We start from the raw sequence: 81,620 nt of genomic DNA on the forward strand, positions 1-81,620 counted from the left end.
ATCATCCTGAATCGATCCATCCGCTTCTAGCTTGTCAAAAGCGCCTAGCCCGTTTTCCGTAATAATAAGAGGCAGCTGATAGCGGTCGTAAATCTCACGCATCGTTGATCGGAAACCGATAGGGTCAATCTCCCAGCCAAATGCATTTTTACTTAAGAACGGGTTGTTGCCGCCTTTGTAGACGCCATCTTCACCGGATTTTAAATGCTGATCTCCGCCGCGGGCAAATTCATCATTGCCATCTCCTTTACTCGCTTCAACCGTTTGAGATGTGTAGTAGTTAAAGGCAATGAAGTCTGGTTTTGCACTTTTCAAAATATCCATATCTCCCTCTTCAATCACAGGAAGAATGTCTTTTTCCTTCATGTATGCCCATGCAAGGTTGTTATAACGACCGAATACCGCCATATCAAGATATAGCCAGTTGCGGATTGCATTGTAATTAGCCGCAGCAATGACATCCTCAGGTTTGGGAGATGCCGGGTAAATAAGGGCGATGTTTGGCGCTGGTCCGATTTTTGCCTCAGGCAGCAAACGATGACAAAGCGTCATGGCTTTCGCCTGTGCCACAAGCATATGGTGGTTCTGCTGATATAGTTCTTTTTTCGGATTTTCTAAATTTGGATCCAGTGTACCTAGAGCTGATCCATGTAAGATCATCATGTTTTGTTCATTAATCGTCAGCCAATATTTTACCTTCTCGCCATACTCCTGGAACAAAACCTCCGCATAACGTTCAAACGCATCGACTGTCGAACGATTTGACCAGCCGCCTTTCACTTGAAGCGCATGAGGTAAATCAAAGTGATACATCGTCACAATTGGTTCAATGTCATAGCGGCGTAATTCATCAATGAGAGAATGGTAGAAGTCAATTCCCTTTTGATTGATCTCCCCATCTCCATCTGGAATGATACGTGTCCATGCAATAGAGAAACGATAAGCCTTCAAGCCCATTTCTGCAAACATCTTCACGTCCTCTTTATATCGATGATAGTGATCGCTGGCTACCTTAAAATCAGTTGTTCCTTCAGGATAGCTTTCTCTCATATCAATGACTGAAGGTCCCTTGCCATCCTCGTTCCACGCACCTTCTACTTGATAGGCGGAAGTCGATCCGCCCCAGAAAAAGTCTTTTGGAAATGGTGCTAGTGTTGAATATCTCATGATTATGTCCTCCCTTTTCTTAAACTAAGTGTAAAAATGATTGTCCTGGTGTCACTTGTTTTTCTTCTGTCTCAATGATATCGCTAAATTCACCGGAATTGGTAATAATCACAGGTGTTGTGACAGAAAGACCTGCTGCTTGAATGGCCTCAATATCAAACTCCGCAAGCAGTTCACCTTCTGTAATGGTTTGGCCCTGCTCAACCTTCGGCGTAAAATGACGGCCCCCAAGTTGTACAGTATCCAGTCCAATATGAATGAGTACTTCTGCTCCGCTTTCAGAGGTGAGACCGTATGCATGTCCTGTTGGGAATACCGTTGTCACGACCCCAGTTACTGGTGCAAACAGCTTGCCTTCTGATGGAATAATGGCTGCACCCTTACCTAATGCGCCAGATGAGAAGGCTTTATCTTGCACCTCTTCTAGCTTGATGACTTCGCCAGATAAAGGACTTTTCACATGAGCTGCTTTGACACCATGTTCATTTTCAGATGCTGGTGCAGAACTAGCTGCAGGAGCATCTTCTTCATCCACAGGATCTTTGAATCCAATCAAATAGGTTAAGACGATTGAAAGGACAAATGAAACGGAAATTCCGATTAAGAATCCTGTAAACCCTTGACCATAGAAGATCGGAAGTGTCAGTAAACTCGGAAGACCTGATGCGATCGCAATACTTTGTGAATAACCGATAATGGCACCACCGACACCGGCAGAGATAACCGCTGCAATAAATGGTTTTTTCAAACGAAGTGTGACGCCGTATACAGCAGGTTCTGTAATTCCAAATACAGCAGAAACCGCTGTCGATCCAGCTAATGATTTCAGCTTTTTGTTCTTTGTTTTCAGCATAACACCGATTGAAGCACCGGCTTGTGAAAATACAGCTGGCGCAGTGGCCGGCTTAATATGATCTTTTCCATGAACCGCAATATTATTTAAAATGACTGGCACAAGCCCCCAATGGATACCGAAGATGACAAGAACCTGCCATGCCATCGCAATTAAAGCACCGGCAAGTGTAGGGCTAAAGGAGAATACTTTCAGCAGGACGGCTGCAATTCCATTCCCTGCATACACACCAAATGGTCCAAATACGATCAGTGTCAGTGGAACGACCGTGACCAGTAAAATCAGTGGTGTAATAAAGTTTTTCACACTTTCATGAATGACTTTGTTAAAGAAACGTTCGATATATCCCATCACAAACACTGCCAAAATAATCGGGATAACCGTTGATGTATAAGACATTAAGACAACCGGAATGCCGAAGAACGACACATCTCCGCCGCCTTTTGTGAGCTCTTGAATAGTCGGGTAGATCAGTGCACCTGCAATCGTCACAGCGACAAATGGATTCGCTTTAAACTTCCTAGCAGAAGTGAATGCGAGCAGCAGCGGCAGGAAGTAGAACAAGCTGTCTGATGCGGCAAATAAAATTTGATACGACGTATCTTCAGGAGATAACCATTTTGCATTGATACAGATGCCTAGAAGTCCTTTTAAAATACCGGCACCCGCCATGACACCTAGAAGCGGTGTGAAAATTCCAGAAACAATGTCGACGAATTTTCCAAAAAGACTTGTACTCTCTTCACTTGATCTAGCAGATGAAGAAGTGGAATCCTCTAATAGATTCGTAAACTCCCCAATCTCTCGATATACCTCTGGTACGGTGTTGCCAATGACCACCTGAAACTGGCCGCCGCTTTCCATGACAGTCACCACACCATTTAATTTTTCAATGGCCGCTTTATCTGCTTTTGATCTGTCATTTAATGTGAAGCGAAGTCTTGTGGCACAGTGAACCAATGAATGAACATTTTTCTCTGTCCCGATATGTTTGATAATGTCTTCTGCTAATTGACGATGACTCATACAAAAACCCCCTTTTTTTCAAAAAAATACGTTTTTAGGCAAAATAAAAACCTAAACGGGCACCAAAAATAGTCGCAACTTGCTATTGCGCTTTTTCAGTGAACGTTTAGGTTTTGCCTGCCGAACAGTCACAATCCTCTAAGACGATCATTGTGAAACCGTATTCTTTTATGTTTATGAGCAAATAGTACCACTCACTTTTTATGATGTCAACGCTTTCTTTTAAAATTCTATCTTTATTTTTCTCGTTTGATGAGTCGATTCAAATGAATTGATAGATAGAGCATCTCCTCTGATGTCAGGTCGCGATGATACGTTTGATACACATATTCCGCGATTTTCTTTGCGCAATCGTACGCCTTCGGATATTTTACTTTAATCAGCTGATATAAATCTTGATCTTCACTGACGAGTAACGTTTCGTTGATGAGACGCTGTACGAAAAAGCGTAAATGTGTGAGAAAACGATAAAAGTTGAGCGAGTCTTCATCAAATTCCATGTTCAGATGATATTTCACAATGGTCAGTATGGCATTCACTTCTTTCGTGATATTGACCGTTGTATTCATGTCTTCATTGAGCTCTGCATTAATAATATGCATGGCAATAAAGCCCGCTTCATCTTCAGGCAGTTCAATATGAAGACGATCTTCAATCATCTCCAGGCATTCCTTCGCCACGAGAAACTCATCTTTGTATAAACGTTTAATCTCCCAAATCAGTGAATTCTCAATCAAGTGGTTTTTCTTTAATCGTTCGATGGCGTAATGAATATGGTCTGCTAGCGATACATGCAGACTTTCGTTTAATCTTCGGTTCAGCTTTGTATGTGCGTATTGGATCATTTCCTCGGTCACCTTGACGACATCATACGGAACCTCTTGAAGCAGCATTTTCATCCGTTCATGTACGGAATGATCCTCTAGGCGGAACACTTTATCAATTAACGCCTCGTCCACCGGGTCTCCGGGACGTCTTTGAAAAGCGATGCCTCTGCCCATGACGACGATTTCTTTTCCTTGTTCATCTATCACACTAATGACATTATTGTTTAGAACCTTTTGAATCTGCATCTCCAAACACCTCCGTCTATAACCAGCCATCTACACTCAAAATATGCTCTCATCTTAACACAACTGTCAAATCACTTGGCGTTTTTATCTGACTTTTGAAATAGATTTCACGATATTTTTCCTTCTTTCTTGCTGGTCTGATCCTCCCTCGGCCTGCATACAATACCCCGAGGAGGTGACCTTCGATGAAGGCTTTTTTCTGGTCAGCATCTTTTTTATTCATGTTCATTCTGACTCTCTTTATTCTAGGTATTGTTTTTTGGCTTAGTGGACAAGGCTTAGATCAGCTATGGAGATATGCGCTTATCTGTCCTGTGACAGCCACCGTTCTACACGGCGTTACCACTTGGCTAAAGCAGCATGTCATGGATCATCCATCCAAATAAAAAGGCTGCCCTCAGTATTCAGGCAGCCCTTCCGTTATTCCTTAGATGAGGCGGCTTCTTTCTGAGAAGCACGCAGTTCATCGTTGATTTTTTTCGCATCTTCTAAAAACTCTGTTTCAAATCCACTTTTGAGTGCCCACATATAAAATAACAACGCCACAACTGCAATAAGTGCCATATCCCAACCATAATGAATGACGTTATACCCGCCAAATTTATCACTGCCGAGACAGGAAATCGTCATCATCACAAGCAAATACACAACCATCCAAGCACCTGCTTTAAAGTGACGACCAAAGCCCTTCCACTTCGCTTTTGCTTGATAGTAAAAATAGATTGGCAAACCGATGAGAATAATGAACAACACCTGACCCGTCAGCGGCCATCTCGCCCAGTACAGTGTCAATGATGCAAAGACAAAACCAAGCGGAGCAATGATGCTGAGTCCTTTAATTCGCAGTGGACGATATAAATCTGTGCCCGTCTTTCTCAGCGTCATCACTGTCACAGGTCCTGTCAAATAGGAAATCAGGGTCGCCACAGAAATAATTTCAGCGAGAACCCCCCAGCCTCTAAACAAAAACAGAAAGATAAACGATACACCCAAATTAAAAAACATCGCTGGACGAGGCACACCGTAAATTGGGTGCAGACGGCCAAGTACACTCGGCATGTACTTGTTTTTTTCCATCCCATAAATCATACGAGACGTCGTCGCCGTATACGTAATCCCTGTGCCAGAAGGAGAAACGAACGCATCTGCATATAAAATAAGGACAAGCCAGTTAATCCCTAGCGCAATGGCAAGGTCAGCAAATGGCGAGTTGAAATTCAAATGCCCCCAGCCATTCACAATCATTGATGGATCGACAGCGCCAATAAAAGCGATTTGCAGCAGCACATAAATGACCGTTGCAATCAAAATCGATCCAACAATGGCGATTGGAATCGAACGCCCTGGATTTTTCGCTTCTCCTGCCATATTAATCGGGCTTTGGAAGCCATTAAAAGCAAACACAATCCCCGATGTTGCCACAGCTGTGAGCACACTCGCCCAGCCGTTCGGCGCAATACTTGTTCCAGAAGTAAAATTCTCACTATGAAAACCTACGAATAAGAGCGCACCAATTGTTAATCCTGGAATGACGATTTTAAAAACCGTAATGAATGTATTCGCCTTTGAAAACAACCCAACTGTCCAATAATTGAGCAGAAAATAAATCACCAGCAGCACACTTGCCACCATGAGCCCCTCGGTCGTCAAAACCCCTTTTGTGACCAAATGACTTGTCCACTTTGCCCACTCCCAAGGCCATGAGCTCATGTATTGAACGGAGGCCACTGCCTCAACAGGAATCACTGAGACAATCGCAATCCAGTTTGCCCAAGCGGCGATAAATCCAACAAAAGAGCCGTGTGAATATTGCGTATATTTGACCATTCCGCCTGCCTCTGGAAACATCGACCCGAGTTCACTATAAGACAATGCGATAAATAAAATAACAACCATCCCGATCAACCATGACAAAATAGCAGCAGGGCCGGCGATTTGAGCAGCCCGCCACGCACCAAAGAGCCATCCTGAACCAATGATTGAGCCAAGACCTACCATCATTAAAGCGAAAGTTCCCATCCTACGATGCAAATGATTCATGTTCATAACACCTTTCGATTAAAATACAGAGCATGTGTCGAGCAAGCGCCTTTCTTTTATAGCAGCTCACCTTTCATTCCATTGGCAAATACTTTCTGATCTGAACTTTTATCTTTGTTCATTTTTTTGCCTGTTATATTATCTCTCAATTCTCCATTTTCTGAAATAGTCGAACATGCTTATTTCAAAAGAAAGCGCTTTTTCAACTGTTCAATCTATTAGACTGATTAACTACCTTTACCCTTATTTTGAAAAAAACAAAACAAAAAAGAAAGAGGAAATGACTTCCTCTTCCCTCTGAACACATATCATCCAAAGAAAAAAGGATAAAAGGGAAACCCTCTTATCCTTGTGAGATTGCTTGTTCTTTTTCAATGACAGCTAGTCTTTCTTGAACTTCTTCCTCAGACAAATTATGCTGTTTCACATAAAGGTTACGTTCGCTTGTGCGGCATTCATGGCTGCAGCTGCGCATATATTTATGCTCGCTTTCTTCTGTTGCAATCATTTTGCGGTTACATGCAGGGTTCGCACAGTTCACATAACGCTCGCAAGGTTCGCCAGTGAAGAAATCTTTTCCTACCACGACGTGCTCTGTTTGATTGACTGGAACCGTTAGGCGGTTATCAAACACATAACATTGACCGTCCCATAGCTTTCCTTGAACTTCTGGGTCTTTTCCGTACGTGACAATTCCACCGTCAAGCTGGGATACATCTTCAAAGCCTTCACGCTTTAACCATCCTGAGAATTTCTCACAGCGTACGCCGCCTGTGCAATACGTCAGAATTTTTTTCCCTTCAAGAATCTCTTTATTGTCACGAATCCACTCAGGCAATTCACGGAATGTCTCAATGTCAGGGCGCACAGCACCTCTGAAGTGACCGACATCAAACTCATAATCATTACGTGCATCAATCACGACCGTATCAGGTGATTGCATTTGCTCGTAAAATTCAACTGGGCTGAGATGTTTCCCCGTTAATTCTAGCGGATTCACATCATCTTCAAGACTTAAATTCACCAATTCATTTCGATGACGGACGTGCATTTTCTTAAACGCATGACCATCTGCTTCGTCAATTTTAATTGGCATGGACGCAAAGCGTGGATCTTCTTTCAATGCTTGCATGTACTTGTCCGTTTGCTCAATGGTACCAGAAACGGTTCCGTTTATGCCTTCAGATGAAACAAGAATACGACCTAACAAACCAAGTTCCTTACAGAATGCTAGATGCTCTGCTGTAAACGTTTCTGGATCCTCAATGGGGACATATTGATAGTAAAGTAATACACGATATTGTTTTTCCATATATATAAACACCTCTTAAATTTAATCAAAACATACCATTTTATATCATACAGGAAATACATACCTTAAGGCAATGTCAGCAGTTCAATTCCATAAAACGGAATGGTCTATGGTCTCATATTGTTCGATTATTTGACAGAACTTTCTGTAAAATGAGATGATTTAAGAACTATATGATTTCGTAAAGGAGCATAAGTCAATGATCCAGCCAGAAGAGATCGTCAGAAGCGGTCCTAACCAGTTTATTTCTCAAAAGGGAATTTATCACGAACTCGAGTCACTTGCATCTCCTTTTCACTCACCTGCTATAGTGACAGGATATGACTCATATCAAGCCTTTTCACATTACACAAAGCTTCCATCCGAGTGGCCTATTGTTCAGCATAAAGGTTACAGTTCACCAAATGCGATTACACGAATTGCGGAAGAACTCAAGAGTTCAGACGTGATCATCGGGATCGGTGGCGGAACGATTTTAGATACAGCGAAGTCTGTTGCCGACGCTCTCCAAATTGAAGTGATCATGGTGCCGACGATTCCTGGGACATGTGCGGCTTCTACACCGCTCAGTGTCATTTATGATGACAAGGGAAATTTCATGAGGGTCGACTATCATAAGCGGTCCAGCTATCTCACGTTAATTGATCATACTTTTTTGCTTTCATCTCCTCTTTCCTATCTCCAAAGCGGAATTGGGGATACGCTGGCAAAATGGTATGAAGCGGAAGCCATTATTCGTAACACAAAAGGCACCTTGCCGCTCATGGTACATGCTGCATTAAAGCAGGCAGTGTACGTTCGTGACATTCTTCTGACTCATAGTGAAGAAGCCGTTAGCAGCTTAAAAACAGGTCAGCTTTCTCAAGCCTTTGCAGATGTAACAGATACGATCATTACGTTAGCCGGAACAGTCGGCGGCTATGGAGGACGTTATGGCAGAATGGCAGGAGCCCATGCTGTTCATAATGGATTAACATTTATTGATGAAACACATCATGTGTTACATGGACAAAAAGTGGCCTATGGCATTCTCGTTCAGCTTGCTGCAGAAAACCGTATGACGGAAGTAGAAGAATTACTTGAGCTTTATCAAACACTCGGATTACCTAGAACGATGCGTGAGCTTGGCATCACAGCTCAGCTAGAGGAAGCAGCACATACAGTGGCAAACCATGCTGCACGTAAAGATGAAACCTTTTGTTTGATTGGAGACTATAAGAAAGAGCAAATTGTCGACGCCATTCAAATCATTGAGACCTATCAGCCTCAAAAAATGGTCTGAACATACCGGCAAATAAAAAAGCACAGGCATCTCGCCCGTGCTTTTCTTATATTAAAAATCGAAGTTATCTGGGTCTGGACCCGTGCGCTCATCTTCATTGAGCTGATCAATGACACTCATTTCTTGGGCGGACAACTCGAAATCAAATACGTTTGTGTTTTCGATGATTCGGCTCTTCGTCACAGATTTCGGAATGGTGATAATGCCATGCTGCAAGTCCCAGCGAAGAATGACTTGCGCCACTGACTTCTCATGTTTTTTCGCAATATCTTGAAGCACCGGATGGTTAAGAAGTTTTCCGCTGCCTAATGGCGACCATGCTTCTACATGAATGCCTTTTGCCTTGCAGTAGTCACGTAAAGGCTCCTGCGTCAGCTTCGGATGCAGCTCAATTTGATTGACCATTGGTACCACTTCTGCCTCTTCTAATAAATCTTCTAAATGGTGCTGATGGAAGTTACACACGCCAATGGCTTTCACGCGGCCATCCTTATAAAGCTTTTCTAGCGCTTTCCACGTTTCTTTATATTTGCCTTCAACCGGCCAATGGATTAAATAAAGATCCAGTACATCCAGACCAAGTTTGTTCATACTCGTTTCAAAGGCTTCAAGCGTTGACTCATATCCTTGATCACTATTCCACACTTTTGTCGTAATGAACAGATCATCGCGAGAGATGCCTGATTGCTGAATGGCTTTGCCAACACCTTCTTCATTTTGATAGGCCGCTGCTGTATCTATACTGCGATAGCCCGCTTCTAGTGCGTCTTTGACTGCATTTACAGCCTCATCCCCATCTTTTACTTGCCATACACCAAAGCCAAGCTTCGGCATTTTCACTCCGTTTGCTAATGTGACTGTATCTGTTAATCCACTCATCAAACAAACCTCCGCTTCATTTTTGCTTACCATGCACTATACCCGAATGTGCGAAAGATCATGCATGAAAAGATAAACCATTCATAGACTGAATGATCTCAGATAGTTGACAAAGGGCTAAAATGAACTTGATTTTAGCCCTTTGTCTTCTTTTCAGCGTGATAGAAAACCTTTGCAGCCCTAGGAAGGACGAGTACTGGCGCGGAGCGAATTTGGGATTCGTGAGCACCAGAGCGCAGGACTGACAAAGAATGCGAGGGTTTGTCTACACGCTGAAACCATTCATAGACTGAATGATCTTATTTGATGTATTGTCCCATATCGACTTGATTTGCATCAACGATTTGGTATTTACTGATTCGATTTTTTGTTTTAGAACCATCATACGTCTCTAAAAAGCTTTGGTCATAAAAAGTCAGACCATACATTTGCTTTTCGTTCTCGTACACTCTGATCCAATAAGATTCTTTTGTTTCTTTTTTAGATCCAGTTAATTTCTTTAATTGAATACCCGAAAATTTCTTCAGCAGCTTTTGAATATCCTCTTTCTTGTCCACCACAACGCGCTCATCATCATGCTCAATTTGAATGGAAGTCACTTTATCTTTATCAATCGAGACCACATCATCAAAAGCATATGTTTTGGCATTGATCATAAAATAAAGACCTATTCCGATGAAAATAACGACTACTAAACCAATGATCCACTTCTTCAACCTAACTCCTCCTTCAATTCACGCCATCCCTATACAAACAGCGAGGTCCAATCATCCTCCTCAGAGAATACTTGAATCCCATGCTGTTTCAGCAAGGCAGACGTCACACCGTCCCCAGCCTTTGTCTTCCCGTTAAACTCTCCCCGATAGATCATCCGGCTTCCGCAAGAAGGGCTGTACTCTTTTAACACGACGGATGTTGCGCCAAGAGTCTGAGCCTGCTTAAGCGTGGCTTGTGCACCATTTACATACATCTCTGTCACATCTGTTCCATGAACATCAACAACAGCAGCCTGCCCCCGTAAGACATCATGACCATCTCCACCAATAATTTCAGCGGGAGGTCTTGGTGTAGAGAAACCGCCAAGCAGCTCAGGGCAAACTGTTACCGCCTTTCCTTCCTGCACAAGCTCCTCGATACGTTGATCTAATCGATGGCTGCCATTATAACGGACCTTTAATCCCGCAAGACAAGCGCTAACAACGATCATGTATCTTCCTCATTTCTATGTATTGAACGTTTTTTGCTGACTTTAAAATAAATCCATAAAGGCAAACAGAGTATCGTGTACATCAGAAAGGGCAGAGCACAATACAAAATAGCTGCCCAAATGGACCCTTCAACTCCTGTGATCCCAAAAAAATAAACAAATAATAGCAAGCTGACAAACAATCCGACGAACGGCATGATAAAAATAGATTTTTTAAAATTCTCCATCATCTCTTTCACCAACACGGCTCCCTCCCTCAAACATCATCACGAATAACGTCAATATATGTTAATTTTACCATAAAAAAACCGAAAGCATCTAGTTTATAGAAAGCTTTCGGTCCGTTATTTATATCTTTTCCTTCCAAGCCTTTAAGAAGCGCTCAATAACCTGTAGCTCGTCTTCATTAAATTCATGGAGGAATTCTAAATAGGAGGAGACTGCCTGTTCATGAAGCTCATCATGCAGTGCCGCAAGCTGTGTGCCTTCCTCTGTGAGTGAATAATAGACGGATTTCTTGTCACCTTGCCGGTGGCAATAGTCGACCATGCCTTTTTCGATGAGCTTTTTCACAGCCTTTGTAATAGCTGGTTTTGATAGTTTTAGTTGTTGTGAAAGAAATGTATTATTGGATTCATTAGGGTTTGCTTGAATCATAGATAAAATATGAAGCTGTGTAAGTGTCCAATCTTGCTTGAGTGTATCAGTCGTGGTAATCAGTGGATCTGTTGGATCGTTCCGTTTCTTTTCCCTATGCATAATCAAATCTTGAATCGCTTTTAAGACAATCTGCTCGTTTGTTTCCATCTGAACCTCCACTCTTAACTGGTTAATAAAATGGTACTAATAATCAATAAAGGAGTCAAAAGAAATGTGGGGATGAGGAAAAGAATGGGTCATCAGACCTGATAAATAAAAGAACTTTTTTACTAGATTGCAAGAGACGGCATAATTTCCTTTTCTTTGCTATTATTTATGATAAGTAACCCTCAATCAAAAAAAGAAGGTGAGAGAATGAAAACAGAACAGCAAATGGCCATTCGCCAGTTAGAAGAAAAAATAAATTTGTTTTCTTCTGTTGTCAACGGATCGTTCCTATCAACGGAAGATTTCGTTCTATCAAACACGCATATATCAACTGACACGTTCAATTTGTTATTACCCATTTCAGCGCACATACAAGATCAACAAAAAGTGGAAGTTGCCATCGAACAAATGCAGCAACAGCAACTAACATTCAGCACATGGATCACTCAAAGCCTGCTTCACCCCGATTGGTCGAATATCATGCAGAAATATGGGCTTCAAGAAGTGGAACGCAATACCATCATGATGCTTGAACATACAAACGACATCGATCAAAGGACCTCTCAATCGCTTACGATCAAGGAAGTGACTGACGATCAAACCTTTCTCGATTATCAACATTTATTTATCGAACTTTTCGAAGGATCACCTGAGGCAATCTCTTTAAACAGCTATTTCCAGCGCTTTTCGATTGAACGATTACACCCGAGTACCCGCATGTTCGTTGGATATGAACACAACAAACCGGTCACAACGGGCTTATTGATTGAAACAGCAGACAGCTACGGTATTTATGATGTCATCACAAAGGCAGAACACCGCGGAAGAGGACTTGGCAGTGACATGTTTCATTACCTTCTGACCCAGACAGATAACAAACAAAAGTGTGTGATGTTACAAGCCTCAAATGACGGCAAACATATCTATCAGCGTGCCGGATTTCAACCAATTGGAGAAATGGTAATTTTTGAATAGACGATGACATTTTTCCTGACGTATCAAGGGCAAAGAAAGGCATCCTGTCTCTTCTTTGCTTCCAACATCTCACCACAAAAATGAATGTACATTCATTCACTCCTTTGGTACATTTAAAAAAAGGAGCTGAAAAAACAGATGGTTCGACCAGGCGATCAATTTCAAACAAGCAAAACCTATACGCATGAAGATGTGATTCAATTTGGCGAGATGACAGGTGATCTTGGCAAACATCATACCGAGCTAGATGATCAAGGCAGGCTCATGGTACACGGTTTTCTCACAGCAAGTCTAGCCACGAAGCTTGGCGGTCAGTTTCATTTTATCGGTCAAGAGATGACATGTACCTTCATACGCCCTGTTTATACAGGTGACACCATTACCTGCCAGATGGCCGTCACCAAGGTAGAACCCCTTGAAAAATACCATCGAGTCTACCTTTTTTCCCGTTATATCAATCAGCATGGAGAAGAAGTCATTACTGGTAAAAGCGAAGGTGTGGTTTTCAAAAAATAAAAAGCTGCCTATGATGAGGCAGCTAAACGATCTTATTCTCTTCTATTCAGCGTGATGCTGACGATCCATATAAAGCGGCGGTCTCTTTAATGAAATCACTGCACAGCTAAAGGCAATCAGCACAAAAACAGCGCCGAATTTAGCCAAATCAACAGATGAACCGGTCATTGTAAACATGACGCCGCCCACTGCTGATCCAATGGAAATCCCAATTTGCAAAGCGGATGTGTTCAAACTCTGCTGAATATCAGACGTCACAGGGTCTGTTTGAATCAAATAGCTCTGCAAAGCAGGTGTCAGTGCCCAGCTAAGAGCACCCCATAGGACAACCATCACCATAAAGAGCATAAACACTCCCGCTGTATAAGGAAGGATAAACATCACAATGGCAAACGCCATGGTCACAAGCAAAATGGCTTTTCCTGATCCTAGTTTGTCACTCAGCCAGCCGCCAAACCCATTCCCGCCAATAGACGCAAGTCCGAAGACCAAATAACAAATACTAATCCAAAACGGAGTCATATGCAAAACTTCCATCAGAAATGGCGTGAAATAAGAATACAGCATATAATGACCAGCAAGCATGAACAAGCTAATCAAATGTGCACTGAAAATTTTCGGATGCCCTAAAGAACGAATTTGTTCTTTAAGCGGTGTGACTTTTTCAACAGGCATTTTCTCCAATAGAAAATAAATGAGTACCATGGATATGGCGGACAAAATACTGATTCCTAAAAACATCACTCTCCAGCCAAAGCTCTCTGTAATAAAAATACCGATCGGTACACCGAGAACAAGTGATGAGCTAATCCCAATAAAAATCAGACCTAATGCTTTCGCTCGATGCGCCGGTTCCACCAGCTTGGCGGTAATCGTTAGTGATAACACCACAACAAGCGCTGTACTCATGGCAATCAAGACCCTAGAGATCATGACAAGGGCAAAGGTGGAACTAAAATATGTGAATACATTGCCTAATGTAAAGACCAATAATGCGATTAAATAAAGACGCTTTCGTTCGATTTTGGCTGTGACGGTCAGTAGCACCGGTGCTGAAATAGCATACACAATCGCAAATACCGTGATCAGCTGCCCAGCTGTCGCAAGAGACACATTGAGATCCTCTGCTAAACTTGGCAAAATGCCCCCGACCACAAGCTCAACTAATCCAACCGCAAAAGTAGAAACAGCTAATAAATAAACTCTCCAGTTCATGTCTAACATCCCTTCTCTATATCATGGCTTTCACTTTTGATACAGGGTGCAGACAAACAAAAAAACCCTGATTACAAAAAAGGAAAGCGCGCTTTTGTAATCAGGATTTATCGGATCCTGGTAGAAACCCTCAAACCATATTATTGAGGTTATACAAGTCTATTTTTTTCTTCAAATATATTAGCATAGCCTTCCATAACGTGCAAGCTGCAAAAACAGAAAATATCTGCCAATGGCTCTTCGACATAAACGACCTCAGAAGGGCATGAAATGAACTTGCGGACCAACTTGCTTTCTCCCCCATTTACAGGTAAACTGATGAAAAATCAACGAACAAGAATCAACGTAGATCTGGAATAGTAGCTTGAATCGATCTTTACCAGAGAGGGAACGGTGCTGAGAAGTTCCTACTGACATCTTCAAGTGAACCTGCCGATTTAGTTCTGTTTCATACAGCGGTTCATACCGTTATCATGATCGAGTGTAAAGCTGTGCTTTAAATTAGGGTGGTACCACCAGGAATGGTCCCTAACTTAAAGCACAGCTTTTTTGTTTTTTAAAAGGAGGAAAAAGACGATGTCAAAGAAACAATTTGTTGAGAAAATTACAAGCATGGAAGACGACTTTGCCCAGTGGTATACAGATGTTGTCACAAAGGCGCGTCTCGTCGATTATTCAAGCGTTAGAGGCAGTATGATCATTCAGCCATACGGTTTTAAAATTTGGGAGAATATTCGCGACGAACTTGATCGTCAAATCAAAGAAACGGGTCACGAGAATGTCTATATGCCGCTCTTTATCCCAGAAAGCCTTCTCCAGCAGGAAAAAGATCATATCGAAGGCTTTGCTCCTGAAGTGGCGTGGGTGACACATGGCGGTGATTCGGAATTACAGGAAAGACTCTGCGTCAGACCAACATCCGAGGTGCTGTTCGCCGAGCATTATAAAAACATCATTCATTCCTATCGTGATTTACCGAAGCTATATAACCAATGGGCCAATGTCGTCCGCTGGGAAAAGACAACACGTCCATTCCTTAGAACCCTTGAATTCCTCTGGCAGGAAGGGCACACTTGTCACGAGACTGAGCAAGAAGCGATTGAAGAAACAGAAAGAATGCTCCATGTCTATGCGTCTATTTGTGAAGAGCTTCTAGCGATCCCTGTCATTAAAGGAAGAAAAACAGAGAAAGAAAAATTCGCTGGCGCCCGCTTCACCTATACGGTTGAAAGCTTGATGCATGACGGAAAAGCCCTGCAAACCGCCACTTCTCACTTCTTCGGCAACGGATTTGCCAAGGCGTTTGGCATTGAATTTTTAAATCGCGAAGGAAAACTAGAGCATGTCCAGCAAACATCATGGGGCTTCACCACAAGAATCATTGGCGCTATGATCATGGTGCATGGCGATGACAGAGGACTTGTCCTACCGCCAAACATTGCGCCAACCCAAGTACGTGTTGTGCCAATTGCTTCCCATAAAGAAGGTGTCCTCGATCATGCCTATGAATTAAAGGATAGACTCGCCCGCATCGCACGCGCTGACATCGATGCAAGTGATAAACAGCCTGGCTGGAAATTCAACGAATGCGAAATGCAGGGCATCCCATTACGCGTAGAAGTAGGACCAAAGGATATGGAAAAAGGCCAGGTGATACTTGCAAGACGAGACACAGGTGAAAAGCAAGCCGTCACATTAGATGCACTTGAACAAACCATCACGGCCACGCTTGAAGACATTCAGCAGACGATGTACGAAAAAGCAAAAGAACGATTACATGAAAAAACATCAAACGCCCACACAATCGAAGACATCGAGCAGCTTCTTGCCGAAGAAAACAGGTTGATCAAAGCCATGTGGTGCGGCGATGAAGACTGTGAAAACGACATCAAAGAGAGAACAGGGGCGACATCACGCTGTATCCCGTTTGAACAAGAATCCGTTTCTGACACATGTGTCTGCTGCGGGAAACCTGCTTCTGATATGGTGTTCTGGGCAAAAGCCTACTAACCATATTTCAAATTTTTTACAAAAAATGCAAGGATTTGTCTATTCGCTGAAGCATCTTATACGATGCTTCTTTTTTGTTAAAAAGAGCCAAATATCCATTGACCTCATTCACACAATCCCCTATAATTCATATTAATATAATCGGTTTTTAAGACTTTAACTGGAGTGGTGATCTATGAAGCGCTGGCTCTCAATATTTAACGAACGTTGTCCAAAATGTAAAACAGCATTAGATGTCTCGAAGTCCAATGCCTTGCAAGGCAAAGTCGTGAAAACATGCCCCAATCTTCATTATCAAAAAGAGTACCACCCTGCACTTGAAACGTATATTGAGCACGATGACATGAAATAAAAAAGACCAACATGGAAAAGAGCCCTTGCTCTCAGTTGTTGGTCTTTTTCTTATAATAAATCCACCCAGATTTTGATCGCTGTGGCTGTAATCATCACGGCAAGCGCCCATTGCAAATAAACGGCATTGATTTTCTGGCCAATTTTCGCCCCAATCGGCGCAGCAATCAAACTGGCCGCCATTAAGACAAGAGCAGGCATGAACATGACTTGACCAGTCAGCACTTTCCCAGCCGATGCGCCGATCGCAGAGAGAAACGTAATCGCCAGAGACGAGGCAATCGTCATCCGCACAGGGATTTTGAGAATCGATAGCATCACCGGTACTAAAATAAAGGCACCGCCTGCACCTAATACGCCCGATACACTTCCGATCACAAAGGCAATACCAGCCGCCAATCCTTTATGAAAGGTCACCTCTCCATCCGCTTCTGCCTGCTGACCTTTTTTCGGAACAAGCATTAAAATGACAGCGACAATGGCAAGCAGACCATAGACCACATTGATGCCTTTCTCTGGAAGGAAATGTGATAAATAGCTGCCTAATAAACTCCCTGCCAATATACTGCTCCCCATATATAAAATCAATGGTCGATGTAAAAATCCGCTTTTTCGATACGCCAGCACACCGCCGAGTGTCGAAAATAGGACTTGAATGGCACCAATCCCTGAAACCTCGTGTGCCGATAATGCCATCACTCCGACTAGAGGCGGGATATAAAGCAGCATAGGATAGTTGATCACCGATCCTCCTATTCCGACCATTCCTGATAAGAAGGAACCAATAAATCCGATGATAAATAAAGTAATGAAAAATGCAAAATCCACGCTGGTCTCCTCCTTTGCAAAAGGAAAAGGGGCTCCCTCATAGATACCCCTCTCCCCTTTAGGACCCTTTTCTCACCCAGAACTTCAGCACATGCCCTTCATCTGTCTGCGTGATCAATTCATGTCCGCTTGACTTAGCCCATGCAGCCAAATCAGCTTTGGCCCCTTTATCTGTTGCATGTATTTCTAATACTTGGCCTTCTGCCAAGTCGTTCATTTTTTTCTTCGTCCGAATAATCGGCATTGGGCATGCAAGCCCGGTTACGTCTAAAATGTGATCTGATGTCATCTGATCATCCCTCGCTTCTTTATTTTATTGAACATTATCGAATCGCACAACGGTTTGGACCAATTTCCATGTCTCGCTGCGCTTCCTCGTCTGGATGCAGCTTCCCCATATTGGTAGACCGAATGTCTTGATAAGCGTTTGGCTGTGCAGGTAGATGCTGCGTGACCATTTGTCTAAATACGTCTTCATCTTCAATGTTCAGCCCGTGATTTTCTTCAAACAAAGCGCCTAGTTCCTTCCAAACGCTCCCGTCTTCATTCAGCTCATCCACGATCATAAAATGTGCAGGCAGCACAATCAATTCTGCCGAAAGCGCCGTATATCGTGTATAAAGGGTTTCTCTCAAATCACCTACCCAGTCCTCCGCCATACCGGCTAGGTCAGGTCTTCCGATCGAATCAATGAACAAAATATCACCTGAAAGGAGGTAACGGCCGTCTACGATAAAAGAGGTTGAACCAATCGTATGGCCTGGTGAATAAAGGGCGTGAATATCAATCTCCGTCGCTCCAATCGTCACACGCTGCCCTTCTTCAAGGTGATTGTAATCAAACGTCACCTCTTCGGCGTCTTTTGGTGGTAGCCAATAGATAGCACCAGTCTGTTCAGACAGCTTTTTCCCGCCAGATATATGGTCCGCATGAAGGTGCGTATCAAACACATGCGTCACTGTGACTTGATGTTTTATAGCAAATTGCGTATAGACCTCCGTCATTCTAGCCGCATCAATAATCGCAGCTTCCCCATTCGACATGATCATATAGGACAAGCACCCCTTGCCCATTCGCACAAATTGGTACAACTCTCCACCGCCAGTTAAATCACCGATCTTCACTGGCTCTAAATGCTCACTCCATGCCTTCATGCCGCCTTGCAAATAATGGACCGTTCTGCCTGCCTCTGACAGCATCTCTGCCACCATAATAGAAGAGCCCTCTTTCGCACAAACGACCAGTACATCTAGGTCATCCGGTATGTTCTCCACCATATCCTCTACGCCATCAAGAAGCTCAAAGTAAGGCACATTTAAATATTCAACGGCTTTCCCTTCAATTTTCCAGTCCTGCACATCTGATTCGTTTCGTACATCCAACAAAAAGATCGGCTCTTTGTTGATGATCTTTTTTGTTAACTGTTCTGCTGTCATTGATTTTACAGTCATCGTTTCAATCAGCTCCTATTTTTCAATCTCTCCTGTCCAGCTGTTCATGCCTGGCACTACATTGATCAATTGATGAAATCCTTTTTCTTTTAACTTTTGTGCGGCTAATTCACTTCTTCTGCCTGAATGACAGATGAGGTAAATGAGCGTCTCTCGGTTCAATTCTTCAGCACGTTGTTCCACCTCGCCAAGAGGGATGTGAACAGCTCCTGGTATATGACCCGCTTCATATTCATCCGGCTCTCGTACATCTAAAATAAACAATGACTGATCTTCTTTTACCTTCTGTTGAAACATGTTCAACGATATTTCCGAAATCATTGACTGCTCCTCCTGTTTCGCTCCACCTTTACGAATCAAATGATGAAGCACCTGCCCTTCTACTTTTGTTCCTAAAAATTCATGACCGGCGCTTTTTGACCAAGCTGCTAAATCCGCTGTAGACCCTTTGTCAGTTGCTTGCACTTCAAGCACATCTCCTGGCAAGAGCTCATTCATTTGTTTTTTCGTTTTGACAATGGGCATTGGGCATGCCAATCCTTTTGCATCTAGAATTGCTGTTGGTTGCTGCATTGTTTTTCCTCCTTTTATAGGGGTGGGGGTATATTACAAAGCCTATTGATACCTATAATCGCCAAGCATTCATGCCACCCTTGATATTCGTAATGTGGGTAAATCCCTGTTTTTTTAACAATTTAGCCGCCTGCATACTTCTCATCCCGCTTTGGCAGATCACATACACTTCTTTGTCTTTCTCAAGCTCATGCGCTCGATTCCTTAACTGTGGTAAGGGGATATTTTGAAAGCCTTTTATATGATTTGTTTGAAATTCTAAAGGTGATCGCACGTCTATCAGCTGTTGATGCCGACTAGGCAATTTAGGTTTCAGATGAGCTGCGTCCATTTGTTTCACACCCCGTACGGGAAGAAAACGGCTCACAAGCAAAGCGATCACAATGATGAGCAAAAGCATTTGAATCATGTATGGACACCCCCTAGATAAATAAGTTCACATTCCCGATTTCTGCCTCTGCTAAATACGCTGCCACACCGGCATATTGAATGTCTGCTAGTAATTCATCCTCCTGCAGCCCTAAAAGATCCATCGTCATCGTACATGCCACGAGGTTGATCTCTTGTTCCTTCGCCATATCAATGAGCTGCGGCAGGGTCATGGCATTGTGTTTGTTGATCACATGCTTGATCATCTTCGGTCCCATTCCTGCAAAATTCATCTTTGACAGCCCCATTCGATCAGCGCCACGCGGCATCATTTTGCCAAACATTTTTTCTAAAAATCCCTTCTTCAGTGGCACCATCTCTTCCTGACGCAAGGCATTCAGCCCCCAAAAAGTATGAAAAATAGTCACCTCGTGATCATAAGCTGCTGCGCCATTTGCAATAATGTAAGCGGCCATCGCTTTATCATAATCTCCACTAAATAAAACAATTGTTGTTCGTTTTTTCTGTTCCTCCATCATGATCCTCCTTATCTTAATTACCCGTGGGGGTATATAGAAAACAAAAAATATATACACATACCGGTAAGGGTATATTATAACAAGTAAAAAAATTCGTCAACCTCCAAAGGCTGAGGAATTTCTTACCGGCTTTTCACCAAGAGCTCAACCGCTTCTTTGACAAGCCCCTCTGTATCCTTGCCTTGTTCAAGACTTTCACGGACACATTGCTCAAGATTTGTACTCACAATCACACCCATTGCACGATCAATGGCATTGCGTGATGCAGATAGCTGCGTCACCACCTCACGGCAATCCTTTCCCTGCTCCATCATCGCAAGAACCCCTTTAATCTGCCCTTCAATCCGGCGAAGACGATTCTTCATCTGTTGATTATACTCCATGAATAAGCACTCCTTTCTATGACAGATAGTATACCCTAAGAGGTATTTAGTCAAACGACTTGCCCTTTTCTTTTGTAGAAAACGAATATGAAAAGAATTGCACATTCCACCATTTATTGATAAAAAGTAAATAACCAACGAACGAGAAATCATTGAAGAAAAGAGGACAACCCATGACTTTACAGCATTATATTGGATCAAACAAAGAACTACCGCTTGGGACCATTGGTCAAAACCCTACCTATAAACCACTCTCTGAACTCAATATCAAATTGTTTGATCAAAAACAAAAAAAGCACAAAACCTATCAAAAAGAAGATCCTTTGATAGAAGTATTCGAAACAGAAGAGGATTTCGAAGGCATTCACATTGATTATTTAGATCCTTTCTATGAAACGGTAAGAAACAAATTCACACATCCTTTTGTTTATGAATTGGACATCATTCATTCTTTTCGTGCACTTTTTCAATTCATTGAAAAAGAGCTGTCAACAGGAGAAACCATCGAAATCTATTCTTGTCTAAATGAACTCGAAACGAAAGAAAAGGATGATCAATTGGATGTAGAAATTGACCTAAGCAAAAAACGGTTTGGAAAACATATCTATTTTAAAGACATCAATGAACTGATTGATATGTTTGAATTAGAAAACTTACAATATGTATTGGTGAAGAAGTAAAGATGATAAATTCCTTCCAAATGAGGGATCTTATAAAAAAGAAAAAAGCAGGTGACCCATGCCAAACAACCAAACACCCAACCCACTCATCACGGAAAAATCACCCTACCTCCTTCAACACGCCCACAACCCAGTTCACTGGTACCCGTGGGGGCAAGAAGCATTCGACAAAGCGAAACGTGAAAATAAACCGGTGCTTGTCAGCATCGGCTATGCCACTTGCCACTGGTGCCACGTCATGGCACACGAAAGCTTTGAAGATCAACAAGTCGCTGACATCCTAAACGAGCATTTCATTTCAATCAAAGTCGATCGTGAGGAGCGTCCGGACATTGACTCGATGTATATGTCCGTTTGTCAGATGATGACTGGACAAGGCGGCTGGCCGCTCAACGTGTTTGTCACGCCTGATCAAAAGCCGTTTTATGCGGGGACTTATTTTCCAAAAAGAAGTGCTTACGGCCGTCCTGGCTTCATTGAAGCACTGACGCAATTGATGGATGCGTATCACAACGACCGAGATCATATTGAATCATTGGCAGAAAAGGCAACAAATAATTTGCGGATCAAGGCAGCAGGGCAGACAGAAAATACGCTCACTCAGGAGTCGATTCACAAAGCCTATTATCAGCTCATGAGCAGCTTTGATACGCTGTATGGCGGCTTCGGTTCTGCGCCTAAATTTCCCGCACCTCATATGCTCACGTTTCTCATGCGTTATTTTGAATGGACAGGGCAAGAAAATGCGTTATATGCTGTCACAAAAACGTTAAACGGTATGGCAAACGGCGGTATTTATGATCATATTGGTTCTGGATTTACTCGGTATTCAACCGATGAAAAATGGCTTGTGCCGCATTTCGAAAAGATGCTGTACGATAACGCCTTGCTGATAGATGCCTACACCGAAGCCTATCAAATCACTCAACACCATGAGTACGAAAAGCTTGTCCAAGACCTCATTCAATTTATTAAACGAGACATGATGAATCGTGACGGCTCTTTTTATTCCGCAATCGATGCCGATTCAGAAGGAAAAGAAGGGCAATATTACGTTTGGACAAAAGAGGAGATCATGACCCATTTAGGTGATGACCTCGGCACTTTATTTTGTGCGGTCTACCACATCACAGAGGAAGGAAATTTTGAAGGACAGAACATCCCTCATACCATTTCCACCTCATTTGATGACATCAAAGCAGCATATTCAATCGACGACAAAACCCTTCATTCCAAACTGCAATCCGCTCGACGCATTTTACTCACTGTAAGACAGCAGCGACCTACACCGCTAATCGATGACAAGGTACTCACCTCGTGGAATGCGCTGATGATCTCCGCACTTGCCAAAGCAGGGAGTGTCTTTCATGAAAAAGAGGCCATCCGCATGGCAAAACAGGCGATGTCTTTTCTCGAAACACACCTCATCCAACAGGGACGCCTCATGGTCCGCTTCAGAGAAGGGGACGTAAAGCATCTAGGCTTTATCGAGGATTATGCGCACATGCTCACAGCGTATATGTCTTTATACGAAGCGACCTTTGACCTAGATTGGCTGACAAAAGCCAGAGCCGTTGCTGAAAATATGTTTGAACTGTTTTGGGATGAGCAAATCGGGGGCTTTTTCTTCTCAGGCTCAGATGCAGAAGCGCTTATCGTTCGTGAAAAAGAAGTATACGACGGGGCCATGCCGTCTGGTAACAGTACTGGACTCCAACAGCTTCTGAAACTAAGCAGAATGATCGGACGTCAAGACTGGATCGAAACACTAGAGAAGATGTTCAACGCCTTTTACGTCGATGTCTCTTCCTATCCAAGCGGACATACCGCCTTTTTACAAGGACTATTAAGCCAATATGCCGTAAAACGAGAAATCATTATTCTCGGGAAAAAGGGCGATCCGCAAAAAGAACAGCTTCTACAAGCATTGCAAAAACGATTCATGCCATTTGATCTCATTTTAACTGCCGAAACAGGGCAAGAATTAGCAAGGCTCGCACCTTTTGCAAAAGATTACAAAACGATCAACGACAGCACGACGGTCTATATTTGTGAAAACTACAGCTGCCGCCAGCCGATCACCAATCTCGACGAAGCGATGGAACAATTATTCCAAACTTGAGCTGTCATATGATGACTATGAGAAGACAAAATGAGGACAAACAGATAAAAAAAATGTCAATCCGCTAACAATTCGTCTATACGGTTTTATTTTTCCTCTAAAACGGTTAGAATGCGCACTAGATGTTCTCATACCGAAGGGAGAGAAAATAATTGAAAAAAGTATCATATACACTCATTGCTTGTCTGTTATCAGTGGGGCTTGCAGCCTGCTCATCAAACGATGCGAAACAGGATAAGCAAAACGATTCAGCCAAAAGCAAGGAAACAACACAGGCTGACCAAAAAGAGCAGCAAAAGCAAATGGAAGAGATGCAAAAGAAATTAGACGCACAAAAAATTGATGATCAAAAGGTCGTTGCGACCGTCAACAAAGATAAAATCACAGGCAGTGAATACAATAGCGCCTTATCGACCATTCAAGGTCAACTTCAGCAGTCAGGACAAGACCCAACATCTAAAGAAGGCGCAAAAGCTGTCAAGAAGCAAACCATTGATGCGCTAGTAGGTCAAGAGCTCATCCTGCAAGATGCTGAGAAGAAGGGCTATAAAGCCTCTGACAAGCAAGTCGATAAGCAGCTAAAAGAAGAAAAGAAACAATTTAAAGACAATGCTCAATTTGAAGAAGCACTCAAAAAGAGCGGACTGACAATGGATCAGCTGAAAAGTGATATTGCCGACAGCATCAAATATAGCCAATATGTCGACAAAGAAATTAAATCAGCCTCTGTGTCTGAAAAAGACGTCAAAGCGTACTATGACCAATACGCCGAACAAATGAAAAAGCAAAAACAAAAAGCACCTGATTTCAAAGACGTCAAATCACAAATCAAGAAGCAGTTAGAATCTCAAGAAAAGCAAAAAGAAGTACAAAAAGAAATTGATCAACTAAAGAAAGCTGCAAAAATTGATGTATCAATTTAACCACTATTAAAAATCCGCCATTGTGCGGATTTTTTTCATCACTTCATGAACTGTTTTTCCAAAATAATGACAAAAGCCTCATCATAAACATCTTCTCCATCCGATATGATGGGAGTACAAAAGAAAGCGTTATCAATTCTTTTGTCTCTGAAAAAGTACAAGATCAAAGACAGACCTCGTACTTTTGTTTCAGTCATATCTACAAGAGGAGGATGTTTATGTTCAAATGGTTTAAACCAGCTCCGCATATCGACAGGCTCGATGATGCCAAAACAGACGAAACCTATAAACGGCTGCGTCTGCAAGTCTTTTTGGGAATCTTTATCGGATATGCGGGCTACTATTTGCTGCGCAAAAATTTCGCATTTGCCATCCCTTATTTACAGGAAGAGGGGTTCACAAAAAGTGAATTAGGCTTTGTACTGGCGGCTGTTTCAATCGCTTATGGCTTTAGTAAATTCATTATGGGGATGATCTCAGACCGGTGTAACCCAAGATACTTTTTAGCCGCTGGACTCTTTCTATCAGCTCTTATCAATATTCTATTTGTCTCATTTCCATGGGTGACTTCCAGTGTATGGATCATGTTTTTATTCATGTTCTTAAACGGCTGGTTTCAAGGAATGGGGTGGCCGCCATGCGGACGAACGATGGCGCATTGGTTTTCGGTGAGTGAACGTGGTACGAAAATGTCCATTTGGAACGTCGCTCACAATATCGGTGGGGGAATTCTTGCACCGCTTATCACATTAGGAATTGTTTTGTTTGCGACGTGGAAAAGTATCTTTTTCTTCCCTGCCATCATCGCCATTATCGTCTCCTTCGTCATCATTCTTCTCGTTCGGGACACCCCGCAATCCGCTGGTCTTCCGCCAATCGAAGAATACCGAAATGACTATCCGGCACAACAATATGAAGATCAAGAAAAAGAATTAACCGTAAAAGAGATTTTGTTTAAATATGTACTCAACAATAAATTCCTTTGGTATATCGCCATTGCCAACGTCTTTGTGTACTTTGTCCGTTACGGGGTCGTAGACTGGGCACCTACCTATTTAACAGAAGCAAAAGGATTCTCACCAGAGCATTCACGCTGGTCTTATTTCCTTTATGAATATGCAGGCATCCCTGGTACATTATTGTGCGGGTGGATTAGTGACCGCTTCTTTAGAAGCCGCCGCGCACCTGCTGGCGTCCTCTTTATGATTGGCGTATTAATTGCGGTTCTTGTGTACTGGTTAAACCCTGCTGGCAATCCAATGGTTGATAACATTGCCCTCATCAGCATCGGGTTTTTAATTTACGGACCCGTCATGCTCATTGGACTGCAAGCCATTGATCTCGCTCCGAAAAAAGCCGCTGGCACTGCTGCCGGGTTGACAGGATTCTTTGGATATATTGGTGGCTCTGCTTTTGCTAATGCCATGATGGGCGTCGTCGTCGATCACTATGACTGGACAGGAGGTTTCATTTTACTAGTTGGTTCTTGTATCCTTGCGATTGTGTTCCTCGCCATGACATGGAATACAGGAAAGCGCGTAGAGCAAGCTTAATGAAAATCACATAAAAGATTCATCTCCGCCCAACATGCCCTTTACATCTATTTCTTATGATGGAGGCAGTTACCGTAAAAGGAGGATAAAATATGAAGAAAAGTAGATTACTTGCTTTCGTGTTACTCTCTTTTGCTTTACTGTCTTTTGGTTGGGTGCCGACCACCATGTCGGCACATGAACATCTTTTATCTCCAGATCGCATTTTAACCGTTGCACACCGCGGAGCATCAGGGTATGCCCCAGAGCATACCCTAGCTTCCTACAAGCTCGCCACAAAGATGAATGCAGATTACCTCGAACTCGACCTTCAAATGACAAAGGATGGACACCTCATCGTCATGCACGATGAAACGGTTGACCGGACGACAAACGGAACCGGCTGGGTCAAAGACCTCACACTTGCCGAAATCAAACAGCTTGATGCCGGTGCATGGTTTAACGAAGCCAACCCCGACAAACAAAATGCCCACTTTATTGGACAGCAAGTCCTCACATTAGATGAGGTATTACGCTACTTCGGTAAACGAGAAAATTATTATATTGAAACCAAAAAACCAGACATCTATCCGCAAATGGAAGAAAAGCTATTGGCCGTCTTAAAGAAACATCATCTTCTTGGAAAACATACTAGAAAAGGGCAGGTCATCATCCAATCTTTCAGTCAAGAAAGTCTATTAAAATTGCAGAAACTCGCCCCTCGGCTTCCAAAAGTACAGCTATTAGATAGAGCACAAATGACGTCTATTACAGATGATCAGCTCGACTTCATCAAATCGTATGCAGTGGGGGTCGGACCGAATTTTAGAGCTTTGACACTTGAAAATGTACAGCAAGTCAGAAGCCATGGACTCCTCCTTCATCCATATACGGTAAACAGCGAAGCAGACATGACACGTCTTCTGCAATACGGCGTCACCGGTCTTTTCACCAACTTTCCAGATGTCTTTCAGCGTGTCAAAGCTTCTCTGTAAACGACAAAAGCCTTGCGGGTCCACTCCGCAAGGCTTTTGATTATTTCACCGTTTGATCAGAAGAAGCTGTTTCAATCGGTTTTCGTTTACCAATTCCAAATACAAAAAAGCTAAGCGCCACTAAAATCAAGAACCCAATTGCCACAATGAGAGAAATTCGTGTATCCTGATTAATCAGCATAAACACAAGCACCATCAGCAAGAATCCGATTGTCAAATAGTTAGAAAATGGCGCAAGCGGTAGCTTAAATGGATGCTGATCAAGCGCTGCCCCCTTCGCTTTTCTGAAGCCAATATGACTAATCAAAATGACAAACCAAGGCACCATACCAGGAAGGACACTGGCACTATACACATAAACGAAAATGTTTGGCGGCGAAACATAATTTAAGACCACCCCAACCGCTAAACCAATCAGCACAGCAAATGTCCCAAAATACGGTACACCATTCTTCGAAATTTTTGTAAAGAAAGCAGGTGCCTGTCCATTCACACCTAATGTATAAAGCATACGTCCCGCACTGAAGATTCCACTATTACAGCCGGACATCGCTGCTGTAATGACAACAAAGTTAATAATACCTGCTGCTGCCGTAATTCCAATTTTCGCAAACGTCGCCACAAATGGACTGCCGAGCGTATTCAGCTGATCCCACGGATACACAGTTACGATGACAAAGATCGCACCGATATAGAAAATCAAAATACGCCAGATGATGCTTTTGATGGCATTTGTCAGCGTCTTTTGCGGATTTTGCGCCTCACCTGCAGTAATCCCAATGAGCTCTACCCCTTGATAGGCAGCAATCACTAGGGACAATGCAAACAAGAACCCGGTAAATCCACCTGTAAAGAATCCGCCATGCGCCCAAAGGTTAGACAAACCAATCGCTGTTCCACCATTGCCAAACCCAAAGAAAATAATGCCTAAACCTGCAATGATCATTAAAATAATCGTCACAATCTTGATCATCGCAAACCAGAATTCAAACTCACCGAATGACTTAACCGAAATCAAGTTGGCCGCACCTAAAATGATCATGGCGATTAATCCGGGAATCCACGCCGGTAACTCCGGGAACCAATATTTCATATAAGCGCCTACGGCGATAATCTCAGACATTCCAACAATGACCCACTGGAACCAGTTACTCCAAGCTGTCATATACCCCGCAAGCGGATGAATATATTGATGCCCAAATGTAGCAAAAGATCCCGTACTCGGTTCAAGATACAACATTTCTCCCATCGCACGCATAATAAAAAAGATAAAAATACCACACACTGCGTACGCGAGAAGAACCGATGGACCTGTCCATTGAATGGCTTTAGCTGACCCCATAAATAAGCCAACACCAATTGTGCCGCCAAGCGCAATCATTTGAATATGACGAGCACTTAACCCTCTCTTTAATTCCTTTTGAGCCACTTCTATTCCCCCTCATCAACAAACAACATAAAAAATAAAAAATCAGAATTTTCATTCTGATTCAAAATCTTCAATCTTTCGATGTATATTATCATAATAAATCTACCCTTAAAAAACAATTGTTTTTTTGAGGAAAACACTATTAACAAAATATTCTGACATAAAAAGATATTCAAATTATTTTATATTGATATATCGAATCAGAGGATCATCATCGCTTCAATGACCATCACTTAATAGAAAAGAACCTCCCCTTATATCGACCTCAAAGCTTTTCCCTCCATTTTTATAAACCATTCTATCCTGATCATCAACACAAGGAAAGTCATTGTGAAAAGTACCTGATCTTTTCTTCACATAACAAATAAATCCATCATTTTCCGGAATTGCCACTTTGACAGATGATCCAGTTGACGTCGATTTGAGCGAATGCAACATGGCCTTTGAATGTATCTGTACCCTTCTGCCTATTAAATTCAGATCAATATCTGAAAAAGCACCTACCATCTCCACTTTTGACGAAGTAGTACGCAGGCTCAATGTCTGCGTGTTGAGCTGTTGACTAGAGATAAGTCCACCCACTGTCTGCAAGCGCAGATGCTTGATTTCTCCCGTGAACATGGACTTTCCAGAAATCAATTGGCAGTCAGCCTCCTTCACCTTCAGTCCATCCAAGAATAGATTTGCTCCTTTACAATGAATAGACAAGGACTGTAACTGTGCCTGAGGGAGGTAAATCTCCAAATTCGTTTGATGAAGATGAAGCCCCAAGCTGATCGCTCGTTTTCTTTTATCTTGAATGACTAGCCTGCCTTCCTGCACTTGATGATGCAGTAAATACCGATGGGGGAATACATGATTGGTGGTCTGCTTCATCAATAAATAAGGATGATCATGGTGATAAAGGCGAACATCTCCCACCAGCCAGTTTAACGAAAGTTCCGTTATTGCTTCTTCAATTTGAACCGTATGCTTCACATGTCTCCACCCTTTTCCCATCATGAATTACCTCGTTTGCAGCCGGCCGATGCGGCTCCACAATTCCAAGATCACAATGAGGATTGCTGCAATCATCACTCCTGACAGGATGAGGTTCATTTGATCATTGCCATAAATGGCGAGCGATACATTTCCTAAAACAGCACATAAAACAATGGCAGTCAGGACGGTCATCAAAACAGATTTCTTGCTCAACCCTATTCTCATCGCCATCATGCCAATCGCTTGAACACAAACAATCAACATAAAGAATGTTTTCATCAATTGAAACAGAGAACCTGCCGTCAGCGTATCGTGAACAATAGGGAAAAACAATTCAGTCACACTAAACACAACAAACGAAGGAATGATACTACACATCATCGCAAACGTTGAAAGGCACACCATCCATATCATATGAGAAAGGAATCTCACTGAATTGGATGTGCGTTCCTGATCAACAGTCTTTCCTACACGCCAATACAGCATAGCTGTGATGATAGAAAAAAAGATCATCCATACTGTACTCGTTAACAAATAAATATTCGTATATTGCTGAAAACCCGGTTCGCGTTCAATTTTTGCAGCAAACGCAATAAAATAGATGAATACTAGCAGCACAATACTCGTAATGAAACTAGCTTGAATATACTGCTTCATGTGGCCTTTTCTTAGCTCAACCTTCATAAAATGAATCATACGTCATCCTCCTATCAGTTGGCATTCTTTATCTTTCGGGCAGATCATACCCGCCAATTTCAGCAAAGTGCGCTGTCACCTTTTGAATAAATAGATCACTCACAATATCCACGCCAAGACCCTTCATCATCTGCTTTAAAAAACACAAACGCTGGACCGTTTCTTCATGATTGCGGACAAACAATGTTGGATTCAACCATATATTCACAAGAAGCAAAAATACTTCTGCCACTTCACCAGGAAACGCAGTTTCCATCGAACCATCCTCAATCCCTTCAATGATTAACTGTTTGATTCTCAAAGCATCCTGATTGACACCTGTCTTCATGCCTTCAATCACAAATTGTGGGTTTTTCATCTGATCAACCAAGATCCCATCAATCGAATGAGACTGCGGGTCTGCCACAAGCTGCTCCAGAATAAGCTGCAGCTTCTCTTTCGCATGAGCTGCCTCCGTATGCTCAATTAACTCCTCAAGCTTCTCGGTTGCATAACGAAACTGCCGATCCATCACGCCGCGTAATATTTCATCCTTCGATTTAAAATGATGATAAATAGCCCCTTTAGACATATTCAATTCATGGATAATATCTTGCAAACTTGTCTTTTCAAATCCCTTTTCCTGAAACAACTTTGTCGACACGTCCAAAATTTGCTGCATCGTCTTTTCTGGATACTTATTTCGCGCCAGTTCAAACGCCTCCTTTTACATACCGACCGTCGGTATGTTTATTTATATTTTTCATTATAAACGGTTCATCCAGATTTGTATACAACAAAAAAAGACCGCTCACACGGTCTCCTCAAGCTCAAAATGCAAATTCATCGGCACATCTGGCAGAGCCGAAGCCTCCACCATATTCGTTGTAGGTGTTTTCTCATCCACTTCCTCAAATCGAAAACCGTCAGCCCAGACTGTTCCATGACCGCTGAGTAGCACTCCAAAATGAATGGATTCACTGCGCGTAGGAACATCTAATACGATCGCATATTGATTCCATTCCGTAGAATCTGTCACAGGTCGATTCTGCATATTATCAAACTGCACCGTATCACCCTTTCCGTCATCTACCCGCATCCAAATTCCTGCTGAAGATACATTCTCTGTTTTCAAGAAAGCAGAGAGCTTCAATCGCTTGCCTACATACTCTTTTGCTTGAAACCCCTGCATCATCGTCGCAAACTGTCCTTCTTGTACGCCTTCTTTAGATGATAAAACACCTGATTGCTTTCCCGTATGAAACTCTGCTGTATCAACACCCATCTCATACATATGCGGATGTGAACCACTCAAACCCCAGCCAGGTACTGCTTCATGTAATGTCATCGAATCTTCCTCCTTTTTCATTTGCATGTCTCTCATCATGGACCTGTACATTCCGGGAGGTAAAGAATAAAGATGCTTAAAAGCACGCGTAAAGGCTTCCTGCGATTGGAATTGTAACGAAAAAGCGATGTCTAAAATCCCCTGATCCGTATACAAAAGAAGCTGTGCAGCCGTAGCTAATCTTCGTTTCCGCATATATTCCCCCATCGACAGCCCGGTTTCTCGTTTAAACACACGCAGCAAATGAAATTGTGAATATCCTACTTTCTCATGCACCTGTTTCAGCGACAGCTCATCCATCAAATGCGACTCCAAATAAGAAATCACCTCTTGCGTCACCCGACTATACATCATCTCCCTCACCTCTTCTTGATCATAAAACAAATCAGTTCACTCGTTTTGATCAAAATTGCGATGTTTCATCTGTCCAGCTGAGGAGGAAAAACGCTAACGTGAGCGCTCGTTGTTCGATAGAAACTCCCTCACATCATCTGCGATTTCTTTTGATTTCGTATGATGCAAATAATGCCCGCCTTTGAAAGTAACGACTTTTCCGTGGTCTACATGTTTCAGCAGCTCTTCATGCATTGGTTTCCAGTTTGGTGTTTCTTTCTCCGTTTGATCCGCTAGATAGAAAGCCACAGGGAGCTTCTTAGGGAAATGTAGGCGTTGAGCGTTTTTAAAATTGTTTCTAAAGTTTTCTGCCTCACTCGCTTGGCTTTCATCCAAGAAATTTCGGAAAGTCAGCATTTTAATCTGAGCTTTCGTTTGATCATCTACTTTAGGCATCACCAGTTGATCTGGATTCATTTTCACTATCAATCTGTAAAAGCCGGATTGATGAAGCAGCTGTAAGCTGGAGACTGGCAATTCATCCGTTTCCTGTTTAGGAACACTAGTATCAATTCCAACAAAGGCTTGGACTTCTTTTTCATATTGATTCACATATTCTAATCCATAAATGCCAGCAATCGAATGACCCATCAGCGTATATTTTTTAATGTTGAGTTTTTGCAAACATTCATGAATCTCATCCACAATGTTTTGACTTGTCCTTACTTTATCTGTGTCGTCACTTAAACCATAACCAAACGGTTCAATCACAACGACTCTATAATCTGGCGATAACTCCTTGACTAACGGTTCAAAATCCAGCACTGGTGAAGCAGTTCCATAGCCTGGGAGAAGGACAATCGTTTCTTTCCCATCGCCTTGAATGAGCACATTCATCTGCTTCCCATCTACCAAGACCTTTTGCCCATAATATTCTATTTTCCCCTGTTCTCTTTCATTACTAATTAGATTCACAACATAAACACTGGCTACAAATACAACCAAGACAGTCAGAATGGTACATAGAGCAATCAGCATTATTTTCAGTAATTTTTTCAATATTTTTTCTTCCCTTCATGATGAAGTACCCTAGCTTGCATCCGCAGATGAAAGATTAGTATTTTCTTTCACAATAGATAATGCCAATTGTATTTGCGCAAACACTTGATACATACATAAACGTAATCGCTATATAAAACCATTCCGTTGGAGATGATAATTCATGAACAAAAGCTTGAATGACAGCAACCAATATATAGGCTAATGCCACACCTACAATTGAAAAACTTCCGGCTTTCGCTAAAATAAATTGACCTCGTTCATCCTGTTTATATTCACGGCTTTTCTTAAATTGAAAGACCGTACTTAAGATAGAAAGGATAATCAGAGAATAAAGTATGATCGTTGTCATCATCGCTGTTGTTCCTCCTTGTCGACCTCTTGAAAAACGTCATATAAATCAACTTCAAATGTTCTCGCAATTTGAAATGCTAGTTTTAAAGACAAAGAATATTTACCATTCTCAATCGCTGCCACAGTTTGACGAGTCACACCTAACTTCTCTGCCAAATCCTTTTGTGTCCAGTCTTTTTCTGCCCGTAATACTTTCATTCTATTTTTAATTTCCATTTCAGATTCCTTTCTTAAAGGATGTTTTATTTAACATAATGTTAAAAATAATTAACATTATGTTAAATAACAATAACCTGTTTTCTTCTGTATGTCAATTTCACCGGATGCAAAAAAGAATCATCCATTTTGAAAGGCCTACCTACCTCAAAATGAATGATTCTCTATAAATGATGTGATCATCTGATTTAAAACACTTTCCTCTGGTAAATCGCAGTAGAAAGTCCCCAAGATAGCATGTAGATGAGCATAATCAGTACAGTTGACCCCGTATATACAATAGGGATCGATAAATTCATGATAAAATCAGTGATCCCACTAAATTGCTCTGCTAAATAGATCACAACAGGCGGTCCCATAGCAGATAAGACGATAAAGCCAATGATCACTGCCGTTGTGATATAACCAGGCTTTAAGATATAAAACAATGGAAACGTACATGCTGCGAACAATAAAAACAACCCACTGCCAATCGCAATATCTGACAGCGAAAACAGCTTCCCAAACACAAATAATGCAGCACTTGTCAGCACGATCGCAATACTCATATAGAAAATGGCGCCAAGATAACGTGATGCGATAATTTCTTTACGTGTATAGGGCAAGGAATTTAATAGAATATTCGTTTCTGCCTTCTCATCATAAGCATATGTGTTAAATGGAATGAAGACACTAGCGACTAGAAACGTTAATACTGGATGGACATCCATGAAAATAAAAAATAAGATAAACGGAATAAAAATAAGTAACTGCTTCTTTTGCAAAATCACATCACGCTTAATTAAATGAAACATGCGCAACCCCGCCTTTCAAATAAAACATGATATCCTCAAGCGACGCCGGTTCAATCACAACAGCATCCCCAAAAATAAGTTTCACCTCATCAATCCGATCTGTTAATGCTTCAAATCCGGCTGCCGTACGCTGAATATGGATAAACGCCTTTTCTGTGTCTCGATCCAGCAAATCCAGGCTCCCCTTCACCAGCGCATAATTCTCCGCCACCTCATGAATCGACTGTTGAAAGACCAATCTTCCATTTTGTATAAACGCAATATAATCCGCGATGCGATCTAAATCAGTCGTCATATGTGTTGAGAAAAAAATCGTTCGATTCCCATCAATCATCAATTCTTGTAACGTACTGAGCAGCTCTCTTCTAAAGACCGGATCTAGCCCAGCAGTTGGTTCATCCATGATAATCAGCTCTGCATGATGCGACAGCGCAATCGCAAGTGACGCCTTCATCTGCATCCCTTTTGAAAATGTTTTAATCGCTTTATTCAGCGGCAGACCAAACTGTTCAATATATTGATAAAAAAGCTGGTCATCCCAGCGTTTATAGGCAGGTGCCACAATTCGTTTGATGTCTTTTAAATTCAATCCTGGGAAAAAAACGTTAGCATCGTAAACAAAGCCAATTCGTTCCTTAATCTCTTTTTCATGGGTGCAATAATCTAATCCAAAAATTTTAACCTCACCAGAATCTGGTTTTAACAAATTCATGATCATTTTAATCGTGGTCGACTTACCAGCTCCATTTTCTCCAATAAACCCAGTAACAAAGCCCTTTTTGACCTGTAAATCGAGATTCTGCACAGAAAAGTCTTTGAACCGTTTTGATACTCCTTTGAATTCAATCACATGCTCCACTCATCTCACTCCTCATACAAGAACTTTAATAACTGCTGCAATTCATCAAAAGATAAGCCTAATTCCTTGCCGTTTGTAACAACCGCTCCAAGCTGTTCCTCAATCACCTTCAATTTTTTCTCTCTCATGACCTCTAGGTTTTGCTCGGCAACAAATGATCCCTTCCCTACAATCGAATAAATAAATCCTGCTTTCTCTAACTCTTCATATGCACGTTTTGTTGTGATGACGCTGATTTGTAAATCCTTCGCCAGCTTTCGGATAGACGGCAGTCCCGCACCTTCTGCAAGCTCACCCGTTAAGATCAACGATTTGATTTGCGTCGTAATTTGCTCATAGATAGGCTCCTTAGAATGGTTAGAAATCGTAATTTGCATATAAAAAACCTCTTTTTTCTGTACTGGTATTCGCAATGAAATATTGTATATACACTATATATACATTATATACACACTGAAAAAATATTCAACTCCTTTTATGAACTTTTTTGAATGCGATCCAACTAAAAAACCGCACAGCTCTTCAGCCATGCGGTTCCTCAACAAATCAATTTATCTCCAATATACCCATTTTCCCATAAGCCATTCCACAGGCCCTCTTCTCCACTTTTTCAAATAGAGATAGCTGATGAACAGCTGAGCTGTGTAAAGTCCAACAGCAAGTAGCAGTCCAAACATTGAGCCCATTTGTCCGAATAACCCAAGTCCGTAAGAATAGAAAATCGTTGTACAAATAATAGATTGAGCCAAATAGTTTGATAAAGACAATCGGCCCAGTCCTGCAAGCAGACGTTTCAACCCTTGTGCAGCCTTTGAATAGTAGAAGACAATAAAAGCTTGAATATAACCGATCGTCAGGACATAGGCTCCTAACGTCAGCACCATTTCACTCCAAGGAGCATCACTGAACGTCGCACATTTTAGCGCGAGCCCGATCAAAATCATCCAGATCCAGCCTTTACGATACGCCATCCCTCGATCTTCTTCTGTCAAATGGCCTTTTTTCCCGATCGCCATGCCAAGCAGTGCAAATGGACCCACCATGATCGTACCGAATAGAAAACCCAAGATCGGCATCATCATAATGGTCACGATCGCCATAATAATGGTCACAATCATCATATCGTCTTCAATCGTCACCCGGCTCAATAAAATATCACCGTATGCACCCTTCGCATACACATCCGTTAACAAATCATCATTTCCATAAACAAAGGTCATCAGATATGGTAAAACCACTAATGACAAAGCACCTAACACACCTGACCAAATCAGCATTGTTTTGATCCGGCTGCTTAAAAACATCATCAAGAAAAACGTACATGCTCCATAATATAAGAGAATATCACCATTCCAAATGAATATGTAATGCAACATCCCAAGCACAATAAGACCAAAGCCGCGGCGAACGACGATGGCATTCGTATTCAGCCCCTTTGCCTTAGTGGATTCAATCAACTTGATAAAAGAATACCCAAACAAAAAGGAGAAAATCGGATAAAATGACCCTTGGAACAAGATTTCCGTCACATATACCCCAAACTCCTGTCCCCATATGCTCGAATCAAACATCTTCTCAAAATCATAATCATATTGAAAATTAAGCATATTCACTATCAAAATACCTAATAAACTAAAACCACGTAAACTATCAATAAACTCAATCCTAGATCCCTTCAACACGACAGCTCCTTAAACAATATATAACAAATTTAAGATATACCTGTATATTTTACCAAATATTTTTCGGAATAGTATATATATTTCTAATAAAAAAGTGATCTTTCATCCTATCAGTGAATCCAGCCTATCTTATGATTCAATTTCCCCCTATTTTCATCTCCTCTTGATCATCAAAACGCTCATTCAAGGAAAAAGCCGAGGGTCCCTTACATTTTATCTCTAAATAGCACAATATATCTTCATATTAATTCAATTATTACATAAATTTTACATTTTATTGTTAATATGACCTTCATTGACAATGAATATTTCTTCATATACACTTTGGGTGGATTTAGGAATAACATTCCTAATCTATCAAATTCTAGAGGGGGAATATCATCATGAATGATCAAAATTTATGTGATATCATGAGACACCACGCCACTCACACGCCGCATCATCCAGCTTTAGCGTGCAACCATCAGAACATCACATATGCTGAACTTGAGAAACAAAGTAACCAGTTCGCCAATTACCTTATCAAAATGGGCGTAACGAACGCTTCTCATATTGGCCTAGCCTTAGAAAGATCACCACAATTGATTGTCTCTATTCTCGCTATCACCAAAATAGGAGCCGTTTATGTGCCTATAGATATAAATTACCCTAGTGAACGTATTCAATTTATGATTGAAGATGCCGAACTATCGTTTTTACTCACAACATCACATGTCACTCAAAGCCTAATCTCCTTGCCTATTCCTACTATCTACTTAGATAAAGAAAAACATCTCATCCTTACACAATCAACGTCAAACCCGTCTTTTGATGTCAAACCTTCTGATGCCGCTTATATCATGTATACCTCTGGCACAACAGGAAAACCAAAAGGTGTTGTCATTACACATAGATGTATCATGCACCTAACGCATAACCCTTCCTTTCTGCCCGTTAATTCTTCTGATACCTTAGCATTATTATCTACCATCTCTTTTGATTCCTCTACATTTGAAATATGGTCCGCTTTATTAAATGGAGCGACACTCGCTATTCCTCCTTCTGGAAAACTGACTCCTGAACTCGTCAGTCAAACCATTAAAGACTATGATGTATCGATTCTTTTTTTAACTACTGGATTGTTCAACTTGATGATGGAGTTACACCTGAACGATATCAAATCAGTTAAATACATCGTCTCTGGCGGAGATGTCATGTCTCCTCAAGTCGTTCATCAAGCATTAAAGGAGCTCCCACATACGACCATCATTAATGGCTATGGCCCGACAGAAAATACAATCTTCACAACAACTTTTCAACTGCCAGACACCTGGGATGATCTCGTCAGTATACCAATTGGCAGACCTGTAGCAGGAACCATCATTGACATCACAAATGAACAAGGTGAATCTGTCTCTCAAGGACAAATAGGGGAACTCATCACTTCAGGAGATGGACTAGCATTAGGCTACTGGCGAAGAGAAAACCTAACAAAGGAACGTTTCATCGAACGGGATGGAAGAACCTATTACAAAACAGGGGATCTTGTTCGACAACAACCTGATGGGCTGATTGAATATATTGGTAGAAAGGATGACCAAGTCAAAATTAGAGGCTTTCGTATTGAGCTTAGCGAGATTGAGCATGTGTTGATCCAGCACCCGAGTGTTAAATCCTGTTTGGTGACAGCCACAGAAGTTATACCTGGGGATAAACGCATCATTGCATACATCATTCCATCCAACAAAAAGACATGGGATCTATATACCATTCAAACTTATGCAAAGAAAACATTCCCTGATTTCATGCGCCCTGCACATTATGTTCTATTGACAAACTTCCCTACGACCACAAATGGAAAAGTCGATCGAAAAGCACTACCAAGATATCATTTCGACAGACCCAAACTGCAAACTGAATATGTCGCACCAACCAATCAAACCGAAGAAGCACTCTGTGAAATATGGACAGACCTATTAAAGGTAGAGCCCATTGGCACAAACGATCACTTCTTCGACTTAGGAGGAAACTCCATCCTTGCCGCCAAAACCTTAATGCGTATGCAGGAAACATTACACGTTGAACTACCTGCCAGCACCCTTTATGAACATCCTTCGATTCAACAAGTTCATCGTATGCTACAAAATCAAACACCTGAGCCGAAACAACAGCTCACATCAGAGGGATTTTTAGATGAAAAGATTCAACCAAAGCACCTATTCGATTCTAAATCCTTTAAGCAGAATGCCGTGTTATTAACAGGAGCAACCGGCTTTCTAGGCGCTTATCTCATTAAAGAGCTTGTTCGAATGAATCCATCCATCCAAATCTATTGTGTCATCAGAGCAAGAGACAAAGAGCACGCAAGACAGAGAATACAAGTAAATATGGAGAAATATCACCTATGGGACGAACATTATCTGAAACAACTAAAACCGATTGTAGGTTACTTGGACAAGCCTCAACTAGGGCTCTCAACAGAGGAATTTCAACAACTCGCCCAAACCATTGATGCCATCTATCATAATGGAGCAAAAGTCAATTACGTTCAGCCCTATCACATGCACAAGGATACAAATGTCACCGGCACAGAAAATATCATCAAACTCGCCTGCACAGAACAGGTAAAGCCTGTTCATTTCTTATCGACCATTGCCATATTCGGACCTGCCGGGTATCTAGATGGCACGACCGTTCTTTTTGAAGATACATCCATCGATGCTTATCTTCCTATTGTAGAAAAGGACATTGGGTACTCTCAAAGTAAATGGGTGGCAGAAAAAATCATGTGGGAAGCAAAAAAACGTGGCGTGCCGATCACAGTCCTTCGCCCCGGCTTCATCATGGGCGACAGTCAAACAGGCGTTCATAATACAGAGGATTACATGGCGAGACTAATCAAAGGATGCATCCAATTAAAGGCTTACGGTGAGCTACCGAATCAACGAAAAGAATTCGTACCCGTCGACTTTGTTTCAAAAGCCATTACAACCATATGCAAGGATCCAGCCAACTTCGGCAAAGCCTATCACCTCGTTCCACCTCAAGAAGAAAGCATGGAATTAAGTAAATATTTCCAAAAAATAACAGAAGAAATAGGCTATCCATTAGAAAAGAAAACATATGACGATTGGGTAGAAGCTCTCATTCAAGCAAGCGATCAAAACGCAGACAACGCCCTTACGCCATTTCTTCCAATGCTCACTGAAAAGGTAGAACAAGACAAAACAGTCTGGGAACTATACGAAAACATGGCGCACTTTGACTCAACAAATACTCAAACGGTTCTCCAAGCACATGGAATGACCTATCCCCCTATGGATGATCATTTAATCAAACGCTATTTCAAATACATGGAGGACATTGGATTTTTAAAATTTGATTCAAACACTGCTCTGAGAATATAAAAGCATTCCCTTGTTTTTAAACTCAATACAGGAAGTAATAAAAGGTTGGATTCAACATCCAACCTTTTATTACTTACCTTTCATCAACTGTACCTTTCTAAATCACCTCTGTAGAAAACTCATGCCTTATGATCTTTTTCTTCTTTAAAAAGCTCACGCTTCACATAAAACAAAATTCCCAATCCAAACAAAATCAACAGCAACTCCCATTCTGCAGAAATCGGCAGCCATGTCAACAGCATGAGAATCAGCAAAACAGCTCCCACACCTGCATAAAAGACCACCGTTTTTTTTAATTCTTGGTTTGATTGAAACAAAACGCTCTCCTCCATAACTCTAATTATGATCGTTTTTCTAGTTTTTTTAATATTTTTTCCCAGCCGGTATCTCCCATTTTCCGATCAATTAATTGTCCCTCTTTATCTATGAGGCAAAAACTTGGCAATCCTTGAATTTTATATTTTGTGACAATCTCATAATCTTGATCCAACACAATGGGAGCAATGAGATTCTTTTCCTCCGCATATTTCGAAACAACCTCTATCGATTTTTCTTCTTCCGTATATGGAACATGGACACAGGTTAAATGGATACTCAACTGATCCACACTATGTAGAATGTGGTCGGTTAATTCTTCACAATGCGGACAGTTAACTGACCAAAAATAAAGAAGCTGAGTATGCCCTTCAGGTAAACACCGCTGATGTGAAGAATGAATCCAAGGAAGGTGCTCAGGCCATTTAAGTATTTGCGTTTCCACTACTCATCCCCCTTTTCTTTTAATTGAAAAGCGATGATTTTTCCTAGTGCCTCTTCTGCGGCAAAAGGGGCCACATTTCCTGATGGATTCTCTTGTTCCTGTTTTAGGCACTCGTACATATTTTTTTCGATTTTTGATGGGTCAATCCAAGAGATACACCACGATGCCCAAAAACAAGTAGGACCCTCATAACGCTTTGCCAAAGACAGAAGAAATGGCAAACTAGGCTGACCAATTCTCATGAGTGAGATCGCCGCCGCCATTCTTGTCTCCTCTTCTTCACTTTCTAACAGTTTAGCAAGAGCTTCTGCTGCATCCCCTGCATCTGCTCCAAATTCACCAAGAACCGCTGCTGCAATATTCCGCAAAGAACCCTCTTCTTTTAAGGCTTCAACAAGCACTGGCACTGCCTCTTTTCCTGATTTCCTTAATTCCCCCATGGCTTGAACGATTGTTACTTCATTCGTATTGACTAAACGTTGAACCGATTGGGATAGCTTATCTTCTGGTTTCATGACAATCAACTCCTCTTTTTAATGAGTCCCACGGCATCGATAACACATCACATAACATACACATCCAGCAAATACACATGTCATCGTTGTAAACCAGCCATTAGTGAACAGATGAATCCCAATGATGACTGCAGCACTTATGACAGATCCGATGAGCAATGATCGATAATAGATGCCCAAAGAAAGACTCGCTTCTCGTCTCAAAGGCTGCGTAAAGGCAAAGAGCCGAATGGTCAAAAACCAAATATAAACCCCTACCCCATAAATGGCCCAATACAATACATCATGAATCTCTAACAAGATAAGAGAAACCAAGTAGACACCATACAACCAAAAGGTTTGAAACACTTCCAATAGAAGAATTTTTTGATATAAAGCGCCCGGAAAAAGATACAGCAATCCCGTTTGCCCGTGTCTTACAATCCCAGCGTAATATGAACTGAGCAGGACAGATGCACCAATGACCAGAAAGAATAGAGTCAACCAATCTGAAAAATAAGAACTGACGACATAGTAAGTACCGATCAACAGCATGGTAGATAACAGGTGGAAGGTAGCATACTTTTTGATCATCAATATTTCTAGCCAAAGGAAAGCCCAGATGCCCGTTAATGATGAAAGCCCCCACCACGTCTTGCTTTTCTTTGGACTTATTGGATTTACATGAACCTGTTTCCCCTCAAATTCCTCCCAAAATGCCGCCTCTTTGACTAACGACTCCATCATCTCTATACGATGACTCGACCTGTACATCATCATGAAAGATAAAATCATCACTCCAAGTAATATCAATACAGAAATGAATGAAAACTCCTCTATCATGCGTCCGACTTGATACATCAAAGAAGCAGATATCTCCATCATTGACGACTGTTTCAATATCAATTGATTCATAATAAGCAATGAAAGACAACCAAACATCAGTATAAAACCAATGAAGAGCACTCGCTTATATACTTGAATGGTTCTTGCACAAGATACCGCAATCATCCATGTTTCGATCATACATAACAGCGCTGTTAACAGGAGTGATTTACCAAGTAGAAAAAAGTACTGCTGCGTTAAACAAAGAAGGAGGATATCAGCCATCACAGCAGAAACAATAAGAAGAGCACATCGCCAAAAAATGTGATATACCCATACACTCATCACAACTGTCCATAAAGAAGCACCACTTCCATACAACCACATGATATCGTTCATCTGACTAGGCAGCCTATTCGAAAACAAGCCAAAGCCAGTATAAAGAACAAATAAAACGACAATGATCCATCCAGCTGTACTTGCATTCCAATCGCCCATACTTGAGACTGCGCTCAGCTGAAAACCGATGGCAGCCATCATAAGTAGCAAGATCAGAAAGGGCATTTTCTTTTCTTGATTTTTACTGATCAAGCGCCTTTGGGATTTCATCCATAAAAGGGAAAGCGTGTTATTCACTAGACCACTCCCCTAGAAGTTTAATGACTTCTGTCCGCCACTTCATTTGTTCTTCCTGCTGCTTAGGAACAGCGATATTTTTCATGATGGCACCGTCTCGAATCAATATCACCCTACTAGCCGTATCAAGAACAAACTCTAGACTATGAGTGGACACAAGAACCGAACCACCTTGAAGGCTCTTCTGTATCAGCCAATCTGACAGCCATTGTTTCGAAGGGATGTCTAACCCAACAGTCGGCTCATCTAAAATAAAAAGGGAGGCATCTTGCACAATGGCCCCTGCTAAGACGACACGCTGTTTTTGACCTCTTGAAAGCCTTCCGCACAATTCGTTCATCTTCATTTCGATATGTACTTCTTTCAACGCCTCAAATACCTTTTCTTTGATCTGTTTTAAACCTTTATGATAGCCTCTCGCACGAAATTGAACATGTTCAGCAACCGTTAAATCTGGGTACAAATATGGCTGATCTGGAATAAGAGCTACTTTTTTTTGGACATGGGAATGACCAGGAGGAAATCCCTCTATGAGTATTTCCCCTTGATCAGGTTGATAGAGACCTGTTAAACATCGAATGGTTGTCGTCTTCCCCGCACCATTAGGCCCAAGCAGCGCCACAACCTCCCCTGCTTCAATGGAAAATGAAAGACCCTCTATCCCATCACCATTGCTATATCGTTTGCTTACATTCTGAACCTCCATGAATGGCATCAAATCTCTCCCTTTTATTAGAGTGATGTATGCTGAGGCTTTTTGGTATGTAGATATCTTTGAAGTTTAAATTGCCATAAGGGCATACAAACGAGCACAAAATTGTGAATAAAATGTGCCGCCAGTACACAAATAAATCCATAATGCATAAAAAGAAAACCAAGAAAACATCCAAAAACAAAAAGATGCGCCCAGCGAATCCATCTTGGATCATACCCAGTGACCTGATGCATAATTGCCCATAAAAAAGATGATATTAAAATGGAAGATATCGCATTCCCACTAAACCAAAATATAAGAGAAATCATTAAGAGTCGGTATATTACTTCTTCCCCTATAGAACTTTGCAGACTCATATTAAGCCCTTGTCTTAAAGTAAATCCAGATAAAAACATACTTCTATTTGATAGTTCCGGAGAAATACGTAATTTATTCATTCTCTCTAAAAGGTAAAAGACCAGTGATGTGATGCCTAGACTAATTAACCCAGCGCTAAGACCAATAAAAGTTTGTCCAACGATTTCATCTAAAAATTTCATTTCTAATTCATTCGCAAGAGCGCCTCCTGCCAATGAACATATAAATACTACAAATCCTGTCAATAATCCTGCAAACAAAGTAGAGAGTATACCAAGTAATTTAACAGTTTGAACACTCATCCTAGCATCGTAAGCATTTACTATCGTTAACTGTATATCCTCCTTAATTGTGAGAGATTGCACTAGTACAATCATGAAACCCAGCATAAGACTTAATGTGAGGTAAATTTGAACATTCATTAAAACTAAAACTAATATAGCCATGATCATCGCAGCAGCTGATCCTAACATACCTGAAAGACCAAAAGTAGACTCAACTTGTTCATCTCTTATTACTTTATTCATCTGATCCGTTAAAATCTCTGTATCTGTGCCGATATAAGTGATCACACCAGATTGCATTTCAACTGTTACCTTAAGTCGGATATCTTCCTTTTCAGCAAGATACCAATATGTTTTAATTTCACGAAAATCCTCTTCTTTTGAACCAGAACCAGTTGGTTTTGTCTTAGCCCATAACCCCTTTGAAGAACAAGTCAATTGATCTTTTAAACCTTCTAGTGAAATCTGACCGTCTTTTTTAGATAATGAAGTTTGCCTTACATCTGCATAAAAAAAGGTCACTTCCCTTTTAGCGTTTACTCCTATCACGAATGATTGGTTTTGGTGAACAAAACGAACACGCCAAGATTCAACCAATCCCATTTCATGAAGTATATGTCGATTTTTTTTAAGCAAACCTAAATGATGTAAATTATTCACTGTTTCATGATCATACCAATAGACTGAATATACTTCCCAAGCTTCCACGTCTATGCCCACAAACTCTCTAATAAAATCGATACCAACTTTTCTTGCCTCAATTTTATCTAAAAGGTTTGATTCTATTGTTGACACTCTATACTTCGCAAACAAGAAGAGCCCTATCACTCCAAGACCTGACCACAAAATAAAAGTCATACTATTCATGAGCGATGCCTGCTCTCATTTCATTTTCAAAGGGAAGATCTGGCTCAGATAGTTCAACTTTCCCTATACATTTACAGTTTTTCGCTTCACATTTCAATTTCAATAGACGTGTTGGTGAACCAATATCAGAAAAAGAATCCGTTAGAATGTGACCTAAAGGAATATCCTCTAATTGACAAGGTGTCACATAACCGTCTGCCCTTATATACCAAGCCAAATAACCCGGTGTACAAAAATCAGTTGTAAAAGAACTCTCTTCATGCTCCCAATCAATTATATTCAAATGGTGTCCCCACTTAGAACGCGCCTGCTGTAACTGGCTTTGAACACGCTGCTCAAACGAAGTTTCTAGCGCTTTAAAATTCTTTGTAGCACGTCCTACGGATAATGTCTTACCAGCACGGAAAATGGAGGCATTTGCTTTTGCACAATGATCAACAACCTCTGCTACTTGATCAGCGTTCATTTCATTGATGGTCATTGCAACAATTACAGGAACATTCACTTCTGTTAACCGCTGGATGGTTTCCATACTTTCCTGAAAAGCACCTTTCCTTCCCCTTAAGGAATTGTGAGTGTCGCTCGTACCGTCAATACTAATTTGTACAGATACATTTCCTAGATGACTGAGTAATTCCACTTCTTCTTGTCTCCAGTTTAAGCCATTGCTAAAAACGTTTACGTTCGTAAATAATGAACTCGCAACCATCACAATTTCTTTGAAACCTTTTATGAGTTTGGCTTCGCCCCCTGTTAAAGTGACATCAGCCACACCTTGCGCAGCTAGTTTTTGCATCACATTAATCCACTGGGAACATGTTAATTCTTCAGGATAGGGCTTACCGGAACTAGCATAACAAAAGGAACAACCTAAGTTACAAGCGTTTGTTAATTGGAGAGTACAGCTAATTGGTAAATAGGACTGTAAAGATCCTGTAAATTGAATAGGTTGATTCAATAACCCTTGTGTCCAAGCTTCTGTAAAAGGATGGGCACTCAATTCTTCACGCAATTGATCAGCTGTTAGCTCTTCCTTTTTAACGATTTCCCAGATACGAGCAGTTTTGCTCACGTCTTTATTCTTAGATAATAAAAATGCAAGCTGAGCCCCTCTTCCACTCAATCTAAAATAATACATTGATTTTCTATCTATCATAACTGCGCCATGAGGCTGCAAATGAATCGCTAGTTCAGGTAAATCGTATTCTGCTAGTTGATTACTTGACATAAATAGACACCCCTTTTATAGAATAAGGAGCTAGCAATATATGCTTAACTCCCTATGTTATTCATTAAATAGCTCTCATTGCAGGATGTGGCAGTGCACAAACTCGTGTCATTGCAATACTTTTTGAGGCCCAGCACCCCATACATCCAGCCGCCTTAACAATTGAAGTACCACCTGGACGCTTAAGGCTTTTTTTACTCACAGATTCCCATTCTTTTTGGTTTCTTGTCATAAGTAAAACCTCCTCTCAAAATTTGCATAGTGTCAATAGACCCAATCACTATGCACCCTGATATTACCATATGAAAAATGTCGAAGTAAGGGGAATTGTGTAAAATATTCTAAAAATATACTTAAAAGGTTTTTATATCAATAAATTAGAGAGAACTAAATATAAAAAAGATTGGATATGAAAACCCAATCTTTTAGCCCATACTTCCCTTATACAAAAATTTTTCATTATCTACCTCATCAAGATAATCATTAAACTAAGTCCATATCCCGACAAGCCCAAGCATCCACCTCGACCTTTAAAGCAGGTGAAGCCAAAGCCACCACATAAATCATCGTCATACAAGGCAGGTGATCTCCTAAAAACTGACCCATGATTCGTTTTCTGCTCTTAGCATCAAACTCACCTACCAAATAAAACACAAGCTTCGTTATATCTTCCACTTTCATATCTGCCGCTTCTACATTGCGTTTTACATTCTCTAACGCTAGCTCGAGCTGTTCCATCGGGCTCGCTGGGATGGTCCCATCGACTTCCATCCCCACTTGCCCTGATAAGGTTAACCACCGCTGCGGCCCTGTTGTCTCTATTTGATGGATGTACGGTGCAACTGGCGCGTGAATGGTCTCAGGATTACGTGATGTTTTCATTGATCAAACCCCTTTTCTGAAAATACAATCAATTTACACCTATCATACCAAACTTTCTTCCCATCCTATCTGCGTATGCTCCGAACGAAGCCAAAAAAAAGACCTTTCTTCAAAAGAAAGACCTCTCTAAAATGATGCTCCGCTCCGATGCTCAATTTGATGAATCCAATTCAAATCCGCCTCTAAATGAAGCAACGTGCCAGAAATCAATAAGTACCGACTCTCATCACCTTGCACAAGACATTCCGTTTTCAGCTTCGTGAGTTCCATCACATCTTTCATGATGACGGCTTTCTGCTGCTGAAGCATTTCTTTTTCTTGATGAAATCTGATTTTCCGTGCACAGCCCCATTTAAAGTGAAAATCATCCTTTACAGCATGATACGGAACAGGCGCCAACAGCCATGATTCAAGCTCTTGTCTGCCTTCTTCCGTCACGTCGTACAACTTTCGATCTTGGTCATCTATTCCCACTGCTGTCACCAATTGATCACGGATTAACCGATCAAGCGTCGTGTAGATTTGACCCGGGTTGATTTTTCCTTTTATTCCGAGCAATGACTCCAGCTCTAGCTTTAATTCATATCCATGATGTTGCTGCTGACAGAGCGATGTTAAAATTCCGTATTTCACTGACATATGATTTAACCTTCTTTGAGAGATGATATCATCTCTATTTTACTCGCTGTCGCACTAGAAATCCATGAAGCCGCTAAACTGAGTGCAATTCCTGCGATCACTGCCAGCATTAGATGCACAAACGGCAATTGGAATGAAACAAATCCACCCAGCCAATCAGATTGGCTTGAAATATATAGAAGAATCACACCAAATAAAATGCCGCCAATCACACCTGTTAACCCAATGAGCACACCTTCTCCGACGATCATTTTTCTCACCTGCTGCTTTGTCAGCCCCAGCGCCCGCATGGTGCCAATCTCAGATGTACGTTCAAGCGTATTCATCAGCAGTGTATTGGCTGTTCCAATGCTCGCGAGCCCCATAATGAAAATGAGCATCATAGAAATTAACTCGTTCATACCAGTGAAAGCCGATGTCGTTGATTTAATCCCATCCTCTACTGTTTTCACCTTTGAAAGCCGATGTCCAAAGTCTTCCCATAGCTGATCTCGTAAAGACTCACCGGCACCTTTGTCTTTTAACGTAAGCAGGATATCAAGGGGCTGCGCCCACCCTAAATCCTCTTGTAAAAATGTCTGATCGACAAATGCCACATAACCAGAATGATGAGAAGTTTTGACCACATCAATGACTTGTAACTGTTGCCGGCCAGAAGGTGCATTGAGATACACACTCTCTCCAATACGCCCACCCCATTCATCAAACGCACGCTCTCCTAACACGATAGAAGGCGTTTCTGATAATCGTTGATACAAATCGCCTTTATTGTCACCTTCTATAAAAGACGGTCCCTTTTCCTCTACGCCGATCAGAGAAAATTGTCTTTTCTCTCCATCAGCCGTTTCCCATGTCAAAGGAGCCGCTTCCATCATCGGTTCCACCCGTTCAACAGCCTCATAGGATGACAGCTTTTCTTGATCCGCTTTCGTCCATGACGCTTCAGAAGTAACCCTGAGATCACCGCCGTACGTTTGACGAATCTCTCTTTCGTAGCCGTCTGGAGCCGATTCAATGACCGCACTTAAAAGCAAGATCACAGCAATCCCAACAGCTAGAATCGCCGCCGTATTAGCGTTTCGATTCAGTTGCTGCGTGACATGCTGCGCTGATAGATGACCTGGATAGCCAAAAACCAGCTTCAAAAGAGGTGCCAACAACCGGTTCAAAAAGAGCAGGAAAAATGGGAATAACAGAACCATGCTGGCTAAAATGGCAAGATAAGCAGCCGGATGATCCACCCATATGAATGAAAGCAAGCCTATCCCTATCACCGCCCTAATGACCGATCGTTTTTTCGGTGCAGAAGTTTGGGTAGTGGATTTTAAAGTCAGCAGCACAGACGTTTTCCCTGCATGATAGATCGGAAATAACGAAAACAGCACAGGGAACACAATACCAATGATCACTGAAATTACAACAGGCACTTGCCAATTTAACGAATACACCATATCAAAAGCGAACACACCAAGCAGTGTTTGCATGAACACATCTCCAAGCCAAACGCCAATCGGCACCCCAATGGCTGTTCCAATACATGCCAAGATCAAAACCTCAATCAACATTAGTTTTGAAACAGAGCCCTGCGTGTAACCGAAGCTCTTCATAATCGCAAATTCCTTTTTCCGTTCCATCACACTCGTATAAATCATGTTAAACACGATAAAACCGCTCATAAACATCGACAGCCCTGCGATGAGATAAAAGAACGTGTACAACCCGCCAATGTCATTACTTTGTCGGTCATCCGCCACCACAGGCTGGACAAAAACATCGGCATCCTTGAACTCTTTCTGTAAAGATTGAAAGAGCTGCTCTCCGCCATCATTCGTCTGAAATCTCATATAAGAAAGCTGATGATCGAGTCCCGTCCAGTCTCTCAATAAATCAAGCGGCGCCATCACACGAAAACTCGATGATTCTGCACTCTTCCAGTCACTCGGACTTGAAAGCAGCTGTGTATATTCCACAATGGCAGATACCTTCGCTTCGCCCAAATCAGAAAAACGAATGGTATCTCCCACTTTTTTATTCAGCAGCTTCGCCACAACATCTGGTATGACCAACCCCTGATTATCCAAACGCCCTTCAATCACAGGCAGCTTCAGTAAAGAGCTCGTTTGATCTTGTACTCCGGTAATGCGCACTGCCCGTTGGTTAAGAGAGTGATCACCTTCTACATCAAAAAACGTCTGTTTATCCAGCGCTAATAATGATCCTGTCACATCAGGATGCTTTAAAATGGATGAGATCTGTTCCTCATCATACGTATGATCATCACTCAACACCCAATAATCTGCATCAGCGACATACATTTGCTCATAGTAATGAAACACATCATTTGTCGTTCGATCGGCAATGAGCATCGACGTGACAAAAGCAATTCCCACCATGATGCCTAAGACAGAAATGGCGAACCGCTTTTTATGCTGAATCATGTTACGCCATGAAATTCGCCACATACTGAGCATAATCATCATCCTTTCTAGAAATCACTTGATCAATGACACCGTCTTTAAAAAGGATGATTCGATCCGCAAACCCCGCTGCGAAAATATCATGCGTCACCATGATAATCGTCTGCTTGCTTTCTCGATTGAACTTGCACATTAACGCCAAAATATCCTCCGCTCTATGCCGGTCCAAGTTCCCCGTCGGCTCATCTGCTAACAGCACTGACGGCTGATTGACTAGAGCTCTTGCAATCGCTACACGCTGCTGCTGCCCGCCGCTCAGCAAACTAGCCCGTTTCCGCCCAAGTCCATTCAAACCAACAGCCTCTAACAGCTCTACCACCGTCTGTTGATTCTCCTTTGTTAAACGTCTATCTGCATGCAGCGGAAACGCCACATTTTCTTCGACAGTTAACGTAGGCAGCAGCTGATAATTTTGAAACACAAACCCAATCTGTTTTCTGCGAAAAATCGTTCTCTCTTTCTCATTCATCTCACTCAACTGATGCTCATCTATCAAAATCTCTCCATCAGTAGGCAGATCAAGCCCGCCTAACAGCTGAAGTAATGTACTTTTTCCAGAACCACTCGGTCCCATCACCGCTACAAACTCCCCTTCTTCTACCGTCAAATCAACGCCCCTCAACACCTCAGTCCGCTCCTGGCCTTGAAAGAATTCCTTCTTCACATTCTTGATCTGAATCATCTACAAACTCCTCCCATCCCTTTACGGAGTAATTATATACTAAGTATATATTATTTCAACATTTAAATCATGATAATATGTATTTATGCCTTATTTTTTACTTACTAAATACATAAAAAACCCTCTAGATTTTCATATCCAAAGGGTACACCATGCTATAATTCTTGTTTTCTAAAAAGAAACCATCCGATGAGAAAAAAGAAACCAATCAATACCGATACACCTAGAAAGCTAGTAAGTGCCTGATCTGAATAAGTCCCTCTATGAATCATCTCCTCAGCCGCACTTGTGACGCCTTTAGGTGCAAACTTCCCTAATGTATCCTCATAAAACGAAGGAACGGTAAACAGGATGAGGTTGATCAAAAGGGAAACGCCGCCCGCAGTCACTGAACGCTTAAAGAACGCCGATGCACAAATGGTCGATACTACAATGAGCAGTAGGTTCGGATAATACAAAAGCGTTCCTTTTAACACATCGCCCCAATCCACATGCCCAAATTGGATGTCCACATAATAAACGGAAGCAAGCACCGCCACTATCAAACTAAACAACGTTAAACAGGCATAGGCACATATTTTTGAGGCATAATAACTCATTCGACTGATCGGTTTCACCATAATCATCGCCGTTACCCCAGAGGCACGCTCTCCAGCAATCGTCCCCATCACGATCATAATAAGGATAAACACGCCGAGTGAATCAAATTTACTCAATGCACTGGCTAAAGCCTCTCCAGCACTAGGCTCTGGTATATAAAATGTAGACCCTTCAGGTAAATTAGCCGAATTCGATAAAAGATCCGGCAGCATTTTGAGCGTAATAGGCTGTGTAATCATTAAAATCGTAAAAATGATCGGCACAAATAAGATTTTATAACTAGTGAATAACTCCCTAAATTCCTTTTTCAACATCATCATGCCGTCACAACCTTCATGAAAATATCTTCAAGCGTCAGCTTAGATAATCGATATTGGAGAAGAACACCGCCAGTTTCAGTGATGAGACCCGGCAGCTCCTTCAATGCCGTATGTTGATCTTTGACTCGCACCTGATAAGTGCCTCCTGTCTCCATGCATTCCTCCACCCAATCCCGTTCTTTTAACAAAGCCATTAGTTTCGTATTCTGTTGTTCTAATTGAAATTCAATCACGGGCTGGATATAGTCTTCTTTGATCTGTTTCATCGAAGAGGACATCTCAATTTTGCCGCTGTTGATCATGATAATATGATCAGCCACACGTTCAATGTCATCTAAAATATGGGTCGACATAAAGATCAGCATCTCATGCTTTAGACGCTCAATCAAAGTCAGGACGTCTTTTCTCCCCATGGGATCAAGTGCCGACACAGGCTCATCTAGGATCAGAACCTGTGGGCTATTGATCAGCGCCTGTGCAATAGCAAGCCTCTGCTTCATGCCTCCACTATAGCTGCCAATAACGCGATCCTTCGCCTCATACACACGGCAAAGCTTCAACAGCTCCTCTGTTTTGGAACGAATGATGTTTTTCTCTAAATGAAATAACCCGCCAACCCAATGCATCCACTCCTGCCCCGTCATATCTTGATAAAATGCAGGATACTGAGGACAGTACCCAATCACCTGACTAATTTGATCCATGTCCTTTGTGACATCAAAACCTGCCACCTTCACAACGCCAGACGTAGGACGAGCAAGCCCCGTCAAAATCCGGATCATCGTTGTCTTCCCCGCTCCATTGGCTCCTAAAAAGCCAACACATCCAACCTCTCCAACAGAAAACGAGACATCTTTTAACACTTCATGCCGCCCATACGATTTCGTCAGCCCGTAACACTCCAACATATTCAAGCGAATCCCCCCTACTAAGATTGTTTACGACCAAAAATGAAATACGCAATAGGACCAGCACTCGCCACAAACACAATCACCAAAGCCCAAACCCACTTCACCTCTCCCCTGATTCTCGATGGATCTCTTTTCAACAAATCAAACAAACCAATCACCATTAAAATGGCTTGTAGCAAAATAAGAGGTAAAATCAGCTTCATATCCATCACGCCACTCCCTTTTCAAACGCCAATTTGTTTTGGTATTACTTTTTTTGACGACATGAAGAGAGAATTCGTTCAAATGGATTTTATTTTTATTGGTCGAATGGTCTATAAATATAAAAAAGCCCAGTGAAGGTTATTCACTGGGCTTGCTTGTTTTAGTTCCTTATAATGGATTAAACACATGCTCGTCGATTTACGTTCACTCTTTTAAACAATCAAATACATCGTTTTTTTATTTCTCTGAAACCGGCTTCAAACTTTTGTAGGATAAGGCTTTCAACATCAATCATCTAGTTCATTGCCTAAGTGTATAAGTTGAGTAGTTCTTCCGTTCCTCCATTTCGTTGAATTAAATCCATATAACTAGACTGAACACGACCTTCTCCGCCTCATTAATGTTCATAACATTCTCTTCTAATACAGTATGACCCCTAATGACTACTATTGATTTTTGGCTGAATAAGTGACATTATATTTACAAAACATCTTAATTGTAAAGATCACTAAATTTAAATCGTGCAGTTTACGGAATCTCTTCTAAAAATGATGTCTTTATATAGACAAGTCTTTCAATTTCTTTTTTAAATTGGGGTATATGAATTTTTTTAAATAATTAATATGGTTAAAAACATCTTCATCTAATTCATCTAAATTATTTTGTGTTGATAAAACACTTTCATCATAAAAGCACTCTTCAATGAGATATAAATTAATAATAGATTCAAATCTCTCAATATGTTCTAACATCATTTTTTCTGGATAACTATCATTTTTTAAAAATAGATTCATATTTTTCGTAAGCTCTTGTAAAATTACTAACAGTCTCATTCGGTTAGGAATATACCTAGCTTTCGTTAAATCATACTTAGTCCTATTAGCTCCTAGCCCTTGCAAAGATCTTTCATTAATTATAGAAGAGAAAATATATAAACAAAGGTGTTTTATAGTAGGCGCCACTGTATAAAATGATGGCAGATTTAAAAGTCCTTTTACCAAATATTCATTGGTAACAATTCTAAATATATTTTTAGTAGCAAACTCATCGGCCTCCACTTCTAACATTTGATATTCATATGCTGAAATATTCAGATCCTCCAATTTTTTGGATCTTGGATAAATCATCATTAAATCGTTATTATAATTTAAGTTTTTCAAATACAATATATGATTATTCACAATATGCCCAAGCTCATGCAGAAAAATAAAATTTATAGTAATATTAACATATAAATTAGCTAACGATACTGGGAAATCTTTATCGCAAGAAGAATTTTCATCTATAAAACCTGCCATTTTCACTATACTAAGATTTTTGTCATTAAAGGTTCTATGATAAAAATTCCATATTTGATGAAAAACGCCTTCATTAATCTTTATTAAAAACTCACCTTCATGATTCGACCTAAAACCTGCACTCGCATTAAAATTCAAATCCTCCATTACAATAATTTCCAAGTTTTGCATTTTTAGCTCATGTTTCAAAAAGTAATTCCAGTCATTTTTGAACTTATCAATAACTTCTGTTAAATCTGTTAATCGTCTCATTACCTTCCTCCTTTCTCGATTGCCGTCAGAAAATATTTCTGTAAGCTTTTATTAGAATTTATATTTTTTTAATCTTCATTAAATAAGTTTATGTTTTGGAAGAAAAATTTTCAATAATAGTTATATCTTCTTTTCCAAGCCCATATATTTTATATACTAAATCATTCACCTTTCTCTCTTTTTTCTCTATATCTCCTTTCTGCGATTTAACTTCTATAATTTTATCAACGAGTGACACCATTTCACGGTATAAGGATTCCTTCTTATCCAACAAAACAATGGGATATTTTTTCATAATAGGTGACTGAAAACGAAACCTTTTTGAGTTTAAATGGGTTGGATTTAATTGTTTGTGAATAAAGAAAATTAAATTACTATTTAATATACCTAACAAGAATTTATAATCATCTAATGTGAAATTAGATTTTAGCCTAATAGCATAGATAGTACCATTATAAAAAAATCCATTTGTATCCAGTGAAAAGCGACACTCAGAAGATAAATCAGGAGTCAATATTTTTATGTTTTTAAATGTTCTATGCGAACGTTCTACCCAATGTTCATACCATTCTTTACCCCGTTTATTTATTATATATTTTCTTTGATCTAGCTGATCTTTGTGTGATAATAGATATTTATTAACATTTGGAAAATTTTCTAAAGTAATTTTTCTTGTGATACCTGATTTTTCAATATAAGGATATAAAACATACGTATCTGAACCTTCTATATCTCCTGTCCATTGATAAGTCCATCTTCTTAAATTTTTTCCTCTTAACATTGGAAATACCAAATTTTTCTCTAACTTATTTTTATCGATAAATTCATTAGTTATTTGTTTACAAAATACAGAATCTGCAGTACTTTGAAAACCAACTAGTATACTTTCAATAAACTCGTCTAAATATTTTGCTCTAGGATGTTCATTTATTTTATTAAATACTCCTTCCATTGAAGGCAAATTGTATCTCCAGTAGCTTCCCAGATTAACTGTTCCCATTTTATTTGTAGATAAAGCTCCATCGTTTTGAACCACCTTTTCCCATGTTGGATTTTCGTTTACTCTTCTTTTAGGTGTCTCAAAAAAATACACAGCAGAAAGAACAGCTGCTTTAAATGGAAAAATAGCGCTTAAATCCATAACTTTAGCTAAATGAACATTTTTCTCGACATATTCCCTTATAGCTTTACCGTATGATGCACTCATAAATTTGTCAGAAGTTACAATTGCTATTTTTCCTTCTTTTTTATTTACAAGTCGAATTGATTTTTCTATGAAAAGCGTATATAAATCATATTTTCCTTTTGCTGAATAATATTTCTTTTTATATAACTTTCTTTGATTCTCATTTAAAGAGTGATACCTCAAATAAGGTGGATTAGTTACAACTAAATCATACTGACTGTCTTCTAATACATTATTTTTTTCATCACTTAAACTATCCAGTTGATAGATAGGTAGAGTATTCTTTGGATTTATTTGATTTGAATATTTAAAAATTAGCATTAATAATCTAAGCTTTGCAATCAGACAAGTATTTTTTTGTACATCTATTCCAACTATTATTTCCCCTTTAAAGATTTTTTCTATAATGATATTTTTTAAAACTTCATTGTCATTATATACTGAAAATAACCTATTTAGGTATCCGACCAAAAAATTCCCAGATCCACATGCAGGATCAATTACCTTTCTTTCTATGTTAACATCTAATTTATACTCATCATAAATTAAGTTAACGAGATCCATTCGAGTATAATGTTCTCCTAATTTTTTTCTTTTTTCTCCTTCAGATAATATTAAATATATAGAACCTAAAATATCCTCGCTACTTTCAGGGGGAGGATTTTTCATAAGCCAATCTAATATCTTTAGTGCAGATAATGAATTCTCTTTAAGTTTATGAAAAAGCTCTTCATTAAATTTATTCATAGCTTCTAATTTAATTTGCTCAATATTGTAAGGCTTATTTAGCAATGAATTTAATTGAACATATCTATTACAATACAAAATTCCATATAATAAATAAAAAGTATCTAATTCTTCTAATACAAATTTTTTTAAAAATTGGGAGGCATCTAATATATATGAATTAGTTATTTTACTATTCATATTCATTAGGAATCTCACTCAACATATAAATTACATCTTTTAAATCATTTACTAATATTTTAAAATTTGTATTAGAACACAAAAATAACGGCTTTTTCAGGTACTTCTCATCATGTCCCCACTTTACTTCATCTTGCCTAGTTACATTAACATTTTTATTAAAATAGGCTATCACTATAAATGCTTTGAAAATACGTGCATATCTCTGTGTAATCTTTTTTTCAATATCTTTTTTTACATTACCAAACTCTTCAGCATTCCTTTTTGCTTCAATAGCAACAATATACTCAGAATTTTTCTTAATATCTTTAATCCTAATTAAAACATCAATGTCTCTAGAACTCCTAAGTGGCACGCCGTCACTTTTCAAATCAAATTGAGCATCAGTTTTAATATTAATAATTTTATAATCACTGTGCTCTGTATTAAAATCTTCCTGTACTTTTTTAACAACTTCTTCTACAAACTCTTGATGCCAAAACACTCTTATATAGTGTAATAAATGATATGTAGGAGCATATATTTTTTCAAACGAATTATTCTCTATAATTCTTCTTGGATCTTCTCTATTATTCTCATCAAAGATAAGCCCCAATGAGGGATCAACCCATATACCATTCTTAGGAAAATTATTGCTAATAAGTCTATGATAAGTGGACAAGAATTTGCTTATTTGTCTATCCGAAGAAACACTTTTAATATATTCCTGCTCATTTAAGTAACCTTTATTTAACAATTTCTCTAAAACAAAAGAAATTTTTTCTTCCAATTGATTTGCTTTTGTGATCTTCAAGAAAGATTTCATTAATTCATTTGATGTGATATGTTCTTCAGCGATTCGATAACCTGAAGGTACACTTCTACTCATCAACCAATTCCAATTTATATTATTTTCCCATTTAACACTTCGGATCCATTCATAATTATGTATATTGTCTATTATATATTTTAACATGTCATATTTGAATGCTTTTATAGTGACCCTAAACTCGCTATCTATCTTCATATAACCAATAATAGCAAAGCCTAATGATAAAGTTTTTAACTTAAATATAGCAATATTACTACAACGAATATTATGAAAAAGAGGTATCGGGGAATAATGTTTATCTTTATAATCTACATTTGCTAAAAACTCAGATTCCTTATCATAATTTATTACTTCTCCATCTTGAATTCGAACTAAATAATTTAAAAAATCATCTTCATTTATATTTTTATCCATAATGTTAAAACTAAATAAAATCTCTTGTGATTCATAGATTAAAAAATTTAAAGAGTCCTCATCATAGTCTGATTCATCATTATTTTCACTATATTTATCCAGTATTATCTTAGCTATCATTACCTTTAAATTTTCTATTTTATCAATACTTGGTTTATTATTTGTATCAAAAACGATAATCTGGCTTATTAGAAATTTATACTTTAGTTTTAAATGAGTTAATATTTCTTCAATATCTGATTCATCTAGTTCAATGCCTTCTGGGACAGAAAATTCAATGAATAACCAACTTTTCACTTCATCAGTAAACACTTGAAACAACCTCTCCGTTTAACTAAAGTTAGATACAAATCTATTAAATTTTGTTAACAATTTATTTTTTAGAGCATCAGTGTTTGCATTACTGTAAGCTAATAAATTTAATAATTCATTCTGCTCTAATGGTACATTTATTATATCTGGATGATTTCTAAAATAATTTAAAACCGTTTCAGTTTCTGCTTCTTTTTGATAAACGAATACAGTAGTAAATTCACTCTCTTTTCCAAATTCAAGTAATTCATCTTTAAAACTCAAGCACTTTTGAAATTTATTACCTAAACTTTTAGGGTTAGTTGCTGTAGCAATATAGATCAATTTTTCATCAATTTTTCTTCGAATATATAAAACTGACGCTAATTCTTCTACGCCAAACTCAGTTTTAAATCTTACAATTTGGTAATTTAAATCTAAAAATACTTTCTCAAGTGAGGACTTTATTAGACCGGGCCTCTGATTATGATGTGCTTTTTGCCATTGTGCCCTAACTTCATCTAAAATTCTTTCCTCATCAGTTTTAACATTAGGTGGAGTCTCAATATCTATAAAGTTACTGTCCTCCCTAAGATTTGCGCTGTTTTGTTTCTCTTTTTGAAAATCGGATAAGTTCATTCCTTTTAACCTTAGGTCATCCATTATCTTTAGCATATTCGAAATCGCATCTCTATAACTTATTGCCTGCGTTGTATCACCTAAGTAAGCAAAAAATTGCTTTTTCATTTCTTTAGCATATTCAAGTCCTACGTCATATTCATATCCTTTTTTATATCTAATTGCCAACTCGTGAAATAGTTCTTCGAATTCATCAACATCCGAAGGGTTAAATTCACTTAATTCAAGTACATGATGTTCTAAACGAGTCCATAAAGCAATTTCACCTTTTGAAACAGCCTCTTTTAAATTACCCTTATATTGTTCGGTAACAGATGTAATTAACGCAACTGACGGTGGTTCAAAATTTACTACTTTATCAATAAACTCTTTATAACTAATATAAAAATTTCTTCTTGCTGCAGTTGTTAATGCTGAAAAAGCATGTTCAAATTCATCTAACAGAATTAGAAGAAAACCTTCCTTCTTTTTTCTTTTTATAAAAAAATGAATTATTTTTATATAATCAGTATTATTTAATTCTCTGATACCTAATTTGTTTATCTCTGTTCTGCCATGTGAAGCTCCTAAAACCCTCATAGCTGCACTACTCTTATTTTCACCTTTATAAATTGTATAAAGAAGAGTTGCTAAATTACTACTAACACCAAGCCTTTCACTGATTATACTAATATCGGTATCTCTGTCTTGACTTTCATTTATAGTTATATCTTCTGCTAGTTGTTTAAAACAGCTTGTAAAATCACTGAAATAAATTTGAAATAATTTAGATACAACCATTCTTACAAAGCTATACTTTACGACATTAGTCTCTTGAACTTGGAATTTAACAGTATAATAGTTACCCAGATATGTTAATCTAGATTCTATCCAGTTTAAAAAATGAGTTTTGCCTCCTCCAACTCTTCCAGTTAAAACTATGTGTGAGAAATTCCACCCACTATCACAATCTAAAAGCTTTTGTGTAATTTTTTCCTTTACCATCTGTTGATTAATAATAAATGTTGGGGATTGAGGTGGCTGCGAGTTTTTCATCCCCGTTAACTCTTTTCTAATACTTGAAACTGATAAATCCTTTTCATTCATAAATAGGTTTTTGATATTCATTTATCTATCCCTCTTTTTTTAAAAAAGATTTTTTTATTTTGATGTAATAAAAACTTTCATCCTTAATTTGAAAATAATCATTCTTAGCAAAGTCAACATTAACAGTCGAAAAGGAAGTGTAAGTTGCAAAAATAGGATCACTATATAGCAGTTCCAAATTCCTTTTGAATTTTTCTTTTTCATAACCATAATTCTTTAGCGCTTCATAAAGAATTGTGATCGATGCATTTTTCCCATACTCACCAACATGAATAAGATATTCATTTTTAAATACTGAAAGGAATTCAATATATTCTTCATACTCTAAAAAAGGATTAAATACACTTTCTCTTTGAACAGCTTTAATAAGACGTTTTATCGCATACAATTTTTCTGTAACGGTCCTTATATTTTCTTCAACATATCCATATTTTAAAATTTCCTTATATAGTGAGGAAGTAGTCATTTTCAATTTTGGATCAATTTTGCATATTAATTTGCAACTTTCAAACAAATCATTAATCTTATATACATTATGCAATAACAGTTTGTCCAGTTTTCTATTTAAATCAACATAAAGCTGTGCTTCCCACGTAAGATTAACAACACTTCTTCCCTCTATTAAACCTAATTTAACAAGTTCCTTTATAAGGATATTAGTTCTTGACATACGTTTACCATACAATTGACTGGTGATAACCCTTAATTTTTCTAAAGGCAATGAAGAACTTAGATCAATAAGTTTTATTAATTCTTCCAACTCTTCTAAGGAAGGAGGAAATTCATATATAGAATATAATTTCACTTCTATCCTCCTCTCATATATTAATCGATAAGTAAAGTTTATCGATTGTAGAATATGTTTGTCAATTTTATTTCTTGAAAGCACATTCTAAAATCATATTAAAGGTACTAATTCTCATTATCCCCACGAAACGTTAATTTAACAACTGAATAAGTTGTTAAACTTTCTTTTTTCTCTAAATTAAACACTCTATAATCCATATCCATCGCTATTATAAGATTAGACGGAATAATTCCTTGAAAAACCAGACAATTCATTCTTATTAAGTTATAACTGCTTCACTCGAGATATAGGATTGAGGATTGAAAGTATCAATTTCACCAACTCCGATGTTATCTATTTCAGTTCAACCATATCTAAACTTTATCCCAATAGAAAAAACTGTCAGCGGGTTCTGAGTAAGTAAGTGTTCCCAGGCTGACAGCTCTAACAACTTTATTAACATCAATAAAAGTGAATAATCTAATTAATCCCTACTCCACCGTCACACTCTTCGCAAGGTTACGTGGTTTATCCACATCACACCCGCGGTGAAGGGCTGCGTAGTAAGCGATTAGCTGTAATGGAACAACAGATGCAAGTGGTGCAAGTGCTGGGTGTACAGCTGGAAGGACGAAACGGTCGCCTTCGTCTTCTAGGCCTTTTAGTGAGATGACACATGGGTTTGCACCACGTGCAACGACTTCTTTAACGTTACCGCGAATGCTGAGGTTCACGTGCTCTTGCGTGGCAAGGGCAATGACCGGTGTGCCTTCTTCAATTAAAGCAATTGTGCCGTGTTTGAGTTCTCCGCCAGCAAATCCTTCTGCTTGGATGTAAGAGATCTCTTTTAATTTCAGTGAACCTTCAAGGCACACATAGTAGTCAAGTCCTCTTCCGATAAAGAATGCGTTACGTGTCACTGTGAAGAAGTCACGAGCGATTTGTTCCATTTCATCCTTTTGATCGACAAGGGCTTCCATTGCGTTTGCTACAATCCCAAGCTCTTTCACAAGGTCGAAGTCAAGAGATTGACCATTTAATTCAGCTGCAACAGATGCAAGGATCGCAAGAACAGCGATTTGTGCTGTGTAAGCTTTTGTTGAAGCCACTGCGATTTCTGGTCCTGCATGAAGAAGCAATGTGAAGTCCGCTTCACGAGAAAGCGTAGATCCTGGTACGTTTGTGATCGTTAATGCTTTATGACCAAGCTCTTTGACTTGAACAAGTACAGCACGGCTGTCCGCAGTTTCCCCAGATTGAGAAAGGAAGATGAACAACGGCTTTTTCGATAGAAGCGGCATGTTGTAAGAAAATTCACTTGCTACATGAACTTCTACAGGTACTTTCGCCCAGTCTTCAATGTATTGTTTACCAACAAGTCCAGCATGGTAGCTCGTTCCGCAAGCCACAATATAGATGCGGTCTGCTTCTGCTACTGCGCTTGCGATATCGCCAGCAACTGACAACTTGCCGTTTTCGTCTTGATATTCTTGGATGATTTTGCGCATCACTAGCGGCTGTTCATCCGTTTCTTTTAACATGTAGTGAGGATATGTGCCTTTCTCAATGTCGCTTGCATCTAGCTCAGCGATATAAGAAGGACGTGTCATGATATCACCGTCAAGGTTTTTAATAATAACCTCGTCTTTAGTAACAATGACCATTTCTTTATCCATTAATTCCGCATATTCGTTTGTTACTTGAAGCATCGCCATTGCGTCAGAAGCCACAACGTTGAAATCTTCGCCGAAACCAACCAATAATGGGCTTTTGTTTTTCGCCACATAGATTGTTTCTTTGTTTTCGTTATCGAAAAGGGCAATTGCGTAAGAGCCTTTTAGTTGAAGAAGCGTTTGACGGAAAGCTTCCTCTGTATCAAGACCTCTATTCACAAATTGTTCGATGACTTGAACAACAACCTCTGTATCTGTGTCGCTTTTTAGTGTGACGTCTTGTAAATATTCGCGTGTCAATTGTACATAGTTCTCGATGACACCGTTATGAACAAGCGTAAAACGGCCAGAAGCACTTTGATGCGGATGCGCATTTAGATGGCTTGGTACACCGTGTGTTGCCCAGCGTGTATGTCCAATTCCTGCTGAAGATGCCACGTTTGCATCAACGACTTCACGAAGCTCAGCGATACGTCCTTTTTCTTTGAACACATGCACGCCATCTTCGTTTGCCACAGCGATACCTGCTGAGTCATACCCACGGTACTCAAGCTTCTCTAAACCTTTTAATAAAATTTCCTTCGCATCATTCTGACCAATATAACCTACGATTCCACACATAAATATTCTTCCTCCCGATCATGTGAAAGGGACAAAGAAAGCCTACTAAAATAGAAGGGACATTTCTTCGTCCCTCTCTACATGTTTAATTTGGGAGATCATGTGTATTCCCTTTGTACAAAGAGTCACCTCTTTGCTTTAAAGAAACACTTACGGCTGTGATCTCAATATTTGATCAGCCGGGAGGCATCCGCCGAAAAATTCGATAACCTCCATCCTCGTCAACTAAGCATCTGTCGTTCGATCGCTTAGTTCGGGCGCTATAATTATAAGAGTGGCTGAACATCTACCCTGCCTTTCCTGCTAGAATAAAAATCCAGTAACACAAGGATGATTGTACTATAAGGTCTGACCTCCGTCAATCACAATTTAGCGGGTGATCCCCATCATGTGGGAAAGTAAGACCTCCCTACACTATATGCGATGAGGCTTGTCACGTTCTACCTTTGATGTGCTCTCTTATGTATGAAAGCAAACAGCAAATTGCCCTCGCTTATATGATTCGTATAGAACTTTCCTCTTATGACGTTTATTCGAAAAAAAAGCAAACCGCTACTTTGCGATTTGCTTTGATCAATTACTCAATACCCATTTCTTCTTTGACAACAGCCGTAATGCGAGCCACGTATTCATCACACAACTCTTTTGTTTTCGCCTCTGCCATGACACGTACAAGCGGCTCTGTTCCAGATGGACGAACCAGGATGCGTCCGTCACCGTTCATCTCTTTTTCAACCTCTTGGATCACAGCTTTTACTTTTTCATTTTCTTCCACTTTATATTTATCAGATACCTTCACATTCACTAGAAGTTGCGGGAATTTCTCCATTTCAGCTGCAAGCTCTGACAATGTTTTTCCTGTTGCTTTGAGTGTATTCACCAGCATGATCGCTGAAAGCATGCCGTCACCTGTCGTATTATAATCAAGGAAAATCAAGTGGCCTGACTGCTCGCCTCCGACATTATAGCCATCCTTTTTCATCGCTTCGACCACATAGCGGTCACCAACAGCGGTTTGAATGCTCTTAATGCCTTGCTTCTCAAGCGCTTTATAGAAACCAAGGTTACTCATGACCGTTGACACGACCGTGTCATCCTTTAATCGGCCTTCACCCTTTAGATAACGTGCGCATATGTACATAATTTGATCGCCGTCTACAATATCACCTTTTTCATCGACTGCAATTAAGCGGTCGCCGTCGCCATCAAACGCAAGACCAATATCGGCTCCTTTTTCTTTCACAAAAGCAGAAAGTGCCTCTGGATGAGTAGAACCTACGCCATCGTTGATATTCAATCCGTTTGGTGATGTTCCCATTGTTGACACATCTGCATCTAAATCTGCAAATAAATGTGTTGCAAGAGAAGATGTTGCACCATGTGCACAATCAAGCGCTACGTGAATGCCTGTGAAATCCTCGTCCGCTGTCTGTTTCAAGAATTGCAAGTATTTCTGACCGCCTTCAAAGTAGTCATTTACTGTTCCAAGATCCGCTCCAACTGGGCGTGGCAATTGATCGACCGGCTGATCCATCAGCTGCTCGATTTCATTCTCCTGTTCATCTGACAGTTTAAAACCATCACCACCGAAAAATTTAATTCCGTTGTCTTGAACTGGGTTATGCGAAGCTGAAATCATGACACCTGCTTCTGCATCCATTGCCTTCGTTAAATAAGACACACCAGGTGTTGAGATCACACCTAAACGCATGACTTCAGCCCCAATTGAAAGTAAGCCTGCTACGAGTGCTCCTTCTAACATATGACCAGATACACGCGTGTCTCGTCCAACGAGTACCTTTGGACGTTCTTTATCCTTCGTGAGCACATAGCCGCCAAATCTCCCAATTTTAAATGCGAGCTCTGGCGTTAATTCGCTATTAGCCACACCCCTTACACCATCAGTTCCAAAGTACTTGCCCATGTTTCAATCGCTCCTTTTTTACCATTCAAGAGGACGCTGCGTCCTCTTTGTTATCTTCTTTGACCCGCTGTCTTTGACTTGATTCTTTTTTTGCTTTATCTTGTGTTGATTCCTTTTGACTCTTCTCTTCCTGATCATCATCGGATGATTGATCTTTCCGATCATTCGTAGAAGCCGGCTGATCTTCTGTATCAGTAGAAGTCAGTTTCACTTTGACCTTCGATCTAGATAATGTCCAAGTCACATTTTGAGGGCCATTCACTTGTACTTTGACCTCATGTGTTCCTTCGTTTAAGTCCCCGACATTGATATAGGCTTCAATATCTGAAGTCTTTAGTTTATCAATTGCACTCTTTGAACCTTTTGCTGTTAGTGTGAGACGCCCAGAAGACGGACTCACAAATGCAGAGCTGAGATCCTTGCTCAGACCCACGACAGAAATTGGGACATTATCGATCTTTTTTTCTTCAGCTGTTGCAACCTTCACTTTGATTTTAACAGTTTCAGGCGATACCTTTTTCACGCCATCTGGCAGTGGAATGTCGGCATCAATCTCTGTATCATCTTTAATCTTGCTTAGGTCCAGCTTAACGCCGTCAATAAAATCAAGTGCATCCAGCACCTTTTGAGAACCGTAGACTGTAACCTCACTTGGGCTTGTCTCGATGCTTGAGATACTGATTCCATCTGGTAAGCTGCCCGTCCGCTCAATCTTAAACGGGACCTTCTTGCTTGGACTCGTAATCGGGACCGTAATATCTACTACAGACGGACTCACTTCGACTGGTAGCTCATTCCCGCTGCTATCATACACAGTGAGCTTCGCTTCTTTCTCAATTTGCTGATCGACATCCTCTAAATTCACAAATGCTTTAATGACAGAAATTTTGTCGATCACGTCTTTTGAGCCAGTGACCGTGACCTTTTTCGGATTCACAATAGGCTGTTCCGGTGAATAGCCGTCTTTGATTTTATTTTGATTATAAAATTCCGTTTCAACAGGGAATTCAGCTGTCGTTTTTTCTTGTATCGTCACAGTCGTCACAGACGGATTAATCGTTAATGTGATTCCTTTCGATACATCTCTTGCCTTCAATTCGACTTTATGTGTACCTGTCGTCAGGTTTTGCATATCTGCGTAAATTTCAAAATTTTTCGTTTGTCTTGCTGTTTTCACAGCACTAGTTGATCCTTTAATCGTGACATTGACTGTCTGCGGCACACCAGTGACTACATACTTTTCGTCGTCATAATATGCTTTAACAGGAATGTCCGTTAAGGTTGCTTCGTCTGTTGTCGATGTTGGGAAAAAGGATTCACCGATTTTTTTCGGCGTGGGCGCTTGCGCTGAATTGACTGCACCATACAGCAATAAAGCGAAGACCAATGCAAGAAACTTAACGGCCCAGCGATTATTCAAAATCTTATCCATTTTTCTTGCCCCTCCAATACCATTTGGTCGAGGAAGCATCTTTGCTGTTCTTACTAAACTCAGCAATCAGCATTTCTTCAAGCGCTTCTTCTGTCAATTCTCGATGGAGATCACCATTTCTTGCGACACTAATGCCGCCTGTCTCCTCGGAGACGATGACGGTTAAACTGTCCGTTACTTCACTAATACCAACTGCCGCGCGGTGACGTGTACCGAGCTCCTTAGAGATAAAAGGACTTTCAGACAGCGGTAAATAACACGCTGCAGCTGCAATCTCATCACGCTTCATAATCACAGCGCCGTCATGAAGCGGTGTATTCGGAATGAAGATATTAATCAGCAGCTCAGAACTGACCTTTGCATTTAAAGGAATTCCGGTCTCTATGTAATCATTCATCCCAGTATCGCGCTCAATCGTTAACAGCGCGCCTATTCTTCGTTTTGCCATATAGTTAATTGCTTTTGTAATTGCCTCGATCGTTTTCTGCTGCTGTTCCTCTACAGGTGTTCCGCTTCTAGAGAAGAAACGGCCGCGCCCAAGCTGCTCAAGCGCTCTCCTTAGCTCTGGCTGAAAAATAATAATGATCGCAAGGAACCCCCACGTAATCGCTTGATCCATCAGCCATTGAAGTGTGTTAAGACCGAGATACGCACTTCCCATCCTGACGAGAACAATGACGACAATTCCCTTTAAAAGCTGAACCGCTTTTGTTCCGCGGATGACCATCATTAATTTATATATCACATACCAAACAACGAGAATATCAACAGCATTACCGAGGTACTGCAAAAAAGGAATATCCCCTAAAGCCATTTCCTCGTCCTCCAGAATTTTCAGTTATTCTTCGTTCGATTCATTTTTTATAAAAAAAAGAGCCTATGTGTAAGTACATAGCGTGGCTATTATACCACATTTTGTTTCAGCAAGGAAAATAGTTGCCATATCTGGCTGGCATTCAAGTCTGTCCATCAATAGAAAAAGAGCAGTCCCCTTAGAGACTGCTCTCAAGCTGTTTGATTTACTTTTGCTCCTCTGGTCCAATGACCCGCATCACGTCTTGTGCTGTAGACTTCATTTTGTACCAAACCCAATCAAACACTTCATTAATTTCATTGATTTGACCAGTGACTTGTCCGGCAGAAGCAGTCAGCTGTTCTCCATTGACGACTGTTACGTTTCCATCAACCTTGCCTTCTACAATCAGCTTGCCATTTTTCACAGTGACGTCACCTTTGACGGTTTCCCCTTTAGGTACCGTCACTGTATCATTTTCAACCACGAGATTCGGCTGCTTTGACACACTGAAATTATGATCCGTATTCCAGCTAGTAAACAGACTGCCTCCCATCAATATGACAAAGAGGGCAGCGGCGACCATTAGCGGATGAGCTTTGATCCATCTTTGAATCGACACACGCTTTTTCTCCTTTGGAAGACCTGCCATCACCTTTGCAGTGAAATCAGATGGTGCTTCTATATGAGATGTACTCTGCACGAGCGCGATGGATTTCTCAATTTGTTGAAAATGAGTACGGCATTCCTCACACGATTGCAGATGGCTCTTTAATTCTTTTTCATCTTCGGGCTCAATGTCCCCGTCTAAATACTGATGCATAAGCAGGACGATTCTTTCCTGACAGCTCATCAAAATCACCTCACTCAAAGGTCTCTCAACTGTTTCCGGAGAGCCTCTCTACCCCTGTGTATTCTCGTTTTCACCGTACCAACTGGTATATTCAGAATCTCACTAATTTCTTTTAACGAGAGTTCATCAATATACTTTAATACGATGACCGAGCGATATTTATCGGGTAATCTTAAAATTTTTTGCTGAATGGTGCTCGATAATTCAAGCGACACCACCTCGTCCTCTGGCAAAATGCCGTCAGCCGCAATTTGAGAATACATATTCAGTCCTTCTGTCCCTGCCACCTCTGCATCTAAATAATAATCCGGCTTTTTTTTACGAATACGGTCGATGGTCAGGTTGGTTGCAATGCGGTACAGCCACGTGGAAAACTTACGATTCACATCAAAGCTCTCAATATTCACATAGGCACGAATAAACGCCTCCTGCGCAATATCTTCTGCTTCATGTGCATTCCCAAGCATACGGTAGCACAGCTGATAAATTTTGTCTTTATACAGGTCTACGATGTCTGCAAATGCGTTCTGGTCGCCTTTTTTCACTTGCTTAATTCTCTTTTTAATCATTGTTTCCATAGTATATTCAACCTCTGCCTTCACCGGTCTTTATGTATACGAACCTCGTTCCAAAAGGTTTCATTCTCCTCTAAAAAATAGTGTAACAAATTTTTGACAGCATGTTACGCTTATCAGCCGGTAAAAACCTTAACATATCCTTAAATTTCCCCAAAATTAAAAAAAGAACGGGAACAAGTCCCGCTCTATAATAGCTTTTCACCCATTAAAGAACCAATTAATGCAACTGCCGTTTCTGCTGTTTTATTTTTCTCATCTAATACCGGATTCACCTCAACAAACTCAGCAGATGTCAAAATACCTGCTTCCTCTAAAAGCTCCATTGCAAGATGACTCTCCCTATAACTGATGCCGCCTGCAACCGGCGTTCCCACGCCAGGGCACTCCGCTGGATCTAGGCCATCTAAATCAAGCGACAAATGAACACCATCTGTTCTTTCTTTTAAATACGCAATGGCTTCCTCCATTACTCTCGTCATCCCTAATCGATCTATTTCATGCATCGTATACACTTTAATGCCTTTTTCTCTAATTAATGCCCGCTCTCCTTCATCTAAAGAACGAGCACCAATCAAGATCACATTCTCAGGCTTTACTTTAGGCGCATAGCCGCCAATATTCGTTAGATCAGCATGCCCAAGGCCGAGACTGACAGCAAGTGGCATCCCATGAATATTTCCAGAAGGAGAAGTTTCCTCTGTATTTAAATCACCGTGCGCATCATACCAAATGACACCCAAATTTTCATAATGCTTGGCTACACCGGCTAGTGTACCAATTGCAATGCTATGATCCCCGCCTAAAATCAGCGGAAACGAACCTGACTGCACAATACTGCTAACCTTTTCAGCAAGAAGCTGGTTTGCGCCAGCATTCTCCGTTAAGTTTTTCAGTTTTTCACTTGTATAGAGACCTTTCTCATCATCCCTTTGCTCAACAGGAATATCCCCTAAATCCTCGACACCAAATGAAAGCGATTCCAATTTTTCTTTTACGCCAGCACAGCGAATGGCACTCGGCCCCATATCAACGCCTCTTCTCATTTGACCGAGATCCATCGGCACCCCGACAATCGTGACCTTCTTTTGATCTCCCATATGTACATCCCCTTTCCGTTCATGCTTATATTTTACTTTCTCGGTACCTTTTGACTCAACTCAACAATATTTTGAATAGTTATACATTCCAATCGTCAAAATAAAAAAAAGACACCTTTTTAAAAAAGGTGTCTTAACTGGGCTAGCTGGATTCGAACCAACGCATGACGGAGTCAAAGTCCGTTGCCTTACCGCTTGGCTATAGCCCAAAAATGGTGGAGGGGGGCGGATTCGAACCGCCGAACCCGGAGGGAGCGGATTTACAGTCCGCCGCGTTTAGCCACTTCGCTACCCCTCCACATATGGAATTGATAAAAGAAAAACAGTGCCGGCAAGAGGACTTGAACCCCCAACCTACTGATTACAAGTCAGTTGCTCTACCAGTTGAGCTACACCGGCATATGGTGGAGGATGACGGGCTCGAACCGCCGACCCTCTGCTTGTAAGGCAGATGCTCTCCCAGCTGAGCTAATCCTCCACATCATGGTGACCCGTACGGGATTCGAACCCGTGTTACCGCCGTGAAAGGGCGGTGTCTTAACCGCTTGACCAACGGGCCAGTTTGTCAAGTTTACTGTTTCCGTGAAGCTGACAAAAGTTATTATATACAGGTTGTCCCCCTTTTGTAAAGGGGATTTTTATTTTTTTTATTTTCTAACTATTCAACCCTCATCAGCATAACATTTCGACTGAAATATAATTTCAGTATTTAAATATAATATTGAAATTTCATGTCATACTCAATATACTGAAAATGAAGAAATAAGGAGGTATGTCACATGCAGCCATCTCAACTGCGTTCTTTGACAACAGAATCAAGAAACCCTAACACCATGAGAATTTCACAAGCAAGCCCGCTAGAAATACTCCAAATGATAAATGCGGAAGATATGAAGGTCGCTGAAGCCGTCAACCGTGTCCTTCCAGACGTAAAGACAGCAAGTGACTTGGCCTTTGAATCCATCTCGAATGGGGGCAGACTCATTTATCTAGGCGCTGGAACAAGCGGCAGAATTGGGGTAATGGATGCGGTCGAATGTCCACCTACCTATAGCATTTCACCTGATGTCATCGTAGGCATCATGGCCGGTGGCGACTCTGCCTTTTCACATGCAGCAGAAGATGTGGAAGACAGTGAAGAAGCTGGTCAAAAAGATTTAGAACACATCCACCTCACATCAAAAGATACAGTTGTCGGCATCGCGGCGAGCGGTAGAACACCCTATATCATTGGCGCTTTAAACTATGCTAGAACCATTGGAGCAAAAACAGTAGCCCTCAGCTGCAATGAACAAGCAGAGATTAGCGAACTAGCAGACTGCGCCATTGAAGTCGTTGTAGGACCAGAAGTCATCACTGGGTCAACACGAATGAAAGCCGCATCCGCTCATAAAATGATTTTAAATATGCTTTCCACCTCTGTCATGATCAGACAAGGCAAAGTATATGAAAACCTGATGGTAGATGTAAAAGTAAGCAATCATAAACTAAAAGAACGCGCCATCACCATCATTCAGCATGTGACCAATGCTTCCTACGAACAAGCCGTAAAAGCCCTTGAAGCAGCCGATTTAGAAGTTAAAACAGCCATCGTCATGCTCCAAACCAAAACAGATAAAAAGACAGCCAAAGACCTGCTCAACAAAGCAGATGGTCACATCGACAAAGCCATCTTACGTCATCAATCTTAAAGGAGGAAACTCATGTCAGCAGGCGGACTCACCCTACTACACACAATGAAATCAAAGCTTCCCCAATCTGAAAAAATCATTGCAGACTATATCCTTGCCCATCCTGACAAAGTCATTAAAAGCACAGTTCATGAAATCAGTCAGGCTGCCGGTGCAAGCAGCTCTGCCGTCATCCGCCTCTGTAAGTCTCTCGGGCTGGATGGCTATCACGATTTGAAAATGCGGATCGCTGGAGACTTAATGCACACTGATAAACAAGGCTACCGGGATATCGAACAAGATGAACCACTTCAATCCATTATTCAAAAGACAGCAGGAAACACCATTCAATCGATCAAAGATACAGCCTCTATTTTAAATGTAGAAGCTTTAGAAAAAGCTGTTCAACTGCTACTGAATGCAAACCAAATCCATTTTATCGGTGTGGGTGCATCTGGCATCGTCGCAGCTGATGCCCAGCAGAAATTTCTCAGAATCAATTATGCAGCTACAGCCTTTACTGACATGCACATCGCATCTACGGTCATCGCAAATGCTGGAAAGAATGACATTGTGTTCGGTATATCCTTTTCTGGAGAAACGTTAGACATCATCCAAGCCCTTCAGCTCGCCAAAGAAAATGAAGTAAAAACCATTGCTTTAACGCATCCAGGGCATACAAGCGTTTCTGCATTGTGTGATGTCCATCTATCAACGTCCGGTTCCAATGAAGCACCTTTTCGCAGTGCTGCCACTTCCTCTAGAATGGCACAGCTCTATTTAATCGATGTCTTGTTCCTCAGTTTAGCCTCCCGTCAATATGAACAGACAGCACAATATATTGACAAAACAAGGCATGCCATCCGCTCCATGAAACGAAAAACAAAGGGGGATTCAACATGAGTCATCAAAAGAAATATCAGCAGTTGGCGAAAGAAATCCTTTCACTCTGTGGTGGTTCTGAAAACATCTCTTCCCACACACATTGTATGACACGTCTCCGAATTACACCCATTGATCGTGAAAAAGTGGAAACCACCGCGATCAAAGAACTCGATGGCGTCATTGGCGTCGTCGAAGCGGAAACACTGCAAATCATTTTAGGCACAGGTGTTGTCAACCAAGTATCAAGTGCGTTTGAACAGCTGCTCAATGCCTCAGGTTCATATGACTTAAACAACGAAGCACAGAAAAACAAACAAGCCATTTCACAAAAGAACCGCACACCATTCAAGCTGTTCTTACGGCGGATCGCCAGCATTTTCATTCCCATTATTCCAGCACTCGTTGCATCGGGTCTTATAACGGGTATTACAAAAGCGGTCGTGCAAGCAGGCTGGCTCGATGAAAAATCTCAAGCTGCGATTATCCTAACCGTTATAGGCTCAGGCTTGTTTGCTTATCTCGGTATATTAGTAGGAACAAACGCCGCAAAAGAATTTGGTGGCTCTCCTGCATTAGGCGCATTAGCAGGTATTCTCATCATTAACCCAGCTGCCGCTGATATTATGTTATTTGGCACTAATATTCTACCAGGAAGAGGCGGACTTATCGGTGTTCTTCTTGCAGCTATTTTTATGGCACTTGTTGAGACCCGGATCAGACGCTTCGTCCCGCAATCACTCGATATCATTGTCACACCAACCATCACACTACTCATTACAGGCATTTTCACGTACGTTATCTTCATGCCAGTCGGCGGATTTATATCTGATGCCATCACCTCTGGACTTACTTATCTATTAAACATTGGCGGTATTTTTGCCGGATTTGTTCTTGGTGCGACCTTCCTTCCTCTTGTTGTCACTGGACTTCACCAAGGCCTAACACCTATTCATATGGAACTGATTAATTCAATTGGAGATGACCCGCTTCTGCCAATCCTCGCTATGGGAGGCGCAGGACAGGTCGGTGCTGCTTTTGCCATTTATATGAAAACAAAAAAGAAAAAGCTGAAAAGAGCCATTGCAGGCGGACTTCCTTCAGGAATGCTTGGAATTGGAGAACCGCTCATTTTCGGTGTCACACTCCCGCTCGGAAGACCCTTCCTCACTGCTTGTCTCGGCGCAGGAATCGGCGGAGCATTTCAAGCCTATTTCCAAATCGCCACTAAAGCAATCGGGGTATCAGGTCTCCCATTAACCTTTATCGTTCACACACATCAAATGCTGCTTTACTTAATAGGTCTCTTCATTGCATATGTCGCTGGATTTATCTTCACATACTTATTCGGATTTCATGATGATATGGCTGTTGAATTCGAGGAAAATAAGCAATAGGAGGTCTAGCTCTTGAAGAAATATTTTCTCATCATCACAAGTCTGTTCATGCTCCTAGGGTTACCAGTACAAACATTTGCAACTAGCTCCCATCCTGTATCGTCTTTGTCTAAAACAGCACCTGAAGAATATCCCGTCTTAAAAAAAGCAAAACGACCGGAACAAGTAGGTTTTTCATCTAGGCAGCTTAGGAAGGTTGATCACATGATTCAAAACGATATCAAAGCAGGATTTCCAGGGGCAGCACTCATCATTATCAAGGATGGTCAGATCGTCCATCAAAAAGCCTATGGCTACAGACAAAAATATAAAGGGACAACAGAACTCAAATTCTATAAGAAAATGAAAAAGAACACACTGTTCGATTTGGCATCCAATACAAAAATGTATGCCACCAACTATGCCCTGCAAAAGCTAGTATATGAACAAAAACTAGATGTAAATGAAAAAATACAAACCATCCTGCCAGACTTTCAAGATGAACCAGATGCAAAGGTAACCGGCAAAGATCAGCTTCGAGTCAAGGATCTTCTCACCCATTCTGCCGGACTGCCTTCCAGTGTTTTATTTTATAGCAAAGAGCAAGCGGGCTCTTTTTTCTCTCAAGATAGACAAACAACCATGAAATGGCTGCCAAAGGTGCCTCTGCAATACAAGCCAGGCACTCAGCATATTTATAGTGATATTGATTACATGCTGTTAGGCATGATCATTGAGAAAAAAACCGGTATGCCACTTGATCAATATGTAGAGTCAACGATTTATCGACCGCTTGGTCTAAAACATACCATGTTCAATCCGCTGAAAAAGGGATTCAAGCCAAAGCATTTTGCAGCAACCGAGCGTCTAGGCAATACAAGAGATGGTGTCATTGATTTTGAAAACATTCGCAGGTATACCTTGCTAGGTGAAGTCCACGATGAGAAAGCCTATTACTCAATGGCAGGTGTCTCCGGACATGCTGGACTTTTCTCTAATACATCAGATATGGCCGTACTGCTTCAGCTGATGCTCAATAAAGGAGGCTATGGGAAAACAACCATCTTTGACCAAGCTTCTATCGATCTCTTTACGGAATCATCAGACACGAACCCAACTTACGGGCTAGGCTGGCGGAAAAACGGCAATACTGACATGGAATGGATGTTTGGGAAATACGCAAGTAAAGAAGCGTATGGACACACAGGCTGGACCGGAACGATGACTTTGATTGATCCAAAACACAATCTAGGCGTCGTCTTGCTGACAAATAAAAAACATTCACCCGTCGTTTCACCTGAAGTCAACCCAAATCAATTTGAAGGTGACCTTTTCCCAACTGGTACTTATGGAAGCATCATGACCGCAATCTACGAATCTTTTAAGTAAAAGGAGGAATTCGATGTTAAAAGCTCTGTTCCCCGCTGCACTCGTTTTGGCCCTGCTCACCTCTTCCATTCCAACGGAAAAGGTGAGCTCCGCCCCTCTCCCAACTGCCAAACAAATGGTTCAGGACATGTCCTTGGATGAAAAAATTGGCCAAATGCTCATGCCAGACTTTCGCAATTGGCAAGCAGAAGGTGCATCCGCTCCTACAGGCTTCACAAAAATGAATAAAGAAGTCTCTCACCTTGTAGAGAAATATCATTTAGGCGGTGTCATCTTATTTGCAGAAAATGTCGTTGATACGAAACAAACCGTCAAACTCACACATGAATTTCAACAAGCATCACCCAACATTCCTTTACTCATTTCCATTGATCAAGAAGGCGGAATCGTCACAAGACTACAAAAGGGAACACATTTCCCAGGAAATATGTCGATTGGTGCCTCTAGAAGTAAGAAAAATGCATATGACACAGGAAAAATCATCGGCAAAGAATTAAACGCTCTAGGTATCAATACAAACTTCTCTCCTGTTCTTGATGTGAATAATAACCCGAATAACCCCGTCATTGGTGTCCGTTCCTTTAGCTCTGACCCTGCACTAGTCACGCGACTTGGTCTTCAAACCATGAAAGGACTTCAAGAGGGAAAGACCATTTCCACATTAAAGCATTTCCCGGGACATGGTGATACAGCTGTTGATAGTCACTACGGACTTCCGCTTGTCGAACATGATCTAGATCGTCTTAAAAAGGTGGAGCTGTATCCGTTTCAACAAGCAATCAACGCAGGGGCAGATATGGTCATGACCGCTCATGTTCAATTCCCAGCCATTGATGACACAACGTATAAAAGTAAAAAAGATGGCGAGGACATTATGGTTCCAGCAACCTTATCAAAAAAAGTCATCACAAACTTATTAAAAGAAGACATGGGCTTTCAAGGAGTGGTTGTAACAGACGCCCTTAATATGAAAGCGATTGCAGATAACTTCGGACAGGAAGAAGCTGTGGTAATGGCTATTAAAGCAGGCGTCGACATTGCCCTCATGCCAGCACCTGTCACGTCCTTAAAGACAGAAAAAAACCTAGAGAATGTGTTCAATGCTTTAAAAAGAGCAGTTCTCACAAACGAAATTCCAATGTCCCAGATCAATCAATCTGTCGAAAAAATCCTTCAATTAAAGATCAAACGCGGCATCATTTCCGCCAATAAATCAGTAAGCCTTGAGAAGAAAATCAAAAAAGCCACACAGCTCGTTGGTCAAAAGTCGCACCGAAAAGCAGAACAAAAAATGGCACGCGAAGGAATCACTCTCCTTAAAAACAACGACAAAACCTTGCCTTTTAAGCCTAAAAAGAATGACAAAATCGTACTCATGGCACCATACGAAGATCAAACAAAAGCAATGTCCGTCACAATTGAATCTCTGATCAAACAAAAAAAGATCAAACCTGTGCGTATCCAATCATACACATTTGCAGATAAGAGCTTCTCCAAAGAAACAGCCAAACTCATTCAAGATGCTGACTATGTCATTACAGGCTCTTACGTTGTCCAAAATGACCCAGCTGTGAATGATGGCGTCATTGATGACGGTGTACAGGATCCGAAAAAATGGGCGACGGCATTCCCTCGTGCTGTCATGAAAGAAGCAGCAGCACAAAACAAAAAATTGGTCATCATGAGTCTTAGAAACCCATATGATGCTGCAAATTTCGAGGAAGCCGACGCCTTACTGGCTGTGTACGGTTTTAAAGGGTACTCAAACGGACAATTCAATCAACCGAATATTCCTGCGGGACTAGAAGTGATTTTTGGATCGGCCTCACCTAAAGGGAAATTGCCCGTCGCTATCCCATCAGTCACTCATCCTAATCAAACCCTTTACCCATTTGGCTATGGACTCAATTTAAAAGGCAAACAGATCAAATAGGAGGGATTCTCTTGAAAAAGACAGCAAGCTTAATACTCGCTAGCATTCTCATGATCAGCACATTGACCGCCGCCTCCCCCGCAGATTCAGAACGAACAGATACAAAAGGAAAAAAAGCAACAGTCAAAACAGGTATCGAAACATTACTCTCAAGTAACCTCTCTTGGCTTAAAGGGAAAAAAGTAGGGCTTATTACGAATCCTACTGGCATTGATGCAAACATGAAAAGCAGTGTCGATCTGCTATTTGAACACCCCGATATTAAACTGACTGCCTTGTATGGACCTGAACATGGCGTCCGTGGTGATGCACAAGCAGGAGAAGGCGTGGAATCGTATACTGACGAAAAAACAGGCCTGCCTGTTTACTCTCTTTATGGAAAAACAAGAAAGCCAACTCCTGAAATGCTCAAAAATGTAGATGTCCTGCTATTTGATATTCAAGACGTTGGTGCTCGTTATTACACCTATATATACACGATGGCGTATGCAATGGAAGCAGCTAAGGAAAACAACATTCCATTTGTTGTCTTAGATCGTCCAAACCCAATAGGCGGACTAAAAGTAGAAGGACCCGTATTAGAGCCAGAACACGCCTCATTTGTAGGTCTCTATCCCATCCCATTAAGACATGGGATGACAACTGGAGAACTTGCATACATGTTTAACAAAGAGTTTCATATCAACGCTGATGTAAAAGTGATCAAAATGAAACATTGGAAACGATCCATGACGTTCGATGACACGAAGCTGCCGTTCGTCCTCCCTTCACCTAATATGCCGACCGTTGATAGTACCTTTGTTTACCCAGCAACAGGATTAATCGAAGGCACAAACGTTTCTGAAGGCAGAGGAACGACAAAACCGTTCGAACTCATTGGCGCTCCATATATCAATAGCAATGAGCTAGCAGATCATTTAAATGGGTTAAAACTAAAAGGCGTTCAATTTAGACCTGTCTCATTTACCCCTACCTTTTCAAAACATGCCGGGACTTTGTCTCACGGGGTACAGCTTTATGTCACAGACCGAAAATCATTCGAAGCAGTCAAAACAGGTCTATCCATCATCAAAGCAATACATGACACGTATCCTAATGACTTTCAATTCCTACAAACAGGCAGCTTTGATAAACTCATCGGGAATAGCTGGATCAAAGAAGAAATCAATAAAGGCACTTCCATCAAACACATCATGAAACAATACCACCATGATCTAAAGACATTCGAAAAGAAACGGAAGAAATACCTCATCTATTAATCGCAAAAAAGCCTCCACCTTAAAGGATGGAGGTTTTTTCATGATAAAGACTTAGTCACAGCAGGTACTTTCAGCTCGAAACGATGAAGTAAAAAGCCAAACAAGGCTGCAAGCACTTGCTGAAACAGCATGCCAATCACGACAGGAACAGCAACAGCAGGCGGAAAAAAGCTAATGGCAAGCACAGCACCCGCGCTAATGTTCCGCATACCGCCCGTATACACAATCGCCACAATTTCTCCTTGGGTACATTTCATCGCCTTTCCAATCAACCACGCAAACGCATACCCACTCATCGCAATGAAAAAGACAGTCGCTGCTTTGCTAAAAAACGCAGCATCCAGTTCACGCAAATATGGGGCGACAACAGAACTGTTAATCGATACGACAACAAACAAGCCTAATTTTGAAAAAGGAGCCAAGGTCTGACTCATTGCTTTTGTCACCGATGGCTTTGCATACTGACGAACGAGCATCCCTAAAATAGAGGGCAACACCACCATACCGAATAGTCCTTTCATGATCGCCACCATGTCCATATGGACCTGTGTACCAACGAAGATTGATAAGCTGACTGGCACAATCAATGGCGAAAGCAATGTATCAATTAATATGATAGATAACGTTAACCCCACATTCCCTTTATACATTGCTGCCCATATTAAACTAGACACACCTGTCGGAATCACCATCGCAAGCGTCAAACCGGTGATCGTCATAGAATCACCCGCAAATATCAAATGCCCCGCCGACCATGCATAAAGGGGCATCAGCACATGCAAAATCATAAACGATAAAATCAAAGGCAATGGATGCATCACCGTATGTTTTAAAGCTGAAAAAGTAGATGACAAGCTCCCTGAAAATGTCATCACAGCAAACACCCAAGGCACCAAAAAGGTGAAATCTTTTAAATACGCCGCCAATAATACACCAAGTAGCACGCTGACAGGCGTAATGAGCGGCATCATCCGGCCGAGCACCTGATTCAAACGGACAAGCATGCCGGCCACCTCCATCCTTCACTTTCTTCCTTGTTCTATTGTAACAAACAGAAAAGTCTTTTTAAGATCCGATCACTTGTTTCATAAGTTTTTGACTAGACGTATCCATTCCAACTACGTCCACCTCTACACCAGCTGTACAATATTTTTCCTTCACACGTTCAATTGCGGCCACACCTGATTCGTCCCATATACGCGCTTCAGACAAATCAATCACAACCGTGTTCAAGTCGTTTCCATGATGGAAGGCTTGAATCAATTCAGTCACGGAAGCAAAGAAAATTTGACCCTTAATTCGATAAACCCATGTACCAGCTTGGCTTTCTGTAGAGGTAATATGCAGTTTTGATATTTTAGCCACAAAGAATACGGCACTAAGCAGCACCCCTGCAAAAACACCCTTGGATAAATCATGAGTGAACACCACCGTCACGACCGTGACAATCATGACAATAGAATCTGTTTTTGGGTTCTTTTTTAGCTGCTGGAATGAACCCCAATCAAAGGTACCAATAGAAACCATGATCATGACAGCAACAAGAGCAGCCATTGGAATTTGAACAACCACATCACCAAGCACAAAAATCAATACCATTAAAAATGCACCAGCAACAAAGGTAGAAAGCCTGCCTCGTCCCCCTGCCTTTGTATTAATCACAGATTGACCAATCATCGCACAGCCAGCCATACCGCCAAAAAATCCTGCCACCACATTGGCAATTCCTTGGCCTCTCGCTTCCTTATTTTTACGACTAGACGTTTCCGTCATATCATCTACAATCTGTGCTGTTAATAAAGATTCAAGTAAACCAACCATCGCAAGTGCTAAGGAATAAGGAAAAATGATAGCAAGTGTTTCCCAGTTAAACGGTACATTTGGGATAAGAAAAACTGGCAAAGAGCTAGGCAGCTCTCCCATGTCTCCAACCGTTCTGACATCAATATGCCCAAATACAGCAATCATCGTCATCACAATAATCGCAATAAGTGGAGAGGGAATAACTTTTGTGACCATCGGCAATACATAAATGATCAACAATGCTCCACCTGTCATGACATACATAGCCATGGATTCCCCAACGAAATGCGGCAGCTGTGCCATGAAGATCATAATTGCCAATGCATTAACAAAACCAACCATCACAGACCTCGGAATAAATTTCATCAGACGAGAAACACGGCACAATCCAAACACAATTTGAATCAAGCCTGTTAAAATCGTAGCTGCGAACAAATACTGCAATCCATGATCTGCAATCAAATTGACCATGACCAGCGCCATAGCACCAGTAGCGGCAGAGATCATACCTGGCCGTCCACCAACAAACGAAATCACAATCGCAATACAAAACGAAGCATACAAACCGACCTTAGGATCAACGCCCGCAATAATCGAAAACGCAATCGCTTCAGGAATCAAAGCCAAGGCCACTAAAATACCCGCCAGCACATCCTGACGCACATGCCCAAACCATTCTTGCTTTACAAATAAATCTTTCAAACCATCTACTCCTTTTTATATACATACCGCACAAGGAAAAAGAAGGCGAATAAAACCCGGAGATACAGAAAGGAAAAAACAATAACCATTCAATTTCGGGGAAAAAGAGGAACGTACAGAGTCTTTTGTAAGAGAGGAAGTCATCACTTTAGTAAGGATAAAAGAAATACGCCGAAGAATCAAGAACAAATAGAAGGAGTATGTAGAAAGCTAAGGCAAAGCTTCCATCAAAATCGCTCAATTCATTTTCTAGTTTAATAAGCCGAACCAAGATCAATAAACGTTAAATATATATTTTAAAACAAACAAAAAAAGCCTTCTCATCAACGAGAAACCTTAACATTTACCATTATCATATAGAGGAAAGCTTCCAAGCGGGCTCGAACCGCTGACCTCTTCCTTACCATGGAAGTGCTCTACCTACTGAGCTATGGAAGCATGGCTCCGCAGGTAGGACTCGAACCTACGACCGATCGGTTAACAGCCGATAGCTCTACCACTGAGCTACTGCGGAATGGATAAAGTAACTTCTTCCATTGGAAGGATATAAACAAAAAGCTTGGCGGCGTCCTACTCTCACAGGGGGAAACCCCCAACTACCATCGGCGCTGAAGAGCTTAACTTCCGTGTTCGGTATGGGAACGGGTGTGACCTCTTCGCTATCGCCACCAAACCTGATGGAGAGAATGTTCTCTCAAAACTAGATAACAACGTTCATTTTTCACATTAGAATATAGGTTAAGTCCTCGATCTATTAGTATCTGTCAGCTCCACGTGTCACCACGCTTCCACCTCAGACCTATCAACCTGATCATCTTTCAGGGATCTTACTTCCTTGC

Annotated in this window: 76 protein-coding genes, 7 tRNA genes, 2 rRNA genes and 1 riboswitch (1 of these 86 running past the window's edge); of the genes, 18 read left to right on the top strand and 67 right to left on the bottom strand. The window is 40.7% G+C overall.

Annotated elements, in window-relative coordinates; all coding sequences use genetic code 11:
- The 3 genes from ACSBQP_RS15285 to licT form a co-directional block, all read right to left on the bottom strand.
- On the bottom strand, positions 1 to 1,167 hold the 5' portion of the coding sequence (locus ACSBQP_RS15285; protein ID WP_435028572.1) for a glycoside hydrolase family 1 protein. The gene continues 255 nt to the left of window position 1, outside the view; 1,167 of the gene's 1,422 nt are visible here — the first part of the coding sequence; it begins with the start codon at positions 1,165 to 1,167; its stop codon lies beyond the left edge, outside the window.
- A gap of 19 nt (positions 1,168 to 1,186) precedes the next feature.
- Positions 1,187 to 3,046, bottom strand: a complete 1,860-nt coding sequence (locus ACSBQP_RS15290) for a beta-glucoside-specific PTS transporter subunit IIABC (RefSeq protein WP_008343857.1) — start codon at positions 3,044 to 3,046, stop codon at positions 1,187 to 1,189.
- 236 nt (positions 3,047 to 3,282) lie between these two features.
- Positions 3,283 to 4,119, bottom strand: coding sequence for a BglG family transcription antiterminator LicT (gene licT / locus ACSBQP_RS15295; RefSeq protein WP_017358738.1), 837 nt, complete (start codon positions 4,117 to 4,119; stop codon positions 3,283 to 3,285).
- Positions 4,120 to 4,304: 185 nt separating this feature from the next.
- On the opposite strand from licT, the gene ACSBQP_RS15300 reads away from it, so the two are divergent.
- The gene (locus tag ACSBQP_RS15300) at positions 4,305 to 4,505 is read left to right on the top strand and encodes a hypothetical protein (RefSeq protein ID WP_017358736.1); all 201 of its coding nucleotides are present in this window, start codon (positions 4,305 to 4,307) and stop codon (positions 4,503 to 4,505) included.
- Positions 4,506 to 4,539: 34 nt separating this feature from the next.
- Here the strand turns inward: ACSBQP_RS15300 and ACSBQP_RS15305 are convergent, their stop codons facing one another.
- A complete protein-coding gene (locus ACSBQP_RS15305; RefSeq protein WP_048002336.1) occupies positions 4,540 to 6,159 on the bottom strand; it encodes an APC family permease in 1,620 nt (539 codons plus the stop codon).
- A 343-nt stretch (positions 6,160 to 6,502) separates the two neighbouring features.
- Entirely contained in the window at positions 6,503 to 7,471 is a 969-nt protein-coding gene (locus ACSBQP_RS15310; RefSeq protein ID WP_007498459.1) for a rhodanese-related sulfurtransferase, read from the bottom strand.
- Positions 7,472 to 7,670: 199 nt separating this feature from the next.
- Between ACSBQP_RS15310 and ACSBQP_RS15315 the strand changes: the two genes are divergently transcribed.
- Complete coding sequence (locus ACSBQP_RS15315) at positions 7,671 to 8,753, top strand: iron-containing alcohol dehydrogenase family protein (RefSeq protein WP_435028573.1); 1,083 nt, start codon at positions 7,671 to 7,673, stop codon at positions 8,751 to 8,753.
- A gap of 51 nt (positions 8,754 to 8,804) precedes the next feature.
- On the opposite strand, the gene ACSBQP_RS15320 is transcribed toward ACSBQP_RS15315, so the two are convergent.
- The 4 genes from ACSBQP_RS15320 to ACSBQP_RS15335 form a co-directional block, all read right to left on the bottom strand.
- Positions 8,805 to 9,632, bottom strand: a complete 828-nt coding sequence (locus ACSBQP_RS15320; protein ID WP_048002334.1) for an aldo/keto reductase — start codon at positions 9,630 to 9,632, stop codon at positions 8,805 to 8,807.
- A gap of 299 nt (positions 9,633 to 9,931) precedes the next feature.
- Entirely contained in the window at positions 9,932 to 10,348 is a 417-nt protein-coding gene (locus ACSBQP_RS15325; RefSeq protein ID WP_072367557.1) for a DUF5301 domain-containing protein, read from the bottom strand.
- A gap of 29 nt (positions 10,349 to 10,377) precedes the next feature.
- On the bottom strand, positions 10,378 to 10,839 hold the full coding sequence (locus ACSBQP_RS15330) for a DUF523 domain-containing protein (protein WP_144684460.1): 462 nt from the start codon (positions 10,837 to 10,839) through the stop codon (positions 10,378 to 10,380).
- Positions 10,840 to 11,187: 348 nt separating this feature from the next.
- On the bottom strand, positions 11,188 to 11,646 hold the full coding sequence (locus ACSBQP_RS15335; protein WP_024719151.1) for a MarR family transcriptional regulator: 459 nt from the start codon (positions 11,644 to 11,646) through the stop codon (positions 11,188 to 11,190).
- 207 nt (positions 11,647 to 11,853) lie between these two features.
- Here ACSBQP_RS15335 and ACSBQP_RS15340 point away from each other — a divergent pair, with 207 nt between their 5' ends.
- Together ACSBQP_RS15340 and ACSBQP_RS15345 are read left to right on the top strand one after the other, a co-directional pair.
- Positions 11,854 to 12,621 (top strand): GNAT family N-acetyltransferase, encoded by a 768-nt coding sequence (locus ACSBQP_RS15340; RefSeq protein WP_041508163.1) that lies wholly within the window; start codon positions 11,854 to 11,856, stop codon positions 12,619 to 12,621.
- A gap of 138 nt (positions 12,622 to 12,759) precedes the next feature.
- Complete coding sequence (locus ACSBQP_RS15345) at positions 12,760 to 13,137, top strand: hotdog domain-containing protein (RefSeq protein ID WP_048002330.1); 378 nt, start codon at positions 12,760 to 12,762, stop codon at positions 13,135 to 13,137.
- Between the two features lie 42 nt (positions 13,138 to 13,179).
- On the opposite strand, the gene ACSBQP_RS15350 is transcribed toward ACSBQP_RS15345, so the two are convergent.
- Positions 13,180 to 14,352: an MFS transporter gene (locus tag ACSBQP_RS15350; protein WP_017358727.1), complete on the bottom strand. Its 1,173-nt coding sequence runs from the start codon at positions 14,350 to 14,352 to the stop codon at positions 13,180 to 13,182.
- A gap of 77 nt (positions 14,353 to 14,429) precedes the next feature.
- Positions 14,430 to 14,529: riboswitch (purine riboswitch) on the bottom strand.
- Positions 14,530 to 14,928: 399 nt separating this feature from the next.
- Here ACSBQP_RS15350 and proS point away from each other — a divergent pair.
- Both proS and ACSBQP_RS15360 read left to right on the top strand, forming a co-directional pair.
- On the top strand, positions 14,929 to 16,362 hold the full coding sequence (proS, locus tag ACSBQP_RS15355; RefSeq protein ID WP_144716628.1) for a proline--tRNA ligase: 1,434 nt from the start codon (positions 14,929 to 14,931) through the stop codon (positions 16,360 to 16,362).
- A 175-nt stretch (positions 16,363 to 16,537) separates the two neighbouring features.
- Positions 16,538 to 16,714, top strand: a complete 177-nt coding sequence (locus ACSBQP_RS15360; RefSeq protein ID WP_017358723.1) for a hypothetical protein — start codon at positions 16,538 to 16,540, stop codon at positions 16,712 to 16,714.
- Positions 16,715 to 16,764: 50 nt separating this feature from the next.
- Here the strand turns inward: ACSBQP_RS15360 and ACSBQP_RS15365 are convergent, their stop codons facing one another.
- From ACSBQP_RS15365 to ACSBQP_RS15395, 7 genes are all read right to left on the bottom strand, one after another.
- Positions 16,765 to 17,541, bottom strand: coding sequence for a sulfite exporter TauE/SafE family protein (locus ACSBQP_RS15365; protein WP_058214104.1), 777 nt, complete (start codon positions 17,539 to 17,541; stop codon positions 16,765 to 16,767).
- A 58-nt stretch (positions 17,542 to 17,599) separates the two neighbouring features.
- Positions 17,600 to 17,830, bottom strand: coding sequence for a sulfurtransferase TusA family protein (locus ACSBQP_RS15370; protein WP_008343881.1), 231 nt, complete (start codon positions 17,828 to 17,830; stop codon positions 17,600 to 17,602).
- Between the two features lie 34 nt (positions 17,831 to 17,864).
- A complete protein-coding gene (locus ACSBQP_RS15375) occupies positions 17,865 to 18,992 on the bottom strand; it encodes an MBL fold metallo-hydrolase (protein ID WP_435028575.1) in 1,128 nt (375 codons plus the stop codon).
- Positions 18,993 to 19,007: 15 nt separating this feature from the next.
- Positions 19,008 to 19,565 (bottom strand): sulfurtransferase TusA family protein, encoded by a 558-nt coding sequence (locus tag ACSBQP_RS15380; protein WP_375831349.1) that lies wholly within the window; start codon positions 19,563 to 19,565, stop codon positions 19,008 to 19,010.
- 52 nt (positions 19,566 to 19,617) lie between these two features.
- On the bottom strand, positions 19,618 to 19,974 hold the full coding sequence (locus ACSBQP_RS15385) for a rhodanese-like domain-containing protein (protein WP_435028576.1): 357 nt from the start codon (positions 19,972 to 19,974) through the stop codon (positions 19,618 to 19,620).
- Between the two features lie 13 nt (positions 19,975 to 19,987).
- Complete coding sequence (locus tag ACSBQP_RS15390) at positions 19,988 to 20,470, bottom strand: DsrE/DsrF/DrsH-like family protein (protein ID WP_073415251.1); 483 nt, start codon at positions 20,468 to 20,470, stop codon at positions 19,988 to 19,990.
- A gap of 125 nt (positions 20,471 to 20,595) precedes the next feature.
- Positions 20,596 to 20,856 (bottom strand): metal-sensitive transcriptional regulator, encoded by a 261-nt coding sequence (locus ACSBQP_RS15395; protein ID WP_003217059.1) that lies wholly within the window; start codon positions 20,854 to 20,856, stop codon positions 20,596 to 20,598.
- A 173-nt stretch (positions 20,857 to 21,029) separates the two neighbouring features.
- Between ACSBQP_RS15395 and ACSBQP_RS15400 the strand changes: the two genes are divergently transcribed.
- The 5 genes from ACSBQP_RS15400 (at position 21,030) to ACSBQP_RS15420 (ending at position 27,108) form a co-directional block, all read left to right on the top strand.
- A complete protein-coding gene (locus tag ACSBQP_RS15400; RefSeq protein WP_217816247.1) occupies positions 21,030 to 21,536 on the top strand; it encodes a hypothetical protein in 507 nt (168 codons plus the stop codon).
- A gap of 58 nt (positions 21,537 to 21,594) precedes the next feature.
- On the top strand, positions 21,595 to 23,658 hold the full coding sequence (locus ACSBQP_RS15405) for a thioredoxin domain-containing protein (RefSeq protein ID WP_435028577.1): 2,064 nt from the start codon (positions 21,595 to 21,597) through the stop codon (positions 23,656 to 23,658).
- 152 nt (positions 23,659 to 23,810) lie between these two features.
- Complete coding sequence (locus ACSBQP_RS15410) at positions 23,811 to 24,581, top strand: SurA N-terminal domain-containing protein (protein WP_041091710.1); 771 nt, start codon at positions 23,811 to 23,813, stop codon at positions 24,579 to 24,581.
- A gap of 218 nt (positions 24,582 to 24,799) precedes the next feature.
- On the top strand, positions 24,800 to 26,134 hold the full coding sequence (gene glpT / locus ACSBQP_RS15415) for a glycerol-3-phosphate transporter (protein ID WP_008343899.1): 1,335 nt from the start codon (positions 24,800 to 24,802) through the stop codon (positions 26,132 to 26,134).
- 92 nt (positions 26,135 to 26,226) lie between these two features.
- A complete protein-coding gene (locus ACSBQP_RS15420) occupies positions 26,227 to 27,108 on the top strand; it encodes a glycerophosphodiester phosphodiesterase (protein ID WP_045034665.1) in 882 nt (293 codons plus the stop codon).
- Positions 27,109 to 27,148: 40 nt separating this feature from the next.
- Here ACSBQP_RS15420 and ACSBQP_RS15425 read toward each other — a convergent pair whose 3' ends face one another.
- The 12 genes from ACSBQP_RS15425 to ACSBQP_RS15480 all read right to left on the bottom strand — a co-directional run bounded on the left by ACSBQP_RS15425 (position 27,149) and on the right by ACSBQP_RS15480 (position 36,835).
- The gene (locus tag ACSBQP_RS15425; RefSeq protein ID WP_057078671.1) at positions 27,149 to 28,537 is read right to left on the bottom strand and encodes an amino acid permease; all 1,389 of its coding nucleotides are present in this window, start codon (positions 28,535 to 28,537) and stop codon (positions 27,149 to 27,151) included.
- 219 nt (positions 28,538 to 28,756) lie between these two features.
- Positions 28,757 to 29,515, bottom strand: coding sequence for a DUF4097 family beta strand repeat-containing protein (locus ACSBQP_RS15430; protein ID WP_035390701.1), 759 nt, complete (start codon positions 29,513 to 29,515; stop codon positions 28,757 to 28,759).
- A 27-nt stretch (positions 29,516 to 29,542) separates the two neighbouring features.
- A complete protein-coding gene (locus ACSBQP_RS15435) occupies positions 29,543 to 30,214 on the bottom strand; it encodes a bacitracin ABC transporter permease (protein WP_435028578.1) in 672 nt (223 codons plus the stop codon).
- 28 nt (positions 30,215 to 30,242) lie between these two features.
- Positions 30,243 to 30,875 (bottom strand): TetR/AcrR family transcriptional regulator, encoded by a 633-nt coding sequence (locus tag ACSBQP_RS15440; RefSeq protein WP_369456751.1) that lies wholly within the window; start codon positions 30,873 to 30,875, stop codon positions 30,243 to 30,245.
- 129 nt (positions 30,876 to 31,004) lie between these two features.
- Positions 31,005 to 31,895, bottom strand: coding sequence for a helix-turn-helix domain-containing protein (locus ACSBQP_RS15445; RefSeq protein WP_435028579.1), 891 nt, complete (start codon positions 31,893 to 31,895; stop codon positions 31,005 to 31,007).
- Positions 31,896 to 31,988: 93 nt separating this feature from the next.
- Complete coding sequence (locus ACSBQP_RS15450; protein ID WP_435028580.1) at positions 31,989 to 32,933, bottom strand: alpha/beta fold hydrolase; 945 nt, start codon at positions 32,931 to 32,933, stop codon at positions 31,989 to 31,991.
- A 55-nt stretch (positions 32,934 to 32,988) separates the two neighbouring features.
- Positions 32,989 to 33,288 (bottom strand): hypothetical protein, encoded by a 300-nt coding sequence (locus ACSBQP_RS15455; RefSeq protein WP_017366494.1) that lies wholly within the window; start codon positions 33,286 to 33,288, stop codon positions 32,989 to 32,991.
- Complete coding sequence (locus ACSBQP_RS15460; RefSeq protein ID WP_017358703.1) at positions 33,285 to 33,503, bottom strand: helix-turn-helix transcriptional regulator; 219 nt, start codon at positions 33,501 to 33,503, stop codon at positions 33,285 to 33,287. The genes ACSBQP_RS15455 and ACSBQP_RS15460 overlap by 4 nt, the downstream gene beginning before the upstream one ends.
- A 188-nt stretch (positions 33,504 to 33,691) precedes the next feature.
- Positions 33,692 to 34,297, bottom strand: coding sequence for an ABC-2 transporter permease (locus ACSBQP_RS15465; protein ID WP_255233556.1), 606 nt, complete (start codon positions 34,295 to 34,297; stop codon positions 33,692 to 33,694).
- Positions 34,281 to 35,156, bottom strand: coding sequence for an ABC transporter ATP-binding protein (locus ACSBQP_RS15470; RefSeq protein WP_435028582.1), 876 nt, complete (start codon positions 35,154 to 35,156; stop codon positions 34,281 to 34,283). The genes ACSBQP_RS15465 and ACSBQP_RS15470 overlap by 17 nt, the downstream gene beginning before the upstream one ends.
- Before the next feature lie 5 nt (positions 35,157 to 35,161).
- Positions 35,162 to 35,533 (bottom strand): GntR family transcriptional regulator, encoded by a 372-nt coding sequence (locus ACSBQP_RS15475; RefSeq protein ID WP_008343911.1) that lies wholly within the window; start codon positions 35,531 to 35,533, stop codon positions 35,162 to 35,164.
- 174 nt (positions 35,534 to 35,707) lie between these two features.
- A complete protein-coding gene (locus ACSBQP_RS15480) occupies positions 35,708 to 36,835 on the bottom strand; it encodes a DUF418 domain-containing protein (protein WP_435028583.1) in 1,128 nt (375 codons plus the stop codon).
- Between the two features lie 386 nt (positions 36,836 to 37,221).
- Here ACSBQP_RS15480 and ACSBQP_RS15485 point away from each other — a divergent pair, with 386 nt between their 5' ends.
- Entirely contained in the window at positions 37,222 to 40,224 is a 3,003-nt protein-coding gene (locus ACSBQP_RS15485) for an amino acid adenylation domain-containing protein (RefSeq protein ID WP_025206643.1), read from the top strand.
- A 119-nt stretch (positions 40,225 to 40,343) separates the two neighbouring features.
- Here ACSBQP_RS15485 and ACSBQP_RS15490 read toward each other — a convergent pair whose 3' ends face one another.
- The 32 genes from ACSBQP_RS15490 to ACSBQP_RS15645 all read right to left on the bottom strand — a co-directional run bounded on the left by ACSBQP_RS15490 (position 40,344) and on the right by ACSBQP_RS15645 (position 70,326).
- Entirely contained in the window at positions 40,344 to 40,541 is a 198-nt protein-coding gene (locus ACSBQP_RS15490) for a hypothetical protein (protein WP_025206642.1), read from the bottom strand.
- A gap of 23 nt (positions 40,542 to 40,564) precedes the next feature.
- Positions 40,565 to 40,984 carry a TlpA family protein disulfide reductase gene (locus ACSBQP_RS15495; RefSeq protein WP_017366487.1) on the bottom strand — a complete coding sequence of 140 codons (420 nt, stop codon included), beginning with the start codon at positions 40,982 to 40,984 and terminating at the stop codon, positions 40,565 to 40,567.
- Entirely contained in the window at positions 40,984 to 41,499 is a 516-nt protein-coding gene (locus ACSBQP_RS15500) for a HEAT repeat domain-containing protein (protein ID WP_008343915.1), read from the bottom strand. Before ACSBQP_RS15500 ends, ACSBQP_RS15495 begins: the two co-directional genes overlap by 1 nt.
- 18 nt (positions 41,500 to 41,517) lie before the next feature.
- A complete protein-coding gene (gene skfF, locus ACSBQP_RS15505; RefSeq protein WP_435028584.1) occupies positions 41,518 to 42,939 on the bottom strand; it encodes a sporulation killing factor system integral membrane protein in 1,422 nt (473 codons plus the stop codon).
- Positions 42,932 to 43,654: an ABC transporter ATP-binding protein gene (locus ACSBQP_RS15510; RefSeq protein ID WP_435028585.1), complete on the bottom strand. Its 723-nt coding sequence runs from the start codon at positions 43,652 to 43,654 to the stop codon at positions 42,932 to 42,934. The genes skfF and ACSBQP_RS15510 overlap by 8 nt, the downstream gene beginning before the upstream one ends.
- 17 nt (positions 43,655 to 43,671) lie before the next feature.
- Positions 43,672 to 45,162 carry a CPBP family intramembrane glutamic endopeptidase gene (locus tag ACSBQP_RS15515; protein WP_435028586.1) on the bottom strand — a complete coding sequence of 497 codons (1,491 nt, stop codon included), beginning with the start codon at positions 45,160 to 45,162 and terminating at the stop codon, positions 43,672 to 43,674.
- Positions 45,155 to 46,390, bottom strand: coding sequence for a sporulation killing factor system radical SAM maturase (gene skfB, locus ACSBQP_RS15520; protein ID WP_008343919.1), 1,236 nt, complete (start codon positions 46,388 to 46,390; stop codon positions 45,155 to 45,157). Before skfB ends, ACSBQP_RS15515 begins: the two co-directional genes overlap by 8 nt.
- A gap of 64 nt (positions 46,391 to 46,454) precedes the next feature.
- Complete coding sequence (gene skfA, locus ACSBQP_RS15525) at positions 46,455 to 46,622, bottom strand: sporulation killing factor (protein WP_017366484.1); 168 nt, start codon at positions 46,620 to 46,622, stop codon at positions 46,455 to 46,457.
- Positions 46,623 to 46,873: 251 nt separating this feature from the next.
- A complete protein-coding gene (locus ACSBQP_RS15530; RefSeq protein ID WP_435028587.1) occupies positions 46,874 to 47,272 on the bottom strand; it encodes a RidA family protein in 399 nt (132 codons plus the stop codon).
- Positions 47,273 to 47,398: 126 nt separating this feature from the next.
- Entirely contained in the window at positions 47,399 to 47,911 is a 513-nt protein-coding gene (locus ACSBQP_RS15535) for a PadR family transcriptional regulator (protein ID WP_041508142.1), read from the bottom strand.
- 5 nt (positions 47,912 to 47,916) lie between these two features.
- Entirely contained in the window at positions 47,917 to 50,382 is a 2,466-nt protein-coding gene (locus ACSBQP_RS15540) for an FtsX-like permease family protein (protein WP_435028588.1), read from the bottom strand.
- A complete protein-coding gene (locus ACSBQP_RS15545; RefSeq protein ID WP_025206637.1) occupies positions 50,351 to 51,070 on the bottom strand; it encodes an ABC transporter ATP-binding protein in 720 nt (239 codons plus the stop codon). The genes ACSBQP_RS15540 and ACSBQP_RS15545 overlap by 32 nt, the downstream gene beginning before the upstream one ends.
- Positions 51,071 to 51,225: 155 nt before the next feature.
- Positions 51,226 to 51,990: an ABC transporter permease gene (locus tag ACSBQP_RS15550; RefSeq protein WP_025206636.1), complete on the bottom strand. Its 765-nt coding sequence runs from the start codon at positions 51,988 to 51,990 to the stop codon at positions 51,226 to 51,228.
- Positions 51,987 to 52,904, bottom strand: a complete 918-nt coding sequence (locus tag ACSBQP_RS15555) for an ATP-binding cassette domain-containing protein (protein WP_435028589.1) — start codon at positions 52,902 to 52,904, stop codon at positions 51,987 to 51,989. Before ACSBQP_RS15555 ends, ACSBQP_RS15550 begins: the two co-directional genes overlap by 4 nt.
- A gap of 14 nt (positions 52,905 to 52,918) precedes the next feature.
- Entirely contained in the window at positions 52,919 to 53,110 is a 192-nt protein-coding gene (locus tag ACSBQP_RS15560; protein WP_017358881.1) for a PLD nuclease N-terminal domain-containing protein, read from the bottom strand.
- 552 nt (positions 53,111 to 53,662) lie between these two features.
- Positions 53,663 to 54,655, bottom strand: coding sequence for a hypothetical protein (locus ACSBQP_RS15565; protein ID WP_435028591.1), 993 nt, complete (start codon positions 54,653 to 54,655; stop codon positions 53,663 to 53,665).
- Between the two features lie 88 nt (positions 54,656 to 54,743).
- Positions 54,744 to 56,774, bottom strand: a complete 2,031-nt coding sequence (locus ACSBQP_RS15570) for an Eco57I restriction-modification methylase domain-containing protein (RefSeq protein ID WP_348936432.1) — start codon at positions 56,772 to 56,774, stop codon at positions 54,744 to 54,746.
- Positions 56,761 to 58,305 carry a hypothetical protein gene (locus ACSBQP_RS15575; protein ID WP_348936431.1) on the bottom strand — a complete coding sequence of 515 codons (1,545 nt, stop codon included), beginning with the start codon at positions 58,303 to 58,305 and terminating at the stop codon, positions 56,761 to 56,763. The genes ACSBQP_RS15570 and ACSBQP_RS15575 overlap by 14 nt, the downstream gene beginning before the upstream one ends.
- 18 nt (positions 58,306 to 58,323) lie before the next feature.
- A complete protein-coding gene (locus ACSBQP_RS15580) occupies positions 58,324 to 60,030 on the bottom strand; it encodes a hypothetical protein (protein WP_348936430.1) in 1,707 nt (568 codons plus the stop codon).
- Between the two features lie 4 nt (positions 60,031 to 60,034).
- Complete coding sequence (locus ACSBQP_RS15585; protein WP_348936429.1) at positions 60,035 to 60,814, bottom strand: hypothetical protein; 780 nt, start codon at positions 60,812 to 60,814, stop codon at positions 60,035 to 60,037.
- A 473-nt stretch (positions 60,815 to 61,287) separates the two neighbouring features.
- Positions 61,288 to 63,090 (bottom strand): glutamine--fructose-6-phosphate transaminase (isomerizing), encoded by a 1,803-nt coding sequence (gene glmS, locus ACSBQP_RS15590; protein ID WP_007498541.1) that lies wholly within the window; start codon positions 63,088 to 63,090, stop codon positions 61,288 to 61,290.
- Positions 63,091 to 63,667: 577 nt separating this feature from the next.
- On the bottom strand, positions 63,668 to 65,014 hold the full coding sequence (glmM, locus tag ACSBQP_RS15595) for a phosphoglucosamine mutase (RefSeq protein ID WP_008360584.1): 1,347 nt from the start codon (positions 65,012 to 65,014) through the stop codon (positions 63,668 to 63,670).
- Positions 65,015 to 65,039: 25 nt separating this feature from the next.
- Positions 65,040 to 66,446 (bottom strand): CdaR family protein, encoded by a 1,407-nt coding sequence (locus ACSBQP_RS15600; protein WP_217816264.1) that lies wholly within the window; start codon positions 66,444 to 66,446, stop codon positions 65,040 to 65,042.
- Positions 66,439 to 67,260 (bottom strand): diadenylate cyclase CdaA, encoded by an 822-nt coding sequence (gene cdaA, locus ACSBQP_RS15605; RefSeq protein ID WP_008344027.1) that lies wholly within the window; start codon positions 67,258 to 67,260, stop codon positions 66,439 to 66,441. The genes ACSBQP_RS15600 and cdaA overlap by 8 nt, the downstream gene beginning before the upstream one ends.
- Before the next feature lie 205 nt (positions 67,261 to 67,465).
- Entirely contained in the window at positions 67,466 to 68,092 is a 627-nt protein-coding gene (gene rsiW / locus ACSBQP_RS15610) for an anti-sigma-W factor RsiW (RefSeq protein ID WP_047946092.1), read from the bottom strand.
- Positions 68,093 to 68,106: 14 nt separating this feature from the next.
- Positions 68,107 to 68,670 carry an RNA polymerase sigma factor SigW gene (gene sigW / locus ACSBQP_RS15615; protein WP_007498553.1) on the bottom strand — a complete coding sequence of 188 codons (564 nt, stop codon included), beginning with the start codon at positions 68,668 to 68,670 and terminating at the stop codon, positions 68,107 to 68,109.
- A gap of 185 nt (positions 68,671 to 68,855) precedes the next feature.
- Positions 68,856 to 69,767: an arginase gene (rocF, locus tag ACSBQP_RS15620; RefSeq protein WP_108611718.1), complete on the bottom strand. Its 912-nt coding sequence runs from the start codon at positions 69,765 to 69,767 to the stop codon at positions 68,856 to 68,858.
- A 137-nt stretch (positions 69,768 to 69,904) separates the two neighbouring features.
- Positions 69,905 to 69,976, bottom strand: a tRNA-Gln gene (locus tag ACSBQP_RS15625).
- A 4-nt stretch (positions 69,977 to 69,980) separates the two neighbouring features.
- A tRNA-Tyr gene (locus ACSBQP_RS15630) sits at positions 69,981 to 70,065 on the bottom strand.
- A 28-nt stretch (positions 70,066 to 70,093) separates the two neighbouring features.
- Positions 70,094 to 70,166, bottom strand: a tRNA-Thr gene (locus ACSBQP_RS15635).
- A 3-nt stretch (positions 70,167 to 70,169) separates the two neighbouring features.
- Positions 70,170 to 70,245, bottom strand: a tRNA-Val gene (locus ACSBQP_RS15640).
- Positions 70,246 to 70,251: 6 nt separating this feature from the next.
- Positions 70,252 to 70,326, bottom strand: a tRNA-Glu gene (locus ACSBQP_RS15645).
- Between the two features lie 220 nt (positions 70,327 to 70,546).
- On the opposite strand from ACSBQP_RS15645, the gene murQ reads away from it, so the two are divergent.
- From murQ to ACSBQP_RS15675, 6 genes are read left to right on the top strand one after another with little or no spacing between them, the layout of a single operon-like run.
- Positions 70,547 to 71,458: an N-acetylmuramic acid 6-phosphate etherase gene (murQ, locus tag ACSBQP_RS15650; protein ID WP_057078707.1), complete on the top strand. Its 912-nt coding sequence runs from the start codon at positions 70,547 to 70,549 to the stop codon at positions 71,456 to 71,458.
- A gap of 12 nt (positions 71,459 to 71,470) precedes the next feature.
- On the top strand, positions 71,471 to 72,340 hold the full coding sequence (locus ACSBQP_RS15655; protein ID WP_007498558.1) for a MurR/RpiR family transcriptional regulator: 870 nt from the start codon (positions 71,471 to 71,473) through the stop codon (positions 72,338 to 72,340).
- Positions 72,337 to 73,716 (top strand): PTS transporter subunit EIIC, encoded by a 1,380-nt coding sequence (locus ACSBQP_RS15660; protein ID WP_024719114.1) that lies wholly within the window; start codon positions 72,337 to 72,339, stop codon positions 73,714 to 73,716. Before ACSBQP_RS15655 ends, ACSBQP_RS15660 begins: the two co-directional genes overlap by 4 nt.
- Before the next feature lie 12 nt (positions 73,717 to 73,728).
- A complete protein-coding gene (pbp4b, locus tag ACSBQP_RS15665; RefSeq protein ID WP_060832001.1) occupies positions 73,729 to 75,084 on the top strand; it encodes a penicillin binding protein PBP4B in 1,356 nt (451 codons plus the stop codon).
- A 13-nt stretch (positions 75,085 to 75,097) separates the two neighbouring features.
- Positions 75,098 to 77,017, top strand: a complete 1,920-nt coding sequence (locus tag ACSBQP_RS15670; RefSeq protein WP_435028592.1) for a glycoside hydrolase family 3 protein — start codon at positions 75,098 to 75,100, stop codon at positions 77,015 to 77,017.
- Positions 77,018 to 77,067: 50 nt separating this feature from the next.
- Complete coding sequence (locus ACSBQP_RS15675; RefSeq protein WP_419763447.1) at positions 77,068 to 78,276, top strand: exo-beta-N-acetylmuramidase NamZ family protein; 1,209 nt, start codon at positions 77,068 to 77,070, stop codon at positions 78,274 to 78,276.
- Between the two features lie 38 nt (positions 78,277 to 78,314).
- On the opposite strand, the gene ACSBQP_RS15680 is transcribed toward ACSBQP_RS15675, so the two are convergent.
- The 6 genes from ACSBQP_RS15680 to ACSBQP_RS15705 all read right to left on the bottom strand — a co-directional run.
- Positions 78,315 to 79,280, bottom strand: a complete 966-nt coding sequence (locus ACSBQP_RS15680) for a bile acid:sodium symporter family protein (protein ID WP_035390705.1) — start codon at positions 79,278 to 79,280, stop codon at positions 78,315 to 78,317.
- 61 nt (positions 79,281 to 79,341) lie between these two features.
- Complete coding sequence (locus ACSBQP_RS15685; RefSeq protein ID WP_435028593.1) at positions 79,342 to 80,781, bottom strand: SulP family inorganic anion transporter; 1,440 nt, start codon at positions 80,779 to 80,781, stop codon at positions 79,342 to 79,344.
- Between the two features lie 365 nt (positions 80,782 to 81,146).
- A tRNA-Thr gene (locus ACSBQP_RS15690) sits at positions 81,147 to 81,219 on the bottom strand.
- 1 nt (position 81,220) lies between these two features.
- Positions 81,221 to 81,295: transfer RNA gene (locus ACSBQP_RS15695), tRNA-Asn, on the bottom strand.
- Positions 81,296 to 81,338: 43 nt separating this feature from the next.
- Positions 81,339 to 81,454 (bottom strand): 5S ribosomal RNA (gene rrf, locus ACSBQP_RS15700).
- A gap of 61 nt (positions 81,455 to 81,515) precedes the next feature.
- Positions 81,516 to 81,620 (bottom strand): 23S ribosomal RNA (locus ACSBQP_RS15705); the annotation flags it as partial.

Origin of the sequence: Bacillus sp. G402 (assembly GCF_051172515.1) — a bacterium.
Classification (GTDB): Bacteria; Bacillota; Bacilli; order Bacillales; family Bacillaceae; genus Bacillus; species Bacillus altitudinis.

What these genes read in the sequence shown, in the direction of transcription:
- ACSBQP_RS15445 (WP_435028579.1), bottom strand. Translation starts at nt 31,895, where the DNA reads ATGATGTATAGTCGGGTGACGCAAGAGGTGATTTCTTATTTGGAGTCG.
- ACSBQP_RS15540 (WP_435028588.1), bottom strand. Translation starts at nt 50,382, where the DNA reads ATGCTCAGTATGTGGCGAATTTCATGGCGTAACATGATTCAGCATAAA.
- ACSBQP_RS15550 (WP_025206636.1), bottom strand. Translation starts at nt 51,990, where the DNA reads ATGATGATGTTGAAAAAGGAATTTAGGGAGTTATTCACTAGTTATAAA.
- ACSBQP_RS15655 (WP_007498558.1), top strand. Translation starts at nt 71,471, where the DNA reads ATGTCAGCAGGCGGACTCACCCTACTACACACAATGAAATCAAAGCTT.
- ACSBQP_RS15385 (WP_435028576.1), bottom strand. Translation starts at nt 19,974, where the DNA reads ATGATTCAAATGCTTTTGCTCATCATTGTGATCGCTTTGCTTGTGAGC.
- ACSBQP_RS15375 (WP_435028575.1), bottom strand. Translation starts at nt 18,992, where the DNA reads ATGACTGTAAAATCAATGACAGCAGAACAGTTAACAAAAAAGATCATC.
- murQ (WP_057078707.1), top strand. Translation starts at nt 70,547, where the DNA reads ATGCAGCCATCTCAACTGCGTTCTTTGACAACAGAATCAAGAAACCCT.
- ACSBQP_RS15420 (WP_045034665.1), top strand. Translation starts at nt 26,227, where the DNA reads ATGAAGAAAAGTAGATTACTTGCTTTCGTGTTACTCTCTTTTGCTTTA.
- ACSBQP_RS15335 (WP_024719151.1), bottom strand. Translation starts at nt 11,646, where the DNA reads ATGGAAACAAACGAGCAGATTGTCTTAAAAGCGATTCAAGATTTGATT.
- ACSBQP_RS15440 (WP_369456751.1), bottom strand. Translation starts at nt 30,875, where the DNA reads ATGCAGCAAATTTTGGACGTGTCGACAAAGTTGTTTCAGGAAAAGGGA.
- ACSBQP_RS15680 (WP_035390705.1), bottom strand. Translation starts at nt 79,280, where the DNA reads ATGCTTGTCCGTTTGAATCAGGTGCTCGGCCGGATGATGCCGCTCATT.
- ACSBQP_RS15330 (WP_144684460.1), bottom strand. Translation starts at nt 10,839, where the DNA reads ATGATCGTTGTTAGCGCTTGTCTTGCGGGATTAAAGGTCCGTTATAAT.
- proS (WP_144716628.1), top strand. Translation starts at nt 14,929, where the DNA reads ATGTCAAAGAAACAATTTGTTGAGAAAATTACAAGCATGGAAGACGAC.
- ACSBQP_RS15305 (WP_048002336.1), bottom strand. Translation starts at nt 6,159, where the DNA reads ATGAATCATTTGCATCGTAGGATGGGAACTTTCGCTTTAATGATGGTA.
- ACSBQP_RS15565 (WP_435028591.1), bottom strand. Translation starts at nt 54,655, where the DNA reads ATGAGACGATTAACAGATTTAACAGAAGTTATTGATAAGTTCAAAAAT.
- ACSBQP_RS15340 (WP_041508163.1), top strand. Translation starts at nt 11,854, where the DNA reads ATGAAAACAGAACAGCAAATGGCCATTCGCCAGTTAGAAGAAAAAATA.
- glmM (WP_008360584.1), bottom strand. Translation starts at nt 65,014, where the DNA reads ATGGGCAAGTACTTTGGAACTGATGGTGTAAGGGGTGTGGCTAATAGC.
- ACSBQP_RS15315 (WP_435028573.1), top strand. Translation starts at nt 7,671, where the DNA reads ATGATCCAGCCAGAAGAGATCGTCAGAAGCGGTCCTAACCAGTTTATT.
- ACSBQP_RS15405 (WP_435028577.1), top strand. Translation starts at nt 21,595, where the DNA reads ATGCCAAACAACCAAACACCCAACCCACTCATCACGGAAAAATCACCC.
- ACSBQP_RS15545 (WP_025206637.1), bottom strand. Translation starts at nt 51,070, where the DNA reads ATGATTCAGATCAAGAATGTGAAGAAGGAATTCTTTCAAGGCCAGGAG.
- skfA (WP_017366484.1), bottom strand. Translation starts at nt 46,622, where the DNA reads ATGACAAGAAACCAAAAAGAATGGGAATCTGTGAGTAAAAAAAGCCTT.
- ACSBQP_RS15570 (WP_348936432.1), bottom strand. Translation starts at nt 56,774, where the DNA reads ATGAATATGAATAGTAAAATAACTAATTCATATATATTAGATGCCTCC.
- ACSBQP_RS15380 (WP_375831349.1), bottom strand. Translation starts at nt 19,565, where the DNA reads ATGCAGCAACCAACAGCAATTCTAGATGCAAAAGGATTGGCATGCCCA.
- ACSBQP_RS15560 (WP_017358881.1), bottom strand. Translation starts at nt 53,110, where the DNA reads ATGGATATGAAGCTGATTTTACCTCTTATTTTGCTACAAGCCATTTTA.
- cdaA (WP_008344027.1), bottom strand. Translation starts at nt 67,260, where the DNA reads ATGGCTTTAGGGGATATTCCTTTTTTGCAGTACCTCGGTAATGCTGTT.
- ACSBQP_RS15395 (WP_003217059.1), bottom strand. Translation starts at nt 20,856, where the DNA reads ATGGAGTATAATCAACAGATGAAGAATCGTCTTCGCCGGATTGAAGGG.
- ACSBQP_RS15345 (WP_048002330.1), top strand. Translation starts at nt 12,760, where the DNA reads ATGGTTCGACCAGGCGATCAATTTCAAACAAGCAAAACCTATACGCAT.
- ACSBQP_RS15320 (WP_048002334.1), bottom strand. Translation starts at nt 9,632, where the DNA reads ATGAGTGGATTAACAGATACAGTCACATTAGCAAACGGAGTGAAAATG.
- ACSBQP_RS15670 (WP_435028592.1), top strand. Translation starts at nt 75,098, where the DNA reads ATGTTAAAAGCTCTGTTCCCCGCTGCACTCGTTTTGGCCCTGCTCACC.
- ACSBQP_RS15400 (WP_217816247.1), top strand. Translation starts at nt 21,030, where the DNA reads ATGACTTTACAGCATTATATTGGATCAAACAAAGAACTACCGCTTGGG.
- ACSBQP_RS15460 (WP_017358703.1), bottom strand. Translation starts at nt 33,503, where the DNA reads ATGGAAATTAAAAATAGAATGAAAGTATTACGGGCAGAAAAAGACTGG.
- ACSBQP_RS15500 (WP_008343915.1), bottom strand. Translation starts at nt 41,499, where the DNA reads ATGAAACCAGAAGATAAGCTATCCCAATCGGTTCAACGTTTAGTCAAT.
- glpT (WP_008343899.1), top strand. Translation starts at nt 24,800, where the DNA reads ATGTTCAAATGGTTTAAACCAGCTCCGCATATCGACAGGCTCGATGAT.
- ACSBQP_RS15465 (WP_255233556.1), bottom strand. Translation starts at nt 34,297, where the DNA reads ATGTTTCATTTAATTAAGCGTGATGTGATTTTGCAAAAGAAGCAGTTA.
- ACSBQP_RS15510 (WP_435028585.1), bottom strand. Translation starts at nt 43,654, where the DNA reads ATGCCATTCATGGAGGTTCAGAATGTAAGCAAACGATATAGCAATGGT.
- skfB (WP_008343919.1), bottom strand. Translation starts at nt 46,390, where the DNA reads ATGTCAAGTAATCAACTAGCAGAATACGATTTACCTGAACTAGCGATT.
- ACSBQP_RS15535 (WP_041508142.1), bottom strand. Translation starts at nt 47,911, where the DNA reads ATGTCAGTGAAATACGGAATTTTAACATCGCTCTGTCAGCAGCAACAT.
- rocF (WP_108611718.1), bottom strand. Translation starts at nt 69,767, where the DNA reads ATGGGAGATCAAAAGAAGGTCACGATTGTCGGGGTGCCGATGGATCTC.
- ACSBQP_RS15475 (WP_008343911.1), bottom strand. Translation starts at nt 35,533, where the DNA reads ATGCAAATTACGATTTCTAACCATTCTAAGGAGCCTATCTATGAGCAA.
- ACSBQP_RS15530 (WP_435028587.1), bottom strand. Translation starts at nt 47,272, where the DNA reads ATGAAAACATCACGTAATCCTGAGACCATTCACGCGCCAGTTGCACCG.
- ACSBQP_RS15455 (WP_017366494.1), bottom strand. Translation starts at nt 33,288, where the DNA reads ATGATGACAACGATCATACTTTATTCTCTGATTATCCTTTCTATCTTA.
- ACSBQP_RS15580 (WP_348936430.1), bottom strand. Translation starts at nt 60,030, where the DNA reads ATGAATATCAAAAACCTATTTATGAATGAAAAGGATTTATCAGTTTCA.
- ACSBQP_RS15310 (WP_007498459.1), bottom strand. Translation starts at nt 7,471, where the DNA reads ATGGAAAAACAATATCGTGTATTACTTTACTATCAATATGTCCCCATT.
- ACSBQP_RS15600 (WP_217816264.1), bottom strand. Translation starts at nt 66,446, where the DNA reads ATGGATAAGATTTTGAATAATCGCTGGGCCGTTAAGTTTCTTGCATTG.
- ACSBQP_RS15435 (WP_435028578.1), bottom strand. Translation starts at nt 30,214, where the DNA reads ATGATTCATTTTATGAAGGTTGAGCTAAGAAAAGGCCACATGAAGCAG.
- rsiW (WP_047946092.1), bottom strand. Translation starts at nt 68,092, where the DNA reads ATGAGCTGTCAGGAAAGAATCGTCCTGCTTATGCATCAGTATTTAGAC.
- ACSBQP_RS15360 (WP_017358723.1), top strand. Translation starts at nt 16,538, where the DNA reads ATGAAGCGCTGGCTCTCAATATTTAACGAACGTTGTCCAAAATGTAAA.
- ACSBQP_RS15675 (WP_419763447.1), top strand. Translation starts at nt 77,068, where the DNA reads ATGATCAGCACATTGACCGCCGCCTCCCCCGCAGATTCAGAACGAACA.
- glmS (WP_007498541.1), bottom strand. Translation starts at nt 63,090, where the DNA reads ATGTGTGGAATCGTAGGTTATATTGGTCAGAATGATGCGAAGGAAATT.
- ACSBQP_RS15390 (WP_073415251.1), bottom strand. Translation starts at nt 20,470, where the DNA reads ATGGAGGAACAGAAAAAACGAACAACAATTGTTTTATTTAGTGGAGAT.
- licT (WP_017358738.1), bottom strand. Translation starts at nt 4,119, where the DNA reads ATGCAGATTCAAAAGGTTCTAAACAATAATGTCATTAGTGTGATAGAT.
- ACSBQP_RS15350 (WP_017358727.1), bottom strand. Translation starts at nt 14,352, where the DNA reads ATGAACTGGAGAGTTTATTTATTAGCTGTTTCTACTTTTGCGGTTGGA.
- ACSBQP_RS15485 (WP_025206643.1), top strand. Translation starts at nt 37,222, where the DNA reads ATGAATGATCAAAATTTATGTGATATCATGAGACACCACGCCACTCAC.
- ACSBQP_RS15370 (WP_008343881.1), bottom strand. Translation starts at nt 17,830, where the DNA reads ATGACATCAGATCACATTTTAGACGTAACCGGGCTTGCATGCCCAATG.
- sigW (WP_007498553.1), bottom strand. Translation starts at nt 68,670, where the DNA reads ATGGAAACAATGATTAAAAAGAGAATTAAGCAAGTGAAAAAAGGCGAC.
- ACSBQP_RS15660 (WP_024719114.1), top strand. Translation starts at nt 72,337, where the DNA reads ATGAGTCATCAAAAGAAATATCAGCAGTTGGCGAAAGAAATCCTTTCA.
- ACSBQP_RS15290 (WP_008343857.1), bottom strand. Translation starts at nt 3,046, where the DNA reads ATGAGTCATCGTCAATTAGCAGAAGACATTATCAAACATATCGGGACA.
- ACSBQP_RS15515 (WP_435028586.1), bottom strand. Translation starts at nt 45,162, where the DNA reads ATGAATAGTATGACTTTTATTTTGTGGTCAGGTCTTGGAGTGATAGGG.
- ACSBQP_RS15300 (WP_017358736.1), top strand. Translation starts at nt 4,305, where the DNA reads ATGAAGGCTTTTTTCTGGTCAGCATCTTTTTTATTCATGTTCATTCTG.